The following is a 115,343-nucleotide window of genomic DNA, read 5'->3' as shown; positions in this document are numbered from 1 at the left end:
ACAAGGCTTGCACCTGCGCCTGGATCAGCATGGTCATGTGCTGGATATCAGCCGCGCGTTGCACCCACAGTTAGCCCGCCACCTTAGTGCCCAGGCTCACCCGTTGTTGCGCGACCTGCTGTGCCTGCCTGGCGCCCTGAGCATCGAAGGCACCCCTGCCGACTGGCAGCGGCACAGCCTGGACCTGGATTTCCAGGGCGCCGCCGAGACCATCCTGCATACCCGCGGCTGGATCGAACCGGATGGCGACGGCTGGATCCTGCGCCTGCTGGATATCAGCGACCTGCTGAGGGGCCGGCAGTTGGCCCAGCAGCGCGAGCAGAACCATCTGCTCGCCAGCCAGATGAGCGAACAACTGCGCGTGTGCAGCCTGTCGCGCCTGCCGCAAGTGTTCAGCGAGCACCTGCGCAGCCTGACCCAGCGCTGGCGTATCCCTTGCGCGGCGATGGTGCTGCTCGACCAGCAGGATCAGGACTGGCTGGTCTACAGCAGCTACAGCGCCCATGACGCGCCGCAACTGTGGGCGCCTGGGCAGCGCCTGGGCACCTGCCTGGACAGCCTCAACGGCAACACCCCGCTAAGCCTGAAAACCCTTCAGGGCCGCAGCGAGCACCCGCGCCTGCACAGCGTGTTTGGCAATGCCGAGGGCCTGCTGGTGCCGTACCGCGATAGTCAGGGGGTCGCCGCGTGGTTGCTGTGCGGCTTCTACAGCGGCCACGCCGACGTCAGCGAACGTGACTGGCTGAACCTCACCGCCGCCCTCGCCGCGCCCTTGCTCAGCCGCCTGCGCGAGCAGCGCCATCACCAACAACTGGAGCGGGTGGAAGCCCTGCAAGGCCTGCTCGGCACCGGCTGGTGGGAACTGCTGGCCAACGGTGAAGAGATCCTGCTGGCCCCCCAACTGATGCGCAGCCTGAGCCCGGAAGATGCACCGACCAAACAGGTGCTGGCCAACTGGCTGGAACTGATCCACCCCGCCGACCGCCAGGAACTCAACAGCCGCCTGCAAGACCTGCAAAGCCTGGGCAAACCTTTGCTCGCCAGCGTGCGCCTGCTGCGCAGCGACGCCAAACAGAACCCCATCTGGTACCGCGTCCAGGGTCAGGTGCTGGGCGCCGGCGAGCAGCGGCGCTGGATCGGCTTCATGCTCGATATCAGCGACATCAAGAACCAGCAACTGCAGGCCGCCGCCGCCCATGCCCGCCTGGACAACCTGATCGCCAGCTCACCGGCGGTGATCTACGTGCAGCGCTACGTCAACGGCGCGCTGCACCCGGCATTTTTCAGCGACAGCCTGCTGCCGCTGCTGGGCTGGACCCTGGCCGAATGCACCCACGACACCTCCGTGGAATGGGTGCACCCCGAAGACCGCGACCTGTACTTCGAACGCACCCGGCAATTGCTACGCGAAGGCAACGTGCGCAGCCGCTACCGCGTACGCGATCGCCAGGGCAACTACCACTGGCTGCTGGACGAAGCCAAGCTGCTGCGCGACGACCTGGGCTTGCCGGTGGAAGCCGTCGGCCTGTGGCTGGACGTCACCGAAGCCACCCTGGCGGCGCAACAGATCAAGGACAGCGAAGAGCGCTACCGCCTCCTCGTCGAAGACTCGCCGGCGATGATCTGCCGCTACCGCCCGGACCTGACCCTGACCTTCGGCAACACGCCCCTGGCCAACTACCTGGAATGCACGCCCGCCCAATTGCCAGGGATCAACCTGGGCCACTGGTTATCGGACGAACAGCGCAACGCCTTTGTAAAACGCATCGGCCAACTGAGCCCGGAATTCCCGGTCAGCACCGCGGAAATCAGCCTGCAACTGCCGGGACGCGAACATGCGTGGTGGGTCTGGTCTGACCGTGGTGTGTTCGACGAGCACGGCCAGTTACAGGAAATCCAGGCCGTGGGCCGCGACAACACCGAAGTGCGCCGCTCCCAGCAACAACTGACCCAAAGCGCGAAAATGGCCACCCTCGGCGAGATGGCCACCGGCCTGGCCCATGAGATCAACCAGCCGCTGAACGTCATGCGCATGGCCATCGCCAACGTGCTCAAGCGCCTGGGCAACGGCGACGTGCAACTCGACTACCTGACGGAAAAACTCCAGCGCATCGACGCCCAGGTCCAGCGTGCGGCCAGGGTGGTGGACCACATGCGCGTGTTCGGCCGCCGCTCGGAGGTCGAGCAACAGCCCTTCGACCCGGCACAGGCGGTGGAAGGTACGCAATCACTGCTGGGCGAAGGCCTGCGCGGTAAAGGTGTGGATCTGCGCATCACGCCCATGGACTTCAAGGTGCAGGTCAACGGCCATGTCGACCAACTGGAGCAAGTACTGATCAACCTGATGGTCAACGCCCGCGATGCGCTGATGGCGCGACACGAAAAAAACCACGATTTTCGCCCATGGATCGCCCTGTATAGCGAACACGACAGCCGCCATGTGCGCATCTGGGTCGAAGACAATGGCGGCGGCATTGATGCACGGCTGCTGGAGCGGATTTTCGAGCCCTTTTTCACCACCAAACCGATTGGCGTCGGCACCGGGCTGGGGTTGTCGGTGAGCTACGGCATTGTGGAAAACATGGGCGGACGCCTGAGCGTCGCCAACAGTGAACATGGGGCGCGGTTTTGCGTGGAGTTGCCGGTGGTGGGTGGGGGGTTAGATGACTAGGTAGGCGTGGCCTGATTGACAACTCAGGTTGGCACCTACATCCACTTTGTTCAGGTCGACGCCCAAGGCTAGTAATAGGGTGTTGATCAGCGAGTCCAGCAACGGTGTCAGTGTGGTTTTGATGGTATTGATCAACAGGGAAGTTACGCTGTTAAACACGGTTCCAAGACCACCAATGATATTACCTAGTAAGTTTTCATTTCCGGGCTGTGGGCCGTACATATTTAGAACAAGACCCGCTGCCGTCCCCTTGGCCGGGTCCGTGAGCCCGCTGACGATATTGCTAGTGGTGTAAGCGTAATAAAACGGTGGCTGCGAAATTTCCGGCAAATCGGGGGACAGGTATGTATGGGCAAGGTTCTTACTCCCACCCACATCAATGTTGGCAGATAACCCAATACCACCCCCTACGGAGGGAACACGGGCGTTGCAGTCGTTGAATATCAAAAAGCGGCGGCATGACTCGGTACCGATATCCACGACCTTCAATGGTTTCACAACCATCTGGGGCGGAGTTTGACTGCTGCCGAAAATGCTGGACAAGCCATCAACCTGACCCAATTTCAGATTGACCAGCGAGGTATTGGTGCTGGTTGTCAGGCTTTTATTGGTAGGACTTGCGCAACTGTAGGCTGTCACCCAACTACTGGCACTGGCGGCTTCCACCGCAATATCCACACGGACAGGCGGAGGCAGAATCTGCAGGCTGGGCGAAGTACACAGTGCTCCCAAGCCACACGTCAGCGCATTGATCACGCCCACAACATCCAGCTGTAGCAGTGCACCCACCGTATTTGCCAGCGGTCCTGCCAATCCAGTCACCCCGTTCACCAGATCCAGGACTGTGTTCATTACGGGCAAGTTGACCGAGAGCAGAACCCGCAATTGAGACGTGCGCACATAGATGCGATTCGGACCGGTTTCAGGATTATGCCCCGCTGCTACAGCTTTGGCTGGATTGCCGACCGCAGATAATTGAGGCGGCTGTAAAACCTGAACGGTCGCAGTGATTTGCGCCACTCCAGGCACGTTGATCGGAACACTAGCCAGCAGGCCATTTTTCTTGTTGGCCAGTTGCACAAAACCTTCGATCAGATCAAACACCCGCATGTTCACTGCCAGAGACGCCACATCCGTGCCACTTGCAATCTGCAGAATATCGCCCAACACCACTTGAGTGGCACCGGCCGCCGTCTTGAGCGCGTTCAAGCCGACAATCGTCACATCTGTGGCCAATGTGTTGGTGGGGTCCAATACATTGATTGCACTTTGAATGAGCTGACCAACACCGACGGTATTGCCAAGAACTTCGGTATAGCCGACCGCTGTCAGGCCCAGGTCGAGCTTTAGCCGGTCCAGGTAACTCAGTAGAGAGATATTGGTATTAACTAAACCATTCCACCCGGCCACCGACAGGTTCAGGCCACCGCCCAACAACCCTCCGAACAGAGCATTGAGAGTGGAAGCCTTGTTGGCTGTATCGACAACGACTGCCGTGCTGCGGATTGTGAGTGCCGCCACCGGAGTCGCCAGCGCCGCAACGGCCGTCGCGCTCAATGTCGTATTAGCGTTATACGTACCGCTGAACAACCTCCAGACCCCGTTGGCGATACCGGTGGTCACCGTGCGGGTAGCAACGACGCGGATGGCTTCATTCTTGGTGGCATCTGCAGTAAAGACACGGATATTGGCCGCATTGGTCAGCAACGTCCCACACGTCACCGCCAATGCGCGGCTGCTGTCGTTGGCGACAACGATGAAGCCGTTACGGGTGGCATTCTGCTTGGCGTAATCGACGGCGGTGGTGCTGCCTGAACACTGCCCGCCACGATTGGCGGCTTCCAGGGCGGCGGTGTCGGCGACGGCCTGCAGCTTGCGTTTTTCCAGGTACAGGCGGCCGCTATCGACCACCAGCAACAGAAACACCAGGGCCAAGGCCAGGGTGCCGGCGAACACCAGACCGATTGCGCCACGCTGGCCAGAACGAAGTCGGGGAGACATCGAGCACTCCTTTGCCGGCGAACTGCCGAGCGCTTACTCTCCTGTAGTCAACAGCAGTGTAGACAAGGCTTGGCAGGTGCGCTGGCAAGTCGCCACTTTGGCGACTGACGGAAATAAACAGCGCTCGACGCGGGCTTGTCGGGCCGCCGTGCGATGCGGGCACCTCAGTGGATCGGGTGTACGGACGCGATCCCATCGCAGCCTCGCCGGGGCTCGACAGCTCCCACAGGGGAGCCGCGGCACCTGCAAATCTATCTTGGAAACACAGATCGAATGTGGGAGCTGTCGAGCCCCGGCGAGGCTGCGAAGGGATCGCCTCGGTGTACCTGTTAAACCGCAGCGCCCGCATCGCAGTGATGCAGCAGCCCTACACGGACCGAGTACAACTTAGCGTGGCGGGTAGTTGGACAACACCTTGGTCACTGTCGCCCGGATCGCTGCACTGCGGTCCTGGGGGCTGGGCGAGTTGCTCATCATCTGTTCGTCGCTGCCGCGCCACACCAGCTTGCCGTCCTTGCCGTCGAGCAAGTCGATCTGGAGGGTCGCGACCTTGTAGGTGACGTTGCGGGTTTCGTTGTACATCGGTGCGCCCCAGTAGCCATTCCACGGGCCGCCCCAGGCGCCGCCGTAGTTGGTGGTGACTTGCTGCTGACGGTCTTCGACGATCAGGTAGGCCTGCACGTTCAGGTCTGCCTTGGCCCCGGGGGCTGCCGAGCGCAAGCCGCGCTGATCGAGCTGATCGGCCACCGCCTGGCGGATGCGCTGCTCGGTCAGGTCGCTCTTGATCCGCGGATCGTCAGGGCGGTACTGCAACGCCGGGTCTTTCCAGGCCCAACTGCGGTAGGCGGCAAAGTCGCGGCTGGCGTCAAAATCGTGATTGACCTGATGAGTCTGGCAACCGCCCAGCAGCACGGCAAAAGCGAGCAACGCGATACGACGCAACATGGTAGTTCTCCAAAGGGCAAACCGAGCCTGAAATGAGAATAGCTGTTAACTGGGAGGATACGCCGTCATGGCCTTCTGCACAGCCTGGCGCAAGGCATCGCCGCGCTCACTCAGGCTGCCCTGGCTGCCCGTCTCGGCGCTGGCGCTCCATACCGCCTGGCCCGTGCGGGCGTCGAACAGGTTGACGCGCACCACCACGACTTGCACTTCATAGGTGCGCACGATCGGCACCGAGTTGTACATGCCGTAGCCGTTGCCATAGCGGTTGTAGCCACCGTAGCCGTAGGCATAATCGTCCTGCACCTGGCGCAGGCGTTTTTCCAGATGCACATCGGCGCTGACCAGCAAGTCCGGCGCGCGCTGGTCATGCACCGGCCGCAGGCCACGCTGGTCAAGGGCACCGCTGACGGCTTCGGCGATCTGCGCAGGATCTGCCCAGGCCGAGCCGGCCGGCAACTGGCCGTTGCGCCAGGCCCAATTGCGATAGGCACCGTAGTCACGCACCGGCGCCGGGTAGGCGCTGGCATCAAAGGTGTTGGCCGCCTGGGCAGGCGCCGGCGGCATGGGCTTGGAGGCCGCCACATACGGGTTGTTGCTGGAGCAGGCCCCCAGCCCCAGGCACAGCAGGATCAATGCACAGCGCTTCATTTCGATCTCCGCAGACTGGGCCGCTTAAACCGGACGGCAGATCCAGTGCAAATAACGCCCAAGTCCGGCAAAGCTTGGGTGACGACGGTGAGCGAGTTCCATCTCCAACAAGTCCTGCAAATCGGCGCGGGCCTGGAATTCCACCGGCATATAGTCGTGGAAGACCCGCACCCCGCTCTGGCTTTCGACCTGCCACAGGCCTTCAAGTTGCGCCGCCAGTTCCCGTGGGTCCAGGGGCTGTTGCGGGGTCAGGCTCTGTTTTTCGCCGGCCATGTCATTTTTGCGCATCTTGCGAAAGTGGCCCTTGAGCAAGTTGCGGTAAATCAGCGCATCACGGTTATAGAACGCCAGGGACAACCAGCCACCCGGCGCCGTCAACTGGTGCAGCACCGGCAGGATCGCATGGGGTTCGGCCAGCCATTCCAGCACGGCGTGGCACAGCACCAGGTCGTAGGGCTCGGTGAGCTGACCCAACAGGTCCTGCCAGGGCGCCTGGATGAACGTTGCACTCTGCCCCGCTGCGGCGAACCGCTGGCGGGCGCCTTCGAGCATCGGCTCGGCGGGCTCGGCCAAGGTCACATGATGCCCGCGCTCGGCCAGCCACAACGACATATGGCCCAGGCCGGCGCCGATATCCAGCACGCGCAACGGCCGCTCCGGCAGGGCCTCGGTCAAGTCGGCCTGCAACACCGCCAGGCGAATCGCGCCCTTGGCACCGCCGTAGATCTTCTCGGCAAAACGCGTGGCCAACTGGTCGAAATGGCGATCACTCATGGGTAAACCGCCGCTCGTTGTCGGCCAGCTTGGCGCTGACCACTTGATCCATATCCAGGCCCAGCTCACCGCAGAGCAGCAGCAGATAGAGCACGATGTCCCCCACTTCCTGGCCGGCATGGGCGAGTTTGTCGGCGGGCAACTGGCGCGACTGGTCTTCGCTCAGCCACTGGAAAATCTCCACCAGCTCGGCCATCTCTACGCTGGCGGCCATGGCCAGGTTTTTCGGGCTGTGGAATTGTTTCCAGTCGTTGTTATCGCGGATGCGATGCATGCGTTCGGTAAGGTGTTCGAGATTCATGGGGCGCTCCTGAAGGGGTATAGCTTCAGGCTCAAAGACGGGGATGGCAAATAAATTTGCGCTGCTTGTCAGGGCACTATCGCAGGCAAGCCAGCGCCCACATTGGACGGTGTCAACAAATCAAACTGTGGGAGATTCTATGGTTTTGGGGAAGCCCCCAAAACCGCTTTTGACTGGTATTCGCTCAGGTTTTTCATGAGCGAAAAGGCGATGCGCGCCAGCTTGCGGCCAATGATGACCAGGGCTTGAGTCGTTTTCAGGCCCCTGGCCAGATAACCCTCGTATAAAGGTTTCCAGGCTTCTGACCTGATACCTGCTGACGCCGCGTTATGCAGCAATCTGCGTATCTCTGAATCTCCCTTCTTGCTCAATGAGCGGCGTCCGCTCATTTGCCCAGAATCGGATACTCTCAAGTCCATTCCCAAGAACGCGATGTAAGCGTCAGCACTTTCAAATTCTCCTCGCTGAAACGCCATTACCAGGGCAACTGCTGTCAGAAACCCAATGCCCTCGACGGCTTGGCAGCGCTTGACCTGATGCAAAAGCCCCGCCTCAGTAACAGCATCTAATATCCTTTTCTCAATGAGCCCCTCATGCCTATCAAGACACGCTGAAATGCTCTTGGACGAGGCCTTGAGTGATGGCTCGCCCGCCCAGCTCTGATTCAGTGCAACACGCATTTTCACCAGCGCTGCGCGTCGACGCAGCAAGCTTTGAAGCTTGGTATAAATCTTCGGCGGCGGATTCCAGGCGCGTAAATCAGCCTGTTCATTCTTCAAGTAGCGAGCCAGCAACTGCGCATCACTGAAGTCTGTTTTAGCGCGACCACCTGTGCCTTTGCGGTAATGGCTAAGGCGATATCCATCAATCACGTAAACGATATGGCCCATCGAATGAGCCAAGTTGACGGTATCCACGTGATAGATATTGGTGGCTTCAATTGCGATGGCGCTGCCCGCAGGCAAAGACTTCAGCCATGCCTTCAGCTCGCTTTTCTTGTTCGATACGATCTTTGTTTCAGCAGTTTCACTTTGATAAACAACTACTTCGGCTTTAGCGACATCCACTCCAATGATTGATTGCGAGACAGTCATTGCCATGAGAAAAGCTCCGGGTTAGGGTTTACGGGCTTGTCGGGGCTTCACCGTTGCGCTGGCTTGCTTCTATCGTCGGTCATGGCCGATGCATTCCTTATCGGCGCTTTGGTGAAGGGGTGGGACGAAGTCTCCCACGGTCTGTACTGGCTAGAGTCAGATGCTGGCTTTTAGTCCCACCACCCCTACAAGTCTAACCATACAAGCCGGCTTGCCTGCGATGGCGATCTAATCAACCACGCTGAACTCAACCCTGGCCGTCTGCCCCGCCTCATCGAGCACACTCAGTTGATAGCGCCCCAACTGCTCCAGGCTGGCATTGATGCTGTCCTGGTTGGCACTGTCGCCCAGCGGCGCACCATTGAGGAACCACCAGCGCCGCCCACTGCCGCCCAGGGCCGAGAGCTTGAGGCGCAGTTGCTGCTGGCTGCCCGCCGGCAAGCGCAGTTGATCGCCCTCACGCACACCCACCACCGACAACGGCGACGACGCCGCCAGCGCCGGTGGCGGGCAATCCGGGTCTGGCGCAGGGATGCGTGCGTCACGCCGCTCGATCCTCGGCAACCACGGTTCCAGCGGTGCCGGCCACAGGGCAATGTCCCGCGATACCGCGCCCGGGCAACTGGCCGCCACGCGCAGGCCCTTGGCATTGACCCACACGGTTTCCATCAAGCCGACACCCAAAGGTTGGTCCAGGGCCTGCAAGGTCGGCGGCGTGGTGTTGTCCAGCGTCCAGGCAAACCGCTGGCGCCGGCAATTGGCGTCGCTGCGGCTCATGGGCTGGCCCAGGGGCCAACAGATCGCCGCCACGCCGACATTCATCGGCACGGGTTTAACCGGCGCGATAATGCCGCGCTGGCTGTCGCGGTTGGTCAACACATCGTGCACTTGCAGCATCAACGGCGCCGCCGAGGCCAGGCCAAACTGGCCGGGCACCGGGGTGCCGTCCGGGCGGCCGATCCACACACCAATCAAATAGCGCGGCCCGACGCCAATGGCCCAGGCATCGCGAAAGCCGTAGCTGGTGCCCGTCTTCCAGGCCAACACCGGGCGCTGCACCAGCTCGGCCCGGGGATCACGGTCCGGCCGCGCCTGGCCACTGAGGATGCGCCGCACAATCCACGCCGAACCCGGCGATAACAACGGACGCTCCTTGAGCACATCATCGGGCTGCAAACGGATGGCCGCGCTCTTGCCGTCACGGGCCAACGCGCTGTAGCCACCGACCAGGTCTTCCAGGCGGCTGCCGGCGCCGCCCAGGATCAACGCCAGGTTCGGCTCGGCCAGCGACGGCAGCGCCAGGGGCATGCCGCCGATGCGCATTTCGCCAGCAAAGCGCTTGGGCCCATAGGCTTCCAATAGTTGCACCGCCGGCAGGTTCAGCGAGCTGGACAGCGCCGTACTGGCCGGCACCGCGCCGGTAAAGCCCATGGAAAAATTGCCCGGTCGGTAATCGCCATAGCGCCGAGGCACATCCTGCAACAGCGATTCGGAGTGAATCAGCCCCGCGTCCAAAGCCATGCCATACAGGAAGGGTTTGAGGGTCGAGCCCGGCGAGCGCAGGGCGCTGATCATATCCACATGGCCAAAGCGCCGCGCATCGTTGATATCCACCGAGCCCAGGTAGGCGCGCACGGCCATGCTTTCTTCTTCGACCACCAGGATCGCGGCCGAGGTGTGCTCCGGCAGCCGCGCGCGCCAACCCAGTAGCAGGTCTTCGAGACGGCGTTGCAGGGTCGCGTCGAGAGTGGTGCGAATCAGCGGCGGGCTGTCGGGACGGTTCAGGCGGCGCGCCAGCAGCGGCGCCAGGCTGGGTTCCAGGCGCGGCGCCAGCAACAGGGGTTCTTCCAGGGCTTCGTCGACCGCCGATTGCGGCCACACCTGGAACTCGGCCAGGCGCCGCAGCACTTTGTCCCGGGCCTCCTGGGCGCGCTGCGGGTGACGGTCCGGGCGCAGACGGCTCGGTGCCTGGGGCAGTACCGCGAGCAACGCTGCTTCGGCGTGGGTCAGCTGTTGCGGCGACTTGCCCAGATACGCCCAACTGGCTGCCGCCACCCCCTGCAAGGTGCCGCCAAAGGGCGCGCGATTGAGGTACAGGTTGAGGATCTGGTCTTTGGACAGGTGCCACTCCAGCTGCGCGGTGCGCCACAGCTGGCGCAACTTGCCCGGCAGGGTGCGCGAATGGGGATCGAGCAGGCGCGCCACCTGCATCGACAAGGTGCTGCCGCCAGACACTACCCGCGCGCCGGTCAGGTTCTGCCAGGTCGCCCGCACCAGGGCCAGCGGGTTGACGCCGGGGTGCTGGTAGAACCAACGGTCTTCGTAGGTCAGCAGCGCATCGAGGTAATACGGCGAGACTTCATCGGTCGCCACCGGGTAACGCCATACGCCGTTGGCATCGGCAAAGCGCCACAACGGCGTGCCGTCCTCCGCCAGTACCACACGGGCCAGATCGTCCTTGGGCAACGGCAGGGGCCAGAGGCGGTCGGCCAGCCACAGCAGGGCTATCACCACCAGCAGGCTACCCAGGGTAGCGCGTGCAACTATTCGCAAATTCAAACGGGCAAACCTCTATGCTTCTAGGGAACTCGCCCAAGGGATTGGCGACCAAAGGCTCAGGTCCGGCAGATACGCCCACCCTTTCATCAGGAAACTCATATGCAGGTAGAAAGCTTTTTCGAATGGCTGGGCCAGGCGCTCGGTTCGGTCATCCGCTTTATCGTCGACGGGCTCAGCGGCCTGTTCGGCGCCCTGACCAATGCCGGCGGCAACTTTATCGACGGCCTGTCGCGCACCCTGGGCATGGACACCTCGATCATCAGCATCATCACCCTGATCATTGGCCTGATGCTGCTGTACTCGGCAGTCCGGGCGTTTATGCGGGCCTCGATCATCATGGGGATTATCTGGTTGATGCTGGGGTTGTGGCTGCTCAGTTGGGTTGTGCATTAAATACAGGCCCTGTGGGAGCGAGCTTGCTCGCGATAGCGGTGTGTCAGTCGCCGAATACATCGGCTGAAAAACCGCTATCGCGGGCAAGCTGCCACATTAAAGGCAGCACCAGTTCCTACAGGAGGCGCTTAACGCCCCTTGATCACCATATCCACTGGGGTATCCCCCACTGCCTGCCAGTTCGGCCGGTACATCGACTCCACTTGCGGCGGCGGTACGCGATAAGTCCCAGGCGTGACAGCGCGGGCCAGGTACAGCAGGTGCGTGGTGCCGTAGCCGTCCAGGTTCAGCGCGGCCACATAGCGATCATCGCGGTATTCCTGATGCTTGATCGACGCATTCTGCATCGACTCGCGCCATTCCTTGACCTGACTGCTGGCGTTTTCCAGGCTGGCGGCGCTTTGGCCCAGGTTCTGGTTCTCCAGCTCCAGGCCAGCTGGTAGCAGGTCGACCACCAGTGCATCCGGCACCCGTTGCTTGTTGGCGCTGACCGCAATGTGCACCAGCACCAGGTCGCCGCTGCGCAGGTTTTGCAGGTTCAGCGGCTGGCCATTCATCCCCAGGTACTCACGACGAATACTCAGGTTTTCGCCACCCGCTACCGGCGCGTGCTGTGGATAACCGGAGATGCTCAGTTGCTGGTAAATCGGCTCGCTGCCCGGGTTGCGCAGGGTCAGCGGTGAAGCCAGCAACGGGCCTTCCAGCTTCAGGCCGGACTGGCCGTTGTTCAGCTCGCGGGTTTCGCCGCCGCTGCTCAACTGCGCCGTCCAGTTGGTTTCCGGTTTGCCCAGCAGGCCACGGCCGGCGAGGAACAGCGAGTTGCGCTCCTGGGTCGACAGCCATGGGCTGGCCGCCATCTGGTCCGACAGCTCGAACAGGCGTTCTTCACGCTTGCCTTTGGCCAGGTCGTTTTCTTCCAACAAGGCCAGGATCATCGCCTGATCACGCAGGGGGCTGCCGTAGTCGGCCAGCCATTCATTGGTTTTGCGCTTGACCGCCAAACCGGCGAGCAATGCCTGGTCGGCGCGCGGCTGGTCGCCCATCTTCTGCAAGGCAATCGCCAACTGCACCAGGGGCAGGCCGGAACGCGCATCGCTGCGGCGTTCGAACAAGCTGCGCAATGCGCCCAGCGGCGCCTGCTGACTGCGCGCCAGCACCAGCCCGGCGTAGGCCTGCACGGCAAAGCGCGTGTGGTCGGCGTTGTCGCTGTAGTCGACTTCAATCAGGTTGCGTTCCTGCACATAGCGCAGCAGGCGTTCGCTGGCCTTTTTCAGCGCTTCAGGCGGTACGGCAAAACCCTGGTCGCGGGCGCGCAGCAGGAAGTCGGTGACGTACGCCGTCAGCCAGTATTCTTCCTCGCCATCGGCACCCCACAAACCAAAGCTGCCGTTGTAGCGCTGCATGCCCAGCAGGCGCTCGATACCCAATTCGATCTTGCGCTTGCGCTCGGCATCCGGCTCGCCGGTCAACCCCAGGCGCGTCAGCACGGCGGCGTCGACGTACAGCGACGGGTACAGGCCGCTGGCGGTTTGCTCCAGGCAGCCATACGGGTAGGCCTTGAGCGCACGAATCTGCTCGCCCAGGTTCAACGGCGGGCGGCTCGACAGGCTCAACAGCGCCTCACGCCCGGCCGGTTCAAACAGGGCCAGTTCGCTGTCCGGCAGGCTCCAGGCTTCGTCCTTAAGCACTGCGCGGTATTGCTTGAGCAGCGCCGGATAAGCCGGGCGCACACCCAATGTCCATTCGCGGGTAAACGCCGGCAGGTTCTCGCCCGGCAGGTCCAGGCCGTTGACCGTGACCTTGATCTTGCCCTGGCCAAAACCGCCCAGCGCACGCACTGGAATCTGCAAAGTGGTGCGCTGGCCCTGGGTCAGTTGCACGCTTTGCGATGGCTCGCCCAGCAGGGTCAGTTGACCTTCGGCGGTCAGTTGCACATCGAGCTTCTGCGCCTTGCCCGACAGGTTGGACAGGTCCAGCGCCAGGCGCGTCTGGTCGCCGCCAGCGAGGAAGCGTGGGGCCGACAGTTCGGCAATCAAGGGCGCGGCGATCACGGTCTTGGCTTCGGCCATGCCGTAGCGGTCATCGCTCCAGGCCTGGGCCATCAGGCGCAGCTCGCCGTTGAAGTCGGGGATATTGACGCTGACTTCGCCCTCGCCTTTCTCATTCAGGGTCACCGGCGCGCTTTGCAGGGCGACGATGGTGACGCTGGTGTCCGGGCGCTTGCCGCCCTTGGCCAGCGCCGCGTCACCACCAAAGGCCAGGCTGGCCAGGCGGCCCTGGCCGGCTTCGATCAACTGCCCATAGATATCGAACTGATCCACGCCATACGCCTTGCGGCCGAACAGGCTGGAGTATGGATCCGGGGTCGGGTACTCGGTGATATTGAGGATGCCCACGTCCACCGCCGCCACCAGCACATGCACCTGTTTCGGCACGCTGCCATCGGCATTTTTTGCCGCAACCTTGACCGTCAGTGGCTGCTTGGGGCGCATTTTTTCCGGTGCAGTCAGGGTCAGGCCCAGTTTGCGCTGGGTACGATCCAACGGCAGGTGCAGCAAACCCACGGCGCGTTTGGGGGTGATGTTGGCTTTGCGCTCGCCGGGACGGATCACCAGCGCGCTGACATACAGATCATGACGCGACCATTTCGGATCGAGCTTCACTGCAAAGCTCTTGCCTTCGGCCGGCACCTCGATTTCCTGCCACCACAACGGGCCTTCACTGGATTCGACCAACAGGTAGCCCTTGCCGGCTGCCGGCGGGGTGACAGTGACGTTGGCCGTATCGCCATCGCCATATGCCGGTTTGTCCAGCGCCAGCTTGACCTGGTCCGGGCGCACGGCGCCGCCTTCGGTGTTGTCCTGAGCCTGGTAGCCAGCCCAGAAGCGCTTGCTGCTGATCAACCCGGTCTGTGGGTCTTCGACTTCGACGCGGTACGGGCCCCACTCCACCTGGAAGCTGACCTTGGCCGTATCGCCGGCCTTGATGTTGACGGTCTGCTCATCGAGGTTGAGGAATTTCTCGTTGTAGTGATAGCTCCAGCCGTCGTTGTCCGAGTAGTTCCAGTAGTAGTCGCGGCGCTCGCGGATCAGGCGGACCTTGAGGTTGTCGGCCGCCAGCTTGTCACCTTGCTGGTTGGCCAGCAGTACTTCGAATTCCGCCGGGCCATCGCCATCGGTCTCCTTGCCATCGAACAAGCCGCGCAGGCCGGGCAGTTGCTCGGCCGGCCATACCGGCTGTACCAGGCGGCGGGTGATCGGGCGCCCGCCGGATTCTTGCAGGCTGGCCTGCACGATCAGTTGCAGCGGCGACTTGGCCTCGCTCCATTTGCTTTCCAGGGTCAGCTTTTCCTGGCCCTGGGCATCGAGCACGCTTTCGTCCAGTTCAAAATCCTGGCTCAGCTCTTCTTCCGTTACCGAGCCAAACTCGTAGCCCGGCAGGGCTTTGACCGCCTCGCGCAGCGGGCGCACATACACTTGCCCGCTCAGGCGATTGCCCGCCGCCGGGGCGCCGTAGAGGTAGCGGCCGTTGACCTGGATAACGGCGTTGTCCGCCGGGCTCAACGGCGTGTCGCTGCCCTTGAGTTCCAGGGCCAGGCGCTCGGGCAGGAAGTCCTCGACGAGGAATTCATACAGCTGCGGCTTACCGTCACCCAGGTCGAACACCAGCTGCCAGCGCCCGGTCGGCGCTTCGCCGGCCAACTGCAACTGATACTGATAGAGGCCAGAGGCATCGGCGTCCCATACGAATTTGCGGCTGACCTGCTCATCCGGGCGGCGCACTTCGACACTCACGGGCTGTGGCTTGACGGCATTGCCGTCCTTGTCGCGCAGCAGGGCGTTGAGCAGCACGGTTTCGCCAGGGCGGTACAGATCACGCGGGCCGAACACAAAGAATTGCAGCGGGTGCGCGGGCTGGCCGCCGATATCGAACTCGGCCAGGTCCAGCGCTGCGCTGTCGAGGCGCAACAGGCTGGTTTGCTCGCCCTGCTTGGCCAGCAGTACCTGGGCCTTTTTCGGCAATGGCAGTTCGGCGTGGCCGCCCTTCTCGGTCTTGCCCTGGCCCAACACGCGGCCTTCGGCATCGAGGATTTCCAGCTCGACGCCATCGAGTGCCTTGCCGCCTTCCAGCGCCTGGGTAAACACATCCAGGCGGTTGGCGTAACGGTGCACCGACAGGCCGATATCACTGAGGGTGAACAGCGTGGCCGGTTGCGAATAGTTGTAAGTGCCCGAGGCGCGCATCACCGCCAGGTACACGCCCGGCTGTTGCAGTTGCTTGAGGCCGGCGATGGGCAGCAGCAGGGTTTCACGGGTGTTGCGCGCAGGATTCAGGTCGAAACGGCCGCCGTACACCAGGTCGGCCATGGGCAGCAGTTCACGGGACTCATAGCTTTGCAGGCTGGTATTGCGGCCCCACTGGGCGAGAAACACCGGCAGCGATTCGGGCTTGATGCGGAAGAATTCGACGTCGATCTTGTCGACATTCAGCGCGATCACCGGCAAACCTTCGGCCAGACGGGTGGGCAACAGGGTGCCACGGCTGGCGAAGCCGACGGTGGCTTGCAGGTCGCGGGTTTCCAGGCGGCTGACGTACTCGGCGGCGAGCTTGGCGTCATTCACCCCACGCAGGCCGGCGTCCACGGTCAGCACCAGTTTACGCTGGGGCTCCAGGTGGCGCAGGCGCAGTTCCATCAGGTTGTCGGAAAGCTCCCAGGCACCGTCGACCTTGCCGGATTTGCTGTCCACCAGGTGCAGCTTGTCGGCGAACTTCTGGTCCGGGTCCAGCGGGATCGAAAAACTCACCGACAAGGTGCTGGCGCCATCCAGTTGCACCTCAGACACGTCCACCACGCTTAACTCACGGCCTGCATAACGCTGCTTGAGCGTCGCCACGTCTACCGCGGCCTTGGCCGGCGCCGTCACCGCTGCCGCAGGGGCCGCTGGCGCTGCTGGTTTGTCGGAAGAATCGCAGGCGCTCAGCAGGGCCAGCGCGCAGGCCAGGAACAATCCTTTGTTAAGCATGGGGCACTCGTTGTGAGGGTGTCTGAGGGGTGAACTATATATCAGCGCCAGTGAAGCGGGTTATGGTGGCGATCACATTGACCGACGGAGGGCGATTTGGTTCTGTGTACAGACCAAGTCAGGTCAAACCCTACCTCTGAAATGCTCCAGCGCCCGCTATTTGCGGATGCCTCGCCCCAACCTCCCGCAGAAACTCACCCGCGCTGAGCTTGAGCCACTCAATCAACCGGGCGATGGCCGGCTCGGACTGTCGACCCTTGCGGCAAATAATGTAATACGCCGCCGGCGACATCATCACCGGGCTGCTCAAGGCAACCAATCCCCCCTCTTCCAACTGGTCATATACCAACGCCGTCCTGCCCAGTGCGATCCCAGCCCCCTTGAGCGCAAGGCTTATAGCCAGGCTCGAATCCGGAAACCGAGGCCCAGGGTGATACGGGGGGGCCGCCACCCCCTGGAACGCAAACCAACTCTCCCACCCCGGACAGATCTGATCATCCGCCCGGTGAATCAATGGGTACCGGGCGATATCCTTCGGCGCAATATCGCCATGCTCGCGATAAAACGCCGGCGAACATACGGGAAACACCGCATCGCGCATCAGCAACTCGACATGATGCTCCGGATAGTCCCCGCCCCCTATGACTACTGCGACATCAAATTGATGAGCACCCAGGCTGGCAGGGCTCATATCTGCGCTGGTCAGCACCACGTCAAGATTGAACGAGGCGTCAGTATGCGAGCCATGCACTCTGGGAATCAGCCAGGTCGAACAGAGTGAAGAGGTGCACGAGAGGTACAACGGTTGGGCTTCGCGCGGATTGAGAACCTGCAACGCCGCCTCCAGCCCTTTGAAAAACCCATCAGTGACCGGCAACAAGGCGTGCCCTGCCGACGTCAGCTTGACGCCACGTGAGTGCCGCTCAAACAACTGCACGCCCCACCACTCTTCCAGGCCCGCAATTTGATGGCTGATGGCACTGGCGGTGAGGTTAAGCTCAGATGCCGCACGCGCGAAACTGCCCGTTTGCGCGGCGCTGACAAAAGCCTGAAGCATCGCAGTCGGTGGAGGACGCTGAGCCATCAAGTGCTCACTTTGATCAGGATGATCCCGCAAACAATGACGCACGCCGAGAGCATCCGTCGCCAGCCGAACCGTTCATGAAAGAACAGCGCGGCAATAATGGCGCCGATAATAACACTGGTTTCCCGCAGCGCTGAGACCTTGGCCACCGCGTCCAGCGACAGCGCGAACAACACCAGGCCGTAGGATGCCAGGTAAAAAACACCCCCCAAGACACCCACTCGCCAATGACTGCCAATGGTTTGGACAAGTGCCGCACGCTCCTTGCAAAACGCCAGCAGCGGGATAGGAATGCTCTGGAACACCGTCAGGTAAATAATGTATTGCAGCACCGTTTCACTGGCTCTCACACCCTTGGCGTCCACCACTGTGTAGGACGCAATAAACACTCCAGCGCCCACCGCCATCAGGATCGGCTTGAGCATGTGCGCGGTCATCCTGCGTACAAATGTCAGGCTGATGATCCCCAGGCAAATCAACAACACCCCTGCCATCGCCTGGAACGACAGTTGCTCATGCAGCAGAAAGTAGGAAAACAACGCCACCAGCACCGGCGGCACACCGCGCATCACCGGGTAGACCTGACCGAAGTCGCCCGTCTCATAGGCCTTGATCAGAAACAGGCGATAGACCGTATTCAATATCACCGAGAGCAGTACATAACCCCAGACTTGCAGGCTCGGCACATTGACCAGCGGCAGCGCCGCCAGGCAGATCACCAGCGCCGTGCCATCGACGATGGCCAGGGTCATGAAGCGGCTGCTGCCGGTTCGGACAACAGCGTTCCAGGTGGCGTGCATGAAGGCGGAGATCAGGACCAGGGTGATCGCGATATCGGAGTTATCCATGGGGTTTGGCTGTTCTGAGGAGAAGGCGGGTATTTAACTCAGCCTCGCGTGCTGGCCAGAAGCGAAAGCTCATCAGCGCAGCCATGAGCCTTCATCATGCCGACATTGCCACCCACAACGCTGGGACCTGCTGTGGCTGGCTTGCCTGCTCCCACATTGGGTCTGCGATGCTGCCCAGGCAGCGTTACAATGCCGCTCCCCCAAGGAGCCCGCATGTCCACCTTACTCACCGACTGGCGTCATCGCCCCACTCACCGCCGTGTCTGGGCCCTGGCCGCGCCGATGATTCTGTCGAATATTTCGGTACCGCTGGTGGCGCTGGTGGACAGCATGGTCATCGGCCATCTGCCCCACGCCCACCAATTGGGCGCCGTGGCCGTAGGGGCCAGCCTGTATACCTTCCTGGCCTGGGCCATGGGCTTTCTGCGCATGGGCACCACCGGGTTTGCCGCCCAGGCCGCCGGGCGCAATGATGGCGCGGCGCTGCGGCAAATCCTGCTGCAAGGTCTGCTGCTGGCACTGGGGTTGGCAATGGTGCTCGGCACGGTGGGCATTCCCCTGAGCCACCTGGCGCTGGAGTGGATGCAGCCCTCCGCCGAGTTGAATCAACTGACCCGCGAGTTCTTCCACACCCGCCTGTTCGGCCTGCCCGCCGCCCTGGCTACCTATGCCTTGGTGGGCTGGTTCCTGGGCACGCAAAACGCCCGGGCGCCGCTGGCGATTCTGTTGACCACTAACCTGGTGAATATCGCCCTGAACCTGTGGTTTGTGCTGGGCCTGGACTGGGGCGTAGTCGGTTCGGCGCGGGCCTCGGTGATTGCCGAATGGACCGGCGCCCTGCTCGGCCTGGCCCTCACGCAAAAAGCCCTGCGCGCCTACCCTGGGCATATCGCCTGGGCGGCGCTCAAGGTCTGGCAAAGCTGGCGCGCGCTGCTGGCGGTCAACCGCGACATCTTTATCCGCAGCCTGGCGCTGCAGTCGGTGTTTTTCATGATCACGGTGCAAGGTGCGCGGTTGGGCGATGCCACCGTCGCGGCCAATGCCCTGCTACTCAACGGGCTGTTGCTGACCGCCCATGCCCTGGATGGCTTGGCCCACGCGGTAGAAGCGCTGTGCGGCCACGCCATCGGCGCCCATGACCGCCAGGCCCTGCGCCGCTCACTGGTGGTCGCTTGCGGTTGGTCGCTGATCGCCAGTCTCGGCTTCGCCCTGCTGTTTACCTTCGGCGGGCACCTGTTTATCGCCATGCAGACCGATATCCCCAGCGTGCGCGCAACCGCCGATCTCTACCTGCCGTACCTTGCGGTACTGCCGTTGATTGCGGTGTGGAGTTACTTGTTGGACGGTTTGTTTATCGGCGCGACCCGTGCGCGGGAGATGCGCAATGGCATGCTGCTGACGGTGCTGATTATGCTGCCGCTTGCCTGGGCGCTGCAGGGTTTGGGTAACCACGGGCTGTGGATAACGTTCCTGCTGTTTATGGCGGTGCGCAGTCTGACGTTGTGGGCGATTGCGTGGCGACTGAACAAACAGGACCGCTGGCTCGGCCAACCCTGAGAACGCGGGCTATCTGTTGATTGTTACAAAACAGCTTGGCTGTTTTTCGGGGAGCAGACCACAGAGCATTTACACCTTCGAGGTCAAACATCACCTCTCATCCAAGGTAGGTCTGTGAATGAATATACTCCCGACACCAGCAACCACAGCCCCCCTTTCACCACGCGTCACTCCACCGGCGGAACCGGCCGGCACCCCTCATATCAGCGTTTTAGCGGATGACGGAAACACCAAGATCCAGCAGATTTCAACCTATAAAACAGACCCTCAAGGCAAGCGTGTGCCCGATGTCAGCAGAGTGCTGATTACCACCTCCGACCGGGCTGACAACGTCAGTATTACCGTAGGCGCAAACCACCAGCTCAACGCGCGTATCAATGGTAAAGACTACAAACTCCCACTGACAGCAAACAACAACGCGCACTCACTGAGGATCAACACTGCTGGAGGCAATGACCGTATTACCGTCGACAAGTACGTCAACATCGAAATGCACATAAACAGCGGCGACGGTGATGACGATATTGTTTCAAATGGGCGAGTGGGGACCGTGATCGGTGGAAAAGGAAACGATCACATACGCCTGGGCACCGGCGATATGGCGGTAACTGGCGGTGATGGCGACGACACAATTACTGCCGGCACGGGCAACGCTGCGATATCGGGAGGAAAAGGAAACGATCACCTGTACGCAGGCTTTGGTCCTGCCAACAGAGTGTTATTCCTCAACGGCGACAGGGGAGATGACCATCTTTATGCTGGGCCTGGCAAGGTTGTACTAAACGGGGGAAGGGGCAATGACACACTGAGTGGTTATTACCGGACTACTTTTTATAGCGGCGAGGGCGCCGACACCATTAACTCTTATGATAAAAACGATAAGATCTATGCCAAGTCTACCGACACAATTAACAACCAAGGCAACTCTAAAATCATCCCTGTTACATATTCCGAGAGCGGTAGAAAAGGCCTGGTAATAAAAGGTACAGAACAATTCATAGAACAGACGGAAGATGTTATAGACCGACTAAGAGCCTCACCAGCGGGTCAAAAAGCACTCGAAGCCATGGATCAATTTGTTGAAGACGGGCATAGGCCTATCGTCCTTACCGAATCGCACACCCCAGGCTTTAGCGCCTACGGATTCAGGAATGAGTACACCTCAAACGCTGAACTCAGGAAAGACCCTTTCCGCCCTGAGTTTGGTTATATAAAAGACAACAAACCGGGTTCAGTTTCGACCCAGCCCGAAATCGTTTTCGAACCCGCTGACTTTGACCAGACCTTTTCCATCTCCCCGGAGATTACGCTCCATCATGAACTCGCTCACGCGTTCAATGGAGCCACAGGGACGGGCATACCTGGCAAACAAATCCTGAAGGACGCTAATGGAGCCCCCCTCCTCAGAGGCGGAGTGCCGAGAACCGTAAACAACGAGGAATACCAAGTGGTTGGAATTCCCACGGATGCCACGCCTTTCGACTTTGACAATAACCCCAACACTCCAGCGACCAACGTCAACCCTTATCCCTTCACGGAAAACGCCCTCCGTGAGGAAATGGGCGTTCCGCTGCGCGACCGTTATGACGTGGATGAGGCGCCGCGCATCTGATACGTCAGGAAGACAGGTACGAGGAGCGGGTCAGGCCCAGGCGCAAAGCATCCAGGAACTGCGTACGCTCCGCCGCCGTGATCTTCGCGCTGGCGCACTTGTCACGGTAGTGGGTCATCAACTCCTCCGGCGACAAGTGCACGTAGCGCAGCATGTCTTCGATGGTGTCGTGGGTCTCGATCCCGGCGCTGTAGACCGTGCCGTCGTCGCGCTGGTAGATGTTCACCGAGTCGGTGTCACCGAACAGGTTGTGCATGTCCCCGAGGATTTCCTGGTAGGCGCCCACCAGGAAGATGCCCAGCAGGTAATCTTCGCCTTCGTTCAAACCGTGCACCGGCAAGCTGGTCTCGATGCTCTGCTCGTCGACGTATTGCTTGATCTTGCCGTCGGAGTCACAGGTCAGGTCTTGCAGTACTGCACGGCGCAGCGGCTCTTCGTCGAGGCGATGCAGCGGCAGAATCGGCAGTACCTGGCCGATGGCCCAGGTGTCCGGCAGGCTCTGGAATACCGAGAAGTTGCAGATGTACTTGTCGGCCAGCTTGTCATTGAGTTCGTCCAGCACCTGGCGGTGCGAGCGCTGGCGGGCCTTGAGCGAGTTGTGCAGGCGGCGGCACACGGCGAAGTAGCACTGTTCGGCCAGGGCTTTTTCCGCGAGGGTCAGTTTGCCGTCGGCGTACTGGGCGGCCACGTCGCTCATGTAGTGGGTGGCGCGCCAGTAGGTTTCGGTGACCATTTCAATGTCGGTCGGGCCCAGCAGGTCAACCAGCCATTGCACGGTTTCCGGCAGGCTTTCCTTGTTCTCGATCACCGGCACGTCGTCGTTGTGTTTCTCGACGTCGGTGACTTGCACCACCAGCATGGCGTGGTGAGCGGTCAGGGAGCGGCCGCTTTCGGAGAAGATGTTGGGGTGCGGCAGGTTCTGCGCGTCGCAGAACTCCTTGAGCATGCCCACCACCACGCCGGCGTAGTCGTCCATGTCGTAGTTGATCGAACTGGCGTTGCGCGAGTGGGTACCGTCGTAGTCCACGCCCAGGCCGCCGCCGACGTCGATGTGGTCCACCGGCAGGCCAAGGTTGCGCAGTTCACCGTAGTAACGGATGGCTTCCTTGAACCCGTGCTGGTAGTCCGCCAGGTTGGCGATCTGCGAGCCCATATGGAAGTGCAACAGGCGGATGCCCTGGTCCAGGCCGGCGGCGCGGAAGCGCTCGACCACCGACAGCAACTGCGCCGCCGACAGGCCGAACTTGGACTTCTCGCCACCGGTGTCTGCCCACTTGCTCGACGCCAGGGACGACAGGCGCACCCGCAGGCCGACCTGTGGCTTGACCTTGAGGTTGGCGGCTTCTTCGATCACCAGGCCCACTTCGGACTCTTTCTCGATCACGATAAACACGTTGTGGCCCAGCTTCTGGCCCATCAGCGCCAGGCGGATGAACTCACGGTCCTTGTAACCGTTGCAGACGATGGTGCCGCCTTTCGGTGCCAGGGCCAGCACCGCCAGAAGCTCAGGCTTGGAGCCGGCTTCCAGGCCGATGGACACGTCCTGGGTGGCGATGATGTTCTCGATCACCGCTTCCTGCTGGTTGACCTTGATCGGGTACAGCGCGGTGTATTTGCTCTGGTATTCCAGGCGCTCGATATTCGCGTCGAAGGCGCCGGTCAGCTGGCGCACGCGGTCTTGCAGGATATCCGGGAAGCGCACCAGCAACGGCAGGGACAGGCCGCTTTTGCGCAGCTCGTCCACTTGCTCGTACAAGTCGATGGGCGAGCTGTTCGGGCCGTTCGGACGGACTTCAACGCGACCGGCATCATTGATCGCGAAATATCCGGCCCCCCAATGGCGAATCCCGTAAACACTGCGGCTGTCCGCAACTGTCCATTGGCTGCCATCGTCTTTGCGTGTGCGTCGTACGGACATCGAAGTCCCCTATATAAAGTCGAAGAGCGCCACCCAAGTCAGAGGCTGGCGCAGTCTAAAGAGTGAAAATGACGATTTGCCTGTGAGAGAGGTAGACCCCGCTCGCAGGACAGAGTTTAGACACCGGTCAGGAACAGGCTCTGTGAAACCATGGAGACGACGAGCGCGCTCGTCGGTGCGGGTTTCACAGAGGCTGCTAGCCGCCGGATTTCTTCGCCTTGTAACCGAGCTTGATCAACTCGGCCAACAGCAACTCGACGTGATCGCCCTGGATTTCGATGATCCCGTCTTTCAGGGCGCCACCGGTGCCACAGCGCTTTTTCAGCACGGTGGCCAACTCCTTGAGTGGCTCGGCCGCCAGAGGCACGCCGGTGATGGTGGTCACCGTCTTGCCGCCACGGCCCTTGCTCTCGCGGCGTACGCGGGCAATACCGTCACCTTCGGGAATCAGGGTCTGTTTGCAGGTACAGGCGTCCACGGGCTGGCGACAGTCCGGGCAATGCCGACCTGCGTCGGTGGAAAACACCAGGCCACCAAGGGCGGCGAAGGATGCGGCTTTTTTGGCCACCGGCAATCCTCTTGGGAGGATGAAGACTGATCAGTGCCCGTCAACCGGCCACCAACCGCGAAGCCCCACTCAGGCAGGGGCAGCGCTACCGAACCGCCAAGGCAGTTCGGCTTGAAAAGTCGCGCAGTGTAACGGCAAAAAGCCTACTTGCTAAGAGCCAAATGGCGCCAATTTATGCAACTTTAGCGACGCGCCGCCAGATAGCGTTTTAAGGCGGCCAGGGAGTCGGGGCAATAGGACTTTTGCTCGATATCGGCCAGGACTGCCTCAATGGACATAAAACGCGCTTCCAGCACCTCTTCGGGCTGCAGCTGCAGCGGCCCATCCCAGACCGCAGAAAACGCCGAGCACCAGAGCCGGTTACCCGTATCCTCGAAAAAGAAGTGGTCGTGGGCGGTCAGTTCTACACCGCTGACGCCCAATTCTTCTGCCAGCTCACGGGCGGCCGACTGCTCGTAGGTCTCGCCAGCCCCGACCATGCCGCCCGCCGCCACGTCCCAATAACCGGGATAGATGGCTTTGCTCAGGGTGCGCCGGTGCACGCACAGTTCACCCTTTGAGTTAAACAGCATGATGTAGGTGCCGCGCCCGATCAGCCCGCGCTCGCGCAGGTCAGCACGCACCAGGGCGCCGAGCAGGTTGTCCTGCTCGTCGACCCAGGCGATGTGTTCGGCATCCGAGGCCGCGCGGTGCGCGACCTCCTTGGCGCTATCGACCATGACTCAACCCTGGTTCAGCAGTTGACGCAAGTCGATCACCGCCGCGTTGGCGCGGGAGATGTAGTTGGCCATCACCAGCGAGTGGTTGGCCAATACGCCATAGCCGCTGCCATTGAGGATCATCGGGCTCCACAGGGTTTCCTGGGACGCCTCCAGCTCACGAATGATCTGGCGCACGCTGACGGTGGCGTTTTTCTTGGCCAGCACGTCGGCAAAGTCGACTTCGATGGCGCGCAACAGGTGGGACAGGGCCCAGGCCTGGCCGCGGGCCTCGTAGAACACGTTGTCGATCTGCATCCATGGGGTTTCCACCACTTCTTCATCGAGCTGCGGCACTTCGCCCGGCGCCAGCGTTTCGGTTTTCAGCGCGGTATTGAGCTTGACCCGGCCGACACTGGCCGACAGGCGCTGCGACAACGAACCGAGGCGGGTAGCAACATCGCCCAGCCAGTTGTTCAGGTTGTCGGCACGCGCGTAGAACAACGCGCCTTTCTGGTTGGGGTCGGAGAGACGCGCCTGATAGCGGTTCAGGGAGTTGATGCCTTCCTGGTACTCCGATTCGCTGGAGGGCAGCACCCAGCTCTTGTTGTCGAAGTTAAAGCGCGGCTCGGCCTTGGCCAGGTCGGCGTCTTCGGCCGATTGCGATTGCGAGCGGGCGAAGTCCTTGCGCAGGGCACGGGTCAGGTCACGCACCTGCACCAGCACGCCATATTCCCAGCTGGGCATATTGTCCATCCACAACCCAGGCGGGAAGCGGTCATTGGAAATATAACCGCCAGGCTTGTTCAGCAGGGTACCCACCACGGTCTTGACGGTTTCGACAGTGGTAAAGCCGAGCACCATTTGTTTGCCGTCTTTTTCGGCGGCAATTTGCGCATTTTGCTGGACCGGGAACAACGCCGGCTCCTGGCTCCAATACCAGCCCAGGCCACCGGTGACCAACAGGTAAATCACCACCAGGGTCATCAGGGCACGGCTCATCAACAGATTACGAAAATAGCTGCGGGAGGCCGACTTGGGCGCAGGGCTTGGGCCTGGGGCGCTGCCTGCACGGTTTTTCCAGTCCAGCATGGCGGATATCCTTTCAGTCACTTGAGTTCAATAGCTACGACCACAACCCTACCCCATCGTGCCCGTCGGTGCGGGGCTTTTAATCAAGGTGGCGTAAAGCTGGCACTCAACTATAAAGGATGGGCGCCGATGCGCCTACGCGACCCAAGGGTCAGCAAATGAATCCACAGGACGCTGCAGTTAATTGACGTATGACACTCGTGCGAATGAAAAGAGGTGCTAGCATAGAGCCACCAGTCGACCTCAGCATGCACCCTTACCTAGTAGTCAGGATATGACCGAGCCAGAAGACCCCAGTCGTGAGCGTCTCAAGCACCACTTTGCCCAGCGGGTAATTCATCAGGCGCGTCAAATTCTTGAGATCTGGCAGCGTTTACAGCGCAGCGAATGGTCGAACGCCGAATTGAATGAACTCAGCGAGGCCAATCTGCGCCTGCTGCGTTTTGCCGAACGCTTCGAACAACCCGAGCATGGCCAACTGGCCCGGCACATCATCGAGTCGCTTAAAGCCGTGGACGAAAACCGCGGCCGCCTGAGCAGCCACCTGATCACCGACCTCAACCGTTTGATGCAGCGCCTGTCGCGGACCGGCCTGCGTCAGGGCGACCAGCTGGACCAGACCTTCCTGCCGCCGATGCGCAAGCCGATCTACGTGATGCTCGCCGATCACGACCGCGCCGAGCGCCTGGCCAAGCAGCTGGAATTCTTTGGTTTGAGTTCGCAGTCCCTGGACAGCGTGGCCGCCTTCCGTTCGTCCATGGCCGAACGCCTGCCGGCGGCGATTGTGATGGACGTGGACTTCTGTGGCGCCGGCCTGGGCCTGAAATTGGCCGCCGAAGCCCAGGAAGGCCTGGAGCAGAAACTGCCGCTGCTGTTCTTCAGCCTGCACGAAACCGACACCCCCACCCGCCTGGCCGCCGTGCGCGCCGGTGGCCAGGAGTTCCTTACCGGGACCCTGGAGGCGTCGAGCCTGCTGGAAAAAATCGAGGTGCTGACCTGCGTCGCCCAGTACGAACCCTATAAAGTGTTGATCATCGACGACTCCCGCGCCCAGGCGATGCACACCGAACGCCTGCTCAACAGCGCCGGGATCGTCACCCGCACCCTGATCGAGCCGATCCAGGCCATGGCCGAGCTGGCGGACTTCCAGCCCGACCTGATCATCCTCGACATGTATATGCCAGCCTGTACCGGCACCGAGTTGGCCAAGGTGATCCGCCACAATGACCGCTATGTCAGCGTGCCGATCATTTATCTGTCGGCCGAAGATGATCTGGATAAACAGCTGGACGCCATGAGCGAAGGCGGCGACGACTTCCTCACCAAGCCGATCAAGCCGCGCCACCTGATCACCACCGTGCGCAACCGCGCCGCCCGCGCCCGCCACCTCAAGGCGCGGATGGTGCGCGACAGCCTGACCGGCCTGTACAACCACACCCATATCCTGCAACTGCTGGAAGACTGCAGCTTCCGCTCGCGCCGCGAGAACAAGCCGTTGAGCTTTGCCATGCTCGACATTGACCACTTCAAGCGGGTCAACGACAGCCACGGCCACCCCATGGGCGACCGCGTGATCAAGAGCCTGGCGCTGTTTCTCAAGCAGCGCCTGCGCAAGACCGACTACATCGGCCGTTACGGCGGCGAAGAATTCGCCATCGTGATGCCCGACACCGACCTGGACGCCGCTTGCAAAGTGCTCGATGAAATCCGTGGGCGCTTTGCCGAAATCCACTACCCGGCCCAGCCCCAGGACTTGTGGTGCACCTTCAGCGCCGGAGTGGTCGAGCTGTGCGACGGCTCCGACAGCCTGATGATGGCCGCCCAGGCCGACGAAGCGCTGTACCGCGCCAAGGACGCCGGGCGCAATCGCGTGCACGCCGCAGGCACGTCAAGGCAAAGTGCCACCTTTTCATCGGATTCCACTCAGTCCGTCATAACACTGTAACGAAAACGCAATAACTTCAGGCACTTATTCTTCCGCCGTTGGTTGAAACCACGCATGCGCCTGAAGCTGCTGACAAATCTCAATACCCTTCTGCTGGTCGCCGTTTGCCTGGCCCTGGGCGCTACGCTCTGGTGGTCGCAACGGGCGCTTGAACGCCCTTATGTGCTGATGGAGCGCTATCTGGGCCTGTCCCAAGCCTTCCAGAACCAGACCGCGCGCAATATCGACGACTATTTGGCCAGCGGCGATGCCTTGCGCCTGAGCGCTGCCGGCCAGAGCCTGGAAAGCCTGGCGCTGAACCTGGACGAACTGCCGCCTGAGCTGAGCGAAAAATTGCGCCCCGGCTTGCTGGACCTTGAGGGTTTCAGCAAGACCGACCTGCTGGCCGCCGGCAAGCTGGCCGGCGACCCACAAGCCTTGCTGCTGCAAGCCGAGCGGGAGCTGGGGGCCAATCTGGAGCAACTGAGCCAGTACGCCATCGGCGTCAGCTCACCGGACGCGGCGCGTTATCTACCACCGCTGCTCGCCGCTGCGCAGCATCTGGGCCGGCTATCCCTGGCGCGAGACAAACTGGTGAGCAGTGGGCGCAGCGAACTGGCGGCCGATGTGGAGCGTGAACTGGCCAACATCCGCAGCCAGGCGGACTTGATTGAGCAGCTACCGCTGTTGGGCGTGACCGCCAGCAGCGCCTCCAACAGCGATGATTTCTCGGCGCTGATGGGCCTGGAAAGCAGCGAAACCACGGTCGCCGAAGACACCGGCGTGGGCCTCAAGCGCGAGCTCAACAGCCTGCTCATGCGCTACCCTTCCGAACTGGCGCGGACCCGCGAGCAAATCCAGAAACGTACCGAACTGGCCGCCGCCACCCACCTGAAAATCAACACCGTGCAGCACGCCATTGCTGCGCTGGAGCCCGAAGTGCGCGCCCAGCACGCTCGAATCCAGGGCGAAGTGCGGGTGATCCAGGGCGTAATGATTGGCCTGATCCTGATGATCGCCCTGCTCATCGACACCCTGCAACGGCGCCTGGCGCGGGTGCTGACCAGCCTGGCGCCGGCCCTGTCGACCTGGGCCGAGGGCGACTTCAGCCAGGAGATCGCCCTGGGTGCAACCAACCGTGAACTGCATGATATTGAAGCCTCGCTCAATCGCCTGCGGACTTACCTGGTGAACCTGGTGGGCACTATTCGCGCAAATGCCGAGCAAGTGGCCGGCAGCAGCCGCGCCCTGGCCGAACTGAGCGGCGGCCTGCATGACGGCGCCGAACGCCAGGCCGGGGACACTGCGCAAATCCGTGATTCATTGGGCGAGTTGGAGGCCACTATCCAGCAGGTCGCGGGTGACGCCAGCCAGGCCGCCGGGGCCAGCCGCAGCGCCGGCGAGGCCGTAGAGCATGGCCAGCGGGTGATCGGCTTGAGCCTGACCGGCCTGCACGCGCTGGTGGGCGAAGTGCAGGGCAATGCGCAAATGATCGAGAAACTCGCCGAAGAGTCCGCGACCATTGGCAACGTGCTCACGGTGATCCGCTCGATTGCCGAGCAGACCAATCTGCTGGCGCTCAACGCCGCCATCGAAGCCGCCCGCGCCGGTGAGGCCGGGCGTGGGTTTGCCGTGGTCGCCGACGAAGTACGCTCCCTGGCCCAGCGCACGGCGGGCGCCACCGCCGAGATCCAGACCTTGATCGCCGGCCTGCAAACCGCAGCACGGCAATCGGTGGAAGGCATGCGCGCCCAGGTCGAACACGCCGAAGCCACCGCCCAGCAAGCCGAAGCGGCCGACGGCGCACTGGACGAAATCGTCGGCGCGATCCAGACCATTTCCGACACAGCCATCCGGATTGCCGATGTAACGGCCCAGCAGAGCGGCGCGGTCAGTGAGATCCGCGATAATAGCGAGCGCATCCACCAGTTGGGTGAGGACAACCTGCTGCGCATTGGCCAAGGCCGCCGCCAGGGCGAGCATCTGTTGGTGCTCGGCGGGCAGCTCAACACGGCCGTGCAGGCATTTCGCGTCTGATTCCATCCTCCAAATCAGACGGACATCAAAAATGTGGGAGCGGGCTTGCTCGCGAATGCGGTGTATCAGTCAACCTATCCATCACTGACCCACCGCATTCGCGAGCAAGCCCGCTCCCACATTTGATCTCCTGTGTACTCTCAACCGTGTTACCAATGACCGGATCCAAGGCCCTAGTCACAAATTTTGCGCAATCCTCGCTAATCGTGCTGGCTATTGCAGAGAACTGGACAGTCACAAAGGCTTTGCGGCATAGTCGCCGGGTTCTGACGTACCCACATCAATAACAAGGAACAGCCGATGGCGACCTTACTGGTTCTGCACGGACCCAACCTGAACCTGCTCGGCACCCGCGAACCGGGTGTGTACGGTGCAGTCACCCTCGAACAGATCAACCTCGATCTGGAGCGACGGGCCCGTGAAGCCGGCCACCATCTGCTTTACCTGCAAAGCAATGCCGAGTATGAATTGATTGATCGCATTCACGCCGCGCGCAGCGAAGGCGTGGACTTTATCCTGATCAATCCCGCCGCTTTTACGCACACAAGTGTTGCTTTACGTGACGCGCTGCTGGCGGTGAGCATCCCATTCATCGAAGTGCATTTATCGAACGTGCATAAACGCGAAGCTTTCCGCCATCACTCTTACTTCTCCGACGTAGCGGTAGGAGTGATCTGCGGCCTTGGCGCCAGCGGTTACCGACTGGCCCTGGAGGCCGCCCTGGAACACATTGAAGAACAGGCTAAACGCCCCTGACCGACCCTTGGGAGTTGATGATTCATGGATATCCGTAAAGTTAAGAAACTGATCGAACTGCTGGAAGAATCCGGTATCGACGAGCTGGAAATCAAGGAAGGCGAAGAATCCGTACGGATCAGCCGTCACAGCAAGACCCCGGCCCAACAGTTCTACGCACCCCAGATGCAAGCGCCGGCGCCTGCCGCTGCTGCTCCAGCCGCCGCACCTGCTGCTAGCGCTGCACCTGCCGCACCTGCTGCCCCTGCGCTGAACGGTTTCGTGGTCAAGTCGCCAATGGTCGGTACTTTCTACCGCACCCCGGCACCGACCTCGCCAGCCTTCGTTGAAGTGGGCAAGACCGTGAAAGTGGGCGACACCATCTGCATCGTGGAAGCGATGAAGATGATGAACCACATCACGGCCGAAAAAGCCGGCGTCATCGAATCCATCCTGGTAGAAAACGGTCAGCCGGTTGAGTACGACCAGCCGCTGTTCACCATCGTTTGAACCGCGGAGCGCCTTCGATGTTGAAACCTGCGAAGAAACTGCAAAAAGTCCTGATCGCCAACCGCGGCGAGATCGCGCTGCGGATCCTGCGCGCCTGTAAGGAAGAGGGCATCAAGACCGTCGCTGTTTACTCGACGGCCGATACCGAATTGATGCACGTGAAACTGGCGGACGAAAGCATCTGCATTGGCCCGCCACTGGCCACGAACTCGTACCTGAAGGTCTCGAACATCATCGCCGCGGCTGAAGTGACCGGCGCTGACGGCATCCACCCTGGCTACGGCTTCCTCGCGGAAAACGCCGATTTCGCCGAACAGGTGGAAAAATCCGGCTTCGCCTTCATCGGCCCGAAAGCCGAGACCATTCGCCTGATGGGCGACAAGGTGTCGGCCAAGGACGCGATGATCGCAGCCGGCGTGCCAACTGTTCCAGGTTCCGACGGCCCACTGCCGGAAGACGAGGAAACCGCCCTGCGCATTGGTCGCGAAGTCGGTTACCCGGTGATCATCAAGGCCGCCGGCGGCGGTGGTGGTCGCGGCATGCGCGTGGTGCACAAGGAAGAAGACCTGATCGAAGCGGCCAAGCAGACTCGCTCCGAAGCGGGTGCCTGGTTCGGCAACCCGATGGTCTACCTGGAAAAGTACCTGACCAACCCACGTCACGTGGAAGTCCAGGTACTGTCCGACGGCCAGGGCCACGCCATCCACCTGGGCGACCGCGATTGCTCGCTGCAACGCCGTCACCAGAAAGTCCTGGAAGAAGCTCCGGCACCGGGCCTGGATGAAAAAGCACGTCAGGAAGTCCTGGCACGCTGCGTCAAGGCTTGCATCGATATCAACTACCGTGGCGCCGGGACTTTCGAGTTCCTCTACGAGAACGGCCGCTTCTACTTCATCGAGATGAACACTCGTGTGCAGGTAGAGCACCCGGTTTCGGAGATGGTCACCGGTATCGACATCGTCAAGGAGATGCTGAGCATCGCCGCTGGCAACGTGCTGTCCTTTACCCAGGACGACGTGAAGATGCACGGTCACTCCCTGGAGTGCCGGATCAACGCCGAAGACCCGAAAACCTTTATCCCGAGTCCAGGCCTGGTCAAGCATTTCCATGCACCAGGCGGCAACGGCGTTCGCGTCGATTCGCACCTGTACAGCGGCTACAAGGTTCCGTCCAACTACGACTCGCTGATCGGCAAGCTGATCACCTGGGGCGCCACTCGCGACGAGGCCATGGCCCGTATGCGCAATGCCCTGGACGAAATCGTGGTCGACGGCATCAAGACCAACATCCCCCTGCATCGGGATCTGGTTCGTGATGAAGGCTTCTGCGAAGGTGGTGTGAACATTCACTACCTGGAACACAAGCTGGCCAACCAGTAAGTTTGTGCTCCACCCACAAAACCGCCTTCGGGCGGTTTTGTCGTTTATGCGCACACAAGAACACCACAAAACCCTGTAGGAGCTGGCTTGCCTGCGATAGCGGCAGGCCAGGCACTGATGAGCAAGCTGACACCCCGCCATCGCAGGCAAGCCAGCCCCCACATTTGGCTCCCGTGCTGTCAGTGGTGTCGTCTTCTGGCCTGCTCTCGCGTAAACTTGCGCCCTTTCGCAGCCCCACCCCGCTGCACACTCATTTTTTCAAAGGTGCCCGCCATGCCTTGGCTGCAAGTCCGTCTCGCCATCAGCCCAGAACAAGCCGAAACCTATGAAGACGCGTTCCTCGAAGTCGGCGCCGTGTCGGTGACCTTCATGGACGCCGAAGATCAGCCGATTTTCGAGCCTGAGCTGAACACCACGCCGCTGTGGTCCCACACCCACTTGCTGGCCCTGTTCGAAGACGGCACCGACGCCAGCAGCGTGTTTGCCCATATGGAACTGCTGACCGGCGGCCCGCTGCCCGAGCACCATAGCGAAGTGATCGAAGACCAGGACTGGGAGCGCAGCTGGATGGATAACTTCCAGCCCATGCGTTTCGGCCAGCGCCTGTGGATCGTACCAAGCTGGCACGCGGCCCCGGAGCCTGAGGCGGTCAACCTGCTGCTGGACCCGGGCCTGGCGTTCGGCACCGGCACCCATCCGACCACCGCCCTGTGCCTGGAATGGCTCGACGGCCAGGACCTGCAAGGCTGCAACGTGCTGGACTTCGGTTGCGGCTCGGGCATCCTGGCCATCGCCGCGCTGTTGCTGGGCGCCAAGGAAGCCGTCGGTACCGATATTGACGTGCAGGCCCTGGAGGCCTCCCGCGATAACGCCGGGCGCAACAACATTCCTGAAGGCAAATTCCCACTGTACCTGCCGGAGCAATTGCCCCAGGTGCAGGCCGATGTATTGGTCGCCAATATCCTCGCCGGGCCGCTGGTTTCGCTGGCTCCGCAACTGTCGAGCCTGGTCAGGCCCGGTGGGCGCCTGGCGCTGTCGGGGATCCTCGCCGAGCAGGGCGAAGAAGTCGCCGCCGCCTACGCCCAGGACTTCGACCTGGACCCCATCGCCAACCGCGATGGCTGGGTACGCATCAGCGGTCGTCGGCGCTAGAATGAGCGCCTGCATGAATCGGATGGCCGCATGACCGACAGTTTCGTCACCCAGTGCCCGCATTGCCAAACCCGCTTCCGCGCCAGCCATGCTCAATTGAGCGTGGCCCGTGGTGTGGTTCGTTGCGGCTCGTGCCTGCAAGTGTTCAATGCCGCCCGGCAACTGCTGGAGCAACGCGCCCACGCGCCTGAAGCGCCGGCTGCCGAAGCCCCGCCACGCGCCATCAGCCAGAAGCAATGGACCGCCGAAGAGCTGGACCTGGACCACCTGAACCTCGACGAAGAATTGGCCAAGCTCGAGCGCCGGGAGATCCAACACACCCAGCCCCAGGGCAGCGACCGCCGCCAGGCCGGCGCGGACCGTCGGCAAAAAGACGAGTCGATGATCGCCAGCCGCGATACGGTCAAGGCTGAAGAAGAACAGTGGGCCGCCAGCCTGTTCAGCGACCCGCCGGACGAACGGGCTGCGACAATCGCCCACACCGAGGAAACCGTCGAACCAGCCCCGGCCCCCACGGGCAAGCCCCAGCGTACCGAGCCCTCGATGTCCTTCGACATTCACGAGGTGGACGATGAGCCCGTGCTGCGTGCCGACGACGCTCTCGACCCGCCCGAGCCAACGCTCAGCAGCGAGCCGGACGAACCCGAGCCTGAACCACGCCGCAAGCGCACACGCGCCACGGGCAACGTCCATGACGAGATGCTGCAGGACCTGGAAGACGACCCGCTGCACCTCTACGCCGGCAAGCGCCCCGCCGGCTGGGGCCGCCGCCTGCTCTGGCTGACCCTGGTGCTGCTGGCCGCCGCCGCCCTCGCCGGCCAGTACATTGCCTACCAGTTCGACGACCTGGCCCGCCAGGACAAGTACCGCCCATGGTTCCAGGAACTGTGCCCGAAACTGGGCTGTACCGTGCCGTCGCGGGTGGATATTGCCCATATCAAGAGCAGCAACCTGGTGGTGCGCAGCCATCCGGAGTTTGCCGGCGCGCTGGTGGTGGATGCCATCATCTATAACCGTGCGACGTTCTCCCAGCCGTTCCCGCTGCTGGAGCTGCGCTTTGCCGACCTTAATGGCCGGATGATCGCCAGCCGGCGCTTCAAACCCGCCGAGTACCTCAGCGGCGAGTTGGCCGGCCAGACCGAGATGCCGTCCCAGACCCCGATCCATATCGCCCTGGACATTCTCGACCCAGGCAACAAGGCCGTGAACTACAGTTTGAGTTTCCACTCCCCCGAGTGATTGGTTGCGCGCGTCAAGGTTCGGACGGCAGGTTATTGACTTGCTCGTCCACGACCAAACCGCTGGCGATAAGAAAATAACTGCTCAGATTTTATCCAATTCAGCCTTTAACCAGTCATCGAGAGCGGGTATCATGCCAACCCTTTTTCGAACTCTAATGATCCGGCCCCACAACAGGGAAGTCCTATGTCGGCGGTACGCATCGGCCCATATACATTGCCAAACGCTTTGATTCTCGCCCCGATGGCGGGCGTCACTGACCAGCCCTTTCGTCAGCTGTGCAAACGTTTGGGGGCAGGGCTTGTAGTCTCGGAAATGGTCACCAGCGACATGAGCTTGTGGAACACCCGCAAATCGCGGATGCGCATGATCCACGAAGGTGATCCCGAGCCCCGCTCGGTGCAGATCGCCGGCGGTGATGCGCAAATGCTGGCGGATGCGGCCCGAGCCAACGTAGAGCTGGGTGCACAGATTATTGATATCAACATGGGTTGCCCGGCAAAAAAGGTCTGCAACAAGGCCGCCGGCTCCGCCCTGTTGAAGGATGAGCAGTTGGTGGCCGAGATCCTGCACGCCGTGGTGGGTGCAGTGGATGTGCCGGTCACCCTGAAGATTCGCACCGGCTGGGACCGGGACAACAAGAACGGCCTGACGGTGGCGAAGATCGCCGAACAGGCAGGCATTGCAGCATTGGCGGTGCATGGCCGCACCCGCGCTGACCTTTATACCGGCGAGGCCGAATACGACACCATTGCCGCGATCAAGCAGGCAGTGTCGATTCCGGTCTTTGCCAACGGCGACATCGACTCGGCCGAGAAAGCCCGGCGCGTATTGCACGCAACCGGTGCCGATGGCCTGTTGATCGGCCGGGCCGCCCAGGGGCGGCCATGGATTTTTCGTGAGATCGAGCATTTCCTGCGTACCGGCGAAATCATGCCGGCACCGGGGCTGATCGAGGTGGAACGTATTCTGCTAGAGCATCTGGCCGCCCTGCACATCTTCTATGGGGACGTGATGGGCGCGCGCATTGCTCGCAAGCATGTGGGTTGGTACCTCGCAACCCTGCCCGGCGCCAAAGAGTTTCGCACCGGGTTCAATCGTTTGGATGAAACGCAAGCACAGGTCACCGCCGTTCGTGAGTTCTTTGCCGAACGAGACAAGAGCCTGAGAGCAGGGGACGGAGAAGGGGTGGCCGCATGACGATGATGACCGAGACTTTAGTGAGTGGAACAACACCCGTGAGCGACAACGTCAATTTGAAACAGCACCTCAACACGCCGAGCGAAGAAGGCCAGACCCTTCGCGGGAGCGTCGAGAAAGCGCTGCACAATTATTTCGCCCACCTTGAGGGCGCGGCCGTCACGGATGTGTACAACCTGGTGCTCTCCGAAGTCGAGGCGCCCTTGCTCGAAAGCGTGATGAACTACGTCAAGGGCAACCAGACCAAAGCCAGTGAGCTGCTGGGCCTGAACCGTGGGACCCTGCGCAAGAAGCTCAAACAGTACGATTTGCTGTAAGCATTCAATCAAACCAGAAAGGCGCCCGCGTAAAACCGGTCGCCTTTTTTGCTGACTCCTTTGCTTTTGATGGAAATTGAGATGACCGACCAGACTACCCGCCTGCCGATCCGCCGCGCCTTGATCAGTGTTTCCGACAAGACCGGGATCCTCGAATTTGCCCGGGAGCTGGAAGCCCTGGGTGTGGAAATCCTCTCCACGGGCGGGACCTTCAAACTGCTGCAGGACAACGGCGTGGCCGCAGTAGAAGTCGCGGACTACACCGGTTTCGCAGAAATGATGGACGGTCGGGTCAAGACCCTGCACCCGAAAATCCACGGCGGCATCCTCGGCCGTCGCGGTATCGACGATGCCATCATGAACGAGCACGGCATCAAGCCGATCGACCTGGTGGCCGTCAACCTCTACCCGTTTGAAGCCACCATCAACAAGCCAGGCTGCGACCTGCCGACCGCTATCGAGAACATTGATATCGGCGGCCCGACCATGGTGCGCTCGGCAGCCAAGAACCACAAAGACGTGGCCATTGTGGTCAACGCCAGCGACTACGCCCAAGTATTGGAAAGCCTGAAAGCTGGCGGCCTGACCTACGCCCAGCGTTTCGACCTGATGCTCAAGGCCTTCGAACACACGGCGGCCTATGACGGCATGATCGCCAACTACATGGGCACCGTGAACCAGGCCGCCGAGACCCTCAGCACTGAAGGCCGCAGCCAGTTCCCGCGTACCTTCAACAGCCAGTTCATCAAGGCCCAGGAAATGCGCTACGGCGAGAACCCGCACCAGAGCGCGGCGTTCTACGTGGAAGCCAAGCCTGCCGAAGTCGGGATCGCCACCGCGACCCAACTGCAGGGCAAAGAGCTGTCCTACAACAACGTGGCTGATACCGACGCCGCGCTGGAATGTGTGAAGAGCTTCGTCAAGCCGGCCTGCGTGATCGTCAAGCACGCCAACCCGTGCGGTGTGGCCGTGAGCCCGGACGCTGAAGGCGGGATCCGCCAGGCCTACGAACTGGCCTACGCCACCGACACCGAATCGGCATTCGGCGGCATCATCGCCTTCAACCGCGAACTGGACGCCGAGACCGCCAAGGCCATCGTCGAGCGTCAGTTCGTCGAAGTGATCATTGCCCCATCCGTCAGCGAAGAGGCCCGCGCCATCGTCGCCGCCAAGGCCAATGTGCGCCTGCTGGCCTGTGGCGAGTGGTCGGCTGAGCGTGCCGCTGCCTGGGACTACAAGCGCGTCAATGGCGGCTTGCTGGTGCAGAGCCGCGACATCGGCATGATCGGCAGCCAAGACCTGAAAGTGGTGACCAAGCGCGCACCGACCGAGCAAGAGATCAACGACCTGATCTTCGCCTGGAAAGTAGCCAAGTACGTTAAGTCCAACGCCATCGTCTACGCCAAGAACCGCCAGACCATCGGTGTCGGCGCCGGCCAGATGAGCCGCGTGAACTCGGCGCGTATTGCGGCGATCAAGGCCGAACACGCCGGCTTGCAGGTGGTCGGCTCGGTGATGGCCTCGGACGCGTTCTTCCCGTTCCGTGATGGCCTGGACAACGCTGCAAAAGCGGGCGTGACTGCGGTGATCCAACCGGGTGGCTCGATGCGTGATGCTGAAGTGATTGCCGCCGCTGATGAAGCCGGCATTGCCATGGTCTTTACTGGCATGCGCCACTTCCGTCACTGATTGATCGCGCCCACGCTCCGCGTCCCTCGGACGCAGGGCGTCCGTAGAGGCATTCCCACGCAGAGCGTGGGAACGATCAACTAAAAGAATTTGAGGTTTTTGAAATGAATGTTTTGATCATTGGCAGCGGTGGCCGTGAACACGCCCTGGCCTGGAAAGTCGCCCAGGACCCTCGCGTCCAGAAAGTCTTCGTCGCGCCCGGCAACGCCGGTACCGCCATTGAAGCCAAGTGCGAAAACGTCGCCATCGACGTCTTGGCCCTGGAGCAACTGGCCGACTTCGCCGAAAAGAACGTGTCCCTGACCATCGTCGGCCCTGAAGTACCGCTGGTGGCCGGCGTCGTGGACCTGTTCCGCAGCCGTGGCCTGGACTGCTTCGGCCCTACCGCTGGCGCCGCCCAGTTGGAAGGTTCGAAAGCCTTCACCAAGGATTTCCTGGCTCGCCACAAGATCCCGACTGCCGACTACCAGAACTTCACCGAGATCGAGCCCGCCCTGGCTTACCTGCGTGAGAAAGGCGCCCCTATCGTGATCAAGGCCGATGGCCTGGCCGCCGGTAAAGGCGTGATCGTGGCGATGACCCTGCAGGAAGCCGAAGACGCGGTGCGCGACATGCTCGCCGGCAATGCCTTCGGTGACGCCGGTTCGCGGGTGGTGATCGAAGAATTCCTCGATGGCGAAGAAGCCAGCTTCATCGTGATGGTCGACGGCAAGAACGTCTTGCCGATGGCCACCAGCCAGGACCACAAGCGCGTCGGCGACGGCGACACCGGCCCGAACACCGGCGGCATGGGTGCCTACTCCCCTGCCCCGGTGGTCACCGCCGACGTGCACCAGCGCGTCATGGACCTGGTGATCTGGCCGACCGTGCGCGGCATGGCCGATGAAGGCAATGTCTACACCGGCTTCCTGTACGCCGGGTTGATGATCGACAAGGCCGGCAACCCGAAAGTCATCGAGTTCAACTGCCGCTTCGGCGACCCGGAAACCCAACCGGTGATGCTGCGTCTGCAGTCGAGCCTGGTGCTGCTGGTGGAAGCCGCCCTGGCGCAAGCGCTGGACAAGGTTGAAGCCCAGTGGGATCCACGCCCAAGCGTCGGCATCGTGCTGGCCGCCGGCGGCTACCCTGCCGACTACGCCAAGGGTGACCTGATCCAGGGCCTGGACGCCGCGGCTACGCTGGAAGGCAAGGTGTTCCATGCCGGGACCGCGCTCAAGGATGGCCAGGTGGTTACCGCCGGTGGCCGCGTGCTGTGCGCCACCGCCATGGGCGCCAGTGTCGATGCCGCCCAGCAGCAAGCCTACAAGCTGGCTGCAAAAATCGACTGGCAGGGCTGTTTCTACCGCAAGGACATCGGCTATCGCGCCATTGCCCGTGAGCGGGGCGAGAGTCAGTAAACAGCTATCCGTTCGGCTAGGCAGGGGCCTTTGGCCCTTGCCGTCCCATTACGGTCCCGCGCATAGTTAACCCCGTGCATTAACCTACGAAGGGATTTCGCCGTGCGCTGGCTCAGGATCGCCATAATCTTCACGGTCAGTCTGCTGACCCTGCTCTGTCTGTTGCCGGCCCAGGCCGTTGCGCAAGGCAGCGGCTGGGCCGTATTGCTTGATGAACAGGCCGACCTGCAATTGAGCGATATTCGCTCGCCACGCTATATCAACCAATTCAGCCCTATTGAACTGGAACGGATCACCGCCGCCGAACCCAACGGTGCGCTATGGGTACGTTTCAAGCTGCAACCCGGCAAGCACGAGCAAGTGCTGCGGGTCTTCGCGCCGGACCTGGCGCATCTCAATCTGTATGTGCTGGACGGCGACACGCTGATCGAGCAGATCAACACCGGCACCCGCCAACCCCAGGCCGAACGCCCACTGCCCAGCAGCGAATTCATGCTGCCCATGCCCCAGAGCCAGAGGCCCCTGGATGTGTATGTGCGCCTGGTCTCGGAGCATGAGCTGCGGCCCTACCTGACCCTGGAACCGGCCGTGCAGGCCGCCGCCAACCAGACCCAGACCCTGGTCTACGGCCTGTTGTTCGGCTGCCTGCTGATGCTGATCCTGCACAACCTCACCCGCTACGCCTACCATCGCTCGCGCAGCAGCCTGTGGCTGGCGGCCTGCGAAGTGCTGCTGATGCTCAGCCTGTTGCTGTTGCTCAACCTGCTGGGCCCGTGGCTGCCGAACTGGCAGGCGGTGCAAACCCCGGGCGCCTACATGGCGTTGCTGCTGACCGCGCCATGCGGCCTGATGTTCGCCTACCGTTTCTTCGCGCCATTGGGCCCGCACCCGCTGAACAAGTTGCTGATGGCGGACATCCTGTTGATCGTGCTGTGCGGCCTGTTGCTGCTGTTCGTCAACACCCTGCCGCTGAATATCATCACCTACGCCCTGGTGGCGCTGGCCGGCCTGAGCATGCTGTTTGTCTCGGCCTACCACTGGCAAAAAGGCTACCGGCCGGCACGTCTGTTCCTGCTCGCCATGGTGGTGTTCAACACCGGCACGCTGATTATCCTCCCGGCCCTGCTGGGCCTGACCCTGGTGGCGCCGCAAGGCCTGATCATCACCTTGCTGGCGGTGATCTGCGTCAGCGGCCTGTTGATGAGCCAGGCCCTGGGCGAGCGCCAGCGCAGCATCGTCGAGGATCGCTTCAGCCTCAGCCGCGACCTGGCTGCCAGCAATGCCGAAATTGCGGCCAAGGCCGAGTTCCTGGCGAAGATCAGCCACGAAATCCGCACCCCCATGAACGGCGTGCTGGGCATGACCGAGTTGCTGCTGGGCACGCCGCTGTCGGTCAAGCAGCGCGACTACGTGCAGACCATCCACAGTGCCGGCAATGAACTGCTGACCCTGATCAACGAGATTCTCGACATCTCCAAGCTCGAGTCCGGGCAGATCGAACTGGACGATGTGCAGTTCGACCTCAATGCCCTGATCGAAGACTGCCTGAGTATTTTCCGCGCCAAGGCCGAGCAGCAGAACGTCGAACTGATCAGCTTTATCCAGCCCCAGGTGCCACGGGTCATCAGTGGCGACCCGACGCGCCTGCGCCAGGCCCTGTTGAGCCTGCTGGAAAACGCCCGGCAAAAGACCGACGAAGGCGAAGTGCTGATCGTGGTCGCCCTGGATGAGCGCAGCAGCAAACCGCGCCTGCGCATCGCCGTGCAAGACAGCGGCGTGCCGATGGAGGCCGCCGAGCGCGATGCCCTGCTGCACAGCGAACTGCACAGCAAGAACTTTCTCTCGGCCACGCGCCTGAGCGGCCACCTCGGCCTGGTGATCGCCCGCCAGCTGATCCTGTTGATGAATGGCGAGTTCGGCATCAAGGCGGGCAGCCAGCAAGGCAGCACCCTATGGCTGACTTTGCCCCTGGACCCGGAGCGCCTGGAACACCCGACCTCCGACCTCGACGGCCCGCTGCAAGGCGCACGGGTGTTGGTGGTGGACGACAACGACACCTGCCGCAAGGTGCTGGTGCAGCAATGCACCGCCTGGGGCCTGAATGTCAGCGCCGTACCGTCGGGCAAGGAGGCCCTGGCCCTGCTGCGTACCAAGGCGCACCTGCGCGACTATTTCGATGTGGTGCTGCTGGACCAGAACATGCCCGGCATGACCGGCATGCAACTGGCGGCGAAGATCAAGGAAGACCCGAGCCTGAACCACGACATCCTGCTGATCATGCTCACCGGCATCAGCAATGCGCCGAGCAAGATCATCGCGCGCAACTGCGGGATCAAGCGCATCCTGGCCAAACCAGTGGCGGGCTACACCCTCAAGACCACCCTGGCCGACGAGTTGACCCAGCGCAGCAAGGGTGTGGTCCAGCCGCGCCATGCCGCGCCGAACGTCCCCGTGACCATCACCGTGCCCAGCGATTTCCGCATCCTGGTGGCCGAAGACAACAGCATCTCCACCAAAGTGATTCGCGGCATGCTCGGCAAGCTCAACCTGCAACCCGACACGGCCAGCAATGGCGAGGAAGCCTTGCAGGCGATGAAGGCCCAGCGCTATGACCTGGTGTTGATGGACTGCGAAATGCCGGTGCTCGATGGCTTCTCCGCGACCCAGCAGTTGCGGGTCTGGGAAGTCAGCAACCAGCGCACCCGCACGCCGGTGGTGGCGCTGACCGCGCACATCCTCTCGGAACACAAGGAACGCGCACGCCAGGCCGGGATGGATGGGCATATGGCCAAGCCGGTAGAACTGTCGCAACTGCGCGAGCTGGTGGAGTACTGGGTGACACAGCGCGAGCAGCCGCAGGAGCAGGTGCACACGTCCTGAATCACCACACATCCCTGTGGGGGCCAGAGCTGGTTTGGGGGAACTGGCTTGTGTGGGGCTGGCTTGCCTGCGATAGCATCACCTCGGTGCAACTGAAAAACCAGGGTGCCTGCATCGCAGGCAAGCCAGCTCCCACACAAGCCCACTCCCACATTGGTTCGCAGTCGCGCCTTCTGGCCCACAAGCCTGATAAACTCCCCCTCGCCCTTCCTTCGCTGTGAGCTCCCACCATGCTCCACGTGTTGTTCAGCGTTTATTTGAAGATGCTGGTGCTGTATAGCCCCTTCTTCGTCCTGTCCTGCTTTATCAGCCTGACCCGGGGCTATTCCAGCAAGGAGCGGCGACGCCTGGCCTGGAAGGTCGCCCTGGCGACGCTGGTGTCGAGCGTGTTGCTCTACCTGTTTGGCCGGGTGATTTTCAGTGTATTTGGCATCACCGTGGACGCCTTCCGCATCGGCGCCGGCAGTGTGCTGTTTATCTCCGCCCTGGGCATGGCCCAGGGCAAGTCGGCAGTGCAGACCGACAATGTGCAGCAGGACGTGACTATCGTCCCCCTGACCATCCCCTTGACCGTCGGCCCCGGCACCATCGGCGCACTGCTGGTAATGGGCGTCAGCCAGCCCCATTGGGATGACAAGCTCATGGCCATTCTCAGCATCGCCCTGGCCAGCCTGACAGTGGGCGTGGTGCTGTATCTGTCCAACCGCATCGAACGCATCCTCGGCGACCAAGGGCTGCAGATTGTCAGCCGCCTGATGGGCTTGTTCGTCTGTGCGCTGGCGGCGCAGATCATCTTTACCGGCGTACGCGGTTACCTGGTGCCCTGAGGCCCCGGTCAGATCCGGTATTGGGCTATGGCCAGCAAGACCTTGTCGCCCGCACTCTCACGCAACTGCTGGAGGGTTGCGTCGTTGACCACGGCAGGGTTGAGCATCAGGCAGGTCTGGCCGCTGTAGGCTTCGACCGTGGAGCTGTCCCATTCAAAAAACGGCACCCCCACTTTCTTGCTGACGCCTTGGGCGCTGTAGGTCACCAGCACCATCAGCACCTCACCGTCAACCTCGGAACAGGACGCCAGGCCAAAGTCGCCGCCCTCATGGTTGACGATGTTGCGCTTGAACAGATCAAAGGGTGCCGACAGCTGTTTCAAGGCGTCGAAAGCATCCGCCGCCAACTTGGGCAGCACCATCGCCAGGGAGCCTGACAGAAACGTCGAGGCCACCGTGGAGGTGATGATATTCAGCGCCGCCACCTGCACGCTCAGGCCCTTCACGGAGGTGGTGACGCGCTCGAAACTGCTGCGTATCGGCAGCCACCCCAGGTTGCCCATGACCTTGATGAACTCGTCGTACCAGGCCTGCGTGCCGCGCCCCACTTTCAGCACATCACTCACGTAGCTGCTGGCCAACAGGTAACTCTTGCGGGTGTATTCCTTGTTGAGACGGCTCATGCCCGCGACAAACGAAAACACACTGTTATTGATCACCGCGCCATTCAGGTCGCCGTCAGCCTGCACCGGCGCCGGCGAACCCGCCGGCCGGCTGCTCAGCGGCAGTCGGTACGCCGCGATCAGCTTGTTCTTTTTAGCCAGATTGATTCGTTTATGTTTGCGCTCCATAACTGTTTCTCCACAAAAACCCACATGGGCTTACAAGAAACACTAGTCGCGTGATTGAACTTTTTTCAGGGGGTACGCAGAGCGTCATTTCGCCGTAGGAAAAATCAGAGTTTGTTGCACCCCGCGTAAATACTGGGGATGGGGTGACGCCTGATAATCGCAGGCTTACTTTCTGCAACTGAAAGAGAGGAACCGTTAATGGCATTGCGAAATGACGCGGCAGAACACAGAGGTTTCTGTCATCAATGATTAGCCTTTTCTGACAGATTAGCGGCCCCATTGCGGGGCCGCTGCCGTTTCAGGAGGCCGGTTTCTCGCCATACCAGCGTGGCGTATACACCCACTCACCACCGCCCACCCGAGGGAACGCGCAGGTGGTGGACGAACCGATCAGCACCATGGTGCGCATGTCCACCTGGTCCGGGGTCAATTGGCCCAGGGTGGTGGTGCGCAGCGTTTGCCCGGGGCGCCCGATATCGCGCCCCAGCACGACAGGCGTGGCGGCGAGGCGGTGCTGGGCGACGATTTCCAGGGCACGCCCCAATTGCCAGGGGCGCGAACGGGAGATGGGGTTGTAGAACGCCAAAGCCAGGTCGGCCTGGCAGGCCAGGTCCAGGCGTTTCTCGATGATGGACCAAGGCTTGAGGTTGTCCGACAGCGACATCACGCAGAAGTCATGGCCCAACGGCGCACCCGCCTGGGCCGCGGTGGCGAGGGACGCCGAGACCCCCGGCAAAATTTCCAGCTCGACCCGCTGCCAGGCCGGGTCGCTGGATTCGTGCAACGCCTCCAGCACCGCCGCAGCCATGGCGAACACCCCTGGGTCGCCGGAAGACACCACCACCACCGAACGCCCCTGGGCCGCCAGCTCGAAAGCATGCCGTGCCCGTTGCATCTCTTCGCGGTTATCGGTGCAGTGCTGCACCTGGTCGGCGCGAAACGGCCCGGCCATGCGCACATAGGTTTCGTAACCCAGCACATCGGTGCAGCGCGCCAGTTCTGCCTTGACAGCCGGCACCATCAACTCGGCTGCGCCGGGGCCCAGGCCGATCACGGCGAGACGGCCACGGGGGCGGCCCAGTTGCGCCAGGTCCACGGGCCCGGCGGCCGAGTGGATGATGATATCGGGGCCTGCCGCCAGCGCCGTAAAGCGCAGCGGCACGCCCAGTTCCAGCGCCGCCTCATGCAGTTCGCCACTGGCCATGTCGGCGTCATCGGCCAGCAGGCACGCCAGGGACTGCACGGCGATGCCGTCCTGCTGCAACGCCTGGCGCACCCGCGCGGCCAAGCCGACGCCGGGGCGGCAGGTGGCCCAAGTATTTTTCGGATAGATCAGCAGCTCATTGGCCGCCGGCACGCGCTCGGCACTGCCGACATGAATGCTCAGGCGCGCCTGCTGGTCCTGCGGCAGGTTGGCCTGCTCCAGCCATGGTGCGGCGCCTTCAATGCGCACCTGTTCGCCGGCCAGCAGGTCCGAGACAAAACGCTTGCCCAGCTCAAGGTCCGCCAACTGATAACCCTGGGGCGGATTGAGCAGGCAGGTGCCAAAGCGCAGTTCACCACTGGTGGTAATCGCAGCCGCCACCCCCAGGGCCGCCGCGATTTCCCGCGCCATGATATTCACCCCGCCCAGGCCGCCGAGCAACGGCACCACCGCACTGCCGTCTTCAGCGACGGCCAGCACCGCCGGCTCTTCGCCTTTCTCCAGCAACAGCGCCGCCAAGGTGCGGATCACAATCCCGGCCGCGCACAGGGCAATGATCGGCGTGCCCTGTTGATACAACTGGCGCACGGTCGCGCCAAATTCGCTGTAGGCCTGGTCGGCGCCTTCCACCCGGCCGGCCAGGCCGTGGATCAAGGCGCCGGGGTACACCTGCTGGATGCTGCGCGCGGTGGCGAGGCTGCCCTGGCCGAGAATGACGATCGCCGGCGTCATCACCCTTGCCACCTTTCGCCCGGCACGATAATCAACGAGAAATATGGCGAAGACATGGGTTCGACCTGATCCAGCGCGACGATTTTCTGGTTGGCCATGGTGGCGCGCTCCACATACAGCGCACGCCCGGCCAGCCCCAGCTCCTCCAGCACCTGACGCACCTTGGTGAAGTTGCGTCCCAGCTTCATGATCACCGCCGCATCGGCATCCGCCAGGCGCCGCTTGAGTTCGTCGTGGGGCAGCACCCCGGACAATACCGACAGGCTCTGGTTGCGATACACCAACGGCGCACCCAGCACCGAGGCACCGCCGAGCATCGAGCACACGCCGGGGATGACTTGGGCGTCATAGCGCTCGGCGAGGCGGTCATGCAGGTACATGTAGGAGCCGTAGAAGAACGGGTCGCCTTCGCAGATCACCGCCACATCGCGCCCGGCATCCAGATGCGCGGCCACATCAACACTGGCCGCGTCGTAGAAATCGCTGATCACCTGTTCATAGGACAGCGGCGCCGGCAAGGCTTCGGTGGTCACCGGGTACACCAGCGGCATCAGCGTCTGCTGGGGCACCAGGTGTTCTTCGATAATGCCGAACGCATTGCCCTTCTTGCCCTTGGCGACGAAGTACGCCACCACCGGCGATTCGCGCAGCAGGCGCAGGGCCTTGAGGGTAATCAGTTCCGGGTCGCCGGGGCCGACGCCCAGGCCGATCAAACGTCCACGCGCCTGCATCATTCGACCTCCGTAGCCAGGGCGTTGACCGCTGCGGCGGCCATCGCACTGCCGCCCAGGCGGCCTTGCATGATCACAAACGGCACGCCACGGCTGTCTGCGGCGAGCATCGCCTTGGACTCGGCGGCGCCGACAAAACCCACCGGAAAACCGAGGATCAGCGCCGGCTTGGGGGCGCCGGCGTCGAGCATTTCCAACAGATAGAACAACGCAGTCGGCGCGTTGCCGATCACCACCACACTGCCTGCCAGGTGCGGGCGCCACAATTCCAGGGCGGCAGCGGAACGGGTGTTGCCCAGCTCCCGCGCCAGCTCCGGCACGCTATCGTCACGCAAGGTGCAGATCACTGGGTTATTGGCAGGCAGGCGCGCACGGGTCACGCCTTCGGAGACCATCCGCGCATCGCACAGGATCGGCGCACCGGCGGCCAGGGCCTCACGGCCGGCTTTGCCTGCGCCTTCAGAAAACTGCAAACCGTCGATAGCCTCGACCATGCCGCAGGCGTGAATCACCCGCACGGCGAGTTTTTCCAGGTCGGCCGGGATGCGATCCAGCTTGGCCTCTGCGCGAATGATCGCAAAGGAGTTGCGATAGATCTCCTGACCGTCGCGGATGTAATCAATCATCGGTGTTGCTCCGTGGACGGGCACGCAACACGGCGCCCGCCGCTTCAATAGAAAGGTTGTGCGCGTGCAGGCGGCCGAAACCCGGCTGGCCTGCATCGCGAAAATAGAGGTCGTAGTGCCCGGTGCCCACTGCCAGCAGGGTGACCGGGGCAATGTGTGCCGCAGCGCAGGTGCGTGGGCAGCCAGACAGGTGCACATCAAGGCCATGGCCCTGGAGCAGCGTGGCCAGGTGCAGGGCGTCGGCCTTGGTGTCGGCCAGGGCCTTGGCGCAGCCGCTGGAACCGGTGCAGGCAATCAGCCGCGCCAGGGCCTGGTCGGCGGAACAGAGGAAGCCCAATTGCGCCAGGCCCGTCGTCACGCGCACGGCGGCGTCCGGCGCCAGGTTGGGCAGCAGCAGGCCTTGCCACGGGGTGAAGCGCAATGTGCCGTCACCCTGTTCGAGGGCCAGTTGCGCGGCACCACGCAGCATGCTCGAGTCCAGGCGTCCTAATGGCGTGCCCGCCGCCACGTAGACTTGCTGCGGTTGGCGCTGTGGATAAGTGCCCAGGCGCAAACTGCTCGGGTTGGCGCGGCGACGATAGCCATCGGCGGGCAGTAACGGCAGGCGCAAGCGCCCGACGAAGTTATCCACAGACGTGTGTGTCAGCAGGTCGCGCATGCGGTTCTGGTCGGGTCGGGCCAGCTCAAGAAACAGTTCCAACACCGCCACGACCAACTCATGGCCTTGCTCCAGGGGTACGGCGCCCAGCGGCCTGTCATGCCCCGGGCAACCGGCCAGGCCGAATGCCAACAAGGTCTGGCCCTGCGCTGGGTAAGCCGATAACCACAGGTCGTGATGATGTTCGAGCATCGCCAGGGCTTCGCCGCCATCCAGTTGCACGGCGAACTTGGCCGACAACTCATGGAACCGTGGATGGGTTTGCAGGGTGGCGAGAATCTGCTCCGCCAGGGGCCGGGTGTCCAGCAGCATGTCGCGGTCGATGCCCGCGCCGGGGCTGAGCATCACATTGCGCACATCATCGCCCGCAGCGGTGGTCGGGCCCAGGCCTGCGGCCAGCAGGTGCGCGATCAAACCCTCGTGCTCCAGGCCAATGCCGCGGATCTGCAGGTTGGCGCGGTTGGTCGCCTCGATCACTCCGCCGGCGTAGGTCTGCGCGGCGTGTGCCACGGCCAGCGCCTGCGCGGCGGTGATGACCCCACCGGCCAGTTTGATCCGGCAAATCCCGCCATCCAATGCCTGGACAATACGCAGCAACCCCGGACAACCCGAGGGACGTTTGCTGGCGGACAGAGGAAGTGGCTTCACGGGGGCTACCGGTTCACGGGTAAAGGCGCGGTATTATGCCTGCTTTGTCCGGCAGCATGAAAAGCCTGCCCGTCGGATGTCGTTCAAGGAATCAATATGTCGCCCTGGCTGACAGTAGTAGGCATTGGTGAAGATGGCTTCAAGGGCCTGGGCAGGAATGCCCGGCATGCTCTGTTGCGCGCCTCTCGTATCATTGGCGGCCAGCGCCAGCTGGATTTGCTGCCGGTGTGCATCCGCGGCGAACGCGAGCTGTGGCCCAGCCCGTTTTCCCTGGAGCCGTTGCTGGCAAGGCGCTTTGAACCGGTGTGCGTACTGGCCAGTGGCGACCCGATGTTCTACGGCGTCGGCGCCAGCCTGGCGCGGCAGGTGGCGCCGGATGAGCTGTTGATCCTGCCGGCGCCTTCGTCGGTGTCACTGGCGGCGGCGCGCCTGGGCTGGCCGTTGCAGGACGTGGTGACACTGTCGGTGGTCGCCCGCCCGGTGGCCGCGCTCAATGCTCATCTGGCCAGCGGCGTGCGCTTGCTGGTGTTGAGCAACGACGGCCGGAGCCCGACGGCCATCGCCGCGTTGCTGCGCGCCAGCGGGTTTGGCCCGAGCCGCCTGAGTGTGTTTGAACACCTCGGTGGCGCGGCCGAACGGCGTATCGATGGCCACGCCGAAAGCTGGCAAGACCCAGCCATTGCCGCGCTGAACCTGGTCGCCATCGACTGCCTCGCAGACGCCAACACCCCACGCCTGTCGCGCCTGGCCGGCCTGCCGGACTCAGCGTTCAAGCATGACGGCCAACTGACCAAGCGCGATGTGCGGGCGATTACCCTCGCGCGCCTCGCCCCCACCCCTGGCGAATTGCTGTGGGACGTCGGCGCCGGCAGCGGCTCCATCGGCATCGAGTGGATGCGCGCCCATCCCAGTTGCCGCGCCCTGGCGATTGAAGCCGACGCTGGCCGCCAGCAACTGATCGAACATAACCGCGATGCCCTCGGCGTGCCTGGCCTGCAATTGATTCGCGGCAGCGCGCCCCAGGCCCTGGCAGGGCTGGAAGCGCCTGATGCGATTTTCATCGGCGGCGGCGTGACCCGCGACGGCGTGCTCGACACCTGCTGGCAACACCTGCGCCCCGGCGGGCGGCTGGTGGCCAATGCCGTGACCCTGCAAAGCGAAATGACCCTGATGGCCTGGCGCGCGCAACACGGCGGCGAGTTGACCCGCATCCACGTGGCCCAGGCCCAGCCCCTGGGCGACTTCGACACCTGGCGCCAGGCGCTGCCCATCACCTTGCTTGAAGTGCTCAAGCCGCTATGAAGCGCATCCTGCTGCTGGGCGGCGTGACGGAAGCCCTGGCCATCGCCCGCACCCTGGGGCCCCAGCATATCTACAGCCTGGCCGGGATTGGCCGGGTGCCCACTGACCTGAGGTGCCAGGTGCGCGTCGGTGGTTACGGCGGTGCCGAGGGATTGGCGCAGTTTATTCGCGAACAGGGCATCGACCTGCTGCTGGACGCCAGCCATCCCTACGCCGCACAAATCAGCGCCAACGCCGCCCAGGCCGCGCGCTTGTGCACGATCCCCTGCTGGGCCCTGCGCCGTCCCGCCTGGCAGCCACAACCGGGGGATGACTGGCGTGAAGTCAGTGACTGGAGCGAACTGATCGAGGCATTGAAACCCTTCCAGCGCCCACTGTTCACCCTCGGCCGCGAACCGCTGCAACACCTCGATGAAATCCCCGCCGAGCAGTTCTGGACCTTGCGCGCCCTGGACGTCTACCCCGGCAACGAACGCTGCGAAGTAATCGGCGCCCGTGGGCCGTTTTTGATCGAGGATGAACGGGCGTTGTTCGAACGACGGCGGATTGATGTGCTGATCAGCAAGAACAGCGGCAGCAGCGCCACCGAACCCAAGCTGGAGGTGGCCCGCGAGCGCGGCATACCGGTGGTGGTTTTGCAGCGGCCGGTGTTGGCGGGGGTGGATCGGGAGTTTTTGACGCCCCAAGAAACACTCACAGCGTTGGCAAGTTTCACTCAATAAGTCAGGATCGCCCGCTTGCTTGACAAGTAACCTATTTGTTACCTTCGAGGCGGGCGATGATTGAGATCGAAGAATATAAACGCAGCGGCCAAACCAGCCCATTCAAACAATGGTTTCTATCCCTGAGTGTCCAGGCACGCCTTAAAGTATCAACATCATTGCTTCGGCTGGAAATGGGCAACACCAGCAATATCAAGTGGTTCGATGGAATGGGCGAGTATCGGATCGACTGGGGCCCGGGGTATCGAATTTATTTGGTACGGGAGGGCCTGCGACTCATCATCCTGTTCGGCGGCGGTGACAAATCCAGTCAGAAAAAAGATATCAAAACTGCAAAGTCGCTGATCCGCGATTATCAACGCGACAAAAAACTGGAACAAAAGAGGTAGCCAGCATGGCACTTACCCGTAGTTATAAACTTACGATTGCCGAAGCCGCCCAGCGCGACCCAGAGTTTGCCCAGGCACTTCTCGACGAGGCTGCTACGCTATTTCTCAACGGCGAACCAGAATTATCCCGCATCATTCTGCGCGACCTGGTCAACGCCACTGTCGGTTTTGAGAGTTTGGCGAAGGAGACGGCCAAACCGAGCAAAAGCTTGCATCGTATGCTTTCGGCTCATGGCAACCCAAGCATGGATAACCTGGCTGCAATCTTTGCGGTACTCCGAAAGGGACTTGGGGTCGATATGCAGGTTCATGGCGTTCCCGTCGCATAACCTGACATCACTGCGACACCAAACCACACCAGCAACTTTTACTTATGCCCCCCGATCAGGCTAAATACCCACCTGATCGCTTAACCCTACGGATTGTCCGCCATGGCCCGTCAACGCTTTGCATTTGCCTGGATCGCCTGCCTTGCAGTGCTGTTCAATGCGTTTGCCATGCCATTGGCCGGGGCAATGCAACAGGGTAAAAGCCCTGCCGAGCAATTGCTGTGGGGCAGTTTCTGTTCGTCCAATGGCAGCAAGCTGGTGGCGATGTCCCTGGGCACGCTGGATATACCGGCGCCGCAGCAGGATGAACATTCCAGCATGCAGCATTGCTGGTGCTGTTCGGGCTCGGCGCCATTGGTGGCGCTGCCGGGGCATGTGCCGCAGTTGTATCTCACACGAATCGACCCGGCGCCTGGCCTGCCATCGCCTGCCCTGCAAGCCCCGACTCCGCGCCAGCAATGGCCGAGCCTCAGCCCCCGCGCCTCTCCTACCGTTTGATCACTTCGCAATTGAACTGCGTTTGAATCGTTCTGGAGAACTGCCATGCTCAAATCTTCCCTGCTTCTGGCGGCCTTGCTGCTGCCTGCGTTCAGTGCTGCCAATGCCGATGACTACAAGGCCGGCGACCTGCTGGTGAGCGACCCCTGGTCACAGGAATTGCCGCCCAATGCGCCGACGGTAGCCGCCTACTTTGTGATCCATAACCAGGGTGAAGCCCCGGACCGCTTGCTCAGTGTCGACACGCCAGTGGCGGCCAAGGCCGAGCTGCATGAGCATGTGATGCACGGTGACCTGATGAAGATGCAGCGGGTGCCCAGCGTGGCCGTGCCGTCCAAGGGCGAGCTGACCTTTGCGCCGATGGCCTATCACGTGATGCTCCTGGATCTTAAAGATCGCAGCCAGTTGCGCGACGGCCAGCACTTCCCGCTGACCTTGAACTTCGAAAAGGCCGGGCCGGTAAAAGTGCAAGTCTCGGTGCAAAAAGTACCGCCGATGGCCGAGCACGGGCACAAGCACGCCCATTAACCAGCCCAGGCCGCTCCCCATGGGTGCTCGCGCCAACAGGTCGACCACGCGCCGCCGCCAGCCTTTGAGGTTGGCGGGCGGCAGTTGGATCAGCCTGTTCGCCATGCTGATGATCTTTATCGGACCGCTGATTTCCCAAGCGATGCCGATGGATCATCACGCCGGCATGTCCATGCAGATGTCCATGGACGACACCTGCCATGCCGCGCCCCAGCACCCGGCCGAGCACGCCAAGGTCCCCGCCGCCGACCACGTGATGTGGGAGAAATGCGGCTATTGCAGCCTGTTGTTCAGTTGCCCGGCCCTGCCTGGCAGCGTGTCATTCGTGGCCCTCGGCAGCCCGCCGCCGGCCACTGGCCTGATCCCCGCACCGCGCCTGGGCCATGCCCGGCAGAGCATTTTCCCCGGCGCCCGCAGCCGCGCCCCGCCCAGCCAGTCGTAGACCGCCAATAACACACAACTTCGCACGGCCGCCTTCACACAGACAGCCGCAGGCTGCTGGCCGTGTTGTTTACGACTGATTGATGGAATTTTTATGTCCAGGTTTCCTGCTGACACCCGTATGGGACGTACCCCTGTGCTCGCCGTTTTGTGCGGCGCACTGTTGGCGCCACAGGCGCATGCCGACGAACACGCCGAGCATCACAATGAGCTGAGCCCGACAGTGATTACCGGCGTCGCCCCCAGCTCCCCCCTGACCATCGTCACCAACCCCAAGGACCCGCGCCAGCCAGTGCCGGCCAGTGATGGCGGTGATTACCTCAAGACCATCCCCGGCTTTGCCCTGGTGCGCAATGGCGGCACCAATGGCGACCCGGTGCTGCGCGGCATGTTCGGCTCGCGCCTGAATATCCTCACCAACGGCAGCATGATGCTCGGCGCCTGCCCTGGCCGCATGGACGCACCCACCTCCTATATCTCGCCGGAAACCTACGACAAGCTGACCGTGATCAAAGGCCCGCAAACCGTGCTCTGGGGCCCGGGCGCCTCGGCCGGTACGGTGCTGTTCGACCGTGAGCCGGAGCAGTTCGGCGAGTTGGGCACCCGAGTCAATGCGAGCATCCTCGCCGGCTCCAACGGTCGCTTCGACAAAGTCGTGGATGCCGCCGCCGGCGGTTCACTGGGCTACATTCGCGTGATCGGCAACCAGGCTCACTCCGACGATTACAAGGACGGCAACAACGACACCGTCGCCTCGCGCTACGACAAATGGAACGGCGACGTCGCCCTCGGCTGGACCCCGGACGCCGACACCCTGCTGGAGCTCACCGCCGGCCGTGGCGATGGCGAAGCGCGTTACGCCGGGCGCGGCATGGACGGCTCGCAGTTCCTGCGCGAAAGCCTCGGCCTGCGTTTCGAGAAATCCAACATCGGCGAGGTGCTGGACAAGGTCGAAGCGCAGGTCTACTACAACTACGCCGACCACGTGATGGACAACTACAGCCTGCGCACGCCGTCGGGCACCGGGATGATGGCCGGGCCCATGGCTTCCAACGTCGACCGCCGTACCCTCGGCGCGCGGATCAAGGCCACCTGGCGCTGGGCCGATGTGCAACTGATCAGCGGTATCGACGCACAGACCAACGAACATCGCCAGCGCAGCAGCGCCGGGGTCGACACCTACAAGAACCTGCCGCGCAACAAGGACGCCGACTTCCATAACTACGGGGTGTTTGGCGAGTTGACCTGGTACGCCGCCGACAATGACCGGCTGATCACTGGCGCCCGCCTGGATCGCGCCTCGGCCAAGGATTACCGCCAGCGCACCGGCAGCGGCATGATGAGCCGCGCCAACCCGACCGCCGGCGATACCCGCGCCGACACTCTGCCGTCCGGTTTCGTACGTTATGAACATGACTTGGCCGACAGCCCGACGACCCTCTACGCCGGCCTTGGCCACGCCGAACGCTTCCCGGACTACTGGGAGCTGTTCTCCCCCGGCAAAGGCCCAGCGGGTTCGCTGAATGCCTTTGATGCAGTCAAACCAGAGAAAACCACCCAACTGGACTTCGGCCTGCAATACAAAACCGCTGACTTGGAAGCCTGGGCCTCCGGGTATGTCGGCCAGGTGCGCGACTACATCCTGTTCAACTACACCCCGGGGATGATGGGCATGACCTCCCAGGCGCAGAACATCGACGCGCGGATCATGGGCGGTGAATTGGGCGCAGCCTATAAGCTTACGGCCAACTGGAAAGCCGATGCCACCCTGGCCTACGCCTGGGGCAAAAACAGCAGTGACGGCAAGGCCCTGCCACAAATGCCGCCATTGGACGCGCGCTTCGGCCTGACCTACAGCGAAGACGACTGGAGCGCCGGCGCCTTGTGGCGCGTGGTGGCGGCACAAAACCGCATCGACCAGAACAAGGGCAACGTGGTCGGCAAGGACTTCGCCAAGAGCGGTGGCTTTGGCGTGTTCTCCCTCAATGCGGCGTACCGCATCAACAAGAACTTCAAGGTCAGCACCGGCGTCGACAACCTGTTTGGCAAGGCCTACGCCGAACACTTGAACCTGGCCGGCAACGCTGGCTTCGGCTACCCGGCCAACGACCCGCAAGCCATCAATGAACCAGGGCGCACGCTCTGGACCAAGGTGGATATGAGCTTCTAACAGCTAGTGGGAGGTGGCTTTGTGTGGGAGCGGGCTCGCTCGCTCCCACACAGGCCCGTACCTCCAGACCTACCTATAAATAAAAAACCTTGCGGAGCACCCTGATGAACCCGCCAAAGATTTCCTTCTACAACCTGGCCTGGCGCTGGCATTTCTACGCCGGGCTGTTTGTCGCGCCCTTCATGGTGTTGCTGGCAGTGACCGGCATCATCTACCTGTTCAAACCCCAACTGGACCCGTTGATGTATGGCGACCTGCTCAAGGTCGAGCCCGCCGCGCAAGTCCTCAGCGCCGACGAGCAATTGCAGCGCGCCAAGGCCGCCTACCCCCAAGCCACCCTCAGCAAATACCTGCCACCTGTGGACGCCAGCAGCAGCGCGCAATTTGTCCTGCACAACGCCGGCCACGAACTGACAGTGTTCGTCGACCCCTATCGCGGCAACGTGCTCGGGGAGCAGGACGCGACCTACAACCTGCAAGCCATCGTCCGTGCCCTGCATGGCGAGTTGATGATCGGCACCACTGGCGACCGCCTGATCGAACTCGCGGCGGGCTGGGGTGTGATGCTGGTGGTGTCCGGCCTGTACCTGTGGTGGCCGCGCGGCCGATCGGCCGCCGGGATCCTGTGGCCACGCCTGGGCAGTCGCGGGCGCCTGTTCTGGCGCGACCTGCACGCGGTCACCGGGTTTTGGGGCGCGGCGTTCCTGCTGCTGATGATCCTCAGCGGCCTGACCTGGACCGGCTTCTGGGGCAAGCAATACGCCGACCTTTGGAACCGCTTCCCGGCCGCCATGTGGAACGACGTGCCGCAATCCGACCAGCAAGCCCGCAGCCTCAATACCGCCACGCAACAGACCGTGCCCTGGGCCATGGAAAACACCCCCATGCCGATGTCCGGCGAGCATGCCGAGCACATGCAGCACGGCGGCATGCACCACGGTCCTGCCGCCCCGACAATCAGCCTGCAGCAGCTGGTGGACCTGGCCACCGCACGCCAGGTCGAGCCGGGCTACAGCATCACGTTCCCGACCACAGCCACGGGCGTGTTCACCCTCGCGGTGTTCGCCAACGACCCGCGCAATGATGCGACCCTGCATGTCGACCAATACACCGGCAAGGTCCTGGCCGATGTGCGCTGGGAGCACTACAACACCGTAGCGCGGGTCACCGAGTCCGGGGTGATGCTGCACGAGGGCAAGATGTTCGGCGTGGTCAACCAGATCATTGTGCTGCTGGTGTGCCTGATGATTCTGCTGAGTTCGGTCAGCGGCCTGGTGATCTGGTGGAAGCGCCGGCCACAGGGTGGCCTGGGGGTTCCGCCGTTGCGCCATGACCTGCCGAAGTGGAAAACCGCGATGGTGATCATGCTCGCCCTGGCGATTGTTTTCCCGCTGGTCGGCGCCTCGCTGATCGTGGTCTGGGTATTGGATCGGCTGGTCTTGTCACGCCTGTTCAAGCAACGTGAATCGGCCTCATCTTCTGCATGAGGTAGGCGAGATGCCCTACATAGAGGCGTTATGTAGTCTTACGCGGGCTTTCATCCTCCACGTAAGAAGTGTTAACTTATAACACTTATTGCACTGTCCCCACTCGCCGCGCCCAGCGGCGAGTACCGTCTCGAAGAAGCGATCTGCCGCCCGATGAACAAGTACCTTGCCAGCGGCCTGTGCCTGCTTGCCTTGCACAACAGTGCCCAGGCACTGACCCTGCCCGTCAGCCCCGTGACCGCCCCGGCGGTGGACAGCGCACCGGTCGACCTCAACACCCCGACCACCGCCGGTTCGCGCCTGGGCCTCAGTGCCCTGCAAACCCCCGGCAGTGTCGAAAGCCAGACCGGCGAGCAGATCCGTGAACGCGCTGATGCCAGTGTGCAGGACGCCATCTCCCGCGCCACCGGCATCAGCCGCACCGGCACCCCGGGCGACGGCGGTACCTCGCTGCAGGCTCGGGGTTTTGCCGGCCAGGGCTCAGTGATGCAACTGTATGACGGCAACCGCCTCTACAACGGCATGGGCACCTCGACCTTTCCGGTCGACACCTGGGCCGTCGAGCGCGTGGACGTGCTGCGCGGCCCGGCATCGGTGCTGTATGGCGAAGGTGCCACCGGCGCGGTGGTCAATACCGTCGCGAAAAAGCCCTTTGAGGGCGAGATCGAAAACCACATCCGTCTCGGCTACGGTTCCTATGATCGCCAGCAACAGGCCCTGGACAGTGGCGGCTCGCTGACCGACACCCTGAGCTATCGCCTGAACCTCAATCGCCTGCGCAGCCATGGCTTTATCGACCGTGGCGACTCGGCCAGCGATTTTGCCAGCGGCGCCCTGCGCTGGCAGGCTGCCGACAACCTGAGCTTCACCCTGGCCCACGACTACGGCGACCAGCGCCCGCAGAACTACTTCGGCACACCACTGCTCAACGGCCACTTGCACAAGGGCCTGCGTGACAAGAACTACAACGTCAGCAACGACACCCAGCATTACAACGACCAGTGGACCCGCCTGAGCAGCGAGTGGCAGATCAACGACAGTGTCAGCGCGCGCAACGAGCTGTACTACCTCAAGGCCCAGCGCCGCTGGCAGAACGCCGAGAACTACAATTTCAGTGCCGGGCAACTGACCCGCAGCGGCTTCTACGGCATCAAGCACAACCAGGAACAGGTCGGCGACCGCCAGACCTTTACCTTCAAACACACCCTGTTTGGCCTCGACAGCCAGACCGTGACCGGCGTGGAATACAACCGCATCCGCTTCCGCCTGGCCAGCAATTCACCGTTTACCGACGTAGTGACCGGCGGTCAGCCCATTGACCTGAAACACCCGGCCCAGGCACCGTTTGAAAGTGCCACCCCGTTCCTGCCGCTGTTCGCCACCACCACCAAGCAGTTCGCGGGCTTTGCGGAAAACCGCCTGCAACTGACTGACCGGCTCTCGCTGATCACCGGCATCCGTCGCGACTACGTGCACCTGGACCGCGATGAACTGCGCAGCGGTGAACGCAACGACAAGACCCTCACCGGCAACAACTGGAAGGCCGGCCTGGTGTTTACCCTCACCCCGGACACCTCGGTCTACGGCCAGTACGCCACCAGCACCGATGGGGTCGGCGGCCTGATCTCCCTGAGTTCAAGCCAACAGGCGTTCGACCTGTCCACCGCCAAACAGACGGAAATCGGCATCAAGCAAGCCTTCTGGGACCAGCGCGGCGAGTGGACCCTGGCGGCCTACCATATCGTCAAAAAGAAACTGCTGACCGATGTACCGGGCAACCCGCAGTTCAAACAGCAGGTGGGCCAGCAATCCTCCGACGGCCTGGAGGCCAGCCTCGACCTGCAACTGCCCCACGCCTGGCAACTGCAGGCCAATGCGGCCATCGTGCGGGCGCAGTACGACGACTTCCAGCAGGACGTCGGCGGCGTGCAGGTTTCGCGCGACGGCAATCGCCCGGTGGACGTGCCGCGCCGCACCGCCAACCTGTGGCTCAGCAAGGCCGTGACCGACGACATCCGTGCCGGGGCCGGCGTGCGTTATGTGGATGCGCGTTACGCCGACATGGCCAACCGCAATGAGCTGCCCAGCTACACCGTGGTCGACGCCACTGTTTCGTGGAAAGCCCTGCGCAACACGACATTGGGCCTGCAATTGAATAACCTGTTCGACCGCACCTATGCCGTAAGCCAATACAATGACGGCCAGCAATGGATTCTGGGGGAGCCGCGCTCGTTCTTCGTGACGGCGGACTACACCTTCTGACCCCCACCCCGGATCGCTGTTTGACTTGAGATATTTGATGCCCACACTCAACCTTCACCACCTCGCCTGGTCCCCCCTGGGGCATGGCCACTGCCATCACCAGTTCCATCTGCGTGATGCCAGCCTGCAGGTGGGTGCCGGGGAGTTTGTCGGGTTGATCGGGCCCAATGGCAGCGGCAAGACCAGCCTGTTGCGCTGCGCCTACCGCTTCAGCAAACCCGAGCAGGGCGAAGTGCACCTCGATCACCAGAACGTGTGGAAGCAATCCTCGCGCTGGTGCGCCCAGCGCATCGCCGTGGTGCTGCAGGAATTCCCCGATGCCTTCGGCCTGCGGGTCGATGAAGTGGTCGCCATGGGCCGCACTCCGCACAAAGGGCTGTTCGACAGCGATACCCTGCACGACCGCCAATTGATTCAACAGGCCCTCGAGTCCGTCGGCCTGCTGGGCTTTGAAGACCATGCCTTCGCCACCCTGTCCGGCGGTGAAAAGCAGCGCGTGATCCTCGCCCGCGCCCTGGCCCAGCAACCGCAACTGCTGATCCTCGACGAGCCGACCAACCACCTTGACCCGCGCTACCAGCTGGAGCTGCTCAAGCTGGTCAAGCGCCTGCAGATCGGCACCCTGGCCAGCATCCACGACCTGAACCTGGCCGCGGCCTTTTGTGATCGCCTGTACGTGATCAACCATGGCCGCATCGTCGCCAGCGGCACGCCCCACCAAGTACTGACCGTAGAGCTGCTGCGTGAGGTGTTCGGGGTTGATGCCTTGATCGACACCCACCCTTTGTCCGGCTACCCACGAATCACCTGGATAACCCAACCATGATCCTGCGTTCCCTGCTGTGCCTTACCCTGCTGTGCGGTGCAACCCAGGCCTTTGCCGAAGCCACCCGCTACCCGTTGAAGATCCAGAGCTGCAACCGCGAGGTAACCTTCAATCAAGCCCCTGAACACGCGGTCAGCCACGACATCAACATGACCCAGATGATGCTCGCCCTGGGCCTCAAGTCGCGCATGGTCGGCTACAGCGGCGTGACCGGCTGGAAGGCGGTGACCCCGCAAATGGCCACCCTTCTCGACGGCCTGCCGGAGCTGGCGGCCAAGTATCCGTCGGTGGAAACCCTGCTCAATGCCAACGTGGATTTCTTCTTCGCCGGCTGGGACTACGGCATGCGCGTCGGTGGCGACCTCACCCCGCAAACCCTGCAACCGTTGGGCATCAACGTGCTGGAATTGACCGAGTCGTGCGCATTCGTGATGAAGCGCCCGGCTGCGACCCTGGACGACACCTATAACGACCTGCGCAACCTGGGCCGGATCTTCGACGTGCAGGACCGCGCCAATGCCCTGATCGCCCGGATGCAGGCCCAGGTCGGCGCCGTGCAGAAAACCCTGCCCGCCGAACAGCCACGGGTATTTCTCTACGACAGCGGCGAAGACCGCGCCATGACCTCCGGCCGCCTGGGCATGCCCCAGGCGCTGATCGCGGCCGCCGGCGGGCGCAATATCCTCGACGATGTGGATGCCAGCTGGACCCGGGTCAACTGGGAGACCGTCGTCGAGCGTAACCCCCAGGTGATCGTGATCGTCGACTACAGCGAAATCACTGCCGAGCAGAAAATCCAGTTCCTGTTGGATAACCGGGCCCTGCAATCGGTGGATGCGATCAAGCAGCGGCGCTTTATCGTGATCCCCTACGTGCAGGCCACGCCGGGCATCGACAATGTGCTGGCGGTGGAAACCCTGGCCAAGGGGTTCCACGGCCAATGATCGAGCGCCGCTATGCCCTGCTGCTCGCCGCCCTGGGTGCGGTGCTGCTGGTGTCCTGTGTGGTCTCGCTGGGCTTCGGCTCGGCGCGGGTGCCGGTGGACGTGGTGTGGCGGATTCTGTTGCACAAGGCCCTGGGAATCGGCGAAGTGGATTGGTCGGTGGGCCAGGAGCATATCGTCTGGCTGATCCGCGTGCCGCGCATGGTGCTCGGGGCACTGGTGGGCGCCGGCCTGGCGCTGATCGGCGCGGTCTTGCAGGCAGTCACCCGCAACCCGCTGGCCGACCCGCACCTGCTGGGCGTGACCTCGGGCGCCACCCTGGGCGCGGTGATTGTGGTGCTGCATGTCGGCCAGATCATCGGCCTGCTGACCCTGCCCATCGCCGCCTTTATCGGCGCCTTGCTGAGCATGCTGGTGGTGCTGGCGGTGGCCAGTCGCAACGGCCGGCTGGAGAGTGATCGCCTGTTGCTGTGCGGCGTGGCGGTGTCGTTTGTGATGATGGCGGCGGCCAATCTGCTGCTGTTCATGGGCGACCATCGCGCCGCGTCGGCGGTGATGTTCTGGATGCTCGGCGGCCTCGGCCTGGCACGCTGGGAACTGCTGGCGATTCCCAGCGCCACCGTGCTGTTGGGCCTGCTGTTGCTGCTGGGCATGGCCCGCCCACTGAACGCGCTGATGGCCGGCGAGCAGACCGCCGTGACCCTGGGCCTGAATGCCCGCACGGTACGGCTGCGGGTGTTTTTGATTGCCTCGCTGATGACCGGCGTGCTGGTGTCGATCAGCGGCTCTATTGGCTTTGTCGGGCTGATGGTGCCGCATATCGCCCGGCGCCTGGTGGGCGCCGAGCACCGGCGCTTATTGCCGGTGTGCGTGCTGGTGGGCAGCCTGTTCCTGGTCTGGGTGGACGTCGCCGCGCGCACCCTGATCGCCCCCGAAGACCTGCCGATAGGCGTAGCCACGGCGGCGATTGGCGGGCTGTTTTTTATTGGCCTGATGCGCAGGCGCTAGGCCTCCTCAACACTCATCGACCGGCGGCGTATCGGCAGGTGACCCTCGCCCTTACAACTCATCGCGGTCGCGTATCCTCAACGCTTCATCCATCTGGATTTCTTCGGTTTGCGTGTCGTCGCGGGTATCGACCTGAGCGTCTGACAGGCGTCCCTCGTACCGCCATAACGCATCCCGCTCCAGTACAAAAAGCTCGCCGCTACTGGTCACGCGTTTCAAGAAGACACTGGGCTGAAGACCGGTGCCCAACACCATGACCTCCTCTTCCATCCTGGAAAAACTCGGGATGTATTTGAGGAGCGCCCCTTCGCGAACCGACAGATAAACGCTGGCTGGCCGTTGCGCATGGGCACGTACCACGCGCAGATAGAATCCGAGGAGGGTCGGGCCGACAAAGTTATTGATCAGCCTCTGTTCCTTGGGATCACTGCTTTGAGTAGACGGCATGCTTTTATAGACAAGCTGGGCAGCGACCACTTCATAGCGCGACGGGAACACGGGTAACGGCACCGGGCGGCCCACCGGCTGTACCAGAGGCTGTACCGGCCCGTCGGGCCCCGTGTAGAAAAGTGCCAGTTGCTGCGCCGTATCGAGCCCGGCCGCCAATGGTTGCGTTCCGACAAACGAGGTGCGCGTGGGGTTGCCCAATACGGCGGCCAGGTACTCCCGCCCCCGATACGGCGCGAGCCTGCGATGGATGGCGCGCGCTGCATCGTCGGCAAGGGAAAAGAGCGGGCCACAGGCCTGCCAGGTTGCAAAAAAGCCTTCCCCCGTACCGGGTCGCCAATCGGCGGCGACCCGCACAGTGCCGGACCAGACACGGCCCTCGATCAATATATCCAGATTGCCTCGGGCAATCAGGCTGCGCACGTAGTCGAGCATGCGGGCGCCCCCCTGCAGTAGCTGCAAACGCAGGGTCTGTAGCGTGCTCAGGGTGTCCAGTTGCTCATCAGTGCCAAGGTACTGATACCTGAGCAGCGCGCCGTCCAGGCACGACAGGTAAAACGTTAGTTTTTTGTCCTTGAGCCCGTGAATGGAGAAGCGTATCCCCGTATCAATATCCGAGGGCAGAAAGAACGCCTGATGCAACGGGTCATCCTCCGCTGTCAGAACCTCCCGGGTAGCACAGAGGTAGAAACCTTCGAGCGTATAGCCCTGGGGAAACAGGCCCTGGGGGAAAACCTGGTTGTAGTCGCGATAGCTCTGGCGCACCAGCGGCAGACTGACCATGTAATGCCCCGATCTGTGCGACTTGAAGATGTAGCCGAACTGCAGGCTTTCGCCGTGCCTGCAGTGCTCATGGGCATAGCGCACTGCATCCTGTTCCTGAGTGAAGACCGGGCTGAACGGCGGATCGGCCAGCGAGTTCCTGATCAATAACGGCTCAGGTCGGTCGAGGTTGGCAATGAACGGGGTGCTGATCCTGCGGGGCAGGCCCCACACCTGGCTCCCCTCCACGACCCGCAATACACCGGCCTGGCCCAACCGGGACACAAACTCGACCGGGGTCAGCGTGCCATCGCGCATCTGGCGCTCGACAAGGTTATCCAACAGTTCCGCCCGTTCGAGCTTCAACGGCAGCAAGGCCTTTTTCAGCTCATCCTCCAGGACTGTATGGCTTCGGGTGTAACTGAGCACACAGCCGTCACTGCCCAATAGATACTCGCGGGTCAGGCGCGTGTCCGGGGACTGCAACGATGAACTGATCACCCGGGTGGAGAGCATGTTGCGATAGACGTTTTTTTGCGTGACCTCCAGAGCAAACGGCAACTCCCGCACCGGGCTGGTGCGGTAGCGCGCGACAATCGTGTGTCCCGCCGGAAAGCCCCCGGAGGCGACCACTTCATCCGGCAGGATCCACTTGGGATCGAAATCTTCCCGAGGCACCCTCAACGGTTCGGTCGCCACGAACAGGCCGTCAGGGCGTTTGAGGATCACCCCCCCCATCCCTCCGTTATCGTGATTGCTCAGCTGCGAGCGCACATGCCGCACCGCATCATCCTGCTCCTGGAAAGCCGGCCCCAGGCGACGACGGATAAAGTTCCTGTAGGGCCGCCATAACACAGCGTTTTCGCTCACCGGGCCCCGTCGGTCCCAGCACTGGCTGCTGTACAACACCCGCAAGTCTCCGGCCTTGGCAATCAGCGAAATATAGCGGCGGGTATCCAGGGAGCCATTGCGCAGGCTCATGCCCTGGATCGTCACACCGTCCCCGCCACTACTCTGCTTGAGCAATGACGAAGCCTGGGGCTGATACCGCAACAAGGCCCCGTCCAACGTCGAAAAATACACCGGCAGCACGGGAGTGGTGGAAGACCGCGGTAAATTCCGGGCATCCTCTTCAGCACGCAACAACACCTCGGGCGTGACAAAAAAACTCGTCAGCCAGGCCTCTGTCGTGGATAGCCCCACGGGCAGCCATTGCTGTGAATACAGCAGGCCCACCAGGACAAACCCCCTGGCGAAATCGCCACCGGCCAGATACCCGGCGCCTCGGGTGGAATCACTCAACCAACGCCCGTCCGGCTTGACCGGCAACAGTTCACTGACCACGAATTCATCGCGTCGCGGGTGTTTGAGGATGTAGGCCGCCCCTCCCTGGGCATCCAGGTTCCTGCCGTACCAGCGAACGTGGGCGTTGAGTGCCGCCGCGTCCTGGCTGTTGAAAATCGCACCAAACGCCGGGGCTTGCAGAGCCACTTCGGCGTACTCGAAGTTGGGCGTCCAGTCGTTGTAGACCTTGCCACGCGGCCCCCACAACTGGCTGCGAATCAGCACCTGCAGATTGCCCGCCTCCGCCAGGCGGCTGACAATGTCCACGGGCTTGAGCTTGCCGCTTTCCAACCGTTCGAAATACCCATGCTGGCCCGGCTCGCGGGTGGTGTTGTTGAGCACCAGCAATTCATTGGCCGAGCCACTGGGGGTGTAGCCGATCAGGTTGTTCGGCGACCCGCTCAGATAGGCCGGCTGCCGGGACTCGATCACCGAGCGGATCTCCCTGTCCGAGAACATCGTGATATTCACCTCCAGGTCGGCAAGGGTCCAGCCAAGACGCCGCTGGCGCCCCAGGTCACTCAAGGACAAAGCCGCATGGGACGCGTAGCGGGCATGAATTTCATAACCCGCCGGGGGCACCAGCAAGCCACTGCCCTGTGTCGGCAGCAGCAGGTCGGAGGCAAAGCCGTCACCGTGGATGCTCACCGGATCAGTGAACACAAACCGCCCGTCGGTCTTCTTGAGGAGGTAGCCACCCAGAGCGGTCCCACGGCGAAAGCCGATCTTCTCGTGGGCATGGCGTGCGGCGTCATCGGCCGTCAGGAACGAGGCACTGAGCACCATGGCGCCCGAGCCCAACGGCAGTTGCTCAAGGTCATGCATCGGCCCCAGGACGTTCCATAACCCGCCCTGCTGAAGCACCACCAACTCCCCAGCGCGGATGACCCGGCGCACGAACTCGCGCGGGGTCAGCGAGCCATCGAGCAAGGCGGCCTGGTTGCCGTTGTCGGTTACTGCCTGGCCCGCCACGCTGAACAGTTCGTTGGCGGTCTGCGCACTCGGCACCTGCCAATGCAGCAGCGCGTTGTCGGCGGTCTGCAGATACAGCTTGAACCCCAGTCCGGCGATTTGCAGGCCGAAGGTGGCGATGGCCTGAGTCATGGCGTCCACCCACAGCGCCGGGCTGGCAAAGCGCTTGTACAACCAGGCTTCGCTGGCCGGCAATTGCCCGGGCTCGAAGCGCGGTGCGTTCCGGTAGACGCCGACCACCCGATAGTTAGAGAGCAGTTTCGGCTGACCGTCGGCGCGGGTCGGGAACAGGCTTGCCAGGGTCGAGCCCGCCGCCACCGGTAACGTCGCGACATACGACGAGCGGGTCTGATGCTTGAGGACAAACCCCTGGTATGCAGCAGGCGGCAGCGAGTCGAGATTATTCAGGGCGATCAGCGCCGCCACATGCCCCATGCCGGCGACCGGCGTAAAGAACGGCTGTTCCTGCACACTGCCGGCGGGGGCGACCGGGTTGCCGAGACGCCAGCCTCTGGATATCCGACCGCGAGCACCGCCCCAGACACGATTGGGCAAAACCACCCGCAGGTCTCCAACATCCGCAAAGCCCCAGATGGCCCCTTCAAAGTCAGTGAATGGCTCGATCTCCAGCTCGCCGGTCAGTTGCTTGAGCAGCTTCTGCTCCGCTGCCGAGCCGCTGCTCATGTACTTGAGCAAAGAGCCCTCCGGCCCCGAGAGATAGTGGGCCGGGGCGAACTCGCGGTTACCGATGATAAACGCCTGGTCGGCCGACGAGAAAAAGCTGATAAACACCCTGACCTGGTCGGCGGAAAACTGTTCGTGCAGCTGTTGTTCCCCAGCGGAGCCTGCCGGATGCGAATGGTAGAAGGCGTGGCAGTCATAGGGCGACGGTGCAATGAAGTAGTCATGCTCGTCGGTGGCCATCATGGTGCGGAAATCAAACTGAATGGACGCACCGGCCACCGGCTCAGTGGCGAAATAACGCCCGCCCTGTTTCAGTACCGCGCCGCCATACTCCTTGTCACGCCGCTCGCCGATCCGATTGTGGGCCCAGCGGGCAGCATCGTCGGCCGTGGCAAAAGGCGGGCTCAAGACGGGCTTGGGAATCAACGAACAAGCACGCCAGTGCCCATCGACCGGGCCAACCTTGTCCCAGATCTTCCCTGCCCGGATCACCGCCAAATGCCCGGCCGCTGCCACGCGCAGTACAAAATCCCGCGGCCGCAACGTGCCGGCAAGCAGCGCCGAATCAATCTGGTTATCCACCACCCGACCGCTGGGCGCGACGCGAAAAAGCTCCGTCTCAGCCGCCGAAAACCCACAGGTGTATCGCAACAACGCGCCATCGTTGAGGTTGCGATAGAACCACAGCTGGCGCCCCGGCCCCAGTAAATCCGTGGCCTGGTGCCCCTGATAAAGCTGGGTCGCCAGCTCAAGCGGAGTAAAGAAGTTACGGTACAGCCAGGGTTCCAGGGCGGCGAGCCGCACTGGCGTCGGGGTTTTTCCCAGATAGACCCCGACCCAATGAAAATGGTCGTGCACCACGCGCTTGCCATCCGGGGTGCGCGGGAAGAGCTGTTGAACCGACAGCGCCGGTGCGCCATCGGCCTGGGGTTCGCTCAGCACATAGTCTTCTTTGTCGACGTGCTTGAGGATAAACACCGGCCGTGTCCGCTGGGGGCTGCGCGCCTGCAGCACCGCCAACGCAGCCGTCAGTCCCGCCTGGACAGGCCCGCAGGCAGGCAGGTCGTAGGTGTGTGAAGCAAAGGGTGAATACGGCTGCCACTGCTTGGGAACGGTGCCCACCGAACCGCCCCACAAGGGACTGGACACCACAAAGGACAGTTGGCTGACACTGAGCACCTTCTTGATAAGGCTTTCCGGTTTGTTGTCGGGGATCCCGTCCTCATGATTGAAGTGCAGCTTTTGATCAAGCCAGACCCCGAAACGGCGCTCCTCTTCCGAGCCGCTGGTGACATGCTTGAGCAGCGCGCCGTCGGGAGCGGACAGATAGGACGCAGAGAAAAAACCGCGCTCCAGAATATTGATGGCCAGATCAATGTCCGAAAAAAAGCCGTTCAGCGCCCGGACCTGACGATCGGAAAACTGCGGATTATTGGCTTCGAACTCATCGAACAGATCGGGGTGAGAGTGGTAGTCGGCCACACACCGATAGCCTTCCGGGGCCAGGTACTGCCCATTGCTGTCGACCTTCAGTACCTTCCAGTGATCGAAACTATTGCGCTCCCCGGCGATGGGCTCGGTGGAATGAAAGTAACCATCCGCCAGGCTCTCCAGAATCACTCCGCCGTACTCCACATCCCGCCGCCGACCAATCTGCTGATGAGCATAACGAGCCGCATCATCCATGCTGGCAAAGGCCGGCCCCACTGGCGGCAGCACCGCATCTGACTGCAAACCGCCCCCGAACCAGCCGCGTTTAGGTCGCTCCATGACATCCCCTCCAATTGGATAATCGCTGTGGCCAGACGCTGGCCACACAGCCAGCCAAATAATCACCGCTGCGGCCTGGCAGGGGGCGCTAGATAGTTATCTGCCGTCGCGCCCTGCCCTATTCGGGCGCGCCTCACGCACCAGCATGCAAAACAGGCCCTCACTTGGTGCAGCGTGCCTTGCCCACCCAGTCGATAGCCCCTGCAACCGCGCGGTGCAGGCACTAGGCACAGCCTTTGCAAACGCTCCAGCAATGCCCCTATCTGCCCTCATGAAAATAATCAGTTCTGGAGATCGCACCATGAAGCGTCGCAGCTTGATCAAGGCTTTCACTCTGTCGGCATCCATTGCCGCCATGGGCCTGACCTGGACCGTCCAGGCCGCCGAGACCATCAAGGTCGGCATCCTGCATTCGCTGTCCGGGACCATGGCCATTTCCGAAACGTCCCTCAAGGATATGGCGCTGATGACCATCGACGAGATCAACGCCAAGGGCGGAGTGAACGGCAAGATGCTCGAAGCGGTGGTGGTCGACCCGGCCTCCAATTGGCCGCTGTTCGCCGAGAAGGGCCGACAGTTGCTGACCCAGGACAAGGTCGCGGTGGTGTTCGGCTGCTGGACCTCGGTGTCGCGTAAATCGGTACTGCCGGTGTTCGAAGAACTCAACGGCCTGCTGTTCTACCCGGTGCAATACGAAGGCGAAGAGATGTCGCCCAACGTGTTCTACACCGGCGCCGCGCCGAACCAGCAGGCGATCCCGGCGGTGGAATACCTGATGAGCGAAGAAGGCGGCAGCGCCAAGCGTTTCTTCCTGCTGGGCACCGACTACGTGTACCCGCGCACCACCAACAAGATCCTGCGTGCGTTCCTGCATTCCAAAGGCGTGGCCGACAAGGACATCGAAGAGGTCTACACCCCGTTCGGCCATAGCGATTACCAGACCATCGTGGCCAACATCAAAAAGTTCTCGGCGGGCGGCAAGACCGCCGTGATCTCCACGGTCAATGGCGACTCCAACGTGCCGTTCTACAAGGAACTGGCCAACCAGGGCCTGAAGGCCACCGAGGTACCGGTGGTGGCGTTCTCGGTGGGCGAAGAAGAACTGCGCGGCATCGACACCAAGCCGCTGGTGGGTAACCTGGCGGCGTGGAACTACTTCCAGTCGGTAGAGAACCCGGTCAACGCCAAGTTCGTCGCCGACTGGAAAGCCTACGCCAAGAAACACAACCTGCCGGGCGCCGATAAAGCGGTGACCAACGACCCGATGGAAGCCACCTACGTCGGCATCCATATGTGGGCGCAGGCCGCTGAGAAAGCCAAGTCCACCGACGTCGACAAGGTGCGCGAAGCCCTGGCCGGCCAGACTTTTGCGGCACCGTCGGGCTACACCCTGACCATGGACAAGACCAACCACCACCTGCACAAGCCGGTGATGATTGGCGAGATCCAGTCCGACGGCCAGTTCTCGGTGGTGTGGCAGACCGAAGGGCCGATCCGTGCCCAGCCGTGGAGCCCGTACATCCCTGGCAATGACAAGAAGCCGGATCACGCGGTGAAGAGCAACTAAACCGCACCACAGATCAAATGTGGGAGCAGGTCGAATCGCCGCTCCCACATAAACCTAGTCCGCGCATGACCAGGACATTTGTTTATGCCCACTGCCCTCCACCGCTTCCTCCTGGCCTGCCTGCTGTTGCTGCCCCTGGCCGCACACGCCGGTGATGCCGAAGACTTCCTCGCCGCCAACCCGAGCCAACAAGCCAAGCTGTTGCAGGACTGGGCCGCCCAGCCTGACCCGGCGCGCATCGAGTTGGTCAACGCCCTGCAACAAGGCCAACTCACGGTCAACGGCGAACCCAAGACCGTGCGCCTGAACAACCGCCTGCGCGGCCTGATCGACAATGTGCAGGCCAGCCAACAACTGCTCGCCGCCGATCCCACGGTGCGCCTGGCCGCTGCGCGGACCCTGCAAAAAAGCGCGCAGCCTGCGCAACTGAAATTCCTCGACCAGCAACTCGCCAGCGAAGCCGACGACGACGTCCACAGTGCCCTGAGCCTGGCCCTGGCCAACCTGCAACTGGTCGACCCCGATCCGGCCGTGCGCCTGGCTGCCGTGCGCCTGCTTGGCAGCACCGGCGACCCGCTCGCCCGCACGCGCCTGGAAGCCTTGCTGGCGCCCGGCGTGGAAACCGATGCCGGGGTGCACACCGCCGCCGAAACCAGCCTGGCCCAGGTCAAGCGCAAGTTGCTGGTGGGCGAGATCCTCGGGCAAGCCTTCAGCGGCATGTCCCTGGGTTCGATCCTGCTGCTGGCGGCCCTGGGCCTGGCGATCACCTTCGGCTTGCTCGGGGTGATCAACATGGCCCACGGCGAGATGTTGATGCTCGGTGCCTACTCCACCTACGTGGTGCAGTTGCTGATGCAGCGCTACGTGCCTCAGGCAATCGAGTTCTACCCGTTGATCGCGCTGCCGGTGGCGTTTTTTGTCACCGCCGGCATCGGCATGGCCCTGGAACGCACGGTGATCCGTCACCTCTACGGCCGCCCCCTGGAAACCTTGCTCGCCACTTGGGGCATCAGCCTGATGCTGATCCAACTGGTGCGCCTGCTGTTCGGTGCACAGAACGTCGAAGTGGCCAACCCGGCCTGGCTGTCGGGCGGGATCCAGGTGCTGCCCAACCTGGTGCTGCCGTACAACCGCATCGTGATCATCGGCTTTGCGTTGTGCGTGGTGGTGCTGACCTGGCTGCTGCTGAACAAGACCCGCCTGGGCCTCAACGTGCGTGCCGTGACCCAGAACCGCAACATGGCCGCCTGCTGCGGCGTGCCCACCGGGCGTGTGGACATGCTCGCCTTTGGCCTCGGCTCGGGTATCGCCGGCTTAGGTGGCGTGGCCCTGAGCCAGATCGGCAACGTCGGCCCGGACCTGGGCCAGAGCTACATCATCGACTCGTTCCTGGTGGTGGTACTCGGCGGGGTCGGCCAGTTGGCCGGCAGCGTCATGGCCGCCTTTGGCCTGGGGATCGCCAACAAGATTCTCGAACCGCAGATCGGTGCCGTACTCGGCAAGATCCTGATCCTCGCGCTGATCATTCTGTTTATCCAGAAACGCCCGCAAGGACTCTTCGCACTGAAAGGACGGGTGATCGACTGATGAACCAGCCATTGATGCTTACAGCCGCGCAAAAGGCCGGCCCCAAGGTAACGATCGCGGTGGGTGTGGTGATCCTCGCCGTGCTGCTGGCGTTGCCGCTGCTGTCGCTGCTGCCTGCCGATAACGCATTGCATGTCTCGGCCTACACCCTGACGCTGGTGGGCAAGATCCTCTGCTACGCCATCGTCGCCCTGGCCCTGGACCTGGTGTGGGGCTACGCCGGTATGTTGTCCCTGGGGCACGGCCTGTTTTTTGCCCTAGGCGGTTATGCCATGGGCATGTACCTGATGCGCCAAGCCGCCGGCAGCGAGTTGCCGGCGTTCATGACCTTCCTGTCGTGGACCGAACTGCCGTGGTATTGGCTCGGTACCCAGCACTTCCTCTGGGCCTTGTGCCTGGTGGTGTTGGCGCCGGGTTTGCTGGCGCTGGTGTTCGGCTTTTTCGCCTTTCGCTCGCGGATCAAGGGCGTGTATTTCTCGATCATGACCCAGGCCCTGACCTTTGCCGGGATGCTGTTGTTTTTCCGCAACGAGACCGGCTTTGGCGGCAATAACGGCTTTACCAACTTCCGCAGCATCCTGGGCTTCGGTATCACCGAGCCCGGTACCCGCGCGGTGCTGTTCCTGGCCACGGTGCTGCTGTTGGTGGGCAGCCTGTTTATCGGCTGGCGCCTGGCCCGGAGCAAGTTCGGGCGGGTGCTGACGGCCCTGCGCGACGCGGAAAACCGCCTGATGTTCTGCGGCTATGACCCGCGTGGCTTCAAGCTGTTTGTGTGGGTGTTGAGCGCGGTGCTGTGCGGCCTCGCCGGGGCGCTGTACGTGCCGCAAGTGGGCATCATCAACCCCAGTGAAATGTCGCCGACCAACTCCATCGAAGCCGCCGTATGGGTGGCCCTGGGCGGGCGCGGCACACTGATCGGCCCACTGCTGGGTGCCGGCGTGGTCAACGGCATGAAGAGCTGGTTCACCGTGGCCTTCCCGGAGTACTGGCTGTTCTTCCTGGGGGCACTGTTCATTATCGTCACCCTGTACCTGCCCAAGGGCATCATCGGCCTGCTGAAGAAAAGGGGCGAACAATGAGAGTCACGGCAACCGACCAGTTCATGCTCGAACCGATCATCGAACCGAACCGCGACCAGGGCACCAGCCGCGACGCCATCGGTCTCGGCCAGGCCGCCGGCAAGGGCCTCAATACCCGCCATGGCACGATCCTGACCCTGGAAGATATCAGCGTCAGCTTCGATGGTTTCAAGGCCCTCAACGACTTGAACCTGTACATCGGCGTCGGCGAATTGCGCTGCATCATCGGCCCCAACGGCGCGGGCAAGACCACGCTGATGGACGTCATCACCGGCAAGACCCGCCCCAGCCACGGCAAGGCGTGGTTCGGTGAAACCCTGGACCTGACGCGCATGAGCGAAGTGCAGATCGCCCAGGCCGGTATCGGCCGCAAGTTCCAGAAGCCCACGGTGTTCGAGGCCCTGAGCGTGTTCGAGAACCTGGAGCTGGCACAGAAGACCGACAAATCGGTGTGGGCCAGCCTGCGCGCGCGTCTGAGCGGTGAACAGAAAGACCGCATTGAGGAGGTGCTCGACACTATTCGCCTGACCACGTCGGTACAGCGCCCGGCCGGCTTGCTGTCCCACGGCCAGAAGCAGTTCCTGGAAATCGGCATGCTGCTGATGCAAGACCCGCAACTGTTGCTGCTCGACGAGCCGGTGGCCGGCATGACCGACGCCGAGACCGAGTTCACCGCCGAACTGTTCAAGCGCCTGGCGGGCAAGCATTCGCTGATGGTGGTGGAGCACGACATGGGCTTTGTCGGCTCGATTGCCGACCATGTGACGGTGCTGCACCAGGGTAGCGTGCTGGCCGAAGGGTCGCTGGAGCAGGTGCAGGAAAACGAGCGGGTGATCGAGGTGTACCTCGGTCGTTGAGCCAGACACAGACCGCTTACTGTGGGAACCAAATCAAATGTGGGAGCTGCCTTGTCGGATCGCCGCATCGCTGCGATCCAGACAACTCGGTATGTCTGATGGACCGAGGTGATGCCATCGCAGGCAAGCCAGCTCCCACAGTTGATCCGGTTCCTACCAGGGATTTGAGGAGAGTTTGAACATGTTGCAAGTCGACAAGCTGCACCAGTACTACGGCGGCAGCCACATCCTGCGCGGCCTTTCGTTCGACGTGAAAGTCGGTGAAGTCACCTGCCTGCTCGGCCGTAACGGTGTGGGCAAGACCACCCTGCTCAAATGCCTGATGGGCCTGCTGCCCGCCAAGGAAGGCGCGGTGAACTGGGAAGGCAAGGCCATCACCGGCTTCAAGCCGCACCAGCGGGTACACGCCGGCATCGCCTACGTGCCCCAGGGCCGCGAGATTTTCGGCCGGCTGACGGTGGAAGAAAACCTGCTGATGGGCCTCTCGCGTTTTCCCGGCAGCGAAGCCAGGGAAGTCCCGGCGTTTATCTACGAGCTGTTCCCGGTGCTGCTGCAAATGAAGCACCGGCGCGGTGGCGACCTGTCCGGTGGGCAACAGCAACAACTGGCCATCGGGCGCGCCCTGGCCAGCCGTCCGCGCCTGTTGATCCTCGATGAGCCCACCGAAGGTATCCAGCCGTCGGTGATCAAGGAGATCGGCGCGGTGATCAAGAAGCTCGCCGAGCGCGGCGACATGGCAATTTTGCTGGTGGAACAGTTCTACGATTTTGCCGCCGAACTGGCCGATCAATACCTGGTGATGTCCCGGGGTGAGATCGTCCAGCAGGGCCGTGGTGAAAATATGGAGGCCGACGGTGTACGCGGCCTGGTTACCATCTAATCTGTAGCGTCCCGTTGATTAAGCCCTGACCATGACCGTTCCTGCCCCCACCGCCCTGTTCACCCCCAGCTGGCACGCCGCGCTGGAGTTGGGCTATGCACGCTTCGGCGCCAGCACACGCCCGGTGATGCGCCGCCACCTGGGCCCGCTGCGGGTGCAAAAGCACCTGTACGCCGAAGGCCCCGAGGTGTGCCAGCACATCATCGTGCACCCGCCGGGCGGGATTGCCGGAGGGGATCGCCTGGAGATCACCGCCCACCTGGCTGAGGGCGCGTGGGCGCAATTGACCAGCCCCGGCGCCGCCAAGTGGTACCGCGCCAGCGGGCCGGCCTATCAGCAGGTGGCTTTGACGGTCGAGGCCGGCGCCACCCTGGAGTGGCTGCCCCAGGAAACCATCGTGTTCAGTGCGGCCCAGGCCGAACTCAGCACCCGCATCGACCTGCACGGCGACGCCCGGCTGTTGTACTGGGATGTGGTGGCGCTGGGGCGCCCGGCCAGTGGCGAGCGTTTCGAGCGCGGGCACTTCCAGTCGCACCTGGACATCCGCCGCGACGGCCAGTTGCTCTGGCATGAGCGCCAGCGCATCGTCGGCGACGACGGCCTACTCGACTCGCCGATCGGCCTGGATGGCCAGCCGGTGTTTGCCACCTTGCTGGTGACCGGTGAAATCGACAGTGAACTGCTGGAACAGTGTCGCGCCCTGTCCCATGCAGTACGCGGCGACCTGACCCAGTTGCCGGGCTTGCTGGTGGCGCGCTGCCTGGCCAGCGAGACCCTGCTGGCGCGGGCGTGGTTGATTGATTTATGGCGACTGTTGCGCCCGGCACTGCTGGGGCGTGAGGCTGTACCCCCAAGAATTTGGAACACATGAAGGTGGAACCGGGCTTGTGTGGGAGCGGGTTCCCACAATGAATCTTCGGTGTTTTTTAGAATGCTTTTTATGACGGACTGCTGACCATGGACCTGACCCCAAGGGAAAAAGACAAACTGCTGATCTTCACCGCAGGCCTAGTGGCCGAGCGCCGCCTGGCGCGCGGGGTGAAGCTCAATTACCCGGAAACCATCGCCTATATCTCCGCCGCCCTGCTTGAAGGCGCGCGCGACGGGCGCACCGTGGCCGACCTGATGCACTTTGGCACCACCCTGCTCAGTCGCGAGCAAGTGATGGAAGGCATCCCGGAGATGATCCCGGATATCCAGGTTGAAGCCACTTTCCCGGACGGCACCAAACTGGTGACCGTCCACCAACCCATCGCCTGAGGCCCGGCCATGTCCTTGCTGATTCGTGACGCGGTACACGGCGACCTGCCGGCCATCTGCGATATCTACAACGATGCCGTGCTCAACAGCACCGCCATCTGGAACGACCAACCCGTGGACCTGGGCAATCGCCAGGCCTGGTTCAGTGCGCGCCAGGCGCAGTGCTATCCGATTCTGGTGGCGGTGGAAGCCGAGGAGGTGGTCGGCTATGCCTCGTTCGGCGATTGGCGGCCCTTCGACGGTTTTCGCCACACCGTCGAACATTCGGTGTACGTGCGCAACGACCAACGCGGCAAAGGCCTTGGCCCCTTGCTGATGCAGGCACTGATCGAACGCGCCAGGGCCTGCGACAAACACGTGATGGTCGCCGCCATCGAAAGCGGCAACCAGGCCTCGATCCGCCTGCATGAGCGCCTGGGCTTCAGTGTCACCGGGCAGATGGCCCAGGTAGGCACCAAGTTTGGCCGCTGGCTGGACCTGACCTTTATGCAACTGCTGCTCAACCCTGGCGCCCAGCCGCCGGCGGTTCACAAGGAGTAATAGCGATGAACGCTGCCCAACTGCGTCGAGTGAATGCCGAAAGTTTTGCCCATTACCGCCAGGGCTTGATTGAGTTGTTGCTGGACGCCGTGCAGCACGGCGCATCGGTAGGCTTCATGGCCGACCTCGACGCGGCCCAGGCGCGCAGCTACTTCGATGGCGTACAAGCCGGCGTCGAGGACGCCAGCGTGTTGCTGTGGGTGGTGGTGCGTAATGAGCAAGTCCTGGCCAGTGTGCAACTGGCGCTGTGCCAGAAAGCCAATGGCCTCAACCGTGCCGAGGTGCAGAAACTATTGGTGCGCAATGACGCCCGGCGCCACGGCCTCGGCCAGCAATTGATGAGCGCCCTGGAGCTGTGCGCGCGCCAGCACAAGCGCGGCCTGCTGTACCTGGACACCGAAGCCGGCTCCCCCGCCGAAGCCTTCTACCAGGCCCTGCGCTACACCAAAATCGGCGAGCTGCCGGATTACTGCCAAAGCCCGGACGGGCGCTACAGCCCGACCGCCATCTACTACAAGACCCTGGGGCAACCTGCATGATTCCTGGCCAATTCCAGATCCAGCCTGGCGACATCGAATTGAATGTGGGCCGGCGCACATTGAGCCTGAGCGTGGCCAACAGTGGCGACCGGCCGATCCAGGTCGGCTCCCATTACCATTTTTTCGAGACCAACGACGCGCTGACCTTTGACCGCGCCCTCAGCCGCGGCATGCGCCTGAACATCCCGGCGGGCACGGCGGTGCGCTTTGAACCGGGGCAGAGTCGCGAGGTGGAGTTGGTGGAGCTGGCAGGGTTGCGCCGGGTGTTTGGCTTTGCCGGACGGATCATGGGCGACCTCGACTGACTGATCGTTCCCACGCTCCGCGTGGGAACGCCGCCTGGGACGCTCCGCGTCCCGCTCTTAACGTCGTGACGCAGAGCGTCAGCGGATGCATCCCCACGCAGAGCGTGGGAACGATCAACACAAATTTTTCAGGACACCCCAATGAAAATCAGCCGCCAAGCCTACGCCGACATGTTCGGCCCCACCGTCGGCGACAAGGTCCGCCTGGCCGATACCGAGCTGTGGATCGAAGTCGAACAGGACTTCACCACCTACGGCGAAGAAGTGAAGTTCGGCGGCGGCAAGGTCATCCGGGACGGCCAGGGCCAGAGCCAACTGCTGGCCGCCGAGGTGGTCGACACAGTGATCACCAACGCGCTGATCATCGACCACTGGGGCATCGTCAAGGCCGATGTCGGCCTGAAAAATGGCCGCATCGCCGGGATCGGCAAGGCCGGCAACCCGGATATCCAGCCCGGCGTGACCCTGGCCATCGGCGCCAGCACCGAAGTGATTGCCGGCGAAGGCATGATCCTCACCGCCGGCGGCATCGACACCCATGTGCACTTCATTTGCCCGCAGCAGATCGAAGAGGCGCTGACCAGTGGCGTCACCACCATGATCGGCGGCGGCACGGGCCCGGCCACCGGCACCAACGCCACCACCTGCACCTCCGGCCCGTGGCACCTGGCGCGCATGCTGCAATCAGCCGACGCGTTTGCGATGAACTTGGGCTTTACCGGCAAGGGCAACGCCAGCCTGCCCGAGCCTTTGATCGAGCAGGTCAAGGCCGGGGCGATTGGCTTGAAGCTGCATGAAGACTGGGGCACCACCCCGGCCAGCATCGACAACTGCCTGAGCGTGGCCGACGAGTACGACGTGCAGGTGGCAATCCACAGCGACACGCTCAACGAGTCGGGCTTTGTCGAAACCACCCTCGCCGCCCTCAAGGGCCGCACCATCCACACCTATCACACCGAGGGTGCCGGCGGCGGGCATGCGCCGGATATCATCAAGGCCTGCGGCTTCCCCAACGTGCTGCCCAGCTCCACCAACCCGACCCGGCCGTTCACCCGCAATACCATCGACGAACACTTGGACATGCTGATGGTCTGCCATCACCTCGACCCAAGCATTGCCGAGGACGTGGCCTTCGCCGAAAGCCGCATTCGCCGCGAGACCATCGCCGCCGAAGATATCCTGCATGACCTCGGCGCCTTTTCGATGATCAGCTCCGACAGCCAGGCCATGGGCCGCGTAGGCGAAGTGATCATGCGCACCTGGCAAACCGCCGACAAGATGAAGAAACAGCGCGGGCCGCTGCCCGGCGACGGCGAGGGCAATGACAACTTCCGCGCCAAGCGCTATATCGCCAAGTACACCATCAACCCGGCGATCACCCACGGTATCAGCCATGAAGTGGGCTCCATCGAAGTCGGAAAATGGGCCGACCTGGTGTTGTGGCGCCCGGCGTTCTTCGGCATCAAGCCCACGTTGATCCTCAAGGGCGGGGCAATTGCGTCCAGCCTGATGGGCGATATCAACGGCTCGATCCCCACCCCGCAGCCGGTGCACTACCGCCCGATGTTCGCCAGCTTCGGCAGCTCGCTGCACGCCACCAGCCTGACGTTTATCAGCCAGGCGGCGCTGGCCGAGGGCCTGCCGCAGGCGTTGGGCCTGAAGAAGCAGATCGCCGTGGTCAAGGGGTGCCGCCAGGTGCAGAAGACCGACCTGATCCACAACGACTACCTGCCAGACATCGACGTAGACCCGCAGACCTACCAGGTCAAGGCCGATGGCGAACTGTTGTGGTGCGAGCCGGCGGACGTGCTGCCGATGGCCCAGCGTTACTTCCTGTTCTGACCGTTCATCGGCAGATACCCGCCGTGCCAGTGAAGCGAAGAGGTGTAAGGCGCTACGATGCGCCACGCTTCTTCACTGTCTTGCACTTGGGAACCTGGCTATGCGCCTATCCGAATTCATCGTGTTACATGCCGACCGGATCGTCGATGAATGGGAACAGTTTGCCGAAACCTTGACCCCGGCCGCCGAAACCCTGAACCGCACGCAACTGCGCGACCACGCGCACTCCATCCTGCTGGCCGCTGCGCGGGACATGAACACCCGCCAGAGCGCCAGCGAACAGGCGGCCAAGGCCAAGGGCGAAGGCCTGGAAAAAACCCCGAGCCTGGACGAAGCCGCCGCCAGCCATGGCGAGCTGCGCCATACCGTTGGCTTTGACCTGGTACAGATGACCTCCGAGTTCCGCCACCTGCGCGCTTGCGTGATCCGCCTGTGGGTCAATCACCTGGAATCGCCAGAGCTGACCTATTTCCAGGACATGATCCGCTTCAACGAAGCCATCGACGAAGCCCTGGCCGAATCCACGGCGGCCTACGCCGAGCAGGTCAATCGCTCGCGGGATATCTTCCTCGCCATCCTCGGCCACGACCTGCGCGCCCCCTTGCAGGCGGTGAAGATGTCCACCGAGATGTTGTTGCGCAAAGCCCCGCTGGACAGCAAAGGCCTGAGCCTGGTGGGCAATATCCAGAATGGCGCCCGGCATATGGGAGCGATGGTCAGCGATCTCTTGGAGTTTGTGCGCAGCCGGCTGGGCAGCAGCCTGCCGATCGAGCCCAAACCGATGAACCTGGCCGATGCAGCCAGGGAGGCCATCGCCGAAGCGTGCGCAGGCCGCCCGGATTGCCAGGTTCACTTGCATACCGACGGGGACACCCAAGGGCAGTGGGATCGCGGGCGCATTGATCAACTGCTGCAGAATCTGATCGGCAATGCGTTACAACACGGGCTCAACGGCCAGGTGCCGACCCTGAGCCTCGACGGCACCGCCGACAGCGTGGAACTGCGCATGCACAACTTTGGCCCGCCGATTCCCCAGGCGGCGCTGGGTACCGTATTCGACCCGCTGGTGCGCAGCGCCACTGAAGAACTGGGCAGCAACTCGACCAGCCTTGGGCTGGGGTTGTTTATCGTCAAGGAAGTGGTGCAGGCCCACCGAGGCACGATTGAAGTGGCGTCCAGCGAGGCGGCGGGCACCACGTTTACCGTGGTCCTGCCACGCCGATAGGCCACGCAAATCCTTTGTGTGTCGAGCTTTAGCGAGGCTGCGATAGCGGTGGGTCAGCCAACATCAACGCTGGCAATGCCGCCGCCATCGCAGCCTCGCCCGGGCTCGACAGCTCCCACAGTAAACTTGCGTTCCTGAGACAGATTGAGAGACGCCGCCTATCCCTGTGGGAGCTGTCGAGCTTTAGCGAGGCTGCGATAGCGGTGGCTCAGCCAACATCAATACTGGCAATGCCGCCGCCATCGCAGCCTCGCCGGGGCTCGACAGCTACCACAGTAAACTTGCGTTCCTGACACAGATTGAGAGGCGCCGCCGATCCCTGTGGGAGCTGTCGAGCTTTAGCGAGGCTGCGATAGCGGCGGGTCAGCCAACATCAATACTGGCAATGCCGCCGCCATCGCAGCCTCGCCGGGGCTCGACAGCTACCACAGTAAACTTGCGTTCCTGACACAGATTGAGAGGCGCCGCCAATCCCTGTGGGAGCTGTCGAGCTTTAGCGAGGCTGCGATAGCGGTGGGTCAGCCAACATCCACGCTGGCAATGCCGCCGCCATCGCAGCCTCGCCGGGGCTCGACAGCTCCCACATTGGACTGGTGTTCCTGACACAGATTGAGAGGCGCCGCCGATCCCTGTGGGAGCTGTCGAGCTTTAGCGAGGCTGCGATAGCGGTGGGTCAGCCAACATCCACGCTGGCAATGCCGCCGCCATCGCAGCCTCGCCGGGGCTCGACAGCTCCCACAGTAAACTTGCGTTCCTGACACAGACTGAGAGGCGCCGCCGATCCCTGTGGGAGCTGTCGAGCTTTAGCGAGGCTGCGATAGCGGTGGGTCAGCCAACATCAATACTGGCAATGCCCCCGCCATCGCAGCCTCGCCGGGGCTCGACAGCTCCCACATTGGACTGGTGTTCCTGACACAGATTGAGAGGCGCCGCCGATCCCTGTGGGAGCTGTCGAGCTTTAGCGAGGCTGCGATAGCGGTGGGTCAGCCAACATCAATACTGGCAATGCCGCCGCCATCGCAGCCTCGCCGGGGCTCGACAGCTCCCACATTGGACTGGTGTTCCTGACACAGATTGAGAGGCGCCGCCGATCCCTGTGGGAGCTGTCGAGCTTTAGCGAGGCTGCGATAGCGGTGGGTCAGCCAACATCCACGCTGGCAATGCCGCCGCCATCGCAGCCTCGCCCGGGCTCGACAGCTCCCACATTGGACTGGTGTTCCTGACACAGATTGAGAGGCGCCGCCAATCCCTGTGGGAGCTGTCAGCGGCTCCAGGTTTCCCGTGGATCAAAGTTGGCCTTTTTCGCCAACTCCTGCCACAACGCCTTGACCTCTTCGTCGCTGCTTTTTGGCATCACCGCCTTGAGCTGCACAAACAGATACCCGCGCTGCCCGGCCTTGTTCAGCAAGCCATGGCCCTTGGCCCGCATGCGCTGGCCATTCTGGCTGCCGGCCGGGACTTTGAGGTTGATCTTGCCGGTCAGGGTCGGCACCGCGACTTCTGCACCCAGGGCCAATTCCCACGGTGCCAGCGGCAAATTAATCACCAGGTTTTCGCTTTCCACCTCAAACTTCGGATGCGGCGCAAAGCGGATGATCAGGTACAGGTCGCCATTCGCGCCGCCACCAATCCCCGGGGCGCCCTGGCCCTTGAGGCGGATGCGCTCGCCATCGGCCACGCCGGCCGGGATCTTCACGTTCAGGCTCTTGGTGGTGTTGCTGACGTGCTGGCCCGCCGCATTGTATTGCGGCACCTGGAAGCTGATCGCCTTGGACTCGGTAGACAGCGTCTCTTCCAGGAACACCGGCAGTTCCATCTCCACATCCTGGCCGCGACGGCCGGGGCTGCGCCCTTGAGCGCCGCCGAAGCCGTTGCCACGCGAACCAAAGATCGAGCTGAAGAAGTCCGAAAACTCGCCCGTGTCCTGGCCACCGCCGAACCCGCCACGGCTCTGCCAGCCTGGCGGCCCCTGGAAAGGTTGACCGTGCTGGCCATAGCGGCGCAATTCGTCATATTCGGCGCGCTTGTCGGCACTTTTCAGCGCTTCATAGGCTTCCGAGGCGTCCTTGAACTTCTCTTCCGCGTCCTTTTCCTTGCTGACGTCGGGATGATACTTACGGGCCAGCTTGCGATAAGCGGCCTTGATCTGCTTGTCATCGGCCGTCGGCTCGACACCAAGAATCTTGTAATAGTCTTTGAAATCCATGGGGGCATCACCATCCGTTATCGAGATCGCACAGTCGGGCCCTGCCTGCCGGGGCATTGCGGGGCGATTCGAGGTGCGTCAGAAAAATATCGGCGGCTTGCAGGACAAACTTGATCCTTTCGACAGCCACCAACCGTATGCACAGGAGTTGGGGGCAAGGAGCCGACCTTTCAAGGTAACAAGTCTGCTGTATTTAGCGGATAGTCGGCCTACGCATCTGCACGCGAGTGACATACACTGCGCGGCCGTTTTTTAACCGGAACCTGTTAGACATGAACAACACCTCCCCAGCCCGTGCCTGCGGCATCGACTTCGGCACGTCCAACTCCACTGTCGGCTGGATCCGTCCCGGCATGGAAACGCTTATTGCGCTGGAGGACGACAAGATCACCCTGCCGTCAGTGGTGTTCTTCAACTTCGAAGAACGCCGCCCGGTATACGGCCGTCTGGCGCTGCACGAGTACCTGGAAGGCTACGAAGGCCGCCTGATGCGCTCGCTCAAAAGCCTGCTGGGCTCCAAGCTGATCAAGCACGACACCAGCGTGCTGGGCACGGCCATGCCGTTCAAGGACCTGTTGGGCCTGTTTATCGGCCAACTCAAGAATCGCGCCGAAGCCACCGCCGGCCGTGAGTTTGAAGAAGTGGTGCTGGGCCGCCCGGTATTTTTCGTCGACGACGACCCAATGGCCGACAAAGAGGCCGAAGACACCCTGGTGGACGTGGCCCGCAAGCTCGGTTTCAAGGAGGTCTCGTTCCAGTACGAGCCGATTGCCGCGGCCTTCGACTACGAGTCCACCATTGAAAAAGAAGAGTTGGTACTGATTGTCGACATCGGCGGCGGTACCTCCGACTTCTCCCTGGTGCGCCTGTCGCCCGAGCGACGCAAGCATGACAACCGCCACGACGACATCCTCGCCACCGGCGGCGTGCATATCGGCGGTACCGACTTCGACAAACAGCTCTCGCTGGCCGGCATGATGCCGCTGTTCGGCTATGGCAGCCGCATGAAAAGCGGCGCCTACATGCCCACCAGCCACCATATGAACCTGGCCACCTGGCACACCATCAACTCGGTGTACTCGCAAAAATCCCAGCTGGCCCTGGGCAGCATGCGCTACGACATCGAAGACACCGGCGGCATCGACCGCCTGTTCAAGCTGATCGAACAGCGCGCCGGCCACTGGCTGGCCATGGAAGTCGAAGAGACCAAGATCCACCTCACCCACGACGACAGCCGCCATGTGCCGCTGGACCGGGTAGAACCGGGCCTGAGCGTGGAACTGAGCCGAGCCCTGTTCGAGTCCTCCATCGACAACCTGCTGGAGCGGGTGCGCAACAGCGTGACCCAACTGCTCGACGACGCCTCGGTGGATGTGGCCCAAGTCGACACGGTGTTCTTCACCGGCGGCTCCAGCGGCATCCCGGCCCTGCGCCAGAGCATCTCGGCGATGCTACCCAATGCCCGGCACGTGGAAGGCAACATCTTCGGCAGTATCGGCAGCGGGCTGGCGATTGAGGCCAGTAAGCGTTACGGCTACTGAGTGAAGAAATCGCCTCGTGATGGCACGGGGCGATTCATCACAACTTACCTGTGGCCAACTGATCGACCCATGCCTTGAAGGTATCGGCATAGTCATAAAAACCGACAACCGTACGGACTAATTTTCCGTCCCGGAAAAACAGCGTGGTTGGCGCGGACTGCACGTCATAAGCAGGCGTCTTCTCGATCGGACCATTGACCTCCAGCGTCTTGTCGAGGAACTCAATAGCCGTGCCCTGATCCCGGGCTGCAGCCTCCAGTGTCACGACCATTCTGTTTGAAGAGGGCTTGCTGGCATTACTGAACAGCACAATCACTGGGGTCGTGGCCTTGAGCACACGACTTTCAAAGCTGCTGGCATCTACCGTAGGCAAAGACATGATTTAGCTCCTGTCGAAACGAAAAATGATATTCCGCACTCAGGAGCAGACCAGCAAACCCGTGGTGGGTCTACTGTCAGAAATAACAGGTGTGAGCCAAAGGCAGCCTCCTACCGCGGCTCTCTACACCATCCCGCCCAGCTTCAATTCACTCTTCAAATACGCATAGTAGATCGGCCCCGCCACCACTCCCGGCAGGCCAAAGGCTGCCTCGAACACCAGCATCGCCAACAGCAACTCCCACGACTTGGCGCTGATCTGCCCGCCGACGATGCGCGCATTGAGGAAGTACTCGACCTTGTGGATCACGATCAGGTAGCCCAGCGCCGCCACCGCCACCCAGATCGACACCGACAACGCGACGATGGTGATCAGGGTGTTGGACATCAGGTTGCCGATCACCGGCAGCAGGCCCAGCAGGAAGGTGAGGACGATCAGGGTCTTGGTCAGCGGCAGGTGGATCCCTGCCAGTGGCAGCACCACCGCGAGGAATATCCCGGTGAAGATGGTGTTGAGGGCGGCAATTTTGATTTGCGCGAAGACAATGTTGCGAAAGGCCTGGACCAGCAGGTGCAGGCGATCGAACAGCGCGGCGGCCAGGGGTTTGCGCTTGGTCAGGTCGGGCACCCGCTGGAGGGCGATGATCGCCCCCAGGACCATACCGATCAGCAAGGTCACGAACATATGGGCGGCGTCTTTGCCCACCAGTTGCAGTTCGCTCAGGTGCTTGCTCAGCCATTCGCCGATGGCCACGCGAAACTCGGCGGCGCTGGCTGGCAGGTAGGCGTCGAGGAACGGCGGCAACTGGCCGCGCGCGCGGTCGACCACGCCCATGAATTTATCGAGGGAGGCCCCGGGGTTTTCCGCTTCGTGCAGCAGGAAACTGATGGCGCCAGCGAAGATCAGGGTCAGCGCGCTGACAATCACAGTGCCAAGCAACGCCACCGCCAGCCAGCGCGCACGCCGGCCTTCGATCAGGCGTTGCAGCTGTGGGGTGAGCATGTTGACCAGTTCGAAAACCAACAGGCCGGCCAACAGGCTGGGCAGCAGCTTTAACGGTAGGACCAGCAACAAGCCGCCGAAAATGATGATGTAGCTGGCCAGCAACAACACATGACGCTGAGAAAACGTTGGCATACAGCCTCTAAACGAACGGCGTTAAAGGATGGGCAGTCTGCCAGCCTTGGGACAATCAAGCGAGAAGTCTGATGGCTGTAAACGCCATCGACTGTGGGAGCGGGCTTGCCCGCGATGGCGCTGGCTCAGTCGATATCTCGCCGGCTGACACACCGCAATCGCGGGCAAGCCCGCTCCCACAGGGGTATTTAAGCGGGTCAGCCTTTGAGGCAGGTGCTCATAAAGGTTTTACGCGCATCGCCGGTCAGCGCCTTGGTTTTTGCCGACGCGTTGCAGTCCTTCATTTTTTGCTGCTGCGGGGTCAGGGTCTTGGCGTCGTTGGCGGCCGGGGCCGAGAGGCAGGTTTTCATGAAGGCCTTGCGCTCGTCGCCCTTCAAGGTCTTGGTCGAGGCTTCGGCATTGCAGGTGGTCATTTTGTTTTGCTGGGCAGTGGCCGCAAACCCTTGGGAACAGAGCAGCAGACCGATCATCAACAACGGAATACGCAACATCTTCATGGAGTTTTCTCCCTGTTACCACGCCGAGGGGCGCGGCCTCCCCTGCAGTGTAGACAAAGCCTGTTACACCTTCACCTGCTACGTAAGTTCGTTCGTCGATACTGCTCCGGCGTACAACCGGCCTGGCGCTGGAACATCGCAATAAACGCCGAGGCGGTGCTGTAGCCCAGGTCAAACGCCACCTCCTGCACGCTGCGCGTGCTTTCCAGGGCCTCGATGGCCGCCAGAAAGCGCAGGCGCTGACGCCACTCGCCAAAGCTCATGCCCAGTTCGCGCACAAACTGCCGGGCCAGGGTGCGCTCGCTGACATGCACCTGCTGCGCCCACAGCGCCAGCGCGCGATTGTCCCCAGGATCGGCCTGCATGCCTTCAAGCACGCTGAGCAGGCCGGGGCTGCTGGCATACGGCAGGAAACAGTCATGCACCGGCGCCTGCTGGAGTTGGTCCACTAGCACCTGGGCCAGGCGCACGTCGGCCTCGTTGGCCGGGATATTCACGTCGCGCTCGGCAAAATCACTGAGGATCGCCTTGAGGATGTTGCTGATGGTCAGGGTGCAGGGCTGCTTGGGCAACAGCTCGCACAACGACGGCGCCAGGTACACCGAGCGGTAGACAATCGCCTGGGCATTGTAGGAACTGTGCTGGGTGTTGGGCGGGATCCACACCGCGTATTGCGGCGGCGACATAAACCGGTTGCCGCCCACTTCAAAGCGCATCACGCCACGGGCCGAGTAGTCCAGGGAGCCCCAGGCATGCTGATGGCGGGAGGCGCGGCTGTCGGCGGCAAACTCCGAGTAGCGGAAGTACACCGGGGCCGGTAGCACGTCGAAATCGGGCAGGTTGATGTAGGTCTTGGACATATTGTCTGGATACAAAGGCGGCTTGTCTGGATCGAAGTATAGGCTTCGATCCAGACAAAGGATAATCAACCCTCACTAACGTTCCTGGTTCCTTGCAATGCAATACGCTTATCCGCTGCTGGCCATCTTTATCTGGGCTGGCAATACCGTGGTCAACAAACTCGCCGTGGGCTCGATTTTTCCGGCCGAGATCGGTTTTTATCGCTGGCTGCTGGCGGCCATCCTGTTCACCCCGTTCATGCTCAAGCCGGTCATTGCCAACTGGGCATTGATCCGCCCCAACCTGGGCAAGATCGCTGTGCTCGGCGTGCTCGGCATGGCGGTTTACCAGAGCCTGGCGTACTACGCCGCGAGCCTGACCAGCGCCACCAATATGGGGATCATCCTCTCGCTGATGCCATTGATGGCCCTGACTGCGGCGATTATCAGCCTCGGCCAGCGCCTGACCTTCGGCGCCCTGACCGGGGCGGTACTGTCGTTTGCCGGGGTGGCGGTGGTGGTGTCAGCCGGCAGCCTCGGCGCGCTGCTGCAACACGGGGTGAACCTGGGTGACGCGATGATGTTGGTGGCCACCCTGGCCTATGCGATCTACAGCACCCTGTTGAAAAAATGGCAGCTGCGCCTGCCGCCCCTGGTGCTCCTGTATTTGCAGGTGCTGGTGGCTGTGGTGGTGCTGTTTCCACTGTTCCTGGCCTCGGACAAGGTCGGCCTCGGCCCGTCGAATATTGGCCTGGTGGTGTACGCCTGCCTGCTGGCCTCGATGATCGCGCCGCTGGCGTGGATGCATTCGGTCAAGCAGTTGGGGCCGAGCCGGACCACGCTGTTTTTTAACCTGCTGCCGTTGATCACCGCGCTGATTGCCGCAGTGGTGCTCAAGGAACAGCTGGCGCTGTATCACCTGGTCGGCGGCGTACTGACGCTGGGCGGGGTGATTTTGTCGGAGCGCTGGACGACGCCCGTAAGACGTTAAAGCCCGGCCGCCTTCAACCGCTGTGCATGCTCGACAAACAGGCGGATCGGCTCGGCACCTTTGCCCACCAGGCCCAGCGACTGGTTGACGATATCGAAATGGTCCAGCGCATAGTCGTCACCGATCACCGTGCCCAAGTGTGAGCTGTAGCGCCCGACCATGCCGTCGCACTGGCCTTTCTCCTTGACGAAGGTCCGCGCAAACAGCCGGCAACTGCGGTTGGTGCCGTCCAGCAGGTTGCGCCCGCGATCGGTCTTGCCCGGCTGCAGGGTGCCGGACCAGGAGTAATAGCGCACACCGCCCACTTCCTCGGCGCCCTGCCCGCCCCAGGTGTCTGGCAGGCCCTGAGGGTACTGGCGATTGAACAGCGCCACACCCGCGCTGGTCAGCGACTGATGGGAGGCGTGGATATCCGCCGCAAAACGCGGGCCGCGATAGCCGGTTTCCAGAAGCCCCATCAGCACGCCCACCAGGCGCAACAGCGCACTCATGATCCGGCCCTTGGCGCTGTCGGCCGGGTAGTGGGTGTGCAGGTAGTCTGCCAACTCCGAGCCGTGATTAGGCCCCGCCACCGACGTCACCGAAGCCACCCATTCCGGGCGTTTGGCCGCTGCGTAACGGGCGGTGAGCGAGCCCTGGCTATGGCCGATCAGGTTGACCTTGTCGGCGCCGGTCTGGCGGCGTATCTGCTCGATCTGCGCCAGCAACTGCTCGCCGCGCACCTCGCTGGAATTGAGCGGCGCCACTTGCACCGCAAACACCTGCGCCCCGCCGGCACGCAAGGCCGGAACGATGCCGTACCAGTACGGGTACAGCAGCAGCCGTACAAACCCGAGCATGCCTGGCACCAAAACCAGGGGATAACGTGTAGCCAATGTCTGCGTCATAGGGGCAAACGTCCTTGAAAGAGGCGATTAGGCTGATCCTAGACCAGCCCTGCCGCCACCGATATGACACCCGGCAACATCCGATAAAACTTTTTGCGCCGCACAGCACTCACAACTTGGAGCGATCACACCCCGAGAGTGTGGCGCAAAACCGGATTAGCCTCAGGAGATTGAAATGACTGACATGCATTTGTCTGACGTAAGCACCCTTCGCGAACGGGCACGCAAGAATGTGGAAAACGGCGCGGTGACCGAAGGCTACAGCGCCGACCGCGAAGAGATCCTGCGTCTGCTCAATGAGTCGCTGGCCACCGAACTGGTCTGCGTGTTGCGCTACAAGCGCCACTACTTCATGGCCAGCGGCCTGAAAGCCAGCGTCGCCGCCGATGAGTTCCTGGAGCACGCCAACCAGGAACTGGAACATGCCGACAAACTGGCCGAGCGCATCGTGCAACTGGGCGGCGAACCCGAGTTCAACCCGGACCTGCTGTCCAAGAACTCCCACGCGCAGTACGTAGCCGGCACGACCTTGAAGGAAATGGTCTACGAAGACCTGGTGGCCGAGCGCATCGCGGTGGACAGCTATCGCGAGATCATCCAGTACATCGGCGAGAAAGACCCGACCACCCGCCGCATCTTTGAAGACATCCTGGCCCAGGAAGAAGAGCACGCTGACGATATGGCGGACATTCTCAAAGACCTGTAAGGCTGCCAGCACAGCTAACAACGGTGGGAGCGGGCTTGCTCGCGAGAGCGGTGTATCAGTCAGCATTTTTAGCGACTGAGCCACCGCTATCGCGGGCAAGCCCGCTCCCACATTGAGCTATCGGTTTCTTCGGTTAGCCTTTCACCGTTTTCGGTGCCTTGCCTTCCCGCATCTGCTGCAACAGCGGCACGCACTGGTTCGGCTCATCCCCACTCGGCGCCACCAGCGCCAGCAAGCCCGCCGCAGGGGCGACGATCACACCCAGCGCCACCATGCCTGCGCCACGCAACAACAGTGGCACCGTCTTGACCCCGGCATTGGGCTTGATAAACGGCCCGTTGACGTACAACGGCGAGCGCAGCGAGAACAGGCGAAAGCCCTTGGACTCTGGGCTGATCGTCAGGTCCAGCTGTTCGCTGGCCATGTTCGCGGTGCCGTCGATGTAGATGATCGCGTTCTCGGTATCGAATACAAACAGGCGGGTGGTAGCCAGGCCGGTCTTGATGCCGAAATCTGCCGCCGCGCAGTTGATCTTCACTTCCTTGTCGCCAAACAGTTTGCCAATCACATAGTTGCCCACGTTCAGCCCGGCGATTTCCATCAAGCCACGGCTGATGGCTCCGTCGTTGATGAGCATTTTCAGATCGCCATTGGCACTGCCCAGCAACGCTGCCACCGAGTTGCCGCGCCCGGCGATATCGGCATCGCCATTGAGCTCGCCGAAGCTGGTCTTCATCGGTTCAAAGGTGGGGAACAGTTGCTTGAGCTTGAAGTTGCGCGCCGTCAGTTTCGCCCGGCCTTCCAGCGGGGTGATGCGGCCATTGAGGCGAATCTGCGCATCGAGCTTGCCGCCCGCCACACCGAAACGCAGGGGTTCGAGGCTCAGTTGGCCGTCGTTGAGCACCAGGTGCGTGTAGAGGTCGGTAAAGGGCAATTCGGCACTGTGGACGATGCGTTTGCCGGTGAACTCGACATCCGCGTCCATATCGCGCCAGCGCTCGGTGCGGAACTCCTCCACCGGCAACACCTTGGTCGCCGGTTGCTTGCTTTCACCGCCACGAGCTTTTTGCTTGGCATTGGAGTCGGCACCGATCAGCGGCGCGAGGTCGGCCAGCAGCAGTTGATTGGACACCAACGCGCCGCTGAGCTTGGGCCGTGGCTGACTGGCGACATAGGCCAGGTCGCCGTGGATGTCGCTGTTGCCGATCTTGCCGTTGAAGTTCTCATAGCGGAACGACGCACCGCCGGCCTCCTGCAACTTGGCGATCAGGCGCCCATCGGTGGAATAGGCCGGCGAGTCCGGCAGGGTCACGCCAGTCAGTGGGTAAAGGTTGCCCAGGCTGGTACCGGACAGTTTCAGGCGCAGGTCCAGGGCGCCGAGGTTCAGTGGGTCGGTCAGGGTGCCGGCCAAGGCAATACTGGTATCACCGATTTTCGCCTGGGCTTGCAGGGGGAATGGCTTGGCAGCGTCCTGCAGGGCCAGCAGCCCGCCGATCTTGCCGCTGCCCGCGAGTTTCTGGCCGTGGTACTGGCCGCTGACCTTGAGGCCGAAGGCATAGTCCTGGGGTGTCGCGCCCTGCTCCAGGGCCTTTTTGGCATCGCGCTCGCCGACGATTTCGCTGAATGCGATGGGTTTGCCCAGGAGGTCGATCAGCACATCGAGACGGGTCTTGAGGGTCTGGTCGTCGAGGGTCACGTGGCCCTTGTCGAAACCGATGGCACCGATATCCACCACCCAGTTGGACGGTTCGGCATTCGGATCCTTGGGATCAAAGGTGAAGGTCCAGTTGGCGCGGCCATCGGCCAGGCGCTGCAGCTCGGCGCTCGGTTCGGTCAGGTCGATGCGCGGGATCACCACGCGCTGGGCCAGCAAGGCCAAGGGCGAGATGCGCAGTTCAACGCGCTTGAGGGTGACCATTTGCGGTTTTTTCGACCACTCGGGGTTGCCCAGGCTCAGGTCTTCGGCCACCACATGGGGCCACGGCACCCAGGCGCGCCAACCGCCCTCGTCCGGCTCGCGCTGCCAGACCACCGCCAGGTTGCCATTGATGGCAAAGGCGCGATGCAGCTCTTCGGAGACTTTGGCATTGAGTTGCGGCTTGATCCGGTTCCAATCGAAGAACACCAGGATCAGTACCACTGCGGCGATCAGCAGGACGAAGCAAGCACTGCTCCAGGCGAGAATTTTACGAGTGCGCGTCATTGCACAGGGCTCCTGATTACGACTGCGCGTGCCACGGGCCACGCGCGCAAGGGCTAAAGCTTATATGGCTACGACTGGCAAATGGCCTGGGGGTTTAACCGCAGAGGGCAATTAGCAGTGAAAAGCGTTTTTTCTGACTAATCCGACAGCTTCTTTCATCAATGACGCACCATTGTTACCCACGCCCGTGTCGAAAATACCCACCTCGGTGCAAAAGCGCGTGCTTGAGAGCCGCGATTTAGAGCCTCGGCGCAGAACAATCAATTCTGTTGATTATTACCATTGCGTTTATGAACTTTTATATCGAGATATCGAGAGTAGCATTGGCTCCGTACCCACTTTATCGCCCTCCCAAGGAGCCACTCTCATGAAACGCCAATTACTGCTCAGTGTTGCACTCTCCGTCCTGGCCACCAGCGCTTTTGCCCTGCCAGCCGCAGAACAAGCCATCCCACAAGCCAAGGCTGACGCCGCGCACATCAGCCAGACCGTTGCCGAAGGTGGCCGCGATCGCCTGGAACAGAAAGGTCTGGTTGAAGGCGGTTCCGACCGTCTGCAAGAGCGCAACGCCGTCGCCGAAGGCGGTCGCGATCGCCTGGAACAGAAAGGCCTGGTTGAAGGCGGTTCTGAGCGTCTGCAGAAACGTGAATTCGTAGCCGAAGGCGGCCGTGATCGCCTGGAACAGAAAGGTCTGGTTGAAGGTGGCTCGGACCGCCTGCAACAGCGCGAATTCGTTGCCGAGGGCGGCTCCGACCGTCTGGATGACATGCATAAAGCTACGAGCTAAGCCCGTGCCGGCCCTGAAAAAAGCCCGATCCCCAGTGATCGGGCTTTGACTTTGTGGGACCTGCCCCCCTTTTGCCCTGTTTCAAGTTCGACGCCGGTAAAGTTGTTTTGCTAGAGTGCGTCGCTGTCCTTGTCTACAAAGCCCAGCTGCCAATGCTCCCCCGCGCCGAACAGAAGCAACAGACCCGCCTTGCCTTGATGGACGCAGCCCGCCATCTGATGGAGGGTGGCCGTGGGTTTGGTAGCCTGAGCCTGCGTGAAGTGGCAAAGAGCGCCGGCATCGTGCCCACCGGTTTTTACCGTCACTTTGCCGATATGGACCAACTGGGCCTGGTGCTCGTCAGTGAGGTCGGCCAGACCTTCCGCGCCACCATCCGCCTGGTACGCCACAACGAATTCGTCATGGGCGGCATCATTGATGCCTCGGTGCGGATCTTTCTCGATGTGGTGGCGGCCAACCGTTCACAATTCCTGTTCCTGGCCCGCGAGCAATACGGCGGTTGCCTGGCCGTGCGCCAAGCCATCGGCGCGCTGCGCGAGGACATCACCTCGGACCTGGCAGCCGACCTGACGCTGATGCCCAAGCTCCAGCACCTGGATGCCGACGGTTTGCATGTGATGGCCGACCTGATCGTCAAGAGCGTGTTCGCCACCCTGCCCGACATCATCGACCCGCCCGCCGCCGCCCTGCCGCCGCATCTCACGCCCCAGGCCAAGATCACCCAGCAACTGCGCTTTATCTTTATCGGCCTCAAGCACTGGCAAGGCCTGGGCAGCACCGAGTAGCGCGGTCAACGCACCGTGTGAAAACGCTTGGCGGTGGTGTAGTTCTTCTTCCAGTAGTTGTTGGCCAGGGAGTCGATGCGGATGCTCTTGCCCTTGCGCGGCGAATGAATGAACTTGCCCTCACCCACATAAAGGCCGACATGGCCGACCTGGCTGCTGCCATTGGCCTTGAAAAACACCGCATCGCCGGGCTGCAGCGCATCACGCTTGATCGTCGCCGCCGTTGACCGGTGCATCGCCGCCGTGGTGCGCGGGATGACAATATTGGCCTCGGTCTTGAACAGATAGACCAGCAACCCGCTGCAATCGAACCCCTGCTCCTGGGAGCTGCCGCCCCACTTGTACGCGGTGCCCAGCAACTCATGGGCGCGGTCGACCACACTCTCGATGGTGGGTTGCGGCACGGCCTGCAACGATGAACTGAAAGGGGCCAGGGAAGTGGTGCGCTTATTGAAGTTGGCCGAAGCCGATGAGGTGATGCCAAACAGACCGACCATGACTACACATAAAAATGACTTAAACATGAGGAACGTCGCAATGGATTAAACACGGGGGCGAAATCCTAGTGAAACGACGCGTAGAAATATGAGCGAGGAATCCCCTATGCGCGTAGGAGCAATCCCAAATCAACCCTGGGACAAGTAGCTGAAGGAAACGCCCTGCAAAACAGCTGGCGGGGCCCGCCAAAACCGCCCAATTCGGGTGCTTGCGCAGCCCATGACGCACCACAATGAATCACTCCCTCACCCCCCCCTCGCCCCGTTTAGTGGCGCAACGCCCCAGACCTACGGCGTTTTCCTACGTCCAGCAGGGTTGGCAAGCCCCTTGCTCTAGCCTGTTTATCGCTCATAGCTGGAAGCTTCCTGATGCTGGTGATCCACCGCCGAATCGCCCCCCAACCCACCTGGGCCGCAGAGTTGCTGCTGAACTTCGAAGCCCGCAGCAAAAGCCGCCTGCGCTGTTTCAGTGCCGAGGGAGAAGACGTCGGCCTGTTTCTGGAGCGCGGTCAGCCGCCGCTGCACGATGGGGAATTCCTACAGGCTGAAGACGGACGTGTCGTACGTGTCTGCGCGCGCCCTGAACAACTGCTGCACGTAACCTGCAGCAGCGCCTTCGAGCTGACCCGCGCGGCCTATCACTTGGGCAACCGCCATGTGGCCCTGCAAGTGGGTGACGGCTGGCTGCGCCTGCTTGATGACTACGTGCTCAAGGCCATGCTCGAGCAATTGGGGGCCCATGCCGAAACCCTCGAAGCACCGTTCCAGCCCGAGCACGGCGCCTACGGTGGCGGTCATCATCACTCACGCCACGGTGACGAAGACTTCAACTACCCGCCCAAACTGCATCAGTTCGGCGTGCGCCTGTGAACCCGGCCTGGGCGCTGTTGCGTCTGGCCAGTCCGCAATTGCCGATTGGCGGCTACAGCTATTCCCAGGGCCTGGAAATGGCCGTGGACAATGCCCGTGTCAGCGATGCCGACAGCGCCCGACGCTGGATCAGCGACCAACTGCTACTCAACCTCGCACGCTTCGAAGCGCCGCTGTTGCTTGCCCAGTGCCAGGCCGCCGCCGACCAGGACTGGGCGCGCCTGCGCCAGCTCTGCGAAGAGCATCGTGTCAGCCGCGAAACCCGCGAGCTGTTCCAGGAGAGCCGGCAAATGGGCTACTCCCTGCAACAACTGCTCAACGGTCTGCCGGAACTGGATGACGCAGCGCGCCGCTTTCTCGACGCCACCCCCGAACCCCACCTGGCCCTGGGCTGGGCACTTGCCGCGCGCGCCTGGGCGATCAGCCCCGAGGATGCCCTGGCCGCCTGGCTGTGGAGCTGGCTGGAAAACCAGTTGGCGGTGCTGATGAAGACCCTGCCCCTGGGCCAGCAGGCCGCCCAACGCCTGACCAGCGAGCTGCTGCCGTTGCTGCAACAAGCCCAGCAGGACGCCCGCCAGTGCGATCCCCATCACGTTGGCAGCGCCGCGTTCGGCCTGTCCCTGGCATGCATGGCCCACGAGCGCCAGTACAGCCGCCTGTTCCGTTCCTAGGAGAAACCCATGAACACACAACCTCTGCGCGTCGGTATCGGCGGCCCCGTTGGCTCCGGCAAGACCGCCCTGACCCTGGCGCTGTGCCTGGCCCTGCGTGATCGCTACAACCTGGCGGTGGTCACCAACGACATCTATACCCGCGAAGACGCCGACTTCCTGGTGCGCAACCAGGCCCTGGCACCCGAGCGCATCATCGGCGTAGAAACCGGCGGCTGCCCGCACACGGCGATTCGCGAAGACGCGTCGATCAACCTCGAAGCCGTGGATCAACTGAACCGGCGCTTCCCAGGCCTGGACCTGATCCTGGTGGAGTCGGGCGGCGACAACCTGTCGGCCACCTTCAGCCCCGAGCTGTCGGACCTGACCATCTATGTGATCGATGTGTCGGCCGGCGACAAGCTGCCACGCAAGGGCGGGCCGGGGATCTGCAAGTCGGACCTGTTGGTGATCAACAAGATCGACCTGGCGCCTCTGGTCGGCGCCTCGCTGGAACTGATGAACAGCGACACCCAGCGCATGCGCGGCGGCAAGCCGTTTGTCTTCAGCAACCAGAAAACCGGCGTCGGCCTGGAAGAAATCGTCGCCTTTATCGAACGCCAGGGCCTGCTGACCGCAGCCTGATCCCTTACCAAGGAGCTGTTTATGAGCCTCAACAAACTGTTTGCCGCCGCCACCCTGCTACTGGCCCCGGCCCTGGCCTTTGCCCATCCGGGCCACGGCGACAATGGCCTGGTGGCCGGCATCAGCCATCCCCTCGGCGGGCTGGACCATCTGCTGGCGATGCTGGCCGTCGGCCTATGGGCGGCGCAGCAACAAGGGGCGGCGCGTTGGGCGCTACCGTGTACGTTTGTCGGCACCATGCTGCTCGGCGGCGTGCTGGGGTTTGAAGGGTTGGCCTTGCCGGCCCTGGAAAGCGGGATTGCCGCGTCGGTACTGGCCCTGGGCCTGGCGGTGGCCTTGGCGATTCGCCCGCCGGTGGCGCTGGCCGTGGCCGCAACAGCGGTGTTTGCCCTGTTCCATGGCGTGGCCCATGGCCTGGAGCTGCCGGACATGACCAGCCCTTGGGCGTATGCAGCCGGGTTTGTCGGGGCGACGGCGGTGCTGCACGCGGCCGGGTATGCGCTGGTGCGCTTCTTGCCGGCTGCGGCGGCGCCGCTGGTGCGGCTGGCGGGCGCGGCTTCGGCGGCGACCGGGGTCTGGTTGCTGGCGGGCTGAGCCTTGCGGTGCCTGTAAGGGATCCATCGCAGGCAAGCCAGCTCCCACATTTGAAGGGGTTCACAACTCAAAAATGGGGAGCGGGCTTGCCCGCGATAACGCTCGCACAGACACCACTGTTCTCAAGCCTGCTACCATGCGCGGCAAACACCCCTGCCGTGACGACGCCAGCCGATGCCCATCGCTCCAAGCTCCGCCCACAAGCCTCAATTGAACGCCGTGCTCACGCACTTCAACGACCTGATCGTGCCGCTCTGGCAGGGTCCGGGCTGGAATGCCGAGCTGGCGTTGCCCTATGAGGCGCTGGACGCCGACCATCGCCCCTTGCCCCCGCAACGCTACCGCGCCATGGCCTGTGCCCGGCAGTTGTATGTGTTTGCCAGCCTGATCGGCGAGCCAGGCAAAGCGTTTGCGCAAGAGCGCGCTGCGGCGTTGTTTCGCTCGCTGCAACGGCACTTCCATGACGCCGAGCACGGCGGCTGGTTCTACAGCATCGACCCCCACGGCAATCCGCTGGACCAGCGCAAAGACCTCTACACCCACGCGTTTATCATCTTCGCCTGCGCCCATTACTGGGCCAAGGTCCGCGAGCCGTTGGTGGAGTCGGTGCTCAATGCCGCCCTGGAAGTAGTCGCCGAGCGCTTTGCCACGGGCGACGGCCTGTATGAGGCGGTCCTGGAGCGTAACTGGTCGTCCCTCAAGTCCGGCCCGCTACAGAACCCGCTGATGCACCTGGCTGAAGGCTTCCTCGCCACCCTCGCGGTGCGTGAAGACGCGGCAGTGCAACAGGCCCTGCTGGCACTGGCGACGGCCATGCAGCAGCGCTTTATCGAGCGCCAGCATGGCGTGATGATGGAGAAACCCCTGGGCGCTGTGGATAACTGGTTCGAGCCGGGGCATCAGTTTGAATGGTTCTTCCTGCTGGAGTCCTCGCCCCTGCTGCGCGGCACTGCGCTGCATGCCTCGCTGAGCCGGGCATTTGCCTATGCCGAGCAAACCGGTGTGGATAACCTCACTGGCGCCGTCAGCGGCATGTTGGCGCTGGACGGCAGCGTGCGTGACGCCACCCAGCGCATCTGGGCCCAGGCCGAGTACCTGCGGGCACTGACCTTGCGCCCGGGCAGCGCGGCGGTGCTGGAGCGCCAGTTGCTGGCGTTGCAGCAGCATTTCCTGCATGCCAGGGGCTGGAATGAGTGCCTGGATGCCAAGGGTGAGGTGAGCCGGCGGGATATGCCGTCGACTACGCCTTACCATTTGGCTACCTGCTATCAGGGGTTGAGCGAGTTTCTCGGCTGATTTTCCCGGCCCCATCGCAGGCAAGCCAGCTCCCACACTTGAACGGTTTCCATCGTTGGAACGCAGTCGAATGTGGGAGCTGGCTTGCCTGCCAGAGCCTCACCTCGGTCTAACGGCCGATCACGCAATCCACTTGCGATCCCCAGTAAAACTGATCGTCAGCCACCGCGCCTTGTCCGGCGCGCCCAGCCCTGTGGATATCTCTTCACGTAGCCCGTCGAGCGTCGCAACCTTATCCACCGGGTAATCGGCCGGCAACACCACATGGATCTCGATAAACCGCGCCCGCCCGTGTTTCTGCACGTAGGACACGTAATCCTCGAAACCATGCCGGGCCTGGGCCGCATCCATCACTTCGCGCACCTTGTCGTCCAACTGGTCCGGGGCAATCCCCAGCACGTCGCGCAAGGCCGGGCGCAGGATCTTCAAGGCCGGCGCCAGCATGCTCAGGGCCAGCAGGATCAGGATCAAGGGGTCGACATACACCGCCCACTCGCCGTAGCCCTGGGACTTGAGCAACAACGCGGCCAGGAAGCTCACCAGCAGGCCCACGGAGAGCATCGCGTCCACCAGCCAACTGATATTGTCGAACTGGATCAGCGACGACTGCAGCTTGCGGTTGCGGTGGCGCACATAGAAGAAGTAGGCGAACTCGACCACGGTAAACACCGCGGCGTAGATGATCACCAGCCCCAACTCGATCTCGCGCCCGCCATTGATAATGCCGAACACCCCGTTGAGAAACGCGTAGATGGCGATCAACAGCAGGAAACTGCCCTCGATCAGCAGCACCATGGGTTCCAGGTGCCAGTAGCCGAACTGGAAGCGGTCATTGCTTTTCTTGGCGATCAGCTTGGCCGTGATCAGCATCAGCACCTTGATAAAGGTCGCGATCAGCGAGAAAAAGCCATCGAATAAAATGGATTGGGCGCCTGATATCACACCCGTGACAATCCCGGCGATCGCCACGGCGAACATCAGGATGGTCGATTGTTTGAGCAGTGCCTGCTCACCTCGGTTACTCACATATCCTCCTGTCAAAACCTTTAAACCGCTGGTTGCGGTGGGGTTTTCAGGAGTGGAGTGTACCTTATGTCGCCTTTTGGCCGATTTGCCGCCTTCGCCGGCAACCCCGGCTCCCCCATTTGATTGCATTTCAGAAGAGGGAGCCGCGCTGCGACGATTCGACTTGCCCGCGCTGCAGGCGGCGCGGTGCTAAACCTTATTTAGCCCCACGCTCAATCGCAAACCCTGCCCAGGTCTGGCTGACCGGCATCAGCTCCAGGCGGTTGATGTTCACATGCGCCGGGGTGTTCATCACCCAGAAGATGGTGTCGGCAATATCTTGCGGCTGGATCGGCTCGGCGCCCGCATAGGTGGCGTCGTAACGCGCCTGGTCACCGCCGAAGCGCACCAGGGAGAACTCGCTCTCGCACAGGCCCGGCTCGATGTTGGTCACGCGTACGCCGGTGCCTTGCAGGTCGCAGCGCAGGTTCAGGGAGAACTGTTTGACGAACGCCTTGGAGCCGCCATACACGTGGCTGCCCGGGTACGGGTAGTTACCGGCGATGGAGCCCAGGTTGATGATCCCGGCGCCACGACCATGGGCGATCAGGCGCGGCAGCAGCAGGCTGGTAGTGGTCAGCAGGCCCTTGATGTTGGTGTCGACCATGGTTTCCCAATCGTCGAGGCTGCACTTGGGCGCCGGGTCGGTGCCCACGGCCAGGCCGGCATTGTTGATCAGCCCACGCAGTTTGCTGAACGATGGCGGCAGGTTGGCAATTGCCTCTTCCATGCCCTTGCGATCACGCACGTCCACCACCAGGCCATGCACCTCGGTCTGCTTGGAAAGCTCTTCGACCAGGGCATTCAAGCGCTCGGCACGCCGGCCGGTGAGCACCAGTTTCCAGCCAGCCTCGGCAAAGCGACGGGCACAGGCTTCGCCGAAACCTGAAGTTGCGCCAGTAATAAACAGCGTGTTGGACATGGTGTTCTCCTTGCGGGCATCGGGAAAAAATCAGCCAGCAGAATGCCCTTACGCCGCCGTTGCGGCAACCGCTATGCACATAACTTCATGCACACCTGATCATTTTTTAATCACTCCAGGTAAAGCCTTGTAAACCGTGGCCTGCAGCCATATGCGCGCAGGTTATCCACAGCTGCGCCCACAGTCTTTGGGGGCAAGTACAAAACCCTCCAGGCCGCTATGTACAAGGCCTTCAGGGCGATTCAAAAAGTTTTTTGCTTGACCTTGGGCGGGCCATATGTAGGCCCCTGCGGGAGGATGAGTCGGGATGCATGGCTCCAGGCCAGTAAATCCGGCCTCTACACCAGTCTTTCCAGAGTTTAACCACAGACTTATCCACAGGCTTGAAGGTCATGTTTCGGTCATATACCTGTGTCTATGAACAGGTTGACAAAACCTGCGACACTCCACAAAAAAGCCCCTGATCAAAAAACAACCATAGCGCTACAGGCCGCGTAGATAAAGGCTTGCAGCCAGCTACTCCCATGTTACCCACAGCCGGTTCCACAGTGGATGGGGACAAGTCATTTGTGTGACAAAACAGGGATTTGCGGCGGCTATATGTCGCGCTTGAGGAGGTGTGTGGATTTGTTTTCCACAATTTGCCGGAGGGCCTGTGGACGACCGAAAAATGCAGGCGCCCGCTGATCATTCCCACGCTTCGCGTGGGAATGCCGCCAAGGACGCTCTGCGTCCCAAAGCGTGACGCGGAGCGTCACAGGATGCGCTCCCACGCAGAGCGTGGGAGCGATCAGGCCGGGTTAGTGCCCGCCGAGGTAGGCGTTGCGCACTTCCTCGTTCACCAGCAACTCCTTGCCGGTGCCGGTCAAACGGATTTCGCCGTTGACCATCACATACGCCCGGTCAGACAGGCGCAACGCATGGTTGGCGTTCTGCTCCACCAGGAAGATGGTCATCCCGGTGGCGGCCAGCTCGCGCAAGGTGGCGAAGATCTGCTTCACCACAATCGGCGCCAGCCCCAGGCTCGGCTCATCGAGCAGCAACAGCTTGGGTCGGCTCATCAATGCCCGGGCAATGGCGAGCATTTGCTGTTCGCCACCGGACATGGTCATCGCCCGCTGGTTACGCCGCTCCTTGAGCCGTGGAAACAGCTCGAACATGCGCTGCATATCTTCGCTGGCGTGCTTGTCGCCAATGGGGATGGTGCCCATCAGCAGGTTTTCCTCGACGGTCATGTCCGGGAACACCCGCCGCCCTTCCGGGGACTGGGCGATGCCGTTGGAGGCGATGTAGTGGGACGACTTGTGGGTGATGTCCACGCCCTGGTAGAGGATCTGCCCGGACTCGGCGCGCGGCTGGCCGAAGATCGACATCAGCAGCGTGGACTTGCCCGCGCCGTTGGAGCCGATCAGGCTCACCGTCTCACCTTCGTCGATGTGCAGCGAGACTTTTTTCAGGGCCTGGATCGGGCCGTAAAACACGTCCAGGTCCTTCATTTCGAGGATAGGCGTACTCATACCAACTCCTCTTCATCGGCGCCCAGGTAGGCCGCAATCACTTTCGGGTCGTTACGGATCGCTTCCGGCCCGCCCTCGGCGATGACGTTGCCGTGGTCCAGCACCACGATGTGGTCGGAAATACTCATCACCATGCCCATGTCGTGTTCAATCAGCACCACTGTGAGGTCGTGTTCGTCGCGCAGCAGGCGAATCATCGCGCTGAGGGCTTCGGTTTCCTGGGGGTTGAGGCCCGCTGCCGGTTCGTCCAGGCAGATGATCTGCGGCCGGGTGCACATGGCACGGGCGATTTCCAGGCGGCGCTGCTGACCGTAGGAAAGCTCGCCGGCCAGGCGGTTGGCACAGTCCACCAGGTCCACCACTTCCAGCCAGTAGAAGGCGTGGTCCAGTGCATCGCTTTCTGCCTTGCGGTAGCCCTTGGTGTTGAGAATGCCCGCCAGCATGTTGCGGTTGACCCACATGTGCTGGGCCACCAGCAGGTTTTCCACCACCGACATTTCCTTGAACAGGCGAATGTTCTGGAACGTACGCGCCAGGCCGGCACGGTTCACCAGGTGGGTGCCGCCGAACATCTTGTAGTACACCCGGCTGAAAAAACTCTTGGGCGACACGAAGTCGGTGGGCTTGAAGCGTTCGCCGAGCAACTGGATCACGTTGGTCTGTTTGCCACGGATATTGAGTTCGATCTTGCCGCCGCTGGCTGTATAGAAGCCGGTCAGGCAGTTGAACACCGTGGTCTTGCCAGCGCCGTTGGGGCCGATCAGGGAGAAGATCGAGTTGCGTTCGACCTTGAGGCTCACATCGCTCAAGGCCTTGATGCCACCGAAGTGCATCATCAGGTGTTCCACGTTGAGGACCACTTCCTTGCTCATGGCGCTACCCCCTTGCGTGGTGTCACGCCGCTACGGCTGATCCGGATCAGGCCACGCGGTCGCCAGATCATCATCACCACCATCAACACGCCAAACAGCAGCACACGGTACTCGGAGAAGCTACGCAGCAGTTCAGGCGCCACGGTCAGCACGAACGCGGCAATCACCACGCCCACCGTCGAGCCCATGCCGCCCAGTACCACGATGGCGAGGATCAATGCCGACTCGAAGAAGGTGAACGAAGACGGGTTGACGAAGCCCTGGTAGCTGGCAAAGAACACCCCGGCCAGACCGGCCGTGGAGGCGCCGATGGTGAAGGCCGAGAGTTTGACCAGCACATGGTTCAGGCCCATGGAGCGGCAAGCGATCTCATCTTCACGCAGGGCTTCCCAGGCGCGACCCACTGGCATGCGGGTCAGGCGGTGCTTGATGTACAGCACGGCCAGCACCACCAGGAACAGCACGATGTAAATGAACAGAAATTTCACGTTGGGGTTGTAGGCGATGCCAAAGAACTCATGGAACGGCACCCCGCCTTCCTTGGCGCGCCGGCCGAACTCCAGGCCGAGGAAGGTCGGCGATGGCACCGGCATACCGTTCGGCCCGCCGGTAAACGACAGCCAGTTGTTGAGCACCAGGCGGATGATTTCACCGAAGCCCAGGGTCACGATGGCCAGGTAGTCACCGTGCATTCGTAACACCGGGAAGCCGAGTATGCACCCCGCCAACGCGGCCGCAATGGCCGCCAGCGGCAACACCGTCCAAAACCCCAGCCCGAGGTATTGGTACCCCAGGGCCAGGCCATAGGCGCCGATGGCGTAGAACGCCACGTAACCCAGGTCGAGCAACCCGGCCAGGCCCACCACGATGTTCAGGCCCAGGCCCAGCAACACGTAGATCAGCCCGAGGATCACCACGGTCAGCAGGTATTTGTTGGCAAAAAACGGAAAGACAATGGCGATCACGATCAGCGCCGGGATGATCCAGCGCAGCCGCGATTTGTAGTCCGGCGCCAGCACATGCACCCCGGAGCCCGAGCTTTCAAAACCCTGGAGGATCTTCAAGCCCTTGGGCGTTTGCAGGAACAGGCTCATGACCAGCCGCCCGGCCATGACGATGGCGACCAGCAAGCCCACGCGGGCTGGCTCCAGGTTGAAGCTGTAGCCGTCCAGGACCACGCCGACGATAGGGCCGAACACGATCAGGGAAATCAGCCCGGCGAGGACCGCATCAACCACACTTTTCTTGATATCAATAGATTTGGCAGCAGACATGTTTACACCTTCGCCACGAGAGGGCGACCAAGCAGGCCCTGGGGACGGAAAATCAGAATCACCACCAGCAGGGAGAAACTGAACACGTCTTTGTAGTCAGAGTTGATCAACCCCGAGAACAGCGACTCGGAAATCCCCAGGATGATCCCGCCCAGCATCGCCCCAGGCAGGGAGCCGATGCCGCCGAGTACCGCTGCGGTAAATGCCTTGATGCCGATGATAAAGCCGGCATAGAAGTCGAACGTGCCGTAGTTCAGGGTAATCAGCACACCGGCCAGGGCCGCCATGGCGGCACCGATGACAAACACGTAGGAAATCACGCGGTCAGTGTTGATCCCCAGGATCGAGGCCATCTTGCGGTCTTGCTGGGTCGCACGGCACATGCGGCCGAGCTTGGTGTACTTGATGATGTAGGTCAGCAGCGCCATACCGGCAAAGGCTGCGACCAGGATAAACACCTTGGTGTAGGTCAACTGGACGAACCCGGTGCCGATATCGACGCGCCAGGCGCCGGCCAGCAGGGTGGGAATGCCTTGTTGCTTGGCGCCCTGGGCGATCTGCGCGTAGTTCTGCAGGATCAGCGAAATCCCGATGGCGCTGATCAGCGGGGCCAGGCGCGTGGAGTTACGCAACGGTTTGTAGGCGACACGCTCGATGACCCAACCGTAGACGCCCGTGACGACAACGGTGAACACCAGGGTGCCAAGAATGAGCAGCGGGAAGGATTCGAGGCCGAAGTAAGCCAGCAGTGCCAGACTGATCGCCGCGAGGTAAGCGGAAATCATATAAACCTCGCCGTGGGCGAAGTTGATCATGCCAATGATGCCATAGACCATTGTGTAGCCGATGGCGATCAGGCCATAGACCGACCCGAGGGTCAGACCGTTGACCAGTTGCTGCAGGAAAATACCATCCATAACGCAATCTCACGCGGTGAGAACCTGCACACCGTGGGGTGTGCGGTCCTTCTGGAGGAAAAGACAGATCTGGTGCCGGACGCAATGGCCCGGGCAACCGCGATCCAGTGTGGGAGCTGGCTTGCCGGCGATAGCGGTCTCACATTCAACACAGGTGCTGGCTGTCAGTCCGTCATCGCGGGCAAGCCCGATTCCCACAAGGGGTCGGTGGTGGCTGGTTGATTACTTCTGCTTTTCCAACTGGTGGTATTTGCCGTCCTTGTCCCACTGGTACACCACGTAGTCGGAGACTTTCAGGTCACCCTTGGTATCCCATTCTTTCTTGCCCATCACGGTTTGCACCGGGTTGGCCTTGAGCCACTTGGCTGCATCTTCGCCCTTGTTGGACTTGGCGCCGTTGAAGCCGGCGGCCAGGGCCTGGATCGAGGCGTAGGCGTACAGGGTGTAGCCTTCAGGCTCGGTGCCATTTTTGCGGAACTCTTCCACCACGGCCTTGCTGTCTGGCAGCAGGCGCGGGTCGGCGCCGAAGGTCATGTAGACGCCATTGACGTACTGCGCACCACCGGCGGTCGCCACCAGTTCGTCGGTCACGACACCGTCGTCGGACATGAACTTGACGTCGTTGAGGCCGGCTTCACGGATCTGGCGTACCAGTGGACCGGCTTCCGGGTGCAGGCCGCCGAAGTACACAACGTCGGCACCCAGCGAGCGGATCTTGGTGACCAGGGCGCTGAAGTCTTTTTCGCCACGGGTCAGGCCTTCTTCCAGCACCGGCTTGACGCCGCGCTTGGTCAACTGGGCGGCGGTGGCATCGGCCAGGCCTTTGCCGTAGGTGTCCTTGTCGTTGATGACCGCGACTTTCTTGCCCTTGAGCACGTCGACGATGTAGTCGCCGGCCACGATGCCTTGCTGGTCGTCACGCCCGCACATACGGAACATGGCCGCCAGGCCACGCTCGGTCACTTGTGGGTTGGTGGAGCCTGGAGTGATAGCGATGATGCCCGCTTCGTCGTACACCTCGGAGGCTGGAATGGTGTTGGACGAGCAGAAGTGGCCGACCACGCCGATCACTTTGTCCTGGTCGGCCAGGCGGTTGGCCACGGCCACGGCCTGCTTGGGTTCGCACGCATCGTCACCGGCCACCAGCTTGATCTGTTCGCCGTTGATCCCGCCCGCCTTGTTGATCACATCGGCTGCCGCCTGGGCACCTTTCATGTACTGCTCACCGAAGGCTGCGTTGGCGCCCGTCATCGGCCCCGCCACGCCAATCTTCACATCAGCTTGAACAAACGTAGAAACACCCAGCGCGGCAGCTACCGCGAGGGCCAGGAAACCTTTCTTGTAAAACGTCTGGGACATGAGTGGTGCTCCGAGTTTTTTGTTGAATGGGCACTGCAATTTCACTTCAAACTTTCACTTGAAACCTTCACCGGAAAGCTGAGAGCAAGCGGCGTGCCATTGCGTTTTTATATTTCAAAAAGACACGGTGTCATTGTTATTACAGGCGTTTCGGTGCCTTTTTGCCGGGACGTGCAACCCTCTGGAACGCAGAGGTGCAACCAAAGGCCCGAAAGAGTGAAACCCGCCGATTGGACTGATGTCAGCCAGCCATCAAGCGCCCCTTCGGACATCTGTAACCACGCGCGTAACGGAAGTGCACATTTACAGTGCGTCACTGCTACGACTCGCACCAATACAGATTAGTAGCCGGCTAAGAAAACGCCGGCTTTTGGGCGGTATTTCGCTGATCAGATGACAATTCGCAGGCATTGGCCGGCGTGATACAACGAAAACCCGGCTTCATACAGGCAACTGCGCAGGCCCACCCCGGCCAGAGGCTGCATCGGTGCAAACGGAATCGGCAGAGCCTGGGGATCCTGGTGACACAGGTAGTCGGCAAATGCCTTACCCACCACCGTCCCGGTGGTCACGCCACGCCCGTTGTAGCCAGTGACGGCCACCAACCCGGGCGCGGGCTCGAACAGCCGCATCAGATGGTCCGGGGTAAAGGCGATACAGCCGGTCCAGGTGTATTCCCAGTCCACCGCCTTGAGGTACGGGAAATAGTGCTGCTGCACACGGTCGGCCCAGGCCTTGAGGAACCAGGCGGGCTTCTGGTTACCGTTGCCCAGGCTGCCCAGCAACAGACGCCCGTCGGCATCACGCCGGATACTGCTCAGCACCTGACGGGTATCCCAGGAACCCTGGCCGCCCGGCAGGATTTGTTGCGCGGCGGCATCGGTCAACGGCGCGGAGGCTACCTGATAGTAATAACCGGGGAAAAAGTTGCGCCGCAGCTCGGTCCATTCACCTTCGGTGTAGGCGTTGGAGGCGATCACCACTTGTGCAGCCTGCACCGCGCCCTGGGCAGTTTGCACAGACCAGTGCTGCCCCTGGCGCTCCAGTTGGGTCACCGAGGAATGATCGAACAATTGCCCACCCAGGCCCACGGCTGTATGGGCCAGGCCGCTGGTGTAGGCCATCGGGTTCAAGGTACCGGCACGCCGGTCGAGCAAGGCGGCGGCGATCTTTCGGGTGCCGGTGGCCTCCTCGCACGCGGCCCCCGTCAACAGTTCGACCGGTGCACCACGGCGCTTCCACTGCTCCTCGCGGCTACGCAGGTCCGCTTCGCCACGGGCGTTGTGCGCCATGTGCAACGTGCCCTCGCGGCGCAGCTGGCAATCAATGTTGTATTTGTCGATCAGGCTGAACACCAGGGACGGTGCCGCACCGAGCATGCGGTTGAGCTGGCTGCCCACCGCCGTGCCGAAACCGGCCTCGATCTCGTCCGGAGGAATCCACATCCCGGCGTTGACCAGCCCCACGTTGCGCCCCGAACCGCCATGGCCGGTGCGATGGGCCTCCAGCACGCAGACACTTTTGCCTTGCTCCAGCAGGTGAATGGCCGCCGACAAACCGGTGATACCGGCGCCGATCACGCACACATCCACCTTGACCTCACCCTTGAGGGCGGCGCGATCCGGCCGGCCAGGGGTCAGTTGTTCCCACAAACACGCTTCGCGTAATGGCATTGCCAGACTCCGGGATCTAACCAACAACGCTTATTCTGAATTGCGAACCCAATCGGATGTGGGAGCTGGCTTGCCGGCGATAACGATGGTGAGTCCAATACCGCTATCGCCAGCAAACCAGCTCCCACATTGACCGCACCTGATTCAGTCGAAGGTAATGCCCTGGGCCAACGGCAGTTCCAGCGAATAGTTCACGGTGTTGGTCTGCCGGCGCATATACCCGCGCCACGCGTCCGAACCCGACTCACGCCCGCCACCGGTCTCTTTCTCGCCGCCAAACGCGCCGCCGATCTCCGCGCCACTCGGGCCGATATTGACGTTGGCGATCCCACAATCACTGCCCACTGCCGACATGAACTGCTCGGCCTCGCGCACATCGGTGGTGAAAATGCACGACGACAAGCCCTGCGGCACCGCGTTATTCAGGCGCAATGCCTCGCTGAAGTCCTTGTAGCCGACCACATACAGAATCGGCGCGAAGGTTTCACTGCACACCACATCGCTCTGCTCGGGCATTTCGACGATGGCCGGCGACACGTAGTAAGCGTTGGGGAACTGGTCCTGCAACTGACGCTTGCCGCCAAACACCTTGCCGCCTTCGCTCAAGGCCTGCTCCAGGGCGTCCTGCATGTTTTCAAAGCTGTGTTTGTCGATCAGCGGGCCGACCAGGTTGCCTTGCAGCGGGTGACCGATGCGCACCTTGGAATAGGCGGCCTTGAGGCGCGTGACGATTTCGTCCTTCACCGACTCGTGGGCGATCAGCCGGCGCAGGCTGGTGCAGCGCTGGCCTGCGGTACCGACCGCACTGAACAGGATGGCACGCACGGCCATGTCCAGGTCGGCGCTGGGACCGAGGATCATCGCGTTGTTGCCGCCCAGTTCCAGAATGCTGCGAGCAAACCGTGCGGCGACTTTCGGCGCCACTTCGCGGCCCATGCGCGTGCTGCCGGTGGCGCTGATCAGCGCCACACGCGGGTCGTCCACCAGGGCGGCGCCGGCATCGCGCCCGCCGATGACCACCTGGCAGAGATACGGCGGCGCGTCGCTGAAGTTTTTCGCGACACGTTCAAACAGTGCCTGACAGGCCAGGGCGGTGAGTGGGGTCTTTTCCGAGGGTTTCCAGATCACCGCGTTGCCGCACACCAGCGCCAGCGCCGTGTTCCACGCCCACACCGCCACCGGGAAGTTGAAGGCGCTGATCACACCCACCACGCCCAACGGGTGCCAGGTTTCACGCATATGGTGGCCAGGGCGCTCGGAGGCGATGGTCAAGCCGTACAGCTGACGCGACAGGCCCACGGCGAAGTCGCAGATGTCGATCATTTCCTGCACTTCACCCAGGCCTTCCTGGGTGATCTTGCCGGCTTCCCAGGACACCAGTTCGCCCAGGTCGGCCTTGTACTCACGCAGCAGGTCGCCGAACTGGCGCACCAGCTCACCGCGACGAGGCGCCGGCACCTTGCGCCAGGCGTCGAATGCATGCTCGGCGCGACTGACCTGCTGCTCGACCTCGGCCGCCCCTTCCCAGTGCACACTGGCGATGCGGCTGCCATCTATAGGTGAATGCACAGGCTGCTTCCCCGCCTGGTACAACGCCGGGTCTACACCGAGACGATCAAGCAATGCGGCAACCATGGGTCACTCCTTCAATCCACCAACAGAAAAATTGCGCCGTGGCCCGCACGACGATCCAGGCCTTATTTGTAGCTGGCCCAGGACTTGCCAACAAACGACGATTAGGCGAGATATCATTCCGTTTATTCATGCAAAACAAAAAAAGAGGCGTGCCGTGCTCAATAAAAGACATTTGCCCTCGATCACCGCCCTGCAGTGCTTCGAGGCCGTGACCCGCCACCTGAGCTTCACCCGCGCCGCCGAGGAACTGAACCTCACCCAGAGCGCCGTCAGCAAGCAGGTCGCACAATTGGAGGAGTTGCTGCAGCACCTGTTGTTTCGCCGGGTCCGCCGACGCTTGCAGATGACGCCGGCGGGCGACCTGTACCTGGTGGAAGTGCGCAAGATCTTGAGCCAGGTGGAGATGTCGACCCACTACCTGCGCTCCTACGGCGGCGAAACCGAAGTGCTGCGCGTATCGACGCCCTATACCTTTGGCGCGCGCTGGCTGGTGCCACGGCTCAAGGGCTGGCGCCTGCGCCACCCGCAGATCCACCTGGACCTGTGCAACGAGCAGACGCCGGACGAGTTGCTGCAAGGCAAGGCCGACCTGGCCTTCTACTTCGGCACAGGCGCAAGGCCTGGCACCGAAAGCCTCAAGCTGTTCAGCGAGGAACTGGTGCCGGTGTGCGCCCCCGACAGCCTGCCGGCCCAGCCCTTCAGCGACCCCACGCAACTGAGCGAGTTGGTGCTGCTGCAAAATGCCTCGCGCCCCCAGGGCTGGCATGACTGGTTCGCCAGCCTCGGCTACCAGACCGAGCACAGCTACCACGGGCCGCGCTTTGACACCTTCTATATGTGCATCCGCGCCGCGCAGGTAGGTTGTGGCGTGGCGCTTCTACCGCGTTTTTTGGTGGAAGAAGAGTTGGCAGACGGCAAGTTGGTGATCCCCTGGCAGCACGCAATGCCCAGCCAGGATGCGTACTACCTGGCGTATCCGGAGCATTCGGCAGAGGTGCCCAAGGTGCGGGATTTTGTGAAGTGGATGATGGAGCAGGTTGTTTAGCCCCTGGAATACCGCCATCGCAGGCAAGCCAGCGCCCACATTTGGAATGCATTCTCCTGTGGGAGCTGGCTTGCCTGCGATGACGCCAGAGGCCACGACAAAAAAACCTCTGGCAAAACAACACAGGTCTATGCGCCACTAGCGCCATTCTTGTCTGGAGATTCCCGTTATGAGCGAGAGTGTGTTTGCCGATCGCATCGTGCAGAACCTGCTCGACACCGACTTCTACAAGCTGACCATGATGCAGGCGGTGCTGCACAACTACCCCAACGTGGAAGTTGAATGGGAATTCCGTTGCCGTAACAGCGAGGACCTGCGCCCCTATCTGGCAGAAATCCGCTACCAGATCGAGCGCCTCGCCGAGTTGAGCCTGAGCCCGGACCAGTTGGGTTTCCTGGAACGCATCAGCTTTATGAAGCCGGACTTCCTGCGCTTCCTGGGTTTGTTCCGCTTCAACCTGCGCTATGTGCAGACCGGCATCGAGAATGGCGAGCTGTTTATCCGCCTGCGCGGCCCCTGGCTGCATGTGATCCTGTTTGAAGTGCCGCTACTGGCGATTGTCAGCGAAGTGCGCAACCGCTATCGCTACCCGACCATCATCCTGGAGCAGGCCCGCGAGCAGCTGTATCGCAAGTTCGACTGGTTGACCGCCAATGCCAGCAGCGACGAGCTGGCCGAGTTGCAGGTCGCGGACTTCGGTACCCGCCGGCGCTTCTCCTACCGCGTGCAGGAGGAAGTGGTGAATGTGCTCAAGCACGACTTCCCCGGCCGTTTCGTCGGCACCAGTAACGTGCACCTGGCCCGCGAACTGGACATGAAGCCCCTGGGCACCATGGCCCACGAATGGATCATGGCCCACCAGCAACTGGGCCCGCGCCTGATCGACAGCCAGATCGCCGCCCTCGATTGCTGGGTCCGCGAGTACCGTGGCCTGCTGGGGATCGCCCTGACCGATTGCATCACCACCGATGCCTTCCTCAGCGATTTCGATCTGTACTTCGCCAAGCTGTTCGACGGCCTGCGCCATGACTCCGGCGACCCGGTGCAGTGGGCCGAAAAAGCCATCGCCCATTACCACAAGCTGGGCATCGAGCCGATGAGCAAGACCCTGGTGTTCTCCGACAGCCTGACGCTGCCCAAGGCCCTGGAGATTTTCCGCGCGCTGCGCGGTCGGATCAATGTCAGCTTTGGCATCGGTACCAACCTGACCTGTGACATTCCAGGTGTGGAACCGATGAGCATCGTGCTTAAAATGACCGCCTGCAATGGCCAGCCCGTGGCGAAGATCTCCGATGAAGCGGGCAAGACCCACTGCACGGATCCGAACTTCGTCGCCTATTTGCGCCACGTTTTCAAAGTACCTGCCATCTCTAGCGAGGAGTGAATCATGCAAGCCGTACAGCGTGAGATTGCTGAACAGCTCAAGGTCCAACCACCGTTCCAGGACCACGCCGCCCTCGAAGCGGAAGTGGCCCGGCGGATTACCTTTATCCAGGACTGCCTGCTCAATTCGGGGCTCAAGACCCTGGTGCTGGGCATCAGCGGCGGCGTCGACTCCCTGACCGCCGGCCTGCTGGCCCAGCGGGCGATGAAAGAGCTGCGCGCGCTCAAAGGCGATGACGCTTACCGCTTTATCGCGGTGCGTCTGCCTTACGAGACCCAGTTCGACGAACACGATGCCCAGGCCAGCGTTGACTTCATCAACCCCGACGAACGCCACACGGTCAACATCGGCCCGGCGGTCAAGGCCCTGGCCAACGAAGTAGCGGCCTTCGAGGGTAAGGCGGCGGTGTCCCGTGATTTTGTACTGGGCAATACCAAGGCGCGGATGCGCATGGTCGCGCAATACACTATCGCCGGCGCGGCAAGTGGCCTGGTGATCGGCACCGACCATGCGGCGGAAGCGGTGATGGGGTTTTTCACCAAGTTTGGTGATGGCGCCTGCGACCTGGCACCGTTGAGCGGGCTGGTGAAAAACCAGGTACGGGCGATTGCCCGGTACTTTGGTGCGCCCGAGTCCCTGGTGGAGAAGATCCCGACAGCCGACCTGGAAGACCTCTCACCGGGCAAGCCGGATGAAGCGTCCCATGGCGTGACCTATACCGAAATCGATGCGTTCCTGCATGGCCAGCCGGTGCGTGAGGAAGCGTTCAGGATTATCTGCGAGACCTATCGCAAGACTGAGCACAAGCGGGTGATGCCGTTTGCGCCTTGAGGTGAGGCGGGTGGTTGTGTATTGATTGTCAGGCCGCTATCGCGGGCAAGCCCGCCCCCACAGTTGAATGTATTCATACATCAAAATGTGGGGGCGGGCTTGCCGGTGAGGAACGATAACGCGGTCTGTGGCCTTACTTCAGGGTCACAGTGCCTTTCATCATCGCGACGTGGCCAGGGAACGAGCAGAAGAACATGTACTTGCCGTCAGCCTTGAGCTTGGACACATCGAAGGTCACCGAGTCGGTCTCGCCAGCGCCGATGATCTTGGTGTGGGCGATGATGCGGGTGTCGTCTTTTTTCAGGTAGTTGTTGTCGATACCGGCGGCCATGCCCTCGGTTGCAACCGGCTGCATATCAGCCTCAGTGGTCAGCACCCAGTTATGGCCCATGACGTTCTTCGGCAGGTTGCCCGAGTGCTTCAGCTCAACGGTGAACGTCTTGCAGCTCTTGTCGATTTCAATGGCCTTGGTGTCGAAGGACATTTGATCGGTGGAGTCGACAGTGACCTTGCACTCTGCAGCGAGCAACTGGCCGCTGGCCAGAGTCAGCAGGGAAACAGCAACGATTTTGGCGAACATGTGAATCTCCAAGGCAGGGTTTAAAAAACGCATATGCGACAAGGGTGCCTGAGGCAGGCAGATGTTCCAATGATCTGAATCAACAGATTGTATACAACTTTAGGCTATCAGACTGATCGACAGAATCAACCGGCCAAAGTGCCGCACGTTGCCTATGATCGGCTCATCTTTCCTTCCTGGAGTCCGAGTCATGCACCTCAATAGCCTGTTATGCAGCCTGCTTGCCGCTTACGCCTGTGGCGCCAGCGGTACTTACGAAACGGTTAATGTCGACTAACGTTTAGTCAACAGAGACGATTCTGAAACCCGATTACCCCTTGGAGCCCGTTTAAAGGCAGAATACCCGCCGCTCAACCTCACCTTCGACCCCAGAGGATCGCCCATGGCAAAACCTAATTACTCCTTCGCCAAACGTCAGAGAGACTTGGCCAAGGAACAGAAGAAAGAGGAAAAGCTGCAACGTAAGAAAGCTGCGGCCGACGAAGAAGCAGGCGCACTGAACCCGGATGCTGAAGGGGAAGTGATTGCTGACGAAACTGAAACCCCGAAAGACCCGGCACCCGAGGCCTGAAACCCCGCCTCAATGAATGCCTGACCTGTGGCGAGCAGGCTTTGTGTGGCGAGCGGGCTTGCCCGCGTTGGGGCGCGAAGTGGTCCCAGAACTGGGACGGCTACGCAGTCCAGCGGGAGCAAGCGCCCTAGCCACAGCACACGCTCGCCACAGCGGCCTGCTCTCCACGGGAGCATTGGCCACACCGCATCGGTTATTCCAGCGGCATCACCGTCACCCGTACTTCCGGGTCATGGCTGCCCCCTCCCAGAATCACCCCGCGCAACGGCGAGACATCGGAAAAATCCCGGCCCCAGGCCAGGGTGATGTGCTCCAGTGCCGGCTGCACATTGTTCGTCGGATCAAAATCCACCCAGCCCGACAACGGGCAAAACACCGACACCCACGCGTGCGACGCATCAGCGCCGATCAGCCGTGGCTGGCCGGGCGGGGGCTGGGTCAGCAGGTAGCCACTGATGTAACGCGCCGCCAGGCCCCGTGAGCGCAGGCAGGCAAGCATCAGGTGGGCAAAGTCCTGGCACACCCCCCGTCGACGCTCCAGCACCTCCACCAGCGGCGTGGCGACCTGGGTGGCTTCGGCATCGAAGGTAAACTCGCTGAAAATCTTCTCCATCAACGCCTGCACGCCCAGCAACAGCGGCCGGCCAGCCGGAAAGCAGCTCTCGGAAAAATCGACGAAGTTTTTCTTCAAATGCACGTAGGGCGATTCGAAACGATAGCGGCACGCCTCGATCGCCTCTGCCGACAACGGCTGGCCACTGTAGGTCAGGCGGTTGCGGGTCTGGTCCCAGGGCGGTGACTGGTTGAAATCCAGCACAGGCCGGGCCAAAACCTCCACGGTCAGGCCGGCGTTGACCAGCAATTCGTCATGGGGCCGCTCGAACGCCAGCCGGGTGATCGGATTGCCAAACACATCCAGCTCATCACGGCGCGCCGTCGGCTCGGGGCTGATCTCCAATTGCCGCGAAGTGCAGCGCTGCCACGCACACGGGCGCGGCCATAAGTGCGCCAGTTGCTGGGCCAGGGACACCGGGCTGTCGTAGTGATAATGGGTATCGTGGAAAATCTGATAGCGCGCGCTCATTACACAGACACCGTTTGCTGGCTGACATCATCCACATGGGCAAAATGGCGCAGGGCCAGGCGATCAGAGACTTGCCCGCTTTCATCGGCGACCGCCTGCAACAGGTCCGCCAGGCCGTCGAGGGCCGCGCGCACGCTGGCGTCACCAAACAACGGGTTCTCCAGGCAACCCAGGTCAAAGCGCGACAAGCGCTCCACCAGCGGCGCCAGCCCGGTCTCCCGAGGCACGCCGAAGTCATCGTTGAGGCGACGCAGGGTGCGACTCACCAGCTTGAGCTGGAACACCACCGCGTGGGGGTTCTGTTCATCCAGCAGCAACAGGTCCAGCACCGGAATCAATTGTGGCACTGCCAGGTAACGCGAGCGGTAGGTGATGCTGCTGTTGCCCAACTCCAGCAACCACTCCAGCCCGGCCTGGTCGAACACCGCCACGCCACGCAGGAAGGCCGCGAGGCTGCTGCTGAGAAACTGCAGGCGCTCGATGCGCCGGCCCATCATCAAAAAGCGCCAGCCTTCGTCGCGGGTCATGTCGTCGAGGGCAAAGCCGGACAAGGCCGCCAGCGACATCACCAGGCGATTGAGAAAATCCAGCAGCTCGCCAAAATCCGGCGTCTCGCGCTCCAGCTCCAGGGCTTCGCGCTGCAACTCCACCAGAGCCTGCCAGTTCTCCCGGGACAGCTTGCCGCGCACCTGGGATGCCGCCCACTGCAAGCGCTGCAAGTTGGCGCGCAGGCTCGACGGCCAGTCATCACCGAGCAGGGCCTGCAGCAGGCGCTCGGGCAACTCGCCCTCCTCCGGCAGCAGGCGCAGGCTCTCACCGAGTTCTACGGCGGCCTGCAGGGCCAGCGGGTCGTCACCATCGACATAGCGCGCGAGCACCACACGCAGCCAGCGCGCACTGTTATCGCAGCGCTCGCAGTAACGGCCGAACCAGAACAGGTTTTCCACCACCCGCGAAGGCAGGTAGGGGTCGCGACGCACCAGGTCATGGGTGCCGATCACCCGCTGCGCACGCCATTGCTCGCCACCGGGGGCCCGCTCGCCCAGCACCCAGGTGTCCTTGCTCGCCCCGCCACGTTGCATAGACACCACTTCGGCGTCCGCGTGGGCTGCCACGCGGGTCAGGCCGCCCGGCAGCACCCGGTAACCATCCTCACCGGCCACCGCGTACACGCGCATGCCAATGGCGCGATGTTGCAGATGATCATCCACGGTGTGCCAGACCGGCGCCTGGGACAGCTGCGCCAGCTCCTGGGCCACGTAGGCGTATGGGCGCGCCTGCATGCGTTCGGCCAGGGCCTGGCGTTGTCCGTTGTTCAAGTCGCGGCCAAACACCGGGGCAAAACTTTGCGAAGGGAACGCCGGCTTGATCAGCAACTCCGGCAGTTTTTCCAGGGCTTCGGCCAGTACCGGGGCCTCGCCGCACCACCAGGTGGCGATGGACGGCAGGATCAGTTCTTCGCCAAACAGAAATTGATTGATCTTCGGCAGGAAACCCAACAGTCCAGGGGACTCCAGCACGCCGGCGCCCAGGGCATTGGCCACCAGCACATTGCCCTGGCGTACCGCATCCAGCAGGCCGGGCACGCCCAGGGCCGAGTCGGTGCGCAGTTCCAGGGGGTCGCAGAAATCATCGTCCAGGCGGCGCATGATCGCGTGCACGCGGCGCAGGCCGCTGAGGGTCTTGAGGTACACCGTGCTGTCGCGCACGGTCAGGTCGCCGCCTTCTACCAAGGGGTAGCCAAGCTGGCGGGCCAGGTACAGGTGTTCGAAATAGCTTTCATTGAAGCGCCCCGGGGTCAGCAGCACGATCAGCGGCGGCTGGTCATCACCGGGCGCCTGGCGGGCCAGGGTTTCCTGCAGGGTGCGGAAGAACCCGGTGAGGTGCTGCACCTGCAAGTCGCGATACAAATCCGGGAAGGCACGGGAGACGATGGTGCGGTTTTCCAGGGCATAACCGGCGCCGGAGGGCGCCTGGGTGCGGTCTGCCGTGACCCACCAGCGGCCATCCGGGGTGCGCGCCAGGTCCACCGCGTACAGGTGCAGGAACACCCCATCGGGCGGCTGGATGCCCTGG

The 115,343-nt window shown here is 62.2% G+C and carries 95 protein-coding genes and 1 pseudogene (2 of these 96 cut by a window edge); 56 read left to right on the top strand and 40 right to left on the bottom strand.

Annotated features, from left to right (window positions below; all coding sequences use genetic code 11):
* Positions 1 to 2,671, top strand: the 3' portion of a protein-coding gene (locus PSH73_RS02925; protein ID WP_198817310.1) for a PAS domain-containing sensor histidine kinase. Its footprint begins 83 nt before the window's first position; only the last 2,671 of its 2,754 coding nucleotides appear in the window; its start codon lies off the left edge, out of view; it ends in the stop codon at positions 2,669 to 2,671.
* On the opposite strand, the gene PSH73_RS02920 is transcribed toward PSH73_RS02925, so the two are convergent.
* The 7 genes from PSH73_RS02920 to pbpC all read right to left on the bottom strand — a co-directional run bounded on the left by PSH73_RS02920 (position 2,660) and on the right by pbpC (position 10,993).
* The gene (locus tag PSH73_RS02920; protein ID WP_305461893.1) at positions 2,660 to 4,672 is read right to left on the bottom strand and encodes a pilus assembly protein TadG-related protein; all 2,013 of its coding nucleotides are present in this window, start codon (positions 4,670 to 4,672) and stop codon (positions 2,660 to 2,662) included. The two genes, PSH73_RS02925 and PSH73_RS02920, sit on opposite strands and share 12 nt — an antisense overlap.
* Positions 4,673 to 5,059: 387 nt before the next feature.
* Positions 5,060 to 5,617, bottom strand: a complete 558-nt coding sequence (locus PSH73_RS02915) for a DUF4136 domain-containing protein (protein ID WP_186625835.1) — start codon at positions 5,615 to 5,617, stop codon at positions 5,060 to 5,062.
* 45 nt (positions 5,618 to 5,662) lie between these two features.
* Positions 5,663 to 6,265, bottom strand: coding sequence for a DUF4136 domain-containing protein (locus PSH73_RS02910; protein ID WP_305461891.1), 603 nt, complete (start codon positions 6,263 to 6,265; stop codon positions 5,663 to 5,665).
* Between the two features lie 24 nt (positions 6,266 to 6,289).
* Positions 6,290 to 7,039: a methyltransferase gene (locus tag PSH73_RS02905; RefSeq protein ID WP_057437591.1), complete on the bottom strand. Its 750-nt coding sequence runs from the start codon at positions 7,037 to 7,039 to the stop codon at positions 6,290 to 6,292.
* Positions 7,032 to 7,340 carry a MazG-like family protein gene (locus PSH73_RS02900; RefSeq protein ID WP_057437589.1) on the bottom strand — a complete coding sequence of 103 codons (309 nt, stop codon included), beginning with the start codon at positions 7,338 to 7,340 and terminating at the stop codon, positions 7,032 to 7,034. Before PSH73_RS02900 ends, PSH73_RS02905 begins: the two co-directional genes overlap by 8 nt.
* A 137-nt stretch (positions 7,341 to 7,477) precedes the next feature.
* Entirely contained in the window at positions 7,478 to 8,440 is a 963-nt protein-coding gene (locus tag PSH73_RS02895; RefSeq protein WP_076965387.1) for an IS110 family transposase, read from the bottom strand.
* Positions 8,441 to 8,662: 222 nt separating this feature from the next.
* On the bottom strand, positions 8,663 to 10,993 hold the full coding sequence (gene pbpC, locus PSH73_RS02890) for a peptidoglycan glycosyltransferase PbpC (protein ID WP_169989301.1): 2,331 nt from the start codon (positions 10,991 to 10,993) through the stop codon (positions 8,663 to 8,665).
* A 99-nt stretch (positions 10,994 to 11,092) separates the two neighbouring features.
* Between pbpC and PSH73_RS02885 the strand changes: the two genes are divergently transcribed.
* Positions 11,093 to 11,386, top strand: coding sequence for a hypothetical protein (locus PSH73_RS02885; protein WP_057437585.1), 294 nt, complete (start codon positions 11,093 to 11,095; stop codon positions 11,384 to 11,386).
* Between the two features lie 128 nt (positions 11,387 to 11,514).
* On the opposite strand, the gene PSH73_RS02880 is transcribed toward PSH73_RS02885, so the two are convergent.
* The 3 genes from PSH73_RS02880 to PSH73_RS02870 form a co-directional block, all read right to left on the bottom strand.
* On the bottom strand, positions 11,515 to 16,410 hold the full coding sequence (locus tag PSH73_RS02880; RefSeq protein ID WP_305461888.1) for an alpha-2-macroglobulin: 4,896 nt from the start codon (positions 16,408 to 16,410) through the stop codon (positions 11,515 to 11,517).
* 130 nt (positions 16,411 to 16,540) lie between these two features.
* The gene (locus PSH73_RS02875) at positions 16,541 to 17,494 is read right to left on the bottom strand and encodes a LysR substrate-binding domain-containing protein (protein ID WP_198817307.1); all 954 of its coding nucleotides are present in this window, start codon (positions 17,492 to 17,494) and stop codon (positions 16,541 to 16,543) included.
* Positions 17,494 to 18,342 (bottom strand): EamA family transporter, encoded by an 849-nt coding sequence (locus tag PSH73_RS02870; RefSeq protein ID WP_305461885.1) that lies wholly within the window; start codon positions 18,340 to 18,342, stop codon positions 17,494 to 17,496. Before PSH73_RS02870 ends, PSH73_RS02875 begins: the two co-directional genes overlap by 1 nt.
* Positions 18,343 to 18,555: 213 nt before the next feature.
* Here PSH73_RS02870 and PSH73_RS02865 point away from each other — a divergent pair, with 213 nt between their 5' ends.
* Both PSH73_RS02865 and PSH73_RS02860 read left to right on the top strand, forming a co-directional pair.
* On the top strand, positions 18,556 to 19,899 hold the full coding sequence (locus tag PSH73_RS02865; protein ID WP_120731453.1) for an MATE family efflux transporter: 1,344 nt from the start codon (positions 18,556 to 18,558) through the stop codon (positions 19,897 to 19,899).
* Positions 19,900 to 20,017: 118 nt separating this feature from the next.
* Positions 20,018 to 21,511 carry a M91 family zinc metallopeptidase gene (locus tag PSH73_RS02860; RefSeq protein ID WP_305461883.1) on the top strand — a complete coding sequence of 498 codons (1,494 nt, stop codon included), beginning with the start codon at positions 20,018 to 20,020 and terminating at the stop codon, positions 21,509 to 21,511.
* 4 nt (positions 21,512 to 21,515) lie between these two features.
* Here PSH73_RS02860 and speA read toward each other — a convergent pair whose 3' ends face one another.
* From speA to PSH73_RS02840, 4 genes are all read right to left on the bottom strand, one after another.
* On the bottom strand, positions 21,516 to 23,429 hold the full coding sequence (speA, locus tag PSH73_RS02855) for an arginine decarboxylase (protein WP_029297633.1): 1,914 nt from the start codon (positions 23,427 to 23,429) through the stop codon (positions 21,516 to 21,518).
* Between the two features lie 196 nt (positions 23,430 to 23,625).
* The gene (locus tag PSH73_RS02850; RefSeq protein WP_029297635.1) at positions 23,626 to 23,997 is read right to left on the bottom strand and encodes a translation initiation factor Sui1; all 372 of its coding nucleotides are present in this window, start codon (positions 23,995 to 23,997) and stop codon (positions 23,626 to 23,628) included.
* A 182-nt stretch (positions 23,998 to 24,179) separates the two neighbouring features.
* Entirely contained in the window at positions 24,180 to 24,716 is a 537-nt protein-coding gene (locus PSH73_RS02845) for an NUDIX hydrolase (protein ID WP_057437578.1), read from the bottom strand.
* Between the two features lie 3 nt (positions 24,717 to 24,719).
* Positions 24,720 to 25,787 (bottom strand): DUF2333 family protein, encoded by a 1,068-nt coding sequence (locus tag PSH73_RS02840; RefSeq protein WP_057958214.1) that lies wholly within the window; start codon positions 25,785 to 25,787, stop codon positions 24,720 to 24,722.
* Positions 25,788 to 26,061: 274 nt separating this feature from the next.
* Here PSH73_RS02840 and PSH73_RS02835 point away from each other — a divergent pair, with 274 nt between their 5' ends.
* The 13 genes and pseudogenes from PSH73_RS02835 to PSH73_RS02775 all read left to right on the top strand — a co-directional run bounded on the left by PSH73_RS02835 (position 26,062) and on the right by PSH73_RS02775 (position 43,073).
* Positions 26,062 to 27,732, top strand: a complete 1,671-nt coding sequence (locus tag PSH73_RS02835; protein ID WP_198791912.1) for a PleD family two-component system response regulator — start codon at positions 26,062 to 26,064, stop codon at positions 27,730 to 27,732.
* A gap of 1,506 nt (positions 27,733 to 29,238) precedes the next feature.
* A pseudogene (locus PSH73_RS26915) lies at positions 29,239 to 29,748 on the top strand (methyl-accepting chemotaxis protein); the annotation flags it as partial.
* A gap of 300 nt (positions 29,749 to 30,048) precedes the next feature.
* Positions 30,049 to 30,504 carry a type II 3-dehydroquinate dehydratase gene (gene aroQ, locus PSH73_RS02825; RefSeq protein ID WP_057437567.1) on the top strand — a complete coding sequence of 152 codons (456 nt, stop codon included), beginning with the start codon at positions 30,049 to 30,051 and terminating at the stop codon, positions 30,502 to 30,504.
* Between the two features lie 24 nt (positions 30,505 to 30,528).
* Positions 30,529 to 30,993, top strand: coding sequence for an acetyl-CoA carboxylase biotin carboxyl carrier protein (gene accB, locus PSH73_RS02820; protein ID WP_057437565.1), 465 nt, complete (start codon positions 30,529 to 30,531; stop codon positions 30,991 to 30,993).
* Positions 30,994 to 31,010: 17 nt separating this feature from the next.
* A complete protein-coding gene (gene accC / locus PSH73_RS02815; RefSeq protein WP_003188188.1) occupies positions 31,011 to 32,372 on the top strand; it encodes an acetyl-CoA carboxylase biotin carboxylase subunit in 1,362 nt (453 codons plus the stop codon).
* 273 nt (positions 32,373 to 32,645) lie between these two features.
* Complete coding sequence (gene prmA, locus PSH73_RS02810) at positions 32,646 to 33,524, top strand: 50S ribosomal protein L11 methyltransferase (RefSeq protein ID WP_057958210.1); 879 nt, start codon at positions 32,646 to 32,648, stop codon at positions 33,522 to 33,524.
* A gap of 30 nt (positions 33,525 to 33,554) precedes the next feature.
* Entirely contained in the window at positions 33,555 to 34,763 is a 1,209-nt protein-coding gene (locus PSH73_RS02805; RefSeq protein ID WP_057958209.1) for a DUF3426 domain-containing protein, read from the top strand.
* Positions 34,764 to 34,949: 186 nt separating this feature from the next.
* On the top strand, positions 34,950 to 35,963 hold the full coding sequence (dusB, locus tag PSH73_RS02800; RefSeq protein ID WP_057437552.1) for a tRNA dihydrouridine synthase DusB: 1,014 nt from the start codon (positions 34,950 to 34,952) through the stop codon (positions 35,961 to 35,963).
* On the top strand, positions 35,960 to 36,280 hold the full coding sequence (fis, locus tag PSH73_RS02795; protein WP_003186237.1) for a DNA-binding transcriptional regulator Fis: 321 nt from the start codon (positions 35,960 to 35,962) through the stop codon (positions 36,278 to 36,280). Before dusB ends, fis begins: the two co-directional genes overlap by 4 nt.
* An 81-nt stretch (positions 36,281 to 36,361) precedes the next feature.
* On the top strand, positions 36,362 to 37,969 hold the full coding sequence (purH, locus tag PSH73_RS02790; protein WP_057958208.1) for a bifunctional phosphoribosylaminoimidazolecarboxamide formyltransferase/IMP cyclohydrolase: 1,608 nt from the start codon (positions 36,362 to 36,364) through the stop codon (positions 37,967 to 37,969).
* Positions 37,970 to 38,073: 104 nt separating this feature from the next.
* On the top strand, positions 38,074 to 39,366 hold the full coding sequence (gene purD, locus PSH73_RS02785; protein ID WP_057437548.1) for a phosphoribosylamine--glycine ligase: 1,293 nt from the start codon (positions 38,074 to 38,076) through the stop codon (positions 39,364 to 39,366).
* A gap of 102 nt (positions 39,367 to 39,468) precedes the next feature.
* A complete protein-coding gene (locus PSH73_RS02780; RefSeq protein ID WP_305461881.1) occupies positions 39,469 to 42,246 on the top strand; it encodes a hybrid sensor histidine kinase/response regulator in 2,778 nt (925 codons plus the stop codon).
* A 230-nt stretch (positions 42,247 to 42,476) separates the two neighbouring features.
* A complete protein-coding gene (locus tag PSH73_RS02775; RefSeq protein ID WP_057437546.1) occupies positions 42,477 to 43,073 on the top strand; it encodes a MarC family protein in 597 nt (198 codons plus the stop codon).
* 8 nt (positions 43,074 to 43,081) lie between these two features.
* On the opposite strand, the gene PSH73_RS02770 is transcribed toward PSH73_RS02775, so the two are convergent.
* From PSH73_RS02770 to cobG, 5 genes are all read right to left on the bottom strand, one after another.
* Positions 43,082 to 43,864, bottom strand: coding sequence for a hypothetical protein (locus tag PSH73_RS02770; RefSeq protein ID WP_120731444.1), 783 nt, complete (start codon positions 43,862 to 43,864; stop codon positions 43,082 to 43,084).
* A 298-nt stretch (positions 43,865 to 44,162) separates the two neighbouring features.
* Positions 44,163 to 45,800, bottom strand: a complete 1,638-nt coding sequence (gene cobJ, locus PSH73_RS02765; protein WP_057437543.1) for a precorrin-3B C(17)-methyltransferase — start codon at positions 45,798 to 45,800, stop codon at positions 44,163 to 44,165.
* Entirely contained in the window at positions 45,800 to 46,534 is a 735-nt protein-coding gene (locus PSH73_RS02760; RefSeq protein ID WP_370694595.1) for a precorrin-2 C(20)-methyltransferase, read from the bottom strand. The genes cobJ and PSH73_RS02760 overlap by 1 nt, the downstream gene beginning before the upstream one ends.
* On the bottom strand, positions 46,531 to 47,157 hold the full coding sequence (locus PSH73_RS02755; RefSeq protein WP_057437540.1) for a precorrin-8X methylmutase: 627 nt from the start codon (positions 47,155 to 47,157) through the stop codon (positions 46,531 to 46,533). Before PSH73_RS02755 ends, PSH73_RS02760 begins: the two co-directional genes overlap by 4 nt.
* Positions 47,150 to 48,448: a precorrin-3B synthase gene (gene cobG, locus PSH73_RS02750; RefSeq protein ID WP_305462680.1), complete on the bottom strand. Its 1,299-nt coding sequence runs from the start codon at positions 48,446 to 48,448 to the stop codon at positions 47,150 to 47,152. The genes PSH73_RS02755 and cobG overlap by 8 nt, the downstream gene beginning before the upstream one ends.
* A 111-nt stretch (positions 48,449 to 48,559) precedes the next feature.
* On the opposite strand from cobG, the gene cbiE reads away from it, so the two are divergent.
* The 13 genes from cbiE (at position 48,560) to PSH73_RS02685 (ending at position 61,368) form a co-directional block, all read left to right on the top strand.
* Entirely contained in the window at positions 48,560 to 49,765 is a 1,206-nt protein-coding gene (gene cbiE / locus PSH73_RS02745) for a precorrin-6y C5,15-methyltransferase (decarboxylating) subunit CbiE (protein WP_216312240.1), read from the top strand.
* A complete protein-coding gene (locus PSH73_RS02740; RefSeq protein ID WP_271043139.1) occupies positions 49,762 to 50,487 on the top strand; it encodes a cobalt-precorrin-6A reductase in 726 nt (241 codons plus the stop codon). Before cbiE ends, PSH73_RS02740 begins: the two co-directional genes overlap by 4 nt.
* Positions 50,488 to 50,543: 56 nt before the next feature.
* Positions 50,544 to 50,876 (top strand): type II toxin-antitoxin system RelE/ParE family toxin, encoded by a 333-nt coding sequence (locus tag PSH73_RS02735; protein WP_057958201.1) that lies wholly within the window; start codon positions 50,544 to 50,546, stop codon positions 50,874 to 50,876.
* Positions 50,877 to 50,881: 5 nt separating this feature from the next.
* Positions 50,882 to 51,205, top strand: coding sequence for a DNA-binding protein (locus PSH73_RS02730; protein ID WP_057958200.1), 324 nt, complete (start codon positions 50,882 to 50,884; stop codon positions 51,203 to 51,205).
* Positions 51,206 to 51,307: 102 nt separating this feature from the next.
* A complete protein-coding gene (locus tag PSH73_RS02725; RefSeq protein WP_057437532.1) occupies positions 51,308 to 51,703 on the top strand; it encodes a DUF2946 domain-containing protein in 396 nt (131 codons plus the stop codon).
* A 45-nt stretch (positions 51,704 to 51,748) separates the two neighbouring features.
* Complete coding sequence (locus PSH73_RS02720; RefSeq protein ID WP_200656726.1) at positions 51,749 to 52,231, top strand: copper chaperone PCu(A)C; 483 nt, start codon at positions 51,749 to 51,751, stop codon at positions 52,229 to 52,231.
* 19 nt (positions 52,232 to 52,250) lie between these two features.
* Complete coding sequence (locus PSH73_RS02715) at positions 52,251 to 52,673, top strand: DUF2946 domain-containing protein (protein WP_115127287.1); 423 nt, start codon at positions 52,251 to 52,253, stop codon at positions 52,671 to 52,673.
* A gap of 93 nt (positions 52,674 to 52,766) precedes the next feature.
* Complete coding sequence (locus tag PSH73_RS02710) at positions 52,767 to 54,842, top strand: TonB-dependent copper receptor (protein WP_198817296.1); 2,076 nt, start codon at positions 52,767 to 52,769, stop codon at positions 54,840 to 54,842.
* A 104-nt stretch (positions 54,843 to 54,946) separates the two neighbouring features.
* Positions 54,947 to 56,329, top strand: a complete 1,383-nt coding sequence (locus PSH73_RS02705; protein WP_305461875.1) for a PepSY domain-containing protein — start codon at positions 54,947 to 54,949, stop codon at positions 56,327 to 56,329.
* Positions 56,330 to 56,482: 153 nt separating this feature from the next.
* The gene (locus tag PSH73_RS02700) at positions 56,483 to 58,591 is read left to right on the top strand and encodes a TonB-dependent siderophore receptor (RefSeq protein ID WP_186625839.1); all 2,109 of its coding nucleotides are present in this window, start codon (positions 56,483 to 56,485) and stop codon (positions 58,589 to 58,591) included.
* Between the two features lie 37 nt (positions 58,592 to 58,628).
* Entirely contained in the window at positions 58,629 to 59,417 is a 789-nt protein-coding gene (locus PSH73_RS02695) for an ABC transporter ATP-binding protein (RefSeq protein ID WP_057437525.1), read from the top strand.
* A complete protein-coding gene (locus PSH73_RS02690) occupies positions 59,414 to 60,361 on the top strand; it encodes an ABC transporter substrate-binding protein (RefSeq protein WP_170044487.1) in 948 nt (315 codons plus the stop codon). The genes PSH73_RS02695 and PSH73_RS02690 overlap by 4 nt, the downstream gene beginning before the upstream one ends.
* The gene (locus PSH73_RS02685; protein ID WP_057958193.1) at positions 60,358 to 61,368 is read left to right on the top strand and encodes an iron ABC transporter permease; all 1,011 of its coding nucleotides are present in this window, start codon (positions 60,358 to 60,360) and stop codon (positions 61,366 to 61,368) included. Before PSH73_RS02690 ends, PSH73_RS02685 begins: the two co-directional genes overlap by 4 nt.
* 51 nt (positions 61,369 to 61,419) lie before the next feature.
* Here PSH73_RS02685 and PSH73_RS02680 read toward each other — a convergent pair whose 3' ends face one another.
* Positions 61,420 to 67,347, bottom strand: a complete 5,928-nt coding sequence (locus tag PSH73_RS02680; protein ID WP_305461873.1) for a DUF4329 domain-containing protein — start codon at positions 67,345 to 67,347, stop codon at positions 61,420 to 61,422.
* Between the two features lie 301 nt (positions 67,348 to 67,648).
* On the opposite strand from PSH73_RS02680, the gene urtA reads away from it, so the two are divergent.
* The 12 genes from urtA to PSH73_RS02620 all read left to right on the top strand — a co-directional run bounded on the left by urtA (position 67,649) and on the right by PSH73_RS02620 (position 79,028).
* The gene (gene urtA, locus PSH73_RS02675) at positions 67,649 to 68,914 is read left to right on the top strand and encodes an urea ABC transporter substrate-binding protein (RefSeq protein ID WP_128593126.1); all 1,266 of its coding nucleotides are present in this window, start codon (positions 67,649 to 67,651) and stop codon (positions 68,912 to 68,914) included.
* 84 nt (positions 68,915 to 68,998) lie between these two features.
* On the top strand, positions 68,999 to 70,501 hold the full coding sequence (gene urtB, locus PSH73_RS02670) for an urea ABC transporter permease subunit UrtB (RefSeq protein WP_057958191.1): 1,503 nt from the start codon (positions 68,999 to 69,001) through the stop codon (positions 70,499 to 70,501).
* Positions 70,501 to 71,580, top strand: a complete 1,080-nt coding sequence (urtC, locus tag PSH73_RS02665) for an urea ABC transporter permease subunit UrtC (RefSeq protein WP_057437513.1) — start codon at positions 70,501 to 70,503, stop codon at positions 71,578 to 71,580. The genes urtB and urtC overlap by 1 nt, the downstream gene beginning before the upstream one ends.
* Complete coding sequence (urtD, locus tag PSH73_RS02660; protein ID WP_057437511.1) at positions 71,577 to 72,437, top strand: urea ABC transporter ATP-binding protein UrtD; 861 nt, start codon at positions 71,577 to 71,579, stop codon at positions 72,435 to 72,437. The genes urtC and urtD overlap by 4 nt, the downstream gene beginning before the upstream one ends.
* A gap of 181 nt (positions 72,438 to 72,618) precedes the next feature.
* Positions 72,619 to 73,317 carry an urea ABC transporter ATP-binding subunit UrtE gene (gene urtE / locus PSH73_RS02655; RefSeq protein WP_057437509.1) on the top strand — a complete coding sequence of 233 codons (699 nt, stop codon included), beginning with the start codon at positions 72,619 to 72,621 and terminating at the stop codon, positions 73,315 to 73,317.
* A gap of 31 nt (positions 73,318 to 73,348) precedes the next feature.
* On the top strand, positions 73,349 to 74,188 hold the full coding sequence (locus PSH73_RS02650) for an urease accessory protein UreD (RefSeq protein WP_128593128.1): 840 nt from the start codon (positions 73,349 to 73,351) through the stop codon (positions 74,186 to 74,188).
* Between the two features lie 86 nt (positions 74,189 to 74,274).
* Positions 74,275 to 74,577, top strand: coding sequence for an urease subunit gamma (locus tag PSH73_RS02645; protein ID WP_032862374.1), 303 nt, complete (start codon positions 74,275 to 74,277; stop codon positions 74,575 to 74,577).
* Positions 74,578 to 74,586: 9 nt separating this feature from the next.
* On the top strand, positions 74,587 to 75,117 hold the full coding sequence (locus tag PSH73_RS02640) for a GNAT family N-acetyltransferase (RefSeq protein ID WP_115127280.1): 531 nt from the start codon (positions 74,587 to 74,589) through the stop codon (positions 75,115 to 75,117).
* 5 nt (positions 75,118 to 75,122) lie between these two features.
* Positions 75,123 to 75,656: a GNAT family N-acetyltransferase gene (locus PSH73_RS02635; RefSeq protein WP_057437504.1), complete on the top strand. Its 534-nt coding sequence runs from the start codon at positions 75,123 to 75,125 to the stop codon at positions 75,654 to 75,656.
* Complete coding sequence (locus tag PSH73_RS02630; RefSeq protein WP_057958190.1) at positions 75,653 to 75,961, top strand: urease subunit beta; 309 nt, start codon at positions 75,653 to 75,655, stop codon at positions 75,959 to 75,961. The genes PSH73_RS02635 and PSH73_RS02630 overlap by 4 nt, the downstream gene beginning before the upstream one ends.
* A 141-nt stretch (positions 75,962 to 76,102) precedes the next feature.
* Positions 76,103 to 77,803: an urease subunit alpha gene (ureC, locus tag PSH73_RS02625; protein ID WP_115127279.1), complete on the top strand. Its 1,701-nt coding sequence runs from the start codon at positions 76,103 to 76,105 to the stop codon at positions 77,801 to 77,803.
* A 100-nt stretch (positions 77,804 to 77,903) separates the two neighbouring features.
* Positions 77,904 to 79,028 carry a sensor histidine kinase KdpD gene (locus PSH73_RS02620; protein ID WP_057958188.1) on the top strand — a complete coding sequence of 375 codons (1,125 nt, stop codon included), beginning with the start codon at positions 77,904 to 77,906 and terminating at the stop codon, positions 79,026 to 79,028.
* A 1,261-nt stretch (positions 79,029 to 80,289) separates the two neighbouring features.
* Here the strand turns inward: PSH73_RS02620 and PSH73_RS02615 are convergent.
* Positions 80,290 to 81,234: a DnaJ C-terminal domain-containing protein gene (locus PSH73_RS02615; protein WP_198791920.1), complete on the bottom strand. Its 945-nt coding sequence runs from the start codon at positions 81,232 to 81,234 to the stop codon at positions 80,290 to 80,292.
* A gap of 272 nt (positions 81,235 to 81,506) precedes the next feature.
* Between PSH73_RS02615 and PSH73_RS02610 the strand changes: the two genes are divergently transcribed.
* Positions 81,507 to 82,775 carry an Hsp70 family protein gene (locus PSH73_RS02610; protein ID WP_128593130.1) on the top strand — a complete coding sequence of 423 codons (1,269 nt, stop codon included), beginning with the start codon at positions 81,507 to 81,509 and terminating at the stop codon, positions 82,773 to 82,775.
* Positions 82,776 to 82,812: 37 nt separating this feature from the next.
* On the opposite strand, the gene PSH73_RS02605 is transcribed toward PSH73_RS02610, so the two are convergent.
* The 4 genes from PSH73_RS02605 to PSH73_RS02590 all read right to left on the bottom strand — a co-directional run bounded on the left by PSH73_RS02605 (position 82,813) and on the right by PSH73_RS02590 (position 85,648).
* Positions 82,813 to 83,154, bottom strand: coding sequence for a co-chaperone YbbN (locus tag PSH73_RS02605; RefSeq protein WP_057437492.1), 342 nt, complete (start codon positions 83,152 to 83,154; stop codon positions 82,813 to 82,815).
* Between the two features lie 123 nt (positions 83,155 to 83,277).
* A complete protein-coding gene (locus PSH73_RS02600) occupies positions 83,278 to 84,291 on the bottom strand; it encodes an AI-2E family transporter (protein WP_305461868.1) in 1,014 nt (337 codons plus the stop codon).
* A 197-nt stretch (positions 84,292 to 84,488) separates the two neighbouring features.
* Positions 84,489 to 84,788: a PsiF family protein gene (locus PSH73_RS02595; protein ID WP_057437488.1), complete on the bottom strand. Its 300-nt coding sequence runs from the start codon at positions 84,786 to 84,788 to the stop codon at positions 84,489 to 84,491.
* 71 nt (positions 84,789 to 84,859) lie between these two features.
* A complete protein-coding gene (locus PSH73_RS02590) occupies positions 84,860 to 85,648 on the bottom strand; it encodes a helix-turn-helix transcriptional regulator (protein ID WP_057437714.1) in 789 nt (262 codons plus the stop codon).
* 97 nt (positions 85,649 to 85,745) lie between these two features.
* On the opposite strand from PSH73_RS02590, the gene PSH73_RS02585 reads away from it, so the two are divergent.
* On the top strand, positions 85,746 to 86,618 hold the full coding sequence (locus PSH73_RS02585; RefSeq protein ID WP_057437486.1) for a DMT family transporter: 873 nt from the start codon (positions 85,746 to 85,748) through the stop codon (positions 86,616 to 86,618).
* Here the strand turns inward: PSH73_RS02585 and PSH73_RS02580 are convergent.
* Positions 86,615 to 87,505 carry a triacylglycerol lipase gene (locus PSH73_RS02580; RefSeq protein WP_305461866.1) on the bottom strand — a complete coding sequence of 297 codons (891 nt, stop codon included), beginning with the start codon at positions 87,503 to 87,505 and terminating at the stop codon, positions 86,615 to 86,617. The genes PSH73_RS02585 and PSH73_RS02580 overlap by 4 nt on opposite strands.
* A 175-nt stretch (positions 87,506 to 87,680) precedes the next feature.
* Here PSH73_RS02580 and PSH73_RS02575 point away from each other — a divergent pair, with 175 nt between their 5' ends.
* Entirely contained in the window at positions 87,681 to 88,211 is a 531-nt protein-coding gene (locus PSH73_RS02575) for a bacterioferritin (RefSeq protein WP_057958177.1), read from the top strand.
* Positions 88,212 to 88,344: 133 nt separating this feature from the next.
* Here the strand turns inward: PSH73_RS02575 and PSH73_RS02570 are convergent, their stop codons facing one another.
* The gene (locus tag PSH73_RS02570) at positions 88,345 to 90,414 is read right to left on the bottom strand and encodes an AsmA family protein (protein WP_186625845.1); all 2,070 of its coding nucleotides are present in this window, start codon (positions 90,412 to 90,414) and stop codon (positions 88,345 to 88,347) included.
* Between the two features lie 367 nt (positions 90,415 to 90,781).
* On the opposite strand from PSH73_RS02570, the gene PSH73_RS02565 reads away from it, so the two are divergent.
* Together PSH73_RS02565 and PSH73_RS02560 are read left to right on the top strand one after the other, a co-directional pair.
* Positions 90,782 to 91,201 carry a hypothetical protein gene (locus PSH73_RS02565; RefSeq protein ID WP_057437478.1) on the top strand — a complete coding sequence of 140 codons (420 nt, stop codon included), beginning with the start codon at positions 90,782 to 90,784 and terminating at the stop codon, positions 91,199 to 91,201.
* A gap of 152 nt (positions 91,202 to 91,353) precedes the next feature.
* The gene (locus PSH73_RS02560) at positions 91,354 to 91,986 is read left to right on the top strand and encodes a TetR family transcriptional regulator (RefSeq protein ID WP_057958175.1); all 633 of its coding nucleotides are present in this window, start codon (positions 91,354 to 91,356) and stop codon (positions 91,984 to 91,986) included.
* Positions 91,987 to 91,991: 5 nt separating this feature from the next.
* Here PSH73_RS02560 and PSH73_RS02555 read toward each other — a convergent pair whose 3' ends face one another.
* Entirely contained in the window at positions 91,992 to 92,510 is a 519-nt protein-coding gene (locus PSH73_RS02555; RefSeq protein WP_128593132.1) for a C40 family peptidase, read from the bottom strand.
* Positions 92,511 to 92,852: 342 nt separating this feature from the next.
* On the opposite strand from PSH73_RS02555, the gene ureE reads away from it, so the two are divergent.
* From ureE to PSH73_RS02530, 5 genes are all read left to right on the top strand, one after another.
* The gene (ureE, locus tag PSH73_RS02550; RefSeq protein WP_057437471.1) at positions 92,853 to 93,353 is read left to right on the top strand and encodes an urease accessory protein UreE; all 501 of its coding nucleotides are present in this window, start codon (positions 92,853 to 92,855) and stop codon (positions 93,351 to 93,353) included.
* Positions 93,350 to 94,024, top strand: a complete 675-nt coding sequence (locus tag PSH73_RS02545; RefSeq protein ID WP_057958174.1) for an urease accessory protein UreF — start codon at positions 93,350 to 93,352, stop codon at positions 94,022 to 94,024. Before ureE ends, PSH73_RS02545 begins: the two co-directional genes overlap by 4 nt.
* A gap of 9 nt (positions 94,025 to 94,033) precedes the next feature.
* Positions 94,034 to 94,648 (top strand): urease accessory protein UreG, encoded by a 615-nt coding sequence (gene ureG / locus PSH73_RS02540; protein WP_003217431.1) that lies wholly within the window; start codon positions 94,034 to 94,036, stop codon positions 94,646 to 94,648.
* A gap of 21 nt (positions 94,649 to 94,669) precedes the next feature.
* Positions 94,670 to 95,242, top strand: coding sequence for a HupE/UreJ family protein (locus PSH73_RS02535; protein ID WP_200656272.1), 573 nt, complete (start codon positions 94,670 to 94,672; stop codon positions 95,240 to 95,242).
* Between the two features lie 174 nt (positions 95,243 to 95,416).
* Positions 95,417 to 96,538, top strand: a complete 1,122-nt coding sequence (locus tag PSH73_RS02530; RefSeq protein WP_057437461.1) for an AGE family epimerase/isomerase — start codon at positions 95,417 to 95,419, stop codon at positions 96,536 to 96,538.
* 120 nt (positions 96,539 to 96,658) lie between these two features.
* Here PSH73_RS02530 and PSH73_RS02525 read toward each other — a convergent pair whose 3' ends face one another.
* The 9 genes from PSH73_RS02525 to PSH73_RS02485 form a co-directional block, all read right to left on the bottom strand.
* The gene (locus PSH73_RS02525) at positions 96,659 to 97,564 is read right to left on the bottom strand and encodes a cation diffusion facilitator family transporter (RefSeq protein WP_057437459.1); all 906 of its coding nucleotides are present in this window, start codon (positions 97,562 to 97,564) and stop codon (positions 96,659 to 96,661) included.
* 196 nt (positions 97,565 to 97,760) lie between these two features.
* A complete protein-coding gene (locus PSH73_RS02520; RefSeq protein WP_057437457.1) occupies positions 97,761 to 98,525 on the bottom strand; it encodes an SDR family oxidoreductase in 765 nt (254 codons plus the stop codon).
* A gap of 800 nt (positions 98,526 to 99,325) precedes the next feature.
* Complete coding sequence (locus PSH73_RS02515) at positions 99,326 to 100,042, bottom strand: ABC transporter ATP-binding protein (RefSeq protein ID WP_057437450.1); 717 nt, start codon at positions 100,040 to 100,042, stop codon at positions 99,326 to 99,328.
* Positions 100,039 to 100,914, bottom strand: coding sequence for an ABC transporter ATP-binding protein (locus tag PSH73_RS02510; RefSeq protein ID WP_057958172.1), 876 nt, complete (start codon positions 100,912 to 100,914; stop codon positions 100,039 to 100,041). The genes PSH73_RS02515 and PSH73_RS02510 overlap by 4 nt, the downstream gene beginning before the upstream one ends.
* Positions 100,911 to 102,188, bottom strand: coding sequence for a high-affinity branched-chain amino acid ABC transporter permease LivM (livM, locus tag PSH73_RS02505; RefSeq protein WP_057958171.1), 1,278 nt, complete (start codon positions 102,186 to 102,188; stop codon positions 100,911 to 100,913). Before livM ends, PSH73_RS02510 begins: the two co-directional genes overlap by 4 nt.
* Before the next feature lie 2 nt (positions 102,189 to 102,190).
* On the bottom strand, positions 102,191 to 103,105 hold the full coding sequence (locus PSH73_RS02500; protein ID WP_057437447.1) for a branched-chain amino acid ABC transporter permease: 915 nt from the start codon (positions 103,103 to 103,105) through the stop codon (positions 102,191 to 102,193).
* A gap of 222 nt (positions 103,106 to 103,327) precedes the next feature.
* A complete protein-coding gene (locus PSH73_RS02495) occupies positions 103,328 to 104,464 on the bottom strand; it encodes a branched-chain amino acid ABC transporter substrate-binding protein (RefSeq protein WP_057437446.1) in 1,137 nt (378 codons plus the stop codon).
* Positions 104,465 to 104,853: 389 nt separating this feature from the next.
* Positions 104,854 to 106,137, bottom strand: a complete 1,284-nt coding sequence (locus tag PSH73_RS02490; RefSeq protein ID WP_057958170.1) for an FAD-binding oxidoreductase — start codon at positions 106,135 to 106,137, stop codon at positions 104,854 to 104,856.
* Positions 106,138 to 106,281: 144 nt separating this feature from the next.
* Positions 106,282 to 107,772, bottom strand: a complete 1,491-nt coding sequence (locus PSH73_RS02485; RefSeq protein WP_057958169.1) for an aldehyde dehydrogenase family protein — start codon at positions 107,770 to 107,772, stop codon at positions 106,282 to 106,284.
* Between the two features lie 154 nt (positions 107,773 to 107,926).
* Between PSH73_RS02485 and PSH73_RS02480 the strand changes: the two genes are divergently transcribed.
* The 3 genes from PSH73_RS02480 to nadE all read left to right on the top strand — a co-directional run bounded on the left by PSH73_RS02480 (position 107,927) and on the right by nadE (position 111,032).
* Complete coding sequence (locus tag PSH73_RS02480) at positions 107,927 to 108,817, top strand: LysR family transcriptional regulator (RefSeq protein WP_057437442.1); 891 nt, start codon at positions 107,927 to 107,929, stop codon at positions 108,815 to 108,817.
* A 169-nt stretch (positions 108,818 to 108,986) separates the two neighbouring features.
* Complete coding sequence (gene pncB, locus PSH73_RS02475; protein ID WP_057958168.1) at positions 108,987 to 110,201, top strand: nicotinate phosphoribosyltransferase; 1,215 nt, start codon at positions 108,987 to 108,989, stop codon at positions 110,199 to 110,201.
* Positions 110,202 to 110,204: 3 nt separating this feature from the next.
* Positions 110,205 to 111,032: an ammonia-dependent NAD(+) synthetase gene (gene nadE, locus PSH73_RS02470; RefSeq protein WP_057437440.1), complete on the top strand. Its 828-nt coding sequence runs from the start codon at positions 110,205 to 110,207 to the stop codon at positions 111,030 to 111,032.
* Between the two features lie 133 nt (positions 111,033 to 111,165).
* On the opposite strand, the gene azu is transcribed toward nadE, so the two are convergent.
* Complete coding sequence (azu, locus tag PSH73_RS02465; protein WP_057958167.1) at positions 111,166 to 111,612, bottom strand: azurin; 447 nt, start codon at positions 111,610 to 111,612, stop codon at positions 111,166 to 111,168.
* A 382-nt stretch (positions 111,613 to 111,994) separates the two neighbouring features.
* Between azu and PSH73_RS02460 the strand changes: the two genes are divergently transcribed.
* Entirely contained in the window at positions 111,995 to 112,183 is a 189-nt protein-coding gene (locus tag PSH73_RS02460) for a hypothetical protein (protein ID WP_057437435.1), read from the top strand.
* A 193-nt stretch (positions 112,184 to 112,376) separates the two neighbouring features.
* On the opposite strand, the gene PSH73_RS02455 is transcribed toward PSH73_RS02460, so the two are convergent.
* Positions 112,377 to 113,267 carry a transglutaminase family protein gene (locus PSH73_RS02455; RefSeq protein WP_115127263.1) on the bottom strand — a complete coding sequence of 297 codons (891 nt, stop codon included), beginning with the start codon at positions 113,265 to 113,267 and terminating at the stop codon, positions 112,377 to 112,379.
* Positions 113,267 to 115,343 carry the 3' portion of a circularly permuted type 2 ATP-grasp protein gene (locus tag PSH73_RS02450; RefSeq protein ID WP_198791924.1) on the bottom strand. Its footprint extends 410 nt past the window's final position, so 2,077 of the gene's 2,487 nt are visible here — the last part of the coding sequence; the start codon falls outside the window, past its right edge; its stop codon occupies positions 113,267 to 113,269. Before PSH73_RS02450 ends, PSH73_RS02455 begins: the two co-directional genes overlap by 1 nt.

The sequence above is a fragment of the Pseudomonas sp. FP2294 genome, assembly GCF_030687625.1.
In the GTDB taxonomy this organism is placed as follows: domain Bacteria; phylum Pseudomonadota; class Gammaproteobacteria; order Pseudomonadales; family Pseudomonadaceae; genus Aquipseudomonas; species Aquipseudomonas shahriarae.
This window is presented reverse-complemented; position numbering and strand designations above follow the sequence as displayed.

What these genes read in the sequence shown, in the direction of transcription:
- speA (WP_029297633.1), bottom strand. Translation starts at nt 23,429, where the DNA reads ATGTCCGTACGACGCACACGCAAAGACGATGGCAGCCAATGGACAGTT.
- prmA (WP_057958210.1), top strand. Translation starts at nt 32,646, where the DNA reads ATGCCTTGGCTGCAAGTCCGTCTCGCCATCAGCCCAGAACAAGCCGAA.
- livM (WP_057958171.1), bottom strand. Translation starts at nt 102,188, where the DNA reads ATGTCTGCTGCCAAATCTATTGATATCAAGAAAAGTGTGGTTGATGCG.
- fis (WP_003186237.1), top strand. Translation starts at nt 35,960, where the DNA reads ATGACGATGATGACCGAGACTTTAGTGAGTGGAACAACACCCGTGAGC.
- PSH73_RS02805 (WP_057958209.1), top strand. Translation starts at nt 33,555, where the DNA reads ATGACCGACAGTTTCGTCACCCAGTGCCCGCATTGCCAAACCCGCTTC.
- PSH73_RS02520 (WP_057437457.1), bottom strand. Translation starts at nt 98,525, where the DNA reads ATGTCCAACACGCTGTTTATTACTGGCGCAACTTCAGGTTTCGGCGAA.
- urtA (WP_128593126.1), top strand. Translation starts at nt 67,649, where the DNA reads ATGAAGCGTCGCAGCTTGATCAAGGCTTTCACTCTGTCGGCATCCATT.
- PSH73_RS02840 (WP_057958214.1), bottom strand. Translation starts at nt 25,787, where the DNA reads ATGCTGGACTGGAAAAACCGTGCAGGCAGCGCCCCAGGCCCAAGCCCT.
- cobJ (WP_057437543.1), bottom strand. Translation starts at nt 45,800, where the DNA reads ATGACGCCGGCGATCGTCATTCTCGGCCAGGGCAGCCTCGCCACCGCG.
- PSH73_RS02900 (WP_057437589.1), bottom strand. Translation starts at nt 7,340, where the DNA reads ATGAATCTCGAACACCTTACCGAACGCATGCATCGCATCCGCGATAAC.
- PSH73_RS02860 (WP_305461883.1), top strand. Translation starts at nt 20,018, where the DNA reads ATGAATATACTCCCGACACCAGCAACCACAGCCCCCCTTTCACCACGC.
- PSH73_RS02680 (WP_305461873.1), bottom strand. Translation starts at nt 67,347, where the DNA reads ATGGAGCGACCTAAACGCGGCTGGTTCGGGGGCGGTTTGCAGTCAGAT.
- PSH73_RS02685 (WP_057958193.1), top strand. Translation starts at nt 60,358, where the DNA reads ATGATCGAGCGCCGCTATGCCCTGCTGCTCGCCGCCCTGGGTGCGGTG.
- PSH73_RS02650 (WP_128593128.1), top strand. Translation starts at nt 73,349, where the DNA reads ATGACCGTTCCTGCCCCCACCGCCCTGTTCACCCCCAGCTGGCACGCC.
- PSH73_RS02635 (WP_057437504.1), top strand. Translation starts at nt 75,123, where the DNA reads ATGAACGCTGCCCAACTGCGTCGAGTGAATGCCGAAAGTTTTGCCCAT.
- urtB (WP_057958191.1), top strand. Translation starts at nt 68,999, where the DNA reads ATGCCCACTGCCCTCCACCGCTTCCTCCTGGCCTGCCTGCTGTTGCTG.
- PSH73_RS02875 (WP_198817307.1), bottom strand. Translation starts at nt 17,494, where the DNA reads ATGGCTCAGCGTCCTCCACCGACTGCGATGCTTCAGGCTTTTGTCAGC.
- PSH73_RS02895 (WP_076965387.1), bottom strand. Translation starts at nt 8,440, where the DNA reads ATGGCAATGACTGTCTCGCAATCAATCATTGGAGTGGATGTCGCTAAA.
- PSH73_RS02485 (WP_057958169.1), bottom strand. Translation starts at nt 107,772, where the DNA reads ATGGTTGCCGCATTGCTTGATCGTCTCGGTGTAGACCCGGCGTTGTAC.
- PSH73_RS02645 (WP_032862374.1), top strand. Translation starts at nt 74,275, where the DNA reads ATGGACCTGACCCCAAGGGAAAAAGACAAACTGCTGATCTTCACCGCA.
- PSH73_RS02700 (WP_186625839.1), top strand. Translation starts at nt 56,483, where the DNA reads ATGAACAAGTACCTTGCCAGCGGCCTGTGCCTGCTTGCCTTGCACAAC.
- PSH73_RS02865 (WP_120731453.1), top strand. Translation starts at nt 18,556, where the DNA reads ATGTCCACCTTACTCACCGACTGGCGTCATCGCCCCACTCACCGCCGT.
- PSH73_RS02710 (WP_198817296.1), top strand. Translation starts at nt 52,767, where the DNA reads ATGTCCAGGTTTCCTGCTGACACCCGTATGGGACGTACCCCTGTGCTC.
- dusB (WP_057437552.1), top strand. Translation starts at nt 34,950, where the DNA reads ATGTCGGCGGTACGCATCGGCCCATATACATTGCCAAACGCTTTGATT.
- cbiE (WP_216312240.1), top strand. Translation starts at nt 48,560, where the DNA reads ATGTCGCCCTGGCTGACAGTAGTAGGCATTGGTGAAGATGGCTTCAAG.
- PSH73_RS02605 (WP_057437492.1), bottom strand. Translation starts at nt 83,154, where the DNA reads ATGTCTTTGCCTACGGTAGATGCCAGCAGCTTTGAAAGTCGTGTGCTC.
- PSH73_RS02560 (WP_057958175.1), top strand. Translation starts at nt 91,354, where the DNA reads ATGCTCCCCCGCGCCGAACAGAAGCAACAGACCCGCCTTGCCTTGATG.
- PSH73_RS02615 (WP_198791920.1), bottom strand. Translation starts at nt 81,234, where the DNA reads ATGGATTTCAAAGACTATTACAAGATTCTTGGTGTCGAGCCGACGGCC.
- urtC (WP_057437513.1), top strand. Translation starts at nt 70,501, where the DNA reads ATGAACCAGCCATTGATGCTTACAGCCGCGCAAAAGGCCGGCCCCAAG.
- PSH73_RS02880 (WP_305461888.1), bottom strand. Translation starts at nt 16,410, where the DNA reads ATGCTTAACAAAGGATTGTTCCTGGCCTGCGCGCTGGCCCTGCTGAGC.
- PSH73_RS02585 (WP_057437486.1), top strand. Translation starts at nt 85,746, where the DNA reads ATGCAATACGCTTATCCGCTGCTGGCCATCTTTATCTGGGCTGGCAAT.
- PSH73_RS02575 (WP_057958177.1), top strand. Translation starts at nt 87,681, where the DNA reads ATGACTGACATGCATTTGTCTGACGTAAGCACCCTTCGCGAACGGGCA.
- PSH73_RS02915 (WP_186625835.1), bottom strand. Translation starts at nt 5,617, where the DNA reads ATGTTGCGTCGTATCGCGTTGCTCGCTTTTGCCGTGCTGCTGGGCGGT.
- PSH73_RS02510 (WP_057958172.1), bottom strand. Translation starts at nt 100,914, where the DNA reads ATGAGCAAGGAAGTGGTCCTCAACGTGGAACACCTGATGATGCACTTC.
- urtD (WP_057437511.1), top strand. Translation starts at nt 71,577, where the DNA reads ATGAGAGTCACGGCAACCGACCAGTTCATGCTCGAACCGATCATCGAA.
- PSH73_RS02610 (WP_128593130.1), top strand. Translation starts at nt 81,507, where the DNA reads ATGAACAACACCTCCCCAGCCCGTGCCTGCGGCATCGACTTCGGCACG.
- PSH73_RS02775 (WP_057437546.1), top strand. Translation starts at nt 42,477, where the DNA reads ATGCTCCACGTGTTGTTCAGCGTTTATTTGAAGATGCTGGTGCTGTAT.
- PSH73_RS02755 (WP_057437540.1), bottom strand. Translation starts at nt 47,157, where the DNA reads ATGATTGATTACATCCGCGACGGTCAGGAGATCTATCGCAACTCCTTT.
- PSH73_RS02835 (WP_198791912.1), top strand. Translation starts at nt 26,062, where the DNA reads ATGACCGAGCCAGAAGACCCCAGTCGTGAGCGTCTCAAGCACCACTTT.
- PSH73_RS02570 (WP_186625845.1), bottom strand. Translation starts at nt 90,414, where the DNA reads ATGACGCGCACTCGTAAAATTCTCGCCTGGAGCAGTGCTTGCTTCGTC.
- PSH73_RS02715 (WP_115127287.1), top strand. Translation starts at nt 52,251, where the DNA reads ATGGGTGCTCGCGCCAACAGGTCGACCACGCGCCGCCGCCAGCCTTTG.
- urtE (WP_057437509.1), top strand. Translation starts at nt 72,619, where the DNA reads ATGTTGCAAGTCGACAAGCTGCACCAGTACTACGGCGGCAGCCACATC.
- PSH73_RS02460 (WP_057437435.1), top strand. Translation starts at nt 111,995, where the DNA reads ATGGCAAAACCTAATTACTCCTTCGCCAAACGTCAGAGAGACTTGGCC.
- PSH73_RS02845 (WP_057437578.1), bottom strand. Translation starts at nt 24,716, where the DNA reads ATGGTCGATAGCGCCAAGGAGGTCGCGCACCGCGCGGCCTCGGATGCC.
- PSH73_RS02770 (WP_120731444.1), bottom strand. Translation starts at nt 43,864, where the DNA reads ATGGAGCGCAAACATAAACGAATCAATCTGGCTAAAAAGAACAAGCTG.
- PSH73_RS02705 (WP_305461875.1), top strand. Translation starts at nt 54,947, where the DNA reads ATGAACCCGCCAAAGATTTCCTTCTACAACCTGGCCTGGCGCTGGCAT.
- PSH73_RS02500 (WP_057437447.1), bottom strand. Translation starts at nt 103,105, where the DNA reads ATGGATGGTATTTTCCTGCAGCAACTGGTCAACGGTCTGACCCTCGGG.
- ureC (WP_115127279.1), top strand. Translation starts at nt 76,103, where the DNA reads ATGAAAATCAGCCGCCAAGCCTACGCCGACATGTTCGGCCCCACCGTC.
- PSH73_RS02455 (WP_115127263.1), bottom strand. Translation starts at nt 113,267, where the DNA reads ATGAGCGCGCGCTATCAGATTTTCCACGATACCCATTATCACTACGAC.
- nadE (WP_057437440.1), top strand. Translation starts at nt 110,205, where the DNA reads ATGCAAGCCGTACAGCGTGAGATTGCTGAACAGCTCAAGGTCCAACCA.
- PSH73_RS02870 (WP_305461885.1), bottom strand. Translation starts at nt 18,342, where the DNA reads ATGGATAACTCCGATATCGCGATCACCCTGGTCCTGATCTCCGCCTTC.
- ureE (WP_057437471.1), top strand. Translation starts at nt 92,853, where the DNA reads ATGCTGGTGATCCACCGCCGAATCGCCCCCCAACCCACCTGGGCCGCA.
- PSH73_RS02530 (WP_057437461.1), top strand. Translation starts at nt 95,417, where the DNA reads ATGCCCATCGCTCCAAGCTCCGCCCACAAGCCTCAATTGAACGCCGTG.
- PSH73_RS02580 (WP_305461866.1), bottom strand. Translation starts at nt 87,505, where the DNA reads ATGACGCAGACATTGGCTACACGTTATCCCCTGGTTTTGGTGCCAGGC.
- purH (WP_057958208.1), top strand. Translation starts at nt 36,362, where the DNA reads ATGACCGACCAGACTACCCGCCTGCCGATCCGCCGCGCCTTGATCAGT.
- PSH73_RS02515 (WP_057437450.1), bottom strand. Translation starts at nt 100,042, where the DNA reads ATGAGTACGCCTATCCTCGAAATGAAGGACCTGGACGTGTTTTACGGC.
- pncB (WP_057958168.1), top strand. Translation starts at nt 108,987, where the DNA reads ATGAGCGAGAGTGTGTTTGCCGATCGCATCGTGCAGAACCTGCTCGAC.
- PSH73_RS02725 (WP_057437532.1), top strand. Translation starts at nt 51,308, where the DNA reads ATGGCCCGTCAACGCTTTGCATTTGCCTGGATCGCCTGCCTTGCAGTG.
- PSH73_RS02595 (WP_057437488.1), bottom strand. Translation starts at nt 84,788, where the DNA reads ATGAAGATGTTGCGTATTCCGTTGTTGATGATCGGTCTGCTGCTCTGT.
- PSH73_RS02695 (WP_057437525.1), top strand. Translation starts at nt 58,629, where the DNA reads ATGCCCACACTCAACCTTCACCACCTCGCCTGGTCCCCCCTGGGGCAT.
- accB (WP_057437565.1), top strand. Translation starts at nt 30,529, where the DNA reads ATGGATATCCGTAAAGTTAAGAAACTGATCGAACTGCTGGAAGAATCC.
- PSH73_RS02905 (WP_057437591.1), bottom strand. Translation starts at nt 7,039, where the DNA reads ATGAGTGATCGCCATTTCGACCAGTTGGCCACGCGTTTTGCCGAGAAG.
- PSH73_RS02740 (WP_271043139.1), top strand. Translation starts at nt 49,762, where the DNA reads ATGAAGCGCATCCTGCTGCTGGGCGGCGTGACGGAAGCCCTGGCCATC.
- azu (WP_057958167.1), bottom strand. Translation starts at nt 111,612, where the DNA reads ATGTTCGCCAAAATCGTTGCTGTTTCCCTGCTGACTCTGGCCAGCGGC.
- PSH73_RS02640 (WP_115127280.1), top strand. Translation starts at nt 74,587, where the DNA reads ATGTCCTTGCTGATTCGTGACGCGGTACACGGCGACCTGCCGGCCATC.
- PSH73_RS02910 (WP_305461891.1), bottom strand. Translation starts at nt 6,265, where the DNA reads ATGAAGCGCTGTGCATTGATCCTGCTGTGCCTGGGGCTGGGGGCCTGC.
- PSH73_RS02590 (WP_057437714.1), bottom strand. Translation starts at nt 85,648, where the DNA reads ATGTCCAAGACCTACATCAACCTGCCCGATTTCGACGTGCTACCGGCC.
- PSH73_RS02620 (WP_057958188.1), top strand. Translation starts at nt 77,904, where the DNA reads ATGCGCCTATCCGAATTCATCGTGTTACATGCCGACCGGATCGTCGAT.
- PSH73_RS02565 (WP_057437478.1), top strand. Translation starts at nt 90,782, where the DNA reads ATGAAACGCCAATTACTGCTCAGTGTTGCACTCTCCGTCCTGGCCACC.
- ureG (WP_003217431.1), top strand. Translation starts at nt 94,034, where the DNA reads ATGAACACACAACCTCTGCGCGTCGGTATCGGCGGCCCCGTTGGCTCC.
- PSH73_RS02490 (WP_057958170.1), bottom strand. Translation starts at nt 106,137, where the DNA reads ATGCCATTACGCGAAGCGTGTTTGTGGGAACAACTGACCCCTGGCCGG.
- accC (WP_003188188.1), top strand. Translation starts at nt 31,011, where the DNA reads ATGTTGAAACCTGCGAAGAAACTGCAAAAAGTCCTGATCGCCAACCGC.
- PSH73_RS02720 (WP_200656726.1), top strand. Translation starts at nt 51,749, where the DNA reads ATGCTCAAATCTTCCCTGCTTCTGGCGGCCTTGCTGCTGCCTGCGTTC.
- PSH73_RS02885 (WP_057437585.1), top strand. Translation starts at nt 11,093, where the DNA reads ATGCAGGTAGAAAGCTTTTTCGAATGGCTGGGCCAGGCGCTCGGTTCG.
- PSH73_RS02535 (WP_200656272.1), top strand. Translation starts at nt 94,670, where the DNA reads ATGAGCCTCAACAAACTGTTTGCCGCCGCCACCCTGCTACTGGCCCCG.
- PSH73_RS02630 (WP_057958190.1), top strand. Translation starts at nt 75,653, where the DNA reads ATGATTCCTGGCCAATTCCAGATCCAGCCTGGCGACATCGAATTGAAT.
- PSH73_RS02735 (WP_057958201.1), top strand. Translation starts at nt 50,544, where the DNA reads ATGATTGAGATCGAAGAATATAAACGCAGCGGCCAAACCAGCCCATTC.
- aroQ (WP_057437567.1), top strand. Translation starts at nt 30,049, where the DNA reads ATGGCGACCTTACTGGTTCTGCACGGACCCAACCTGAACCTGCTCGGC.
- PSH73_RS02495 (WP_057437446.1), bottom strand. Translation starts at nt 104,464, where the DNA reads ATGTCCCAGACGTTTTACAAGAAAGGTTTCCTGGCCCTCGCGGTAGCT.
- PSH73_RS02760 (WP_370694595.1), bottom strand. Translation starts at nt 46,534, where the DNA reads ATGATGCAGGCGCGTGGACGTTTGATCGGCCTGGGCGTCGGCCCCGGC.
- purD (WP_057437548.1), top strand. Translation starts at nt 38,074, where the DNA reads ATGAATGTTTTGATCATTGGCAGCGGTGGCCGTGAACACGCCCTGGCC.
- PSH73_RS02555 (WP_128593132.1), bottom strand. Translation starts at nt 92,510, where the DNA reads ATGTTTAAGTCATTTTTATGTGTAGTCATGGTCGGTCTGTTTGGCATC.
- PSH73_RS02600 (WP_305461868.1), bottom strand. Translation starts at nt 84,291, where the DNA reads ATGCCAACGTTTTCTCAGCGTCATGTGTTGTTGCTGGCCAGCTACATC.
- PSH73_RS02920 (WP_305461893.1), bottom strand. Translation starts at nt 4,672, where the DNA reads ATGTCTCCCCGACTTCGTTCTGGCCAGCGTGGCGCAATCGGTCTGGTG.
- PSH73_RS02690 (WP_170044487.1), top strand. Translation starts at nt 59,414, where the DNA reads ATGATCCTGCGTTCCCTGCTGTGCCTTACCCTGCTGTGCGGTGCAACC.
- PSH73_RS02730 (WP_057958200.1), top strand. Translation starts at nt 50,882, where the DNA reads ATGGCACTTACCCGTAGTTATAAACTTACGATTGCCGAAGCCGCCCAG.